We start from the raw sequence: 115,343 nt of genomic DNA, 5'->3' as shown, positions 1-115,343 counted from the left end.
TTCGGGTAAGTCGGATATCATTCCAGCTGGATTTAAAAAGGACGGATCGCTCCTGGCGGCTTCCAAAGTTGCCAGCAGGGAGGAGTTTTCGCTTCTGAATCATCATGTGCGCCGTATTTATCAGGAGGCTGGAGATCGAATGGTCGATGGTGATGTGGATATTACTCCATACAAATTAAAGGAAAAAACGCCGTGTACCTTCTGTTCCTTTAAATCTGTATGCCAATTCGACCAGTCACTGGAGGAGAACCAATTCAGGAATTTGGCACAGAAGAAACAAAATGACGTTCTTGAGCTATTAAGGGGAGAGGGGGAGAGCGATGAGTAAAACGAAAATTCCTGCTCTGCCGGGAGACGTGACTTGGACGGAAGATCAATGGAAGGCAATATGGGCTAAAGATCAGGACATCCTGGTTGCGGCCGCTGCGGGTTCAGGGAAAACAGCGGTACTGGTCAATCGGATCATTCAAAAAGTCATTTCAGAAGAAGATCCAATCGATGTTGATGAACTGCTCGTGGTTACATTCACCAATGCCTCGGCTGCCGAAATGCGCCATCGGGTAAGTGAGGCATTAGAAAAAGCGATCGATGATAATCCGCATTCACAGCATTTACGTAAGCAGTTGAGCTTGATTAATCGTGCTTCGATTTCCACACTCCATTCGTTTTGTCTAGAGGTGATCAGGAAGTATTATTATCTTACGGATATCGACCCAGGCTTCCGGATTGCAGATTCAACGGAGATCCAGCTGCTCCGTGATGAAGTGATGGAAGAGCTTTTCGAGGAGCAGTATGGCCAAAGTGATAACGAACAGTTCTTTAATTTGGTCGATGCTTTCACAAGCGATCGAAATGATGATGCACTTCAGAATATCGTTCGGTCGCTGCATGATTTTTCGCAATCGAATCCAAACCCGGACCGATGGCTCGATGGTGCCGCCAGCATGTATGAGCTGGCAGATGATGATGGGATTGATGATCTTTCGTTTATCGATTCATTGAAGTTCGATATTGGTTTACAATTGGACACGGCCAGGGATTTATTGGAACGCTCGCTTGCGTTGACAAAAATCCCTGGGGGGCCGGCTCCAAGGGCTGAGAACTATCTAGCCGATCTTGCAATGGTTACTAAACTTTCGGAAGTGAAGGACCAATCCTGGAATGCACTTTATGAGGAAATCCAAAACGTGAAATTCGGGACGGCAAAACGCCTTACCGGTGCAGATTTTATCAAGGAAGTGGCTGATGAGGCTACCAAGTACCGGGATAAGGCCAAGAAGATCATCAAATCGTTACAGGAAGAGTTATTTTCCCGGAAACCGGAAAGCTACCTACGGGATATAAGGGAGCTTAAGGGTTATGTCGATACACTTGTAATGCTTGTTAAACGGTTTGACGAAAGATTCTTTGCTGCAAAAGCAGAAAAGAATTTGGTGGATTTCGCCGATTTGGAACATTATTGTCTTCAAATTTTGACAGGGGAAACGGTGGATGGTGAACGAAAACCTTCAGCGGCAGCCATCGAATACAGGAACCAGTTCAAAGAGGTACTAGTGGATGAATACCAGGACACGAACCTGGTTCAGGAATCGATCTTAAAATTGGTGACGGCTGACGGAGAATATGATGGGAATCTTTTCATGGTAGGCGATGTCAAGCAGTCCATTTACCGGTTCAGGCTTGCAGAACCGAATCTCTTCCTTGGAAAATACACACGATTTACCCATGACGGTGTTGATTCCGGACTGAAAATTGATTTAAACCGCAATTTCCGGAGCCGAAAGGAAGTTCTTGATGGGACCAATTTCTTGTTTCAACAGTTGATGGGCATTACAGTCGGTGAGATTGATTATGATGAAGATGCCCAATTGAAAAAAGGTGCCCCATATCCCGAAGACGATCCATACCCGATCGAACTCCATTTAATTGATGGAGCAGCCGATCCTGAAGCTCATTCGGAGATGGAAGGATATGATGGCGGATTTGAGGCCGAGGAGCTTGAAAAAGCGCAGCTCGAAGCAAGGCAGATGGCCAAGCTCATTAAAAAGGCTATAAGCGAAAAGCATCGGATATATGATACGAAAACCAAAAGGTACCGATCTGCCACCTATCGGGACATGGTCATTCTTCTTCGTTCAATGCCATGGGCACCGCAAATCATGGAGGAATTTAAAAAGCAGGGAATTCCAGTATATGCCAATTTATCCACGGGGTATTTTGAAGCGACCGAAGTGGCCATCATGATTTCCTTATTGAAGGTGATTGATAATCCGCAACAGGATATCCCATTGGCTTCCGTTCTCCGTTCACCTATCGTCGGGTTGGATGAAGAAGAGATGTCAAAGGTGCGTTTATTCCATACAGGAAGCTATTACGAAGCACTAGCTGATTTTTACAGAAAGAGTGACCCTGAAGAACATCCGGGGCTTTATGAAAAAGCCTCTGCTTTTTATAAAAAACTAGTGAAGTGGCGGAAGCTTGCCAGGCAGGAGGCATTATCAGATCTAATCTGGCTCCTATACCGCGAAACGCAGTTTTATGATTTTGCAGGTGGGATGCCGGGCGGCAAACAGCGTCAGGCCAATTTACGAGCGCTGTATGACAGGGCAAGGCAATATGAAGCAAGTTCTTTCCGCGGTCTGTTCCGTTTCTTGCGGTTCATAGAAAGGATGCAAGAACGTGGAGATGATTTAGGGGCAGCTCGGGCTTTAGGGGAACAGGAAGATGTAGTCCGGCTGATGACAATTCACTCGTCAAAGGGGCTTGAGTTCCCGATCGTGTTCATTGCCGGTCTTTCCAAGCAATTCAATATGATGGATTTACGAAAGTCCTATTTACTGGATAAAGATTATGGCTTTGCGGCAAAGTACGTGAATTCCGAATTACGGATAACTTATCCATCCCTCCCTCAATTGGCTTTTAAGAAAAAAAAGCAGCTTGAATTAATTGCCGAGGAGATGCGTGTCCTCTACGTGGCGCTAACAAGGGCTAAGGAAAAGCTTTATTTGATTGCCAGTATCAATGATGCAGAAAAAACGCAGCAGAACTGGGAAAGTAATGCGGCACATGGAGATTGGCTATTGAAGGACTATGTACGGGCAGGTGCAAAAAGTTATCTTGATTGGATTGGTCCATCCCTTGTCCGACATCGGGATTCTCTTGGTGCTGCAGGTCTTGGCCTGGAAATGGAGTCGCATCCATCGAATTGGTCCATTTCCGTCATTCCAAGTGAAGAGCTTGCTGTTCTGGATGAGGAAGAGGCACTGGTTCAAGAGCAAATGCTTGAACATGTCCAGAAATCGGAGAAGGTCGGCATCGTTTCCGATTTTTATGATGATATCAAGGAACAGCTGGAATGGGAGTACCCCGAGCATGAGGCGACGGTGTATCGTTCCAAGCAATCCGTTTCTGAATTAAAACGTCAATATGAACTTAAGGACGAGCAAAGCTCCACAGAGCTGTTGCGTAAATTTAAGCGGCCTATCACGAAGCGGCCGACTTTCATGCAAGAAAAGTCACTGACTCCTGCTGAAAGGGGTACGATTACACATTTAGTCATGCAGCATATTGATCTATCTAAAGAGATTACCATTCAATCGATTCAGCAACTGATCATTGATCTGATTCAACGTGAGCTGTTGACGGAGGAACAGAAAGAAGCTGTGGATCCGGAGACGATCGTCGATTTCTTCGAGAGTGAAATCGGCCAAAGAATGCAGAGGGCCGAAAGCATTCGCCGTGAAGTGCCATTTACCATGTCGCTGCCTGCAAAGGAAGCTTACAGCGATTGGACAGCTGGAGATGAAGAAGTCCTTATCCAAGGGGTGATTGATTGTATCTTTGAGGATGAACAAGGTCTTGTGCTTCTCGACTATAAAACGGATACGATCACCGGCCGTTTTGCAAGCGGGTTCGAAGGGGCTAAAGGGATTCTTGCCGATCGATACCAGATGCAGCTTCAGCTTTATACGAGGGCTGTTGAGGGAATAATGAATAAGAAGGTAACCGGCCGTTACTTGTTTTTCTTTGACGGCTCGCATTTATTGGAAGTATAAGAGAGAAGAAGTGTCCCATTGATGTGGGACGCTTCTTTTCGGTTGAATAAACAGAATAGTTTGAAAAGATGTAAATGCTTACTATATACTAGTGGAGAAAAATACCTTTTTAAAGGAGTAGAGAAGAGTATGACGAGTGAGATCAAGAGCAAGGGATACTTTGGTGAGTTCGGTGGAAGCTTTATACCGGGTGAACTTCAGGAAGTTATGGATATTTTAGAAACGGAATTCCTGAAATATAAGGATGACCCGGCATTCATTGAGGAGTTCCAATATTATCTGAAAGAATATGTCGGACGCGAAAACCCGTTAACACTTGCAAAGAATTTAACGGAAAAGGTTGGCGGGGCAAAAATATACTTGAAGCGTGAAGATCTGAACCATACAGGTGCTCATAAAATTAATAATGCGATCGGACAAATCCTGCTCGCTAAACGAAGGGGTGCTAAACGCATCATCGCAGAAACAGGAGCAGGGCAGCATGGTGTGGCGACTGCGACAGCATGTGCGATGTTTGGCATGGAGTGTGTGATCTATATGGGTAAGCTGGATACGGAGAGGCAGGCATTGAATGTCTTTCGGATGGAATTGCTGGGGGCAAAAGTCGTAGCTGTCGAAAAGGGACAGGGTCGATTGAAGGATGCTGTTGATGAGGCATTGAATGACTTGGTGCAAAACTATGAAAATACTTTTTACTTGCTTGGTTCAGCAGTGGGGCCACACCCATATCCAACGATCGTTAAACATTTCCAATCAATCATAAGTGAAGAATCAAAACGCCAAATCCTTGAAAAGGAAGGAAAACTGCCAACTGCCATCATTGCTTGTGCAGGAGGGGGAAGTAATGCGATCGGTGCTTTTGCTCATTATCTCGATGAAGAAAATGTCCGTTTAATTGGTGTAGAACCGATTGAAGCCCCAAGTATTTCGCAAGGTGTCCCGGCAGTATTGCATGGATTCAAAAGTTTGACGTTAGTGGATGAACAAGGAGAACCAAAACCAACATTCTCTATAGCTGCAGGTTTGGATTACCCGAGCGTGGGGCCCGAGCATAGTTTTTTGAAAGAAAGCGGACGAGCGGAGTATGTGACGGTAAAAGGGGAAGAAGCTCTTGAGGCTTTTCAGGTATTATCCAAAACAGAGGGAATCATTCCGGCTCTCGAAAGCTCACATGCCCTAGCTCACGCCATGAAGCTCGCTAAAGAGTTAACAAGGGATGATATACTGATCGTTAATTTATCAGGCAGGGGAGACAAAGATGTCGAGCAAGTATTCAACATGTTAGAAAAATAGGCCGAAATTAAAAGCCTCCCTGGAGATGGGAGGCTTTTTCCTTTGACTAATTATTCCCTGTAATGGGCTGGTCGACCCCATTGACATCAAGGACATTGCTACCGTTCAGACCATTGGCCGTAAAAACGATTGCAGCCGTGTTCCCTGAGCCGGATCCGTTAACCGATTTGGAGGAAGACTTAGGGGAAATGACGGCGCAATCACCGAATAACAGGTTTCCTTGAGCGACATTAAATACTTGAACCGGGCCGATAATGGCGGGCATACGAACCCCTCCTTTAAAAGTTTAAGTGTTGTTGGTTGAATCCTCGATTGGCGTCTCTTCGTTTTCTTTAGGCACCACCCGAATATGCTTCACTCTTGATTCCATACGTGCATGGCCTACGTTCCCCACACCAACCACAGATGAGGCTGATACCCCGATTATATTGATATTGCCGACCCGTATGAAGGGATTCGGATTTGAAAAACTTGATATGACTGGTTCATTCAACCTTGGGATATAAAATGGTCTCTTAAAAATGTCATAGTCCTCGAAATGAATATCGACTGAGTCGAAAGTTTCACTTTTCATTTGAACGGCTAAAGCCAGGGAATTCCCGTCAATATATGAGGTATCCCCGATTTGCATGGAGGAGCTGAAAGATACCGTGTCGGAAAATATAGATTTTACTTTTGATATTCTTGAAAACATGTTTTTTTACCCTTCTGGAGTAAGCGGTACGAATGGCCCGATGATCAGAGATTCCGGCGGGGTATCGAATGCTGAGGATAGTTGGACCGTTTGTACATCCCCAATGAGAAATAAAGCAGAGCTTGCTACACCGGTAATTTTGATATCTCCTACACAAAGCTGATGATTGGTTACATTAAACTCCATTTGGATTTCCTCCTGTCTCGGCTTGTGAATGGGTAATGAATTGTAATAATGCAGTTTGAATATCGGATTTCACCTTTTCCCTGATCTTTTCCTTGATATTCTCCCTTTGCTGCGGAGCGCGTTCCGCGTAAGAAAGGTTATCGAAATACATATTGATGCGTTGATGGAGCTGGCGTTCGACATCTTGCTTAATGAAGTCATGATATGAGGGTTCCAATGATGTTTTCAGTTGGTTTTCAGCATCGGTGATCATATTTTCCAAGTCTGAAAGGATATCGTTGTGAATTTCCTGGACGACGATTTCCCTGCCTGGAAATAGGTTAGGGGCAGGCTGAACAGGTTGGTTGTTGACGGCAAATTCATCTATGTTGTTAAGGTCAGTTGGATTTAAACCGATATTCAATGTTCCATCCAAAGATTCGACTTTTAACTGATCGAATTTATATTCAATTTTATCAACATGGATTGGCGGTTTATTTTTCAGCTCGGCAAGTTCATCTGTCAGGCGTTTGAGTTCGTGTTCAAGTTTCATGATCCGTTTATCCTGGGCTTCAAGATAACGCTGCATTTGTATGGAATATGAATATAGATCCTGATTCACGATTCAACACCTCACCTTCACAATATGTTAATTTCATATATGACAGTATATGAAAAAGTTGGATGTAGGTGAATGCCTATGAACTAGGAGGATGTAAATGGGACGAAACTGGGTAATGGGGTTACATCAGCTTCAAGTTGGGGAGCAGGCTCTGTGAATCCACCGGTATTGGCTAATGTGGAATATGGTTTAATCACTCCGGCACTTCCTATTTGAAAAACGGATGAATTGGCGATGCTTTCAATTTTTATCATATTGATTTGTATGGTCTGGTGAATATTGAAGATCATGCTGACTCCTTTCTTAAAAACATTAGAGATTTAGGACAAGTGGCTGATCGACACCATCAGTATCATTTGTATTCGTGGTGCTATAGGCATTATAGAGGGATATGGATTCACCTGTATTGAAAGAGCCAGCACCTGCAAACGTTTTTGATGTGGAATATGGACTAATTTTAAAGACGTCACCAATATGGACAATTCCACTGCTACCGACGTTGATGACTTGAACGACTCCTACGATGGCCGGCAAGAAAATCACCCTTTTTTTATTCTGGTTTCCCCATGTATCTCAGGCCATGAGCCTATCACTGAAGGGAGTTTCACTGTATTGTATGTTGGCTCATGATTGATGTGATTCATCTGCCTATTAATATATTGTTATATAACAACAGCTGATATTATTGAAATGTTGGTAACAGATATGGTAATATAATGCTAATTCAGAATTTTCAAATAAAATTTGAGGTGAGGAAATGAATGTACCATTAGTATTATCGCATTTCTTAGATCGAGCAGCCTTACTATATGGAGATAAGAAAGCCATCATTGGAGATGACAAGGTTTTAACATACTTAGAGCTGAATGGCCGTGTAAACCAGCTTTCAAATGGTTTAAGGGATATCGGTGTCAAAAAGGGTGATAAGGTGGCATATTTGGCACCTAACTCAATTGAAATGCTTGAAGGCTTTTATGGAGTATTTCAACTTGGTGCTGTAATCGTTCCCTTGAATATCCGTTTAAAGCCTGCAGATTATGTTTTCATTTTGAACCATAGCGAGTCCAAGGTCCTTTTCGTAGATCAGGAATTGTATCATCTAATTTCCCCTGTCAAGGACGAACTTGAATCGGTGGAGCACATAATCGTTCATTATAAGGATGAGGAGATAAATGAAACCGATTACAGCCATTGGCTGGAACGTTATGATAACAAGTGCTTCAACCGGGAGTCAGTGGATGAAAATGATGTTTCGAGTCTCCTTTATACGAGCGGGACCACAGGAAATCCCAAAGGGGTAATGCTGACTCACCGCAACAACTATTTACATGCCCTGGGTGCGATGCATCATTTCAGGGTCAATGACCGCGATACATATTTGCACGTACTGCCGATGTTCCACGTGAATGGGTGGGGGGCGCCATTTTATTATACGGCAAATGGTGCCACTCAAGTTTGTTTGAGGAAAACCAGCCCAGAAATGATATTTAATGCACTGCAAAAGCATAAGGTTTCCATCATGCATATGGCACCGACGGTTCTGAATTCACTGTTCCAATATTATGAGCGGAATGTCTCGAATATCGAGCAGGATATCCGAATCGTCGTTGCAGGCTCCGCTCCGCCTCCTGCATTCGTTACAAGGGTGGAAAAAGAGTTAGGCTGGGAGTTCATTCAAATTTACGGAATGACAGAATCAACACCTGTCAGTCTGATATCGCTGATTCGTTCTGAATTCGATGATCTTCCGGAAAAAGAAAAATACAGAATGAAGGCGAAAGCCGGATATCCCATCATAGGCAGTGAGGTAAAGGTTATCCATGACGATGGTGAGGAAGTTGCCCATGATGGCGTGGATATCGGCGAGCTTATCGTCCGCAGCCATGGAGTGATGTTAGGTTATTGGAAAAATGAAGAAGCGACCAGCCAGACACTGATAAATGGATGGCTGCATACAGGGGATATGGCCACAATCGATGAAAACGGGAATGTGGATATAGTAGACCGCAAAAAGGATATAATCATTAGTGGCGGAGAAAATATCTCTTCAATAGAAGTGGAAGGAATACTCTACGAACATCCGGACATTCTTGAAGCGGCGGTCATTGCCGTTCCGCATGAAAAGTGGGGAGAGACACCGCATGCCTTCATCGTGCCAAAAATGGGCGTGGAATTAACGGTGGATGATATAAAGGCCTTCACACGGGAAAAATTAGCTCATTTTAAATCAGTTACCAGTGTGTCGTTCGTCGATGAGCTTCCAAAAACGGCATCGGGGAAAATACAAAAAATCCATCTCCGTAATGATTATTGGGAATCTAAGGGGAAAACAGGCAGATTCGTTAATTGAAGCTCGCTAACGCTGTTCAGAAATGAACAGCATTTTTTTGTTGCCGTTTAAATTCGGTTTCATATTAAGCTATGCAGATATCGATCCTGATGAAAGGAGGATCGAGGTGGACACTGATATGTAAGCCGCTAACTCAAGCCATTGTAGGATAAGGGAAGGTCAATCAGGAACACTGGAATTTGTTTTGAAAAAAAGCTTCTTGTTTAACGATAAAGTGTTACTATTATAAAATATTTCAAATTATTATAATTTTTCTTTTTTCATTATGTTGATTTTAAAAGTTTTGGATTGTGGGGGAGATCATTGAAACGTATTCATTATAGCTGGGTCATTTTAATCATAACATTCTTCTCGATTATTGTAGCCGGAATCGTTAGGTCATCATCGGGAGTATTCATCGTACCATTTGAAAATGAGTTCGGGTGGGACCGGTCCGTCATTTCTTTAGCCTTTGCCATAAGTCTTTTTCTTTATGGATTATCGGGTCCATTCATGGCCGCACTAATTGAAGTGCTTGGATTGAAGAAAATGATGGTATCGGCCATGTCCACTTTATTGGCCGGGATTCTCCTCACTTTTTTCATGCAGCATGAGTGGCAGCTCATTTTAATTTGGGGAATTATCATTGGATTGGGTTCTGGAGTGTTTTTAACGGTATTGAGCCCATATGTGGCAAATCGTTGGTTCGAGAAGAGACGGGGGCTGGCGGTCGGAATACTGACGGCAAGTACGGCCACGGGCCAGCTCATTTTACTTCCGGTTTTAGCCATCATCATTGAGAGTTATTCGTGGAGATGGGCGATTGGATTAATTTTGGTCCTTAGCTTGATCATGCTGGCAATCATCCTTTTATTCATGAAAAACAATCCGAAGGAAGTCGGGACTCTTCCATATGGATTGGAAGAGGAAAAGCAGGAGACTGTTACAGTCCAAAATAAGAATCCCATCGCCATGGCTTTTCAGTCGTTGATTGAAGCAGTGAGAGTGAAGGAATTCTGGTTATTGGCAGGTAGCTTTTTTATATGCGGACTTTCAACGAGCGGGTTGATCGGGACACATTTCATTTCTTACTGCATTAGTTTTGGTTTACCGGTTGTGACGGCAGCATCTCTGCTATCTTTCATGGGAATCTTTGATTTGATTGGTACGACTGTATCCGGATGGCTATCAGATCGTTTTGATAACCGTTGGCTGTTGTTTTGGTATTACGCTCTAAGGGGTGCTTCCCTCGTATTACTTCCTTTTGCATTAAATGAAGGTTCTATCGGTCTATTGATTATCTTTTCCGTTTTCTATGGCTTGGATTGGATAGCGACCGTTCCTCCGACCATAAGCATTTCAAGGCAAGTATTTGGCATGGAGAAAAGCGGGATCGTATACGGGTGGATATTCGCGGCCCATCAGGTGGGTGCAGCAGTGGCGGCGTACGGTGGAGGGCTTATCTTCAAAATATTCAACTCCTATACATGGGCATTCTTCCTTGCAGGAATCTTTTGCTTATTGGGCAGCTTGTTTGTCATACTGATAAAAAAGCACAAAGCGGTCACGAAAGTTAAAGGTGATGCAATGGAGATATAGAAAAGATGTTAAATCTGTATGAATGAAAGAGGGTGTACCTATGAAGGGCGCAATGGTACCATTGCAGGAAAGTAAACGGATCGTAAGCATCGATATTTTACGTGGATTAGCCATTTTAGGGATATTTTTAGTGAATATGCCTTCTTTCCACTCCCCGCTCTTGTACATAGATGGTGCCGAGCGGTGGGCAGGAGGATGGGATGGGATTTTGTACAGATTCAGTGATATAGTCGCACAGGCCAGCTTTTATCCGTTATTTGCCTTTCTGTTCGGTTTCGGGGCAATCATTTTGGCAGTAAGGAGTGAAGAAAAGGGTATTTCATTTCCGTTACTATATATCAAAAGGCTAAGTTTCCTGCTAGTACTGGGCTGTATTCATGCTTTCTTCATCTGGCATGGGGACATCCTCATTAATTATGCTGTATTTGGGTTTGCACTTTTGTTTTTTTATAAGATGAAGGGCCGGAATTTAATTCTGCTTGGCTCGGTTTGTTATGTCCTGCCTTTTGCAATATTGGGTTCTCTATTTCTTATAATGGGCACTTTTGATAGTGAAGGGATGGCGATCACGACTGATTCGGCGATGATGAAACAGTCTTTGGAAGTTTATCAATCTGGTACATTTACGGAACTGATGAGTCAGAGGGCGTTGGATTGGTATATGGTGAACAACCCTTTAAATGCCATTATCCTTTTTTTATCGATTTTTCCGTTTTTTTTAATGGGAGCAGGCGTGGCAAAACAAGGCTTTCTCCAAAATCCAACCCAATATAAACGACAATTGAAAGCGATATCGATCGTAAGCTTGCTATTGGGCATGTCAATTAAGATGCTGCCATATGTGACGGTATACCATTTTGGAACGATATTCGTCCAGGATTATTTGGGAGGACCGTTACTTACGATTTTTTATATCACGGCAATCACGCTTTTGGCGGAACGGGCAGGGGCTTCCCGCCTGTTACATCCGCTTTCGTATATCGGAAGGATGTCGATGAGCAATTACTTGTTCCAATCGATGGTATGTACGGGCATTTTTTATTCATATGGCCTTGGTTTATATGGATCAGTCTCATATACGACAGGATTTGTTTTTCTAATAGCCCTGTTTTGCCTGCAAATCCTGCTTTCCTTATTGTGGATGGGCCTTTATGAATACGGACCGGTTGAATATATATGGCGTTTTTTTACGTATGGTAAAAAGCCGGTCATGCGCAGGTAGGGACCAGTTAAGAAGAAATGTAAATGATGTTCATTAAATTGTTGGTTTTACCCATTCAGGTGGATACTTAGTTTTGTTTTTTTGTAAAAGCCTATGATATGATGAAATGGAAACTGAACGAGGGGGGCAAAAAAATGACTACAGATATGCATATTACAGCTTGGGTTATCGGAATCATTCTTTTCTTTGTCACATATTCGATGCTTAAAGGTGCAAACCCGAAAGCGAAAATGCTACATATGATAACACGGTTGTTCTATCTATTGATTTTCCTTACTGGCGGCATGCTGATCACTGATTTTGGTGCTTACGCAGTAAAAATGATTGTTGGAATCATCGTGATTGCGGCGATGGAAATGGTGCTGGTCCGTACGAAAAAAAGAAAAAGCACAGGTGCCATGTGGATATTGTTCATCGTAGCGCTTGTATTCGTCCTTTATTTAGGACTTTCACTGCCACAAGGAATGGACTTTTTTTAATACAGAATTAAAGACGGGTAAATGAGGAAATCTCATTTACCCGTTTTCTTTTACCCGTTATTGTGAATTCACTTTCTCAATGACGATCCTTTTTCCGGTGTTCAGGGTGAATTCAAAACGATCATGATCCTTTTTCCCGTAAGAAAAATGGTGCTGAACGAGACAAATTTGGCTCTCGTTATCAAAGGTGAAGAAATTCACGCCGGACTGGTTTGGGACGGCCCTTAAAAAAGTGAGCTGGTTATAGCTATATATACAATCATAAATAGAAAAATCAAGTGAATTCAATGTCGTTACAAATTGGAAAAAGGAATCATCGTTCAATTCTTCCAATAAACGTTCAAAAGAGTAAAGCAGTTTTTTGCGTATCCGAATGGGCTCATTTTCCCTTAAGAAGGTGATTTCCCGATGAAGCAGGATCTTTCCCTCTTCCTCAATTACTCCTTGTTGCCAGCGCCCGCCCCTGTATACTTCGATGATGCTGTCAACGTGGTCTTCAATGGAGCAGGCCTCATCTGTTTCATCATCGAAAAAAATCCATTGTTGATTGATATTTTCCACTGTTCCTTCGGTAAAAGCTCTTGTTTGCCTATTCATTAACTTAGTTCGTTGTTGCTGACTCATACATATACCTCCAATAGTGGAATCCTCACCTACTTTTTAGTCAAAATCCAATGAAAATATAACTGTATATTTTAAAATATTATGGACAAATAACCATCTTTCCGTCTTTGCATAGGCTATGTTTAACACGGGATGCTTTGCTCAACAATTCATTAACGACGCCGGGCGTTGTTGGCAGGTGGCCCTACGGAATGATGCTGAGCGATACTTAGGGACTGTAAATCTTTTTAAGACAGGGAGCCAATATATTTTTGATAGTCCGGATAGAAAGGATGAAGTGTAAAATGTGTGGGATAACAGGCTGGGTGCATTTTCAAAAAGATTTACGGACAAAAACGAAAACGCTGGAAAACATGACAAAAACGTTGGCAAAGCGGGGGCCTGACGAAGATAATGTTTGGAGCGAAGCCCATGTTGCCTTTGGTCATAAACGGTTAACGGTTGTCGATGCGGAAGGCGGAAAACAGCCGATGACGAAAAATCATGAAAACGGCAGATATACGCTTTGTTATAATGGTGAGCTATATAACACCGAGGATATTCGTAAACAGCTATTATTAAAAGGATATTCCTTTAACGGTCATTCTGATACAGAAGTTTTGCTAACTTCTTATATAGAATGGAAAGAAAAATGCATTGACTTGTTCAATGGGATTTTTGCGTTTGCGATTTGGGATGAAAAGGAACAGAAATTATTCGTCGGAAGAGATCGCATGGGGGTAAAACCATTCTTTTATGCGGAAAGGGACGGCGGGTTCATTTTCGGATCGGAGCTGAAGGCGATTCTGGCCCATCCGGATGTTAAAACGGAGATTGACCGCGAAGGGTTGTCTGAAGTTTTTGGTGTTGGTCCATCCCGGAAGCCAGGTTCAGGTGTATTTCATGATATCCAGGAATTAAGGCCTGCCCATGCGCTTACTTTATCAAGGAAAGGCCTCCGGATTTGGAGATATTGGAATGTGAAAAGCGAAGAACATCGGGATACGCTTGACGAGACGGCCGAGAGGGTTCGCTTCCTTGTCGAAGATGCAGTGACGCGGCAACTTGTATCTGATGTTCCGCTTTGTACCTTCTTATCAGGAGGGCTTGACTCAAGCGCAATTACGGCCATTGCTGCAAATGCCTATCAAAAAGAAGGGAAAGGCCAGCTTCATACGTATTCCATTGATTATGAGGATAATGAGCGTTATTTCAAGGCAAATGATTTTCAGCCAAACTCCGATGGGTATTGGATTAAAAAGATGTCGGATAGTTTTAACACGGTTCACCATTCATCGGTCATCTCTCAAGAGCAGCTGACAAATTATTTAACGGAAGCTGTCCTTGTAAGGGACCTCCCAGGCATGGCGGATGTCGATTCTTCTTTACTTTGGTTTTGTAAGGAAATCAAGCGGGATTTTGTCGTAGGCCTGTCCGGCGAATGTGCGGACGAAATTTTTGGAGGTTATCCTTGGTTTCACCGTGAGGATGATTTGAATCGTGCTGGTTTTCCATGGATGAGATCTACGGATGAGCGGGTATCTTTATTGAAAACGGGATGGCGCGAGAAATTGAAGCTGGAGGAATATGCCCAGGAAGCTTATTTGGCCACCCTTGCAGAAACGCCTAAATTGGAAGGGGAAAGCGGTATAGCGGCAAAGCGGAGAGAGCTTTTCTATGTGAATTTATTATGGTTCATGACGACGCTCCTTGACCGGAAGGATCGGATGAGTATGGGGGCAAGTCTAGAGGTGCGCGTGCCATTTGCCGATCATCGCCTTGTTGAATATGCATGGAACATTCCTTGGGAAATGAAAATGGAAGGCAACCGTGAAAAGGGTATCCTTAGGAAGGCTTTGGAGGGGCTATTACCGGATGAAGTATTGTATCGTAAAAAAAGTCCATATCCCAAAACCCATAACCCTATATATACAGACAGTGTGCAGGCGTGGTTGAAAGACTTACTGACGGATAATAATTCGATCCTGCATGAATTTTTCGATAAACAGAAGCTAACCGATATAGTAGATTCCAAGGGTGCGGCTTTTAAAGTGCCATGGTTCGGCCAATTGATGTCAGGGCCACAATTGCTCGCGCATTTGGCACAGACCCATGTATGGTTCAAAGAATATGATATCCAAATAATCGAGTGAAAAAAACGGGGCGGATGATTATCAACGCCCCGTTTCCATTTGCCTCAATGATTGATTGCGAGAATTTTATATTGATAACCACCCAATTCAAATTTGCCAACTTGTGTGGTTTCCTTTGTTCTTAAATCCGTTAGTGTACGTCCTTTCAAATCAACAGGAAGGGTAAAGGATTGCTTGACATCGGTCGGATTGATGAGGATCACGACAGAACGTTTTTCATTATACTTTTGGTAAGCCACGATATTTTCATTTCCGGCTGTATCAAGGAATTTAAACTCCCCGTCATTGGCAAGTAACCTTTCTTCTTTTCGCAAGTGGATCAATGCCTTAATTTCATTGAGTAGCTCGGTGTTTTGTTTTTCTTCTTCCCAGACCATGCATTTTCGGCATCCTGGATCCATGCCGCCGGTTAAGCCGATTTCATCTCCATAATAAATACAAGGGCTGCCATTGAATGTCAGCAGGATTGCGTGAATGAGCTTGGCTCTAGCTAAATCTTCCCCGCAATCCGTGAAAATCCGCGGTGTATCATGGCTTCCAAGAAGGTTGAATGTCACGTCAAAAACATTGGTTGGATAACTGTGATAGATGGCTGTCATTTCTTCAGTGAACTCGCGTGCATTGATGGTTTGTGAGGCGACCAGGCGAAAGACTTGGTTGGTGAAAGGGTAATTCATGACGGCATCGAACTGATCGCCGCGAAGCCATGGCATGGAGTCATGCCAAATTTCCCCAAGAATATAAAGGTCAGGCTTTATATTTTTCACCGTTGTTCGAAATTCACGCCAGAATGGCTGATCGACTTCATTTGCGACATCGAGCCGCCAGGCGTCTATATCGAACTCCTTGATCCAATAAGCCGAGACTTCGAGCAGATATTCTTTCACCTCCGGATTTGCCGTATTCAATTTTGGCATCGATTCAAAAAAACCGAATGTTTCATAATTGGGCCTTTCCCCTCCCTTAAGAGGGAAGCTGTGAGGGTGGAACCAATCCTTATATTTCGATTTCTCCCCTTTTTCGAGTAAATCCTGGAAAGGGGGGAAATAGTAGCCGCTATGGTTAAAAACGGCATCCAGCATGACCCGTATATTCCGTTTATGGCATTCGGCTATTAGTGTTTTCAATGTTTCCTTCGTTCCGAATTGCGGATCGATACTCCGATAATCAATCGTATCGTATTTATGATTGGAGTAGGCATGGAAGATTGGCGTGAAATAAATTCCGTTGATGCCAAGATTCTCAAGGTAATCCAAATGTTCAATGATTCCTTCGAAGTCCCCGCCAAAAAAATTATCCACCGCCGGTTCTTCACTTCCCCAGGGTTTCACACCTTCGGGGTCGTTGGCGGGGTTTCCGTTCGCGAATCGTTCAGGGAAAATTTGGTACCAAATTGTATCTTTGACCCATTCCGGTGCCCCGAAAACTTCATTTTGATGGAGATAGGGAATCGCGAAATAGCATCCGGGATCTCGGGGAGGCTCTTTGAAGAAGCCCTTTTCCGTGTAAATGGAGCATTCTTCTTCTGCGGATACCTTGAACCCATATCGAATTCTTCGGTAGGGAGGCTTCACATAGATATGCCAATAATCATAACGGGTATCGCTGCCCGACAGACTCATGGGAAGTTCCTCGTACTGCCATTGACCATTATTTGAAATGTAAGGATCCCCAAAAATCAATCCAACTGAGGAGATATCTTGTTTTTTCGTACGTAAGCGGATATGTAGGGTTTCAGTGTTGATAGGATAGCCGTAATTGTCATTAGGTCTATGGTGTATGGATGAAAATTCCATGAAAACCACTCCGATTCTATAAGTTTTGGGACTGTGAAAAAGGAAACTTCCGGCTGTTACGAGGAGGGTCTCTATGAAGTGGTACTAAGCCAGGTAAAGTGCTTTTTCATTTTGGTTATATACCCAATTTCAATTGAAAGAAGCACTTATTAACTAAAAAATAACAAAAATTGTTCATCACTACAAGGAAATAAATACGCCAAGGAAAATGTTGTAAAAATCAAAGCCGTTCATATAATGATAACAATAGCTTTGGTATCGCTTTCATCAATTGGCTTTATTTGAAGTACTGAACTGAAAAACAGTATTATTTGGTGCTTTTGGACATGATAGAATAAACATTGCAAAAAGGAGAATGAAAGTGAAGAAGCTGATTTTTCATTTGTTCATGTCCATATTATTGATTGTTAGTGTAAGTGCTTGCGGATCCAGTTCAGATTTAGAAAATAAAAATAAAGCAGTGAAAGAAGATAAGAAAAAAGAAGACGAAGCCAGCAATGAAGCGAAGCCGGAAAAATTGATCATTTGGGAGGAAGAGGGTAAAGCGGAGGCCCTAAAGCCGGTGATTGAAGCCTTTGAAAAAAAATATGGAATCAAAGTTGAGCATGAAGAGGTTGAAATGGCTACCGGGATGTATGAACGACTTCGTCGAGATGGGCCAATCGGAAATGGAAAGGCACCGGATGTCGTAACTTTTTCCCATGAAAAGGTCGGGCAAATCGTGAAGGAAGGCTTAATTCAGGAAGTGAAGGTGAAAGATGAGGTATTGAATGCATTCATTGAACCTTCAATTAGGGGGGAGATGTATCAAGATAAGGTTTTTGGATTGCCAAAGTCCGTAACCACCTCCGTCTTCATTTATAATAAAAAATTGATGGCTAAGGCTCCTGAGACGATGAATGACCTTTATAAAATGACGAAGGAATTAAGAAAGCGTAACTTGTATGGTTACTATGCCAAGTGGAATGATTTCCATGATTCGTATGGAGTAATGGCTGGAATGGGAGGTTATATATTTAAAGATAAGAATGGAAAGTTAGACCCTTCCGACATTGGTTTGAATAATAAGGGTTCCATAAAAGGGGCTGGGTACATCCAAAAATGGTATAGGGCGGGTTTGATTCCTAAAGGCGGCAAGGCAGGAATCGAGAAGTTGTTTTTACAAGGTAAATTGGCTTCTATCATGAGTGACGGGAACTCATTTACCGAGCGAAAGGATACAGGAATTGCCCCCATGCCAGAATTGCCCAATGGTCAGCCAATGAAAACGTTCATGGAAATCAAAGGCTGGCATGTAACAGCATTCACAAAACACCCTTATTGGTCTACGAAGTTAGTTGAATATTTGACTAATGATGATAATGCAATGAAGCGTTTTGATTTAACAGGGGAAATCCCACCTAATAAATCAATTAAACACAATGCCGCAATCAAAGAAAATGAAAGGGCACAAGCCTTAAGCATACAATTACAATACGCTGAACCCGTGCCGAATATTCCGGAAATGAATAAAGTATGGGGACCGATGAATTCAGCCATGGATGAAATGACCACTCAAAAAGCAAAACCAAAAAGGGCTTTGGATAAAGCGGTCAAGAAGATAAAAAAAGAACGTTAACCGTGTTCGGCTCTTTTCCAATTCAGTAACCATAACCAGTATCCCCAGTTTGTCCCTTAAGTGTAAAGTTTTTTATAAATTGGATTTGACGTTAAGGGGTCAAAAGGCTAATCTTAAAGGCGTAAAGAGATAGCTAGGAGGAGAACGGATATGAGAAAAAGAGCGTTATCACTCGCTTTAATTCCGCTGCTTCTTTTTTACGCCATTCCAGTAGGAGCAGCTGAAAAAGAACAACGAACTTGGAAGGATGAAATCGTTTATTCATTATTGGTCGACAGATTTTTCGATGGGGATACCCAAAATAATGGAGATGCGAACGTGAATGATCCTTCCACGTTTAATGGCGGGGATTTCGAAGGTGTCACGAAGAAACTGAATTATTTAAAAGATATGGGTTATACCGCTATCATCCTTTCACCGATTTTCGCTAATGATGCAAATGGTTATCATGGCGATTGGGTGGCCGATTTTTATAAAACGGATAAACACTATGGGACAATGGAAGAGTTTAAAAAACTCGTGAATGAGGCACATAAACGCGATATGAAGGTGATCATTGATGTTCAAGCAAATAATGTAGGGCCTGAATCCGCGTGGCTGACCGATCCAAAAAAACAAGATTGGTTCCATGAAGAAAAAAAGATTTCCAAGGACGGTAGCCAAACGGATTTGGAAACAGGGTGGGTTGATGGTCTTCCCGATTTGAATCAAGATAATGAGGAAACAAGGAAATATTTACTTGATGCTGCCAAATGGTGGATAACGGAAACCGATATTGATGGATACCGTATAAATAAAGTCCAATACGTAGCAAAAGATTTTTGGAAGGAATTTGTGGATGCAGTCAAATCTGAAAAATCAAATTTCTATACAATCGGCGATGTTCAAGGTGATGCGAAATTGATCTCAAGCTACAAGGAGACGGGTATCGATGCTTTTATGGCTTATCCGCAGAATGCTGAGCTACGTGAAGCATTTGCTGCGCCCGATAAGGAATTGAAACCTGTTTTTAATGCGTTTGCAAAAAGCGAAGATGAATTAGGGGGCAATGCCCATCAGGCATTGTTCATGGACACACAGGAAATGCCCCGTTTTACAAAGGATGCAGCCGATCATAACGAAAATCCAGGCTCCAGATGGAGAATGGCTCTGTCGTATCTTTATACGATGCCAGGGGTGCCTATCGTATTTTATGGATCGGAAATTGCCTTAAATGGCGATATTGCCCCGGATAATCATAAGTTGATGAATTTTAAGACAGAACAGGAATTGGTGGAATATATAACAAAGCTTTCTGATCTCAGAGACATGTACCCAGCATTGGTAAAAGGGGATATGGAGCTTTTATATGAAGAAGGCGGAGCTTCGGTATTCAAGCGTGTGTATGGTGATGAAACGATCGTCGTCGCCATGAACAATACGACTGAAACTCAAACGATAAACCTTGCTGATAAGGAACTTGAAAGTAATAAAGAGTTGAGAGGTATGCTGAATGGGGATCTGGTCCGCAGTAAGGACAACAGCTACTCTATCGTAATCGACAGGGAGACGACAGAAGTCTATACGCTGTCGCCTAAGTCGATTATTAATATTCCTTACCTGTTAGTCATAGGATTGGTTCTTCTCATTTTTGGTATATTCATTGCTTTGGTTATTAAACGTTCAAAACGGAATCAACCAAAATAATCATATACCTCTCGATTGTCGGTAGCCGCCAAACATTGTCCCTAAGGCTTTGTGGAAAACAGGATCGGGAGGTTACAGCATGAATAAGACCTGGTGGAAAGAAGCGGTTTGCTATCAAATTTACCCGCGCAGTTTCATGGATAGTAATGGTGATGGGGTCGGAGACATAAAAGGTTTGATTTCAAAGCTCGACTATCTGCAGGAATTAGGGATAGATGTCATTTGGATTTGTCCTTTTTATAAATCGCCCAATGCGGATAATGGCTATGATATTAGTGATTATCAAGCAATTTCCGATGAATTCGGTTCAATCGAAGATATTGATCTGTTATTGAAAGATGTTCATGGGCGTGGGATGAAGGTGATACTCGACCTTGTTTTGAATCATACAAGTGATGAGCACCCCTGGTTCGTCGAGTCACGTTCTTCCCGCGATAATCCGAAACGTGATTGGTATATTTGGAGGGATGGTCAGGATGGCCGTGAGCCTAATAATTGGGAAAGCATCTTTTCCGGAAGTGCCTGGAAATTCGATGAAAGGACCAATCAATACTATTTACATCTATTTGCCGAAAAGCAGCCGGACTTAAACTGGAAAAACACTGATGTGCGAAAGGCATTATATGAAATGGTCAATTGGTGGCTCGATAAGGGAATCGATGGCTTCCGGATTGATGCGATCACGCATATTCATAAGCGTGAAGGCCTTCCGGATATGCCCAATCCTTATTGGCATCAGTATGTACCTGCTTTTGAAATGCATACGAATCAGGACGGGATTCTGGATTACCTTCAGGAGTTGAAAGAAGAGACTTTCTCTAAGTATGATATCATGACGGTCGGTGAGGCCAATGGCGTCAGGATAGAGCAGGCGGAAGAATGGGTCGGGGAATCGAATGGGAAGTTCAATATGATCTTTCAATTTGAACATCTTGGTCTATGGAATAGGGGACAGAATCACGCTGTTGATGTTCAAGGGTTAAAGCGAACGATGACGAAATGGCAAAAGGGGCTGAAAAACAAAGGATGGAATGCTTTGTTTTTTGAAAATCATGACCAGCCGAGAAGTGTATCCACCTGGGGAAATGATCATCAATATTGGTTGGAAAGCGCAAAAATGATTGGGGCCCTTTACTTTTTCATGCAAGGGACACCTTTTATTTATCAAGGTCAGGAAATTGGCATGACAAATGTCCAATTTGATTCGATTGATGATTATGATGATGTCGGAATGAAAAACTTTTATAGGATAGAGACCTCGAAAGGGCGGCCTCATGATGAGATCATGAACATTATATGGCATAGCGGCCGTGATAACTCACGAACACCGATGCAATGGAATGATCTTGAAAATGGCGGATTCACTCATGGAACCCCTTGGATGAGGGTTAATCCAAATTATCGCGCCATTAATGTAGAACAGCAGAAAAATGACCCGTCATCCATTTATCATTTTTATAAAAAGATGATTGAACTTCGAAAAAAACATCAGGTCCTTGTTTATGGGGAATATGAGTTATTATGGGAAGATCACCCTGAACTTTATATTTATACAAGAAGTATGAATGAAAATTCAGTTATGGTAGTATGTAACTATAGTATGAATCACCATCAAATCGACCTTTCTTATTGGGGGGAAATGGAACTCTTGCTGGCTAATTATGAGGATTGTCCTGAGGTGCCCCTTATTGATTTACGTCCATATGAAACGAGGATTTATCGTTATTGATTCTATGGACTTGATTGGGAATTAGCCTAAAACCTATGTAGTTAGTCGTCTGACTTCTTAATTTCCAATAGACCTGTCGTTTTTCAAGAAGCTGATCATCCATCAGCTTCTTTTTGAATTTTAAACTTAGGTTAAAAAACGGAAAAGTGAGTATTTTCTGAAAAATTAAATAAACATTAAAAAAAGTATGGATATAACTATTGAACTGAGTGTATTATGAATACATACAAAATGTATAAATATAAAACGAATATTAGAGAAGTGTTTATTGGTATTCACCTTTTTTTAAATGAAGTCAATAAAGGCTAAGAAAGGAGAGGGGAAATGCATGGCCATCACAATAAAAGATGTGGCACAGCTAGCGAATGTTGCTCCTTCAACAGTTTCTCGAGTGATTGCAAATAATCCTAGGATAAGTGAAAAAACAAAGGTAAGGGTACGTAAGGCGATGACGAAATTAGGATACCATCCAAACTTCATTGCACGTAGTCTTGCCAATCAATCGACCAGGATCATTGGCTTGGTAATGCCAAGTTCGTCAAATGATTATTATCAAAATCCCTTTTTTCCTACGATCCTCCAGGGTCTAAGTGAGGGAGCTCAGGAAAATCATTATTCCCTGTTGTTAAGCACGGGAAAAACAGAAGATGAAATCTACGAAGGAGTAGTGAATATGGTGCAGGGGGGGATGGTGGATGGAATAATCCTGATGTATTCAAGGATGAACGATCACATTCTGACCTATTTGAGGGAAAGGGATTTTCCATTTGTGATCATTGGGAAACCCTATGATTACATCGGGGAGATAACATATGTTGATAACGATAATGTCTTGGCTGCCGAACAGGCAACGGATTACCTCATAAAGCTAGGACATGAAAGGGTTGGATTCATCGGAGGTGATGAATCCCTCATGATGACCATTGATCGCTTATCAGGATATGAACGGGCATTGGAGAGGGCTGGAATCGATCGAAGGATGGAATATACCCTGCATGAAGATTTTTTGCATGAAGGGGGACAAACCGCTGCAAAAAGGTTACTATCCATCGATGAACCACCTACCGCTTTGGTGGTCAGTGATGATCTCATGGCACTTGGCATCGTGCATTCACTTCGCGAAATGGGCGTGCGCACTCCTGAAGAAATGTCTATCGTCAGCTTCAATAACGTCCTTTTCTCTGAACTGTCATTACCAGCCCTGACCTCCGTAGATATTAATATTTTTGATTTGGGATATCAGGCCGCTAAGGGCATCATTCATATGCTGCAGACTGGAGATGCTCCTGCCGGGACCATCATTCCACATCATTTCGTGGAAAGGCATTCCTGCAGATCGATCAAGCAAGGTGCAATGGCCATGACTTTTTGAACGAGAGGGCATTGCGTAAAAGCAATGCCTTTTTTATCTAGAAATGTACACTGAAACTTTTGAATGCATGTACACCCGTTCCGTGTCTGACCAAATGATTCTCTTTAAGATATTGAATGGCTGCAAGGACTTCTTCAAGGATCTTTGGTTCGAGGCCTAGTTGGTTGTGACCGCCATAGATTTTGGAGACTGCCTTGATCTTTGCGATTTTTTCTAACGAATTAACAAGGTCTTCAGGGCTTGTCGAGGGATAAAAGGCATAAACGGGAGTATCTGAATAAAGCAGGTCGCCAGTAAATAAATAACCTGTTTCATCATCCAAAATTGAAATGTGGCCAGGCGAATGACCAGGTGTATGATAAATGCTTAAACTTCGGTTTCCAAGATCAATCGTGTCCCCGTCCGATAAAAGTCTATCGGGGTACCCCTGGTATGGCTTGTATGTATCAGGCTTGAATGAATCGGGTATGGGTAATGTGATATCCCGGGCCATGTTCTTTCTTATTTGTTCCAAGGGCAAACCTTCAATGCCGTTAATCAGCCAATTGGCATCATCACCATGAACATAAATCGTTTCATAATCACCGTGACCGCCAATATGATCCGCATGAACGTGTGTGGTCAGAACGATGATCGGAAGATCGGTAAGCTGGTCTGTAATCCGCTTAATCGAATCGATGCCTAATCCTGTGTCGATTAACGCAGCCCGGGTCTCACCAAGTAATAAAAAGGAATGAACTTTCTCCCAATGACCATATTCACTGATTGCAAACGTTTTTGAGTCCAATCCCTGAACGGTGAACCATGGATCTACAATATTTTTCAAAAATGACTTCACTCCTTCCCAGTCATATATATTCCGCGTTATCCGGAAATATCCTGCCTGAAAGAGTAAAAGCAGTGGATTTCAATTTATGAAATCCACTGCTTTTGGAAAAAAGGTAAGGCCTTATCCGTTAACAACGGTCCCGCCGTTTACATGGATGACTTGTCCGCTGACATAGGATGAATCATCACTTGCCAAATATACATAGGCTGGTGCCAATTCCTCAGGCTGACCTGCACGGCCCATTGGAGTATCCTGTCCGAATTTGGCAACATCCTCTTCGCCGAATGAGGCAGGAATCAGCGGTGTCCAGATCGGTCCAGGCGCAACACCATTCACTCTGATGCCATCTTTTGAAATGGAGTTCGACAGGGCTCTTGTAAATGCAAGTATTGCACCTTTAGTTGAAGAGTAATCGATTAGTTTTGGGTTGCCCTGATAGGCTGTGATAGAGGTTGTATTAATGATGCTGCTTCCTTTTTTCAGGTGCTTCAATGCAGCCTTAGTTAAGTGGAACATCGAGAAAATATTCGTGCGGAACGTTTTTTCCAATTGTTCAGCTGAAATGTCCAGGATACTTGTCTGCACATGCTGTTCTCCGGCGTTGTTGACTAGAATGTCCAAACCGCCAAATTCATCAACCGTTTTTTTGACGACTTCCTGGCAGAAGGCTTCATCACCGATATCACCGGAAATGAGTAAACATTTCTGGCCTTCTTTTTCGATCAATTCTTTTGTCGCTTTGGCATCCTCGTGTTCATCCAAGTATGCAACTGTCACATTCGCTCCTTCTTTAGCGTAGTAAATGGCAACTGATTTTCCGATTCCGCTGTCCCCTCCCGTTATGATTGCCGTTTTACCTTTTAATTTGCCGCTTCCTTTGTAGGCAGCATTAATTGAATCAGGGTTCGGTTCCATTTTTGTTTCCAATCCAGGTTGATGCTGCTGATGTTGAGGTGGAAATCCTTGTTTGTTTTGATTTTGGTTTTGAGTAGTCAAGATATAAACGCCTCCCATTTAATGATCTACGCTTTTTCTATTCCTTCTTTTAGGAAAAAGAAAACATGGAAAAAATACCCATAAAAATTTTAGTTTATGTGTTTTAACTGAAGGGAACATGACTAGTCTTTCCATGTTCCATGAAGGCGATTCATAAGAATGAGCGCTGATGGAGGCGGTTGAAACAAATGAAAAAAGGCCCACCCAAAGCAGGTGAGGCCTTCATAATTAGCGGTAATTTAAGAATTGTACATCAATGGACAGATCAGCGCCCCGAATCGCGGAAATGATTCCTTGTAAATCATCCCGGTTCTTACCGGTAACCCGGATTTGATCATCCTGGATCTGGCTTTTCACTTTAAGGCCGCTATTTTTAATGATGGTATTGATCTTTTTTGCTTGCTCCTTATCGATGCCTTGAATTAACTTGGCCCGTTGGCGAACGGTCCCGCCAGAAGCTCCTTCCAATTTTCCATAATCCAGGTTCTTGACGGGTACGTCACGTTTAATGAGTTTACTGATGAGAACATCCTTCAGCTGTTCGAGCTTATATTCATCGTCGGATACCAAAACCAAGTCTTCTTTATCAATGGTGATGCTGCTTATGCTCCCTTTAAAATCATATCGTGTCTGTATTTCCTTCATAGCCATGGTAACTGCATTCGTTACCTCTGAAAAGTCTACTTTCGAAACAATATCAAATGAATTTTCCTTTGCCATCACTTACCTCCAGCAGGGTTTATTTCCTTTATTATAGAGAAAGTATGATAGGAAGACAACTATCTAAACGATAATTAAAAAAGCGAGGGGACAAGCCCCGCGCTTCATTTATGGTCCGTTTTCTTTGAATAGGAGTGCTTACCTGCAGTAAGGTTTTCCTGATAAGCGATATTTTTTTCAGCATTTCTCGCTTGGTTATCTTTTGGCCTTTTATTGTCATCGGTTGTTTTGGACATAGTGAAAACTCCCTTCCATTATCTGATCAATATATATTGTTCACAATTATGGAAGGGAGTATGTATGTTTATGATTTCTCAGGGGTATCGTTTAAGAAGAAGAGGGCAATTGTGCCAGGGCCGGCATGCGCGCCGATGACGGAGCCAATTGTATGGATCATGAAGTCGGTTGTCGCGAATTCATTTTGGATGGCTTCCTTCCATTCCAGGGCCGTTGCTTCATCATCACCATGACTGATGGCAATCGTTTGGGTAGTTAAGTTTTTGCCTCTTTCGTGCATTAATTCGATTACACGTTTGATCAATTTCTTTTTGCCGCGTATCTTTTCAAGCGGAACAAGCTTCCCATCTTCAACATGCAATAACGGTTTAATGTTTAATAAACCGCCAACAAGGGCAGATGTCTTGGAGATGCGGCCGCCACGGGCCAGATATTCAAGGTTGTCTACAGTGAATAGATGCTCCATATGCCGGGTTTGGAATTCTATGGCAGCCAGAATTTCTTCTTTAGTGGCACCGTTTGCTGCCAGATCGGCTGCTTTCTTTACAATTAAACCGACGCCCATCGAAGCGCATTTTGTATTGACGATTTCAATGTCAACGTCAGGGTACTCTTCCTTCACCTGATTAAGAATCATGACTGCCGTTTGATATGTTCCTGATAACTCGGAGGAAAAGGCGATATATATCCCTTGTTTTTTCTCTTTGGCAAACTGTGTGAAAAGTTCTATAAAGTATTCTGGAGAAGCTTGCGATGTTTTCGGGGCTTTTCCTTCAAGCATCGCCTGATAGACTTCGTGAGAATTAATGGTAAGTAAATCTTCATAAGTTTCCCCGTCAAGATGGACTTGTAAAGGGATTAATGAAACATTGTTTTCCTTATAGAAAGACAACGGCAAATCACATGCACTATCTGCAAGAATTGTGATAGCCATAATACACCTGCTTTCTTTTTACAATTTTTAGAAAATGAGTGGTCACTCTACTTTTTAGTGTAGCACGTAACGGTAAAAATTCAATCTCTACGTAAATAGAATAAATAATTAAGGGTAAAAAGATAATAGAATAAGGGTGAAATGGAGGTTTTTAGGATGTACAGTGGTGAAATGAAGAAAATTATCATAGTTGTGGTCGGGGCATTGCTTAATGCCATCGCAATGAACTTTTTTCTAATACCGGCAAACGTATATGCAAGCGGATTTACCGGAGTGGCCCAGCTTCTATCAAGGATGATTGGATCTTTTGCTCCTATTAATGTATCGACAGGTATTCTCTTGCTTTTATTGAACATTCCAGTAACGATCATTGCTTGGCGAAAGGTAGGAAAGTCTTTCACTTTTTATAGTTTCCTCAGCGTTGCCTTGATGTCCTTCTTTATGGAAATCATCCCGATTACACGCTGGTCACCTGACATATTATTGAATGCGGTATTTGGCGGAGTCATAGCTGCAGTTGGTGTGGGGATCACCTTGAAATACGGTGCATCGACTGGCGGAATGGATATTATCGCCATGCTTCTTTCACGGAAGAAGGATAAACCTGTAGGGACTTATTTATTTCTGCTGAATGGCGTGATCATTGTAACGGCAGGTGCTGTTTATGGACCGGAAAAAGCTTTGTATACACTTGTTACCCTTTATACATCGACCCGTGTCGTGGACGCGATACATACCCGTCATGAAAAGCTTACGGCAATGATCATTACAAAGAAAAGCGAAGAGCTTAAACAGGCAATCCATGCTAAATTGGTCCGCGGAATTACAAGGGTTCCCGCAAAAGGTGCATTCACTAACGAAACTAAGGAAATGTTATTGATTGTCATTACAAGGTATGAACTGTATGACCTTGAAAAGATCATCAAGGAAGTGGATCCACACGCATTCACAAACATCATAGAAACGTCAGGAATTGTTGGGACTTTCCGCAGGGAATGATATTAATCAAGGCCATTACACTTCTATTACAAAAGGAGGTATTTCGGCGTAATAAGTTTATTGCCTGTACAAAACGGCTAATTCTTATATTGTAGCGCCAATTTAAAATCTTATGAAGGAGTGATTAAAATGGCTAACGACGAAAAAATGAGCAGGCAGGAAGCAGGCCGTAAAGGCGGGGAAGCCACTTCTAAAAATCACGACAAGGATTTTTACCGGGAAATTGGGCAAAAGGGCGGAGAAGCCATAAGGAATTCTATCAGGAAATTGGACAAAAGGGCGGGGAAGCCACTGCTGACTCCCATGGTAAAGATTTTTATAAGGAGATCGGTGAAAAAGACGGTAAGGCACGAAATAACAATTGATGAAAAACAAAGCGAAAGCCTCCAGGAATCCCTGGAGGCTTTCACATTATTTAGAGTGATTTTCCAGCTCTTGCTGGAGTTCTCGCAATTGTTCTTTTTCAGCCTCGTTCGTATTGGCAAAGGCTGATGAAAGAGCGTTTTTAGCGATTTCCTCTGTCTTATGCTGGTCACCGTCATGCTCAGAGTGGAGAGCTTCTTCAACAAATTCCTCTGTTTTATGCTGATCACCGTCATGCTCAGAGTGGAGAGCTTCTTCAACAAATTCCCTAGCCTTTTGGAATAATTTGTTTCCCATTAGAAGCCACCATAGCTTTGTTCAGACATAATTCTTAACCTGTCTTTTTCTGCCTCTTCAAACGTAGTGTGATAAGGGATTTTTTCGGCATGCCTGGCAACACTTTCTTTGCCCTGCTGTACAAATCGTTTAGATTTACTGCTTTTACCCATTCTTATCTCCTCCGATTCTGAGCGTTGTCGACAACGGAATAGATCTGTTGTCCATATTAGTTTGGCTTGAAAGTTGAATATTATGAAGGTAAAAAATGACGAATTAGGCTTTCATATTGAATTTTTCTTCGAGGAAGACGGCTATACCATCTTCTTCATTCGTCAATGTCGTCGTATTTGCTACCGTTTTTACTGGTGAGATCGCATTTCCCATGGCCACCCCGGTTCCCGCATATTCGAGCATTTCCAAATCATTATCTTCATCACCGAAAGCGATTATCCTGTTTTGAGGAATTTCCAGATAGTTGGATACGCGTTTTAGCCCCACGGCTTTACTTAACCCGCTTTTTATTATTTCGATGATATGAAAGGGCTCTGCCCAGCGGCGGTGATCGACCAATTCTGCATGGACATCGGATAGATGCTGGCGAATCTGCCCTACGAATTCACTATCTGTGTGAATCAGCATCGAAGTTGGGGAATCCTGAAGGTAATTGCGTAAATCACCTGTCTTCATGATCGGATTTCCTAGATTGAACATGTTCATCAACTTTTCATCATGATAATGGACATAAACATCATCCCGGACTTCAGCGATGATGTTATGATATGTAAACTGATCACACGCTTCGACAATTTCTTTCGCAACATTTATATCCAGTGGAGAGTGGTATACCCCCCAGCTTGTATGTAATGGGTGATGGACGAAAGCGCCATTGAAATTAACGATTGGTGTAGTCAGCCCCAGTTCCCGGTAATAAAGTTCACTTGAGCGAAAGGGGCGCCCGGTGGCGATCATAACCTCGTGTCCATCTTCTTTAAGTTTTAGGAGTGTTTTTTTAGTCCTTGAAGAAATTGTTTTGTTATCTGTAAGTAAAGTGCCATCAAGATCCAATACGATTAAATGTTTCTCAGTCATGTACACACCTTCTGTTCTTTTTGATTTCATTATATGCAAATATTGTTAAGCCTATTTTAAAGTAAATGTAAATCTTTTTCATTCTTTATGCATTCCTGTATGATATTACTATATTCAGGATTATGATAATTAAAGCGAAGCTCAAATTTAAAGGTAATGAATTCCATTTTGATAATGGATTGAAAAGACCGGAACAAATTATTCGGAGGGGTTAACTTGATAATAATTGAAAAAGAACGAATTGGACAAATTCCCGTCTTGCACTTAGGGAAACAAACCACTTTCAATCAGGAATTGCCGCTTATTATTTTTATACATGGTTTTCAAAGTGCAAAAGAACATAATCTCCACTATGCTTATTTATTGGCTGAAAAGGGGTTTCGTGTGCTTCTACCCGATGTGATTCATCATGGGGAAAGGGAAGCCGGTTTAAGTGATTCTCAAATGATGCCCCGTTTTTGGGAAATGGTTTTACAAACAATCCAGGATTTATCTTTGCTGAAGGATGATTTATTATCCCGAAAATTGATTGATCCCGACAGAATTGGCGTGGCAGGTACTTCAATGGGGGGAATAGTTACTAATGGGGCCCTTGCTGCATATGAATGGATTTCCGCCGGAGTCAGTTTAATGGGGAACCCATCATATGTCGCGTATGCAGAGCTCCAAATGGAGGAGATTAAGAAAAGGAAAGTTGATTTCCCAGTTACTGATGAGGAAGTTGCGAAGGTGATTGAACAGCTCAAGCCATTTGATTTGAGTCTAAATCAGGATAAGCTTTGCGACCGACCGCTTCTTTTTTGGCATGGTGCCAAAGATCCGGTTGTACCTTATCAGCATGCATACCGTTTTTATGAGGGGGTCAAAGCAGGGTATGGCAAGGCAGATGAAAAAATTGATTTTATCCTTGACCCTAAGGCTGGGCATAAGGTCAGCAGAGAAGGAGTGCTTAAGACAGCGGACTGGTTCGCGAAACATTTACTGTCTGCTGTGCAAAATGCTTAAGTACTCACTCGAAATCTGTTATGATGCTTATACGGACATAATGATGAAAGCGACAAACTAGAAATTTTCCATAAAAGGAGTGATTGAAGTGGATCAAGATACAAAAGACATTATTCTTGGAGCTTTGGAGCAGGTCATTGACCCTGAGCTTGGTATAGATATCGTTAATTTAGGCTTGGTATATGATGTGGATATGGATGAGGAAGGTCTGACCACCGTTACGATGACATTGACAGCAATGGGCTGTCCGATGGCTGGGACGATCGTCGATCAAGTTAAATTGGTTCTGGAAGATATCCCCGAGGTCAAGGAAACGGACGTGAAGATAGTCTGGAGTCCGCCATGGACGAAAGACAAAATGTCCAGATATGCTAAAATTGCATTAGGTATAAAATAATAACTCTGTAATAGAAATGAAAAGCCAGTCAAAAAAAGTGAACCCATTCAAGGAGCCACTTTTTATGGTCTGGTTTTTTTCTAATACTTTCGGCTAGGAGTGGTTAATTGAACAGTCAAATTAAAGATTCATTGGACAGGCCACTAAGGGATTTAAGAATTTCAGTCATAGATCGCTGTAACTTTCGCTGCCAGTATTGCATGCCTGCTGAAATTTTTCACGAGAATTTTCAGTTCCTGCCTAAAAGTGAGCTATTATCTTATGAGGAAATTGTAAGGCTTTCTAAAATCTTCGCAGGCTTAGGGGTAAAAAAACTAAGGTTGACTGGCGGGGAACCATTACTCCGAAGAGATCTTACCACTCTGATTTCAAATCTCGTTAAAATTGAAGGTATTGAAGATATTGGACTGACCACGAATGGGGTCTTCTTGAAAAAACATGCCGTAAATTTGAAGGAAGCTGGTTTGCAGAGGGTGAATATCAGCTTGGACAGCCTCGATGACGATCTTTTCAAGAAGATGAACGGCAGGGATATCGGCATAAAGCCCGTAATTGAAGGCATCGCTGCTGCTAAAGAAGCAGGGCTTGGCGTTAAAGTGAATATGGTAGTCAAAAAAGAAACCAATGAATCTCAAATCCTGCCGATGGCCCGATTTTGTAAAGATGAGGGCCTTCAATTACGCTATATAGAATTCATGGATGTCGGACATACAAATGGCTGGCAGTTAAAGAATGTCATTACGAAAAAAGAACTGCTTGCAATGCTCCAAACCGAATTCGATCTCGAACCAGTTGAAGAAGATTATTTTGGAGAGGTCGCAAAACGCTTCCGCTATAAGGGCACTACTGCAGAAGTAGGCTTCATTACCTCGGTTTCCGAGTCTTTTTGTTCAAGTTGTACACGTGCACGTCTTTCTGCTAATGGAAGTTTATATACATGCCTGTTTAATGGAAAGGGACATGACTTGAAGTCATTGCTCCGTTCAAACATGACCGATGAAGAATTGACAGGGTTCATCATTTCACTTTGGAACCGTAGGGACGACCGCTATTCGGATGAGCGTGCAGCGGGAACGGTGAAGAAACAGGAAAAAATCGAAATGTCATTCATTGGCGGATAATCCGTCCGAATGAAAAATTAAGGGATGGCAGCTATGCCATCCCTTTTTTGTATAGTTGTCAGGACCTGATGCCGGTCAATGGCGAAATCCAAAGTTTATACTTTTTTTATGCATTTTTATTTAGGATACAGGTAATGAAAATGCTTCAATGGTCCTAGGGTTGGATTAGTCTAAACTCCATTCATTATTAAGATCATTAAGGCTTTATGTATTACTGCTTTTTATGGAAAAGGATTCAATCGATTGTACAGATTTCTATTGGACAGTTTTCACAGTCGATTTCCTGTTTCAAATAGTCAAAGTCAAGAATCGTAATGCGGCCCTTTTTAATGGAGATGACATTGTTTTTCCTTAATTGAGCGAGCATTCGATTGACTACTTCGCGGGATGTGCCGCAAAAATTGGCGAGTTCTTGGTTTGTAAAGGGAAGATTGATAACTTTACCGTCTTCCGCTTCAGTGCCATAGCTATTTGATAAACGGATGAGGGTGGAGTAAAATGCACCTTTCTTACCGTGCAGGAGCATATCGCGGAATTTAGCCTGATTTTTACGGTTTTGAGCGGATAACCATGTCATCATCTCGACTGCGAGATGGCTATCGGCGGCGATTTTTTCTTCTAATGCTTCTTTGGAAATAACCGCGACAGTACCATCTTCCATCATTTTTGCATTCATCATATATTTAGGATTTTGAGAAAATAAGACTGTCTCCCCAACCAAATCATTCTCCGAACTAATGCGTATAGTTAATTCCCGACCGTCTGGGACAACCTTACTCACTTCTACTTTCCCATTTATAATGTAATACAAATCACTTGCTGGGGTGCTCTCATGAAAAAGGTAGCGCCCTTTTTCCATATGTTTAATTTGTTGTTTATTATCTAAAATTGCTTGCATCCGATTGGATAACGATAATTCATTCATGCATATGACCACCTTTCAGAAACCGTCATTACTCAATTACTACCTTTGATTTAAACGGAAAAAACCCTAGTAGTCAACAAGTTTGGATAATTCTAGTAATTTTGTTGGATAATATTTCATTTAAAATTTATGTTTATAATTTTATAAAAATACATTTGATTTTATTTTTATTCAGTCTTATAATAATAGAATCAAAGATTGACAGAGGGACCTGAAATTATAGGAGATGGTTTTATGAACGTATCAATAGTAGGTGCAACGGGTTATGGAGGAATGGAACTAATAAGGTTTTTGAATAATCATCCGCAATTTAAAATAAAATCATTGCATACTTCATCCCAATTTGGTCGAAATTTATATGAAGAAAATGCACATTTAATGCATATGAAAGATACATTAGAAGAAATCGACCCGGAAGCGATTGCAAAAAAATCAGATATTGTATTTCTTGCAACTCCTTCGGGCGTTTCATCGCAATTGATTTCGGAATTTTCTGACCTCGACATTAAAGTGATCGACCTATCAGGAGACCTTAGGCTTCAAACTCCAGGTGAATACGAAAACTGGTATAAAAAGCCGGCAGCCCCTCAGCATATTATTGAAGAAGCCGTATACGGCTTGGCTGAATGGAATGCCGGAGCTATAAAAAAAGCGAAGATCATTGCAAATCCTGGGTGCTACCCAACCGCATCACTATTAGGTCTTGCCCCTTTATTCACTGAAGGATTGGCCGGAGCGGATGCCGATGTGATCATCGATGCAAAATCCGGGGTTTCAGGGGCGGGTAAATCACCTTCCGCAGTCACCCATTTTAGTGAAATGAATGAGAACTTTAAGATATATAAGGTGAATCAACATCAACACATACCTGAAATCGAGCAACAGCTTGGGCGATGGTCATCAGGTTTACAGCCCATTTCCTTCAATACCCATCTTGTCCCAATGACAAGAGGGATTATGGCAACGATGTATATAAAGGTAAATCGGGAAACCTCAAATGTTGAATTAAAGGATTTGTACGAAACGGTTTACGAGAGACACCCATTTGTGCGGGTACAGCCCCTTGATCGCTTTCCATCCACGAAACAAGTATACGGATCGAACTTTTGCGACATTGGCGTCGATTATGATGAAAGAACAGGTAAGGTAACGGTGGTTTCGGTTATTGATAATTTAGTGAAGGGTGCCGCAGGGCAGGCCATTCAAAATGCAAATATATTAATGGGACTAGAAGAAACGGCAGGACTATGGAACAGTCCGTTATATCCGTAAACTATGGAGGGAACCAATGAATACACTACAGCCAGTTGAAGAAATCAAACAAATTCAAGAAGGAAACATTTTAATGCCCCAAGGGTTCAAAGCATCAGGTGTCCATGCAGGATTACGCTATTCTAAAAAGGACGTTGGCATCATTTTTACCGATGTCCCAGCATCAGCCGCGGCCGTATATACACAAAATGTCGTTCAAGCCGCTCCAATCAATGTAACGAAAGACAGTATTGCCGTTACTGGAAAACTTCACGGCATTGTAGTGAATAGTGCTTGTGCGAATGCTTGTACAGGTGAACAAGGTTTAAAAGATGCAAATGAAATGAGGAAGCTTGCGGCTCAAAAGTTCGGTTTGGAGGACCATTCATTTGCAGTGGCTTCAACGGGAGTCATAGGGGAATTCATGGAAATGGAGAAAGTAAGAAACGGTATAGAGGCATTGCAGCCAGAAAATACACCTGAAGCTGCTGAAGCTTTCGGTACCGCCATTTTAACAACGGATATTGTAACGAAGAGTTGTGGTTATGAAACAATCATCGACGGTAAAACCGTGAAAATGGGCGGTGCTGCCAAGGGTTCGGGAATGATTCATCCGAACATGGCCACAATGCTAGGTTTCATTACGACGGATGCCGTCATTGAACCGCATGATTTACAGCAAGCATTATCCTCGATTACCAATGATACATTCAATCAAATCACGGTTGATGGCGACTGTTCAACGAACGACATGGTGTTAGTGCTCGCGAATGGAGAAGCGAACAATGAACCTTTGACACCTGACCATCCAGAATGGTCCATCTTCCTGGAATTATTAAAACAAACTTCCGAAAACCTCGCCAAACAAATTGCGAAAGACGGAGAAGGTGCGACTAAACTGATAGAAGTGAACGTTCATGGCATGCATACGAAACAAGATTCACAGATGATGGCAAAGACGATCGTCGGTTCAAATCTTGTGAAAACGGCAGCTTTTGGAGCGGATGCAAACTGGGGACGAATCATAGCTGCAATGGGAAGAAGCGGAGTGGGATTCAATCCGGATCAAACAACAATCGTTTTTGGTGATATCGTCGTACTTAAAGACGGTGAGCCGATTATGTTTTCTGAGGAAGAAGCCAAAGCATACTTGGAAAATGAAAGTATCATCATTCATGTTTATTTGAAAGATGGTAATGAATCAGGCACGGCATGGGGCTGCGATTTAACCTATGATTATGTGAAAATAAACGGAAGCTATCGTTCGTAAGAGGTGAAAAGTATGAACATATTAGTCATAAAGTGCGGCGGCAGCATCATCAATGAGTTATCGGAGTCGTTTTTCAATAGTATTAAAGAGTTACAAAACCGCGGATACCATATTGTCTTTGTGCATGGGGGCGGCCCTGATATAAATTCAATGCTTGAAAAATTTGAAATTGAACCAGTATTTGAAGATGGGTTAAGAAAAACGACCACAGAAGTGCTGGAAATTGTGGAACTTATGCTGGCAGGAAAATCGAACCGCAGCCTCGTTCATAAATTGGAAGCCCATGGCATCAAGGCAGTCGGTTTAAATGGCTCGGACGGCGGGATTCTCACAGGTGATTATATCGATGAACAGAAACTTGGGGCTGTTGGTGAAATACAACAAGTCAATACGGAATTATTCGGACTTTTATTCGAAAAAGGCTATTGTCCGGTATTGACGCCCATCTCATCTACCGAAGAGGGCAATAAACTAAATGTAAATGCCGATATGGCTGCCGGGTCTGTAGCTAAGGCACTATCGGCTGACATGTGTTTATTTGTGACCGATGTTCAAGGGGTCTTGAAGAATGGGCAGATCATTGAGAAATTGAATGAAACGGAAACGAAGAATTTGATCATGGATGGAAGTATCCATGGCGGAATGATCCCGAAAGTCAATACAGCCTTGTCGGTGCTGAATAAAGGGATTGAAGAAGTGATGATCGTTAGTGGGAAAGATCATTTTTATCAAGGCGGACAATTCATCGGTACAAAATTTCTTCAGGAAGAAGGGGTATTTCAATGAGTTCTTTATTTCCTACATACGCTAGGTGGGACATTGAGCCAAGAAAAGCGTCAGGATTGAAGATTACGAGTGAAACAGGTAAAGAATATCTGGATTTCACATCCGGAATCGGGGTTTTGAATCTTGGACATTGTCATGAGTTGGTAAAAATGGCCGTGACGGAACAACTTAATAAATATTGGCATGTATCGAACATGTTTCAAAGTTCCATACAGGAACGGACAGCAAAAATGCTGGCTGATGCCTCTGGTTTAAGTCAGGTGTTCTTTGCCAACAGCGGTGCCGAGGCGAATGAGGCGGCCATCAAACTAGCACGTAAAGCTACCGGTAAAAGCAAGATTGTCACGTGTCAGCAGTCTTTCCATGGCCGTACGTTTGCAACGATGGCTGCAACGGGACAGGAAAAAATCAAGACTGGTTTCGGACCGATGCTAGCTTCGTTCGAATATGTCCCATTTAATGATCAAGATGCCATGAAAGCGGCCATCGATGAAAATACGGCAGCTGTAATGATTGAAATCGTTCAAGGAGAAGGCGGCATCCATGTTGTACAGCAATCATATCTGGACGCGATTCAAACTAAATGCCAAGAACACGGAGCTCTCCTTATCATAGATGAAATTCAGACTGGGATAGGACGTACAGGAAAGCCATTTGCATTCCAGCATTTCAATATCCTGCCGGACATCATCACTTCGGCAAAGGGGTTGGGAAATGGCCTGCCAATCGGGGCGATGATTGGGAAGGAAGAGTTGTCTGTATTCTTTGACCCTGGAAGTCATGGATCCACTTTTGGAGGGAATCCAGTTAGTGTCTCAGCAGCCGAAGCTGTATTAAAGGAAATTTTCCAATCAGGGTTTTTAAAAGAAACCGTTAAAAAGGCGGAATACCTTGAGAGCGAATTGGCAAAAGCATTGAAAGGCATCGAAGAAGTGAAAGAGATTCGCGGTCTGGGAATGATGGTCGGAATTGAATGTAAACAAGATGTTCAAGTGTTTTTAATGGAATTGCAAGAAGAGGGCTTACTTGTATTGAGTGCAGGTCCTAAAGTAATTCGTTTACTTCCATCCCTGACTGTTTCCGAATCGGAGATCGATACGGCGATAAATAAAATTAAAAAAGTATTGGCAATAAAACAAACTGTCTAAATTAATTGAATTTTTATAGAATAAAATGAATAATTATGCTATTGTATATATAAATATACATCATCTAAAGAGGTGAAAATCATGAAAAGCTATCTACATTTAGAGAATGGTTCCGTCTTTGAAGGGGAACTGCTGACTACATCGACAAAAAAAACAATCGCTGGAGAGATTGTCTTTTTTACAGGAATGACCGGATATCAAGAAGTGTTGACAGATCCTTCATATAAGGACCAGATTGTCATCTTCACATACCCACTAATCGGAAATTACGGAATCAATGAACATGATTTTGAAAGTAAAAAGCCGCATGTTGCCGGTGTGATTGTATATGAAGGAAATATGAGCCATTCCCATTATCAGGCTAAATATTCAATTGGTGAATATTTAGACAAGTGGAACATTCCTCTTTTAAGCCATGTGGACACAAGAGCGGTCGTTAAGAATATAAGACAGGAAGGTTCCATGCAGGCAGTCATCACAGCTGATGAAAGATACACTGTCGTACCCAGCCTGAATGGTTTATCAGCACATGTAGCTGAGGTATCCACAAAGGTTGTCGAGAAATTTGGTGAAGGCGGCAAGCACGTTGTGATGATCGATTTCGGTTATAAAAAATCAATCTTGGATTCATTGGTCGCTCAAGGCTGCCGAGTCTCTGTCGTACCATTCGATACGGAATTCGAGCAAATCAAGGACTTGAAGCCAGATGGTATTTTGCTTTCAAATGGGCCTGGGGATCCAAAACAGCTTGAATACCTTTTAGGAAACATAAAAAAGATCATTACGAGTTTTCCAACGATGGGCATCTGCCTCGGTCATCAATTAACGGCCCTCGCCTTAGGTGGAAATACAAAAAAAATGCTGTTTGGACATCGTGGTGCGAATCAGCCCGTGGTCGATTTGAAAACGAAACAGGTGTATATGAGTTCGCAGAATCATAGTTATGAGGTTGATGAACCGAGCTTGCAAGGAACATCGCTTCAAGTGAGATTCAGAAACGTGAATGATAACACGGTTGAGGGACTCATGCATGAAGACTTGCCAATCTTCACAACCCAGTACCACCCAGAGGCAAATCCAGGACCTATCGAGAGTTCATTACTATTCAAAGACTTTTTACAAATGATAAATGATTATAGCGGGAGAGAAAAAGCTTATGCCTAAGGACGACACGATACAGACCATTTTAGTGATTGGTTCGGGGCCGATTGTCATCGGGCAGGCCGCCGAATTCGATTATGCAGGTACACAGGCCTGCCTCGCTTTAAAGGAAGAAGGGTATAAAGTCATACTGGTCAATAACAATCCGGCAACGATCATGACTGATGATATGAATGCGGATGCTGTTTATTTCGAACCTTTAACGGTTGATGTACTGGAAAAGATCATTTCCAAAGAAAAGCCGGATGGCCTGCTAGCTACATTAGGCGGTCAAACAGGATTGAACCTAGCTTATCAGTTGGATGATGCTGGAATACTTGAAAAATATAAGGTCAAATTATTGGGAACTCCGATCGACTCCATCAAAAAAGGGGAGGATCGTGAGCTGTTCCGTGAGTTGATGTTTGAAATAGGTGAACCCGTTCCCGACAGTACGATTGTCCATACTCTTGATGAAGCGCTGGCTTTTGCCGACAAAATCGGTTTCCCCATCATCGTTCGTCCCGCTTATACACTCGGCGGAACTGGCGGCGGTATTGCTGATTCACCGGAAACCTTTAAGGAACTTGTACGGGGCGGACTGCAAGAAAGCCCAATTACACAATGCTTGATTGAAAGAAGCATAGCTGGTTTTAAGGAAGTCGAATATGAGGTTATGCGAGATGGCAACAATACGTGCATCACTATCTGTAATATGGAAAATATCGATCCGGTAGGGATCCATACAGGTGATTCGATCGTCGTGGCACCATCACAGACTTTATCGGACGATGAGTTTCAGATGCTGCGTGCCGCATCCATTAAAATCATCTCTGCTTTAGGGATCATAGGCGGATGTAACATTCAATTTGCACTTGATCCGAATAGCAAGCAATATTATTTAATAGAAGTGAACCCGCGCGTCAGCCGTTCATCGGCACTAGCCTCAAAAGCAACAGGTTATCCCATAGCCCGCATAGCGGCAAAGCTTGCTGTCGGCTACGATTTATCGGAGCTCATCAATCCTGTAACGAAAAGCACATATTCAAGCTTCGAACCTGCGCTTGACTATGTAGCGGTGAAGTTCCCGAGGTGGCCATTCGATAAATTCACGACCGCCGACCGCAAATTGGGAACACAGATGAAGGCAACTGGTGAAGTCATGGCTTTACACCGCAGCTTTGAGGGGGGAGTCCAAAAGGCCGTCGATTCTTTGGAATTGAAAACGATTGGGCTGCAGCTATCATCACTGAAAAGTAAAACCGTTCCAGAACTTTGGGGAAAGCTTGCCGAAAAATCGGATGAACGAATCTTTGTCATTTTTGAAATGCTCAGAAAAGGCGTGACGATTGAAGAAATTCATGAAGCGACAGCCATAGATTATTTCTTCCTTAAATCCTTTGCTTCATTGATCCAAAGCGAAATGGAGATTGAAGCTAAGGCAATCGATCATGTAACAAGGGAAGAACTTCAGTCATACAAGGAAAAGGGCTTTTCAGACCGCTATCTTGCTTCCGTATGGAAAGTAAATGAGATGGAAGTGAGAGCGCACAGGAAATCACTAAGTGTTACGGCGGTCTACAAAACGGTTGATACATGTGCAGCCGAGTTCGAATCACATACAAACTATCACTATTCAACATATTTTGGTGAGAACGAACAGCAAAAAACGGATAAAAAGAAAGTCTTGATGATTGGCAGCGGCCCGATCCGCATCGGACAGGGAATAGAGTTTGATTACTGTTCAGTTCACGGTGTTTATGCACTCCAGGATGAAAATGTTGAAACGATCATGATCAATAATAATCCGGAAACGGTAAGCACGGATTTTGCGACAGCAGATCGCCTTTATTTCGAACCGTTGACCCTTGAATATGTTCTTAATGTGATAGAAGCGGAAGACATAAAAGATGTTATCGTCCAATTTGGCGGGCAGACTGCGATAAACCTTGCTAAAGGCCTTGAAGAATACGGTGTCAATTTGTTGGGGACGTCCTTCGATACACTTGATCAATTAGAAGATCGTGATCGTTTTTATCAGCTTCTTCAAAAACTTGATATCCCCCATGTACCAGGTTCAATGGCTAATGGAGAAGAACAATTAATTTCCCGGGCAGAGGCCATCGGCTTTCCGGTACTCTTACGCCCATCCTATGTAATTGGCGGCCAGGGAATGGAAATCATCGGCTCTAAAGAAAGCTTGTTGAATAGAATGGCTAATGGAACGGCACTAGTCTATCCCGTGTTGATCGATTCCTATATTCCAGGGAAGGAAGCCGAAATCGATTTGATTGCTGATGGAAATGATGTTTATATTCCCATCATTGCCGAACATATAGAAAAAGCAGGCGTCCATTCAGGAGATAGCATGGCCATATTGCCAGCTCAATCCTTAACGGATGATATTAAAGATAAAATGACCCTTTATGCTAAAAAACTAGTTAGTGAACTTGGTTATAAAGGTCTTATGAACATCCAATTCGTGATCGAAGGAAATAGTGTATACGTATTGGAAGTGAATCCTCGTGCAAGTCGAACAATTCCAATCATCAGTAAAGTGACCGATGTAGCTTTGGTGCAAATAGCGACAAAAATATTGCTTGGGAAATATTCATTGTCGAATGCTTTCGAAAAAACGGGCTTAATGGATGAAATTCCATATGCAGTTGTCAAATATCCCGTATTCTCTACTTTTGCATTAAGCGGACTTGATTCGAAGGTAGGTCCGGAAATGAAATCAACAGGTGAAGGAATCGCCATCGGGGAAACGGTAAATGAAGCATTGACAAAAGTGTTCCATGCTCAAAAAGCTAATCATACCACAGGCGTTTATCAATCAGAATCAGTTCAATTAAGTGAAGACCTGTTAGTGCAAATCAAAGAAGCAGGTTTGACATTGGGGAATTCAGATTTTGATGAATGGTTAAATGAAGGAAATGCGGCGGTCGTTTTGGCATATGGAACAACGGAGGAAGATAAGCAGCTAAGGTTACTTGCAGCGAAATATCGACTGCTTGCTTTTACGGAAGAAGAGACGTTCAAGGCCTATCTGCAATCGGTGGAGAATGCCGATCCAGGGGTTACCTCGCTTCAGGAATGGCTTATACCATATTCGAAAGGAGTGTCACACGTATGAGTTCAATGACGGCACCGACACAAGCGAAGATTTTAAATGGAAAAGATTTTTTGACCATGAAAGAGTCCACACCAACGGCAATTGCAGATTTGTTAAAGCTAGCGCAGACCATTAAAGGCAAATTGCAAGCAGGTGAAGAATATACGCCTTTAAAAGGGAAAACGCTGGGGATGATCTTTGAAAAATCGTCTACCCGTACCCGTGTTTCTTTTGAAGTGGGCATGATGCAACTTGGCGGGCACGCTTTGTTCCTAAGTGGCAATGACTTGCAAATTGGACGTGGTGAAACGATTTCCGATACTGCAAAAGTTCTTTCTGAATACATTGATGGCATCATGATTCGTACCTTCGAGCATGAAAAGATCCTGGAATTGTCAGAAAATGCTTCTATCCCAGTCATCAATGGGTTAACAGATCTTGCACATCCTTGTCAGGTACTTGCAGACTTCTTGACGATCATCGAGATAAAAGGGCAGTTAAAAGGCTTGAAGATGAGTTATATCGGTGATGGCAATAATGTTGCGAATTCATTGATGGTAGGCTGTGCAAAAATGGGAATGGATTTTTCCATTGGGTGTCCTGACGCCTATAAACCTGATGAAAAGGTCGTCGCCTATGCTAAAAAAGTGGCAGAAGAGACTGGCAGTGAAATTTTGGTGACAACCTCAGCTTCGGAGGCCATAAAAGATGCGGATATCGTCTATTCGGATGTTTGGACTTCCATGGGGCAGGAAATCGAGAATGGTATTCGCTTAGAAGCTTTTAAAGATTATCAAATTAATGGTGATCTGGTAAAACTTGCTAAAGAAGATTATTTATTCATGCATTGCCTGCCTGCACATCGGGAGGAAGAGGTTACGGCTGAAGTCATCGATGGTCCTAATTCCGTCGTTTTCCACCAAGCCGGAAATCGCCTTCATGCCCAAAAGGCGGTCCTGGTGGACTTAATGTCTTAACCAAAAAAGCTTACTTCAGAGAGCAGTCACTCAGTTTGTAGAAAAAAGGTTTCGGAATGGTCTCATTCCGAAACCTTTTTGATTTTATTTGTAGCAGTTGGAGAATAATAACTGGATAAATACTTGGGCACCCTACCTCTAAAACATATCTCCCATCAAGTTTAAATGAAAAAGACACTAATTGTTGCCTTCATTTTACGAAACAAATGGTTCTATGGTACCAGTTGATCTAAAGTAATCATTTCAAATTGATCTCGCTAAAATAGAACCATGGTTAGAAAAGCATCCCTATACCTCGAGTTTTAATCCATCTATATTAAAACAAAAAAGACTGCAGGTAAAAGGCTCTATCCTTAATGGTAAAACAAAGTTGATTGGAGCTGGTGTTCGAGATTCCTGCGGGAAAAGCGCGTCCAAGGGAGACCCCGCAGTCGCAATGGCGCCGAGGGCGGACCGCCCCGGAAAGCGAGTGCCCTACGTTCCAATCGGCGGTCAATTTTTAAAAACTTAAAAAGACGTCTGCTCAGAGAACAGACGCTTTTTAATTCAGCCGAATTTCCTGTATGTTCCTAATTTTTCTGACATGAAAGGTAGGAACCTGGTAATAATAACAGGGAAAGCATGTAAAGGGGTGAAATCTATGGGGCAAAATCGTCAATTTAAGCCAGGTCAGAAGGCACCGAATAATGGGACCTACGTAGAAATCGGTGAAACGGGCAGCACGGTAGTGAATCCGAAAATGGTAAAGCTGGATGCAGGGGATTCTTTTCCTGAAACATCCAATCATAATCGGATATGGACCTATAAGCGGAAGCCATGAAACATCAAAAAGCAGGAAAAAGGAATGGTCGCCATCCTTCTTCCTGCTTTTTTTCTATTCAGCGGAATAACCGAATATATTCGAGATTTCCAAACAGCTTTTCCTTAAATAGACGCTTAAAGGATCTTCATAATGATCAGGAATGTTTTCGGTGAACCCAACGGCAGTGATTGCTCCCAACAATTCCGAATTATAATTAAAAACCGGAATGGACATGGAGGAAACGGATGGTACAAGTGGCTCTTTGGCAAAAGCTATTTTGTATGTCCGAATTTCATCATATTCATTCGTTTCATTAAGGAACGAGCCCGTAACATTACGATCTTTTTCAATCCATTCCGCTGTCAAGGAAGGATCCTGAAATACAGTGAATACCTTTCCGGAAGAGGATGATGGCGGAAGTCGTGTACCTAACTGTGCCCCTATGTTTAAGTTTTGATTGGAATTCCATATTTTTGCCGTGATTGGTCCATCATATGTCCAAACGGAAAAAAGGACCGTGCAGGAAGTATGGTGACTGATTTCCTGTAAATAAGGAGTTATTCTGCTCGTTATATCCTCATTTCCTATCGCTGCCATTCCGTATTGAATCAATTTGCTCCCAAGGTGATACATACCGGTTGTCTTATCGCGATATAGTAACTCAAGTTGAGTCAAAGTATTCAAATACTTATAAAGGTTACTTTTCGTTATCTCCGTTAATTCCTGAATATCAGAGAATCTTAAAGGAGTTCTGTGGGAAGCAAGTAAATCTATGATGCTCATCCCTATTTGTAATGATTGAATCGTCGAACCGGATTTTACGATTTCCATAAATCAATCTCCCTAATCTGTTTTAATTTAGGTCTAGTATATCAGAATATGTAAAATATACATGAAAATCAATAGAAAAACCGCCGAATGCTTGAAGCTATCAATATACGTTCCTATTAAATGAATAACGAACTTTTGGATTCCGCAGTACTGATAATGGTGTAGATGATAACATTTGCACAAAAATTTGCAATACTTTCTTGACAGTATTCCGAAAATTAAGTTATCATTTATATAAATAGTGAACAATGTTATCTATAAGTGAAATAGATAAGGTGTACGTCATTCAAATTCTGGTTTGCGAAGCAAATCCAGCAGAATTAGGATGTTGGCATCAAAAAGAGGTTTTAAAAAAATCCAGATTAATAAAGGAGAATGAATATGAAATTAGTAACGTTTAGCAGTCAAGGATTTAAACGCATCGGTGCAATTTACCCGGAAAATGTAGTCGTTGACTTGAACTATGCCTATCAAGCGCTTCTTGAAAGCGAAGGGAAACTTCGCAGTGAACAAATTGCTGACGCTTATGTCCCTGCAACAATGGAGGAGTTTTTACAGGGAGGGAATGAAAGCCTTTCCATCGCGCAAAAGGCTGCGGACTACGCTATTAACAATCGTGATTCCTTCAGACATCAATTGGTACATGAAATTGAAAATATAAAGCTTGAGGCCCCTGTCCAAAAGCCAAGCAAAATTATTTGTGTCGGCCATAATTACCGTGAACACATTGCTGAAATGGGCCGTGAACTGCCGCCATTCCCTGTAGTATTCGCAAAGTTCGCCAATACAGTTATCGGTCCCCAGGATGATATACCGTTTTTCCCAATCTCGGAACAACTGGATTATGAAGCGGAATTCGCTTTTGTTGTCGGACAAAGGGCACGTAATGTTTCAAAAGAAGATGCTCTTGATTATGTAGCTGGTTATACAATTGCGAATGATGTCACTTATCGTGATATCCAACGGCGTACACTTGAGTGGCTACAAGGGAAAACGGTTGAAGGAAGTGCTCCGATGGGGCCTTGGTTAGTCACTTCCGATGAACTGTCCGATCCATCGGGCTTGAATGTCCGATTAACGGTAAATGGTGAAGAACGCCAAAAAACCAATACATCCAACTTCGTATTCGATGTGAAGTATCTAGTTGAATTCTTATCGAACTTAATGACTCTTGAACCAGGTGACATCGTACTAACAGGAACACCGGGTGGGGTAGGAGTAGCCCGTGATCCACAAGTGTTCTTGAAAGATGGTGACGTTGTCAAAATCGAAATCGACAAAATAGGTTATCTTGAAAACCGTGTGAGACGTGTCGGGAGGGAGAATAAAATGGCTTATCAGGAAATCGGGACATCAATCCAATCAGTGCAACAATCCATCGACCATATACTTGAGACAACGGCAAACCTACCGGAAGAAACGATCCGATTTAAACCGGCAGAGGATGAATGGTCGATCATGCAGATACTTTCCCATTTAGCTGAAGCCATTCCTTATTGGTTAGGTGAAGTGGAAACTGTAATAGCGATGCCTGGGGCCGAATGGGGGCGTGGATTGCAAGATCCAGCCCGATTGGCGGCGGTTACCGATACAGACAAACTTGCTGTGGATGATGTCATGAAGCAAGTGGAGGAGCTTAAATATAAAGTGGAGAGCGGTCTCGGGAATTTAGATGAAGAAACACTATCTAATGAATCGCCACACCGGAATTTCGCTAAATTCGGAAACAAACCAGTTTCTTATATAGTCGATCACTTCATCGATGAGCATGTTTCAGGACATTATGATCAAATTAAGCGAAATCTTTCTAAAATCCAGTGAGGCAAGATAAAAAAGAAAGTAGGGATTAATATGGCTGAAAAATCGGAATACATGAATAGTACAATCGTAAAAGATTTTACAAAGGATATTCAGCAGTATAACCTTGGGCCGCTGTGGGAAGCCATTCCCGCTCTGATGGACCATGAACCTAAACCTCATGCGCATGCTTATTTATGGAAAGAAGAGCTTTTGACAAAAAAATTGATGGAAGCGGCTGAAATCTTCACACCTGACCGAGGCGGGGAGCGCAGGGCGATTTATTTTCAAAATCCTGGCCTTACTTATCGCCAGCCTTGGGGATGGGCTTCGACAACACAAACGCTTTATGCTGCGGTCCAGCTACTGTTGCCAGGTGAAGTGGCCCCTTCCCACCGTCATTCCCAAAGTGCACTTCGTTTCATTACGGATGGTGAAGGTGCCTACTCCATCGTGCAGGGAGAAAGAATCTTCATGGAAGAAGGCGATTTTTTGATCACGCCTAAAAACTTATGGCATGGTCATGGCCATGTTGGGGAAAAACCAATGATTTGGATGGATGCCCTTGATATCCCAACCATCTATTCCATAGGCGGCACTTTCTTTGAACCATATCCAGATCGGATTGAAACGCCTAAGCGGCCGGATAATTTTTCAGAGCTCCGTTATCAAGGCGGAATGGTTCGTCCAGTATCCGACCGTTATTCACAAGTGGCACCGCTTGCCAACTACAAGTGGAAAGGCACCAAAGCAGCGATAGAAGGATTGATGAATTTTGAACCGGATCCATATGAAGGTTTTGCCGTGGAATATATCAATCCATCAAATGGCCAGACGGCCAATCCGACGATGGGGGCATGGATGCAGAAACTTCCTAAAGGTTTCCATACGAAAGCCCATCGCCATACCCATTCCACGATTTATCAAGTGCACCAAGGATCAGGATATACGGTCATTAATGGAGTGCGTTTTGACTGGTCCAAGGGAGATTATTTCGTCGTTCCGAATTGGGCATGGCATGAGCACGTTGCAGAAGCTGATTCTTACTTATTCTCGGTAAACGACCTACCAATAATGGAAAGATTCGATTTGGAACAGCAACAAGCATTAGACACAAACAATGGGTACCAAAAGGTTGAAAGTGAATTCAAGCCTGTTTTGGTTTGAAAATAATCGGTTTGGAATCTTCAGCTAAGATACTAGTGAATAGATGAATGCCATTCGAATGAAAACGCTTACTGTGGTAGTGGTCCGCAACTTTGGCTAAAAGCAACTAATATAGGGGGAATTGATGATGAACACAGAAAAAAAACCATTCATCGTTATCGGTGGGGGAATTGGCGGATTGGCAACTGCTTTAGGAATCGCAGAAACAAAACAGTATGTAAAAGTCCTGGAACAAGCTCCCGAATTTGGGGAAATTGGTGCAGGGATTCAGCTTGCAGCAAATGCCACCAACGTATTGCAGCGTTTAGGTGTCATGGATAAAATCAATGATATTGCAGTATTTCCAAAAAGATTGGTGCTGATGGACGCCTTTTCCGGAAAAGAGCTTTCCGCTTTGGATTTAGGTGATGTTTATAAAGAAAGATATGGAGCTCCGTATGTTGTTTTGCATCGTTCCGATTTGCATAAAGTATTGGCTGAAGCCTGTGAAAAGAACCCGTATATCGAACTGGTCACGAATCAAACCATTATTGAGACAGTAGAGTATGAAGGTGAAGTGACGGTTACTTCTGCCAACGGGTCCCAACATTCAGGAGCTGCTGTCATTGGAGCCGATGGATTATGGTCCAAGGCACGGAAACTTTTTGTGGAAGATCAGCCGGTCTGCTCTCAATATGTTGCATACAGGGGAGCGATCCCGATGGAGGAGGTTACGAGCCATGGGGATTTAGATGATGTATACATGTGGATTGGGCCAGACCTTCATCTTGTTCAATATCCGGTTAGAAGGGGAGAACTTTATAACCAAGTAGTGGTTTTCAAAAGTTCTCAATATACGGAAGAAAACGAAAAAACAAATCAATGGGGAACACCGGAAGAAATGGACCGTGTATTTGCCGGAACTTGTGAGCTTGTTCAGAATGCGATTTCATTCATTCAAAGACAACGCCGTTGGCCGATGTATGACCGTTTCCCAATTGATAATTGGACAAAAGGAAGAATTACGCTTATGGGCGATGCGGCACATCCGATGCTTCAATACTTGGCACAAGGCGCTTGCCAGGCTTTAGAAGATGCAGCTTATTTGTCTGATATGCTCCATAAGCATGGGAATGACATTGAACAGGCATTTTTGGAATACCAGGAGGAACGCATTCCACGTACGGCTAATGTTCAAACGAGTGCAAGAATGTGGGGGGAAATCATCCACAATACGACCGATGCAGGCATTCTGCTCCGAGATACGATCCTTGCAGGTCGGACGGATAGGGATTTCCAATTCGTCGATGAATTTCATGGTTACAATAAAACGGCCGTGAAAGCATAAACCATTTTGTTTCATCCATAAAGGAATGTATCCATGTTACAAATGGTTCTGCCTTTCTTCTATATGAAGAAGGGCTTTTTCCGTTTATTTTCCAAACTACTGCATTTCTTATAACTTTCCTTTACATGGGGAGAATTAGAAGTATAATGAAAATATAAAGGTCAAAATTGGTCAAACCCGATGGGGATTCGTTCATGATATAGATGAATGGGAGGTTTCAAGATGGATATTAATAAAATGACGGAGAGAACCCAACAGGCATTCACTGGCGGTCAGGAGCTAGCCAATGAAAGAGGGAATCCCGAGCTGACGGAGCTTCATTTATTAAAGGCCTTAATGGAGCAGGATGAAAGTTTATTAATCAGGATTTTATCGGAATCTGGTAAATCGGTGAATCTATTTGATATAGAGCTGAATAAGGAATTGGATAGATTACCGGAAGTGAGCGGGGGTGTTTCCCAGGTTTACATGTCATCCTCCCTACAGCAAATTCTGACGGCTGCCGAAAAGGAAATGCAGAAGTGGGAGGATGAATACTTATCTGTCGAACATATACTGCTTGCGTCTTTGCAAGTCAATAGAACGAATGTAAACAGGCTATTTTCATCATATGGAATTGATTATGATAAAGCAAAACGGGTTATAAGCGATATAAGGGGGAATCAGCGAGTGACTAGTCAAAATCCTGAAAGCACTTATGAAGTACTGAAAAAATACGGCAGAGATCTCGTTGCTGAGGTTAAATCGGGTAAGGTCGATCCAGTAATCGGTCGAGATACGGAAATCCGTAACGTCATCCGGATCCTTTCACGGAAAACGAAAAATAATCCTGTATTAATAGGAGAACCTGGAGTAGGTAAAACAGCGATTGTCGAGGGGTTGGCTCAAAGGATCGTCAGGAAGGATGTGCCGGAAGGTTTAAAGGATAAGACCGTTTTTTCACTCGATATGAGTGCACTTGTCGCAGGGGCCAAATTCCGAGGTGAATTTGAGGAACGCCTAAAAGCGGTGTTGAATGAGATCAAGAAGAGTGATGGGAAAATTCTCTTATTCATTGATGAATTGCATACAATTGTCGGTGCAGGAAGAACGGATGGCGCCCTTGATGCCGGAAATATGTTAAAGCCGATGCTTGCGCGCGGTGAGCTGCATTGTATCGGTGCAACGACCCTTGATGAATATCGGCAATATATTGAAAAGGATCCGGCTTTGGAACGCCGTTTCCAACAGGTTCTGGTTCCTGAACCGGATGTTGAAGATACGATTTCAATTTTGCGGGGATTAAAGGAACGGTTTGAAATTCATCATGGCGTCAGGATACATGATCGGGCGATCGTTGCAGCCTCTGTCCTTTCGAACCGATATATAACGGAGCGATTTTTACCGGATAAAGCGATCGATCTAGTGGATGAAGCTTGTGCGATGATCCGCATGGAAATCGACTCCATGCCATCCGAGTTGGATGAAATCACGAGAAAAGTCATGCAACTTGAAATTGAAGAAGCGGCCCTGAAAAATGAAGACGACCCTCAAAGCAAAGCAAGGCTGGAAGGGCTTCAAAAAGAACTATCAGAACTTCAGGATCAAGCGAATAGCATGAAATCCAAGTGGCAAATGGAGAAATCAGCGCTTCAAAAGGTGCAGGACAAACGTGAAGAGCTTGAGAAACTGCGTCATGAACTGGAACAGGCAGAGAATGACTATGACCTTAACCGGGCAGCTGAACTTCGGCATGGAAGGATTCCGCAGCTTCAAAAAGAATTGGAAGCAATGGAAGACGAATTGGAAAAGGAAAAACAGGAATCACGATTGCTTCGCCAGGAAGTGACGGAGGAGGAAATTGCCTCGATTGTGGCAAGGTGGACAGGGATTCCGGTAAGCAAGCTGGTGGAAAGTGAAAGGGAGAAGCTGCTTCGCCTATCAGATATCCTGCATGAACGGGTAATCGGTCAAGGAGAAGCGGTGGAACTCGTATCCGATGCTGTTTTAAGAGCAAGGGCTGGAATAAAAGATCCAAACAGACCAATCGGTTCATTCATTTTTCTTGGGCCGACTGGTGTCGGTAAAACCGAATTGGTAAAAGCTTTGGCAGAAACATTATTCGATAGTGAGGAACATATGATTCGAATTGATATGTCGGAATATATGGAGAAACATTCCGTGTCCCGACTTGTTGGTGCACCTCCCGGTTATGTTGGATTTGAGGAAGGCGGCCAGCTTACGGAGGCTGTTAGGAGAAACCCCTACTCAGTCATATTATTGGACGAAATTGAAAAGGCGCATCCGGAAGTCTTCAATATTTTACTGCAAATGTTGGATGATGGAAGAATAACAGACTCCCAAGGCAGAACAATCAACTGTAAAAATACGGTGATCATCATGACTTCCAATATCGGTTCCCATTTCTTATTGCAATCCAACCGGGTGGATGGTGGCATTGAAGAAGAAATAAAAGATCAGGTCTTTAAAGAATTAAGAGGACATTTCCGTCCGGAATTTTTGAATCGAGTTGATGATATTGTTTTATTCAAACCTCTGACAAAACAAGAAATCGTTGAAATCGTAGATAAAATGGTTCATCAATTACAAGTGAGGTTAACTGAACAAAATATAGTCCTCAACGTCACAAAAGCGGCTAAAGAATTCATTGCGGACCAGGGATATGATCCGGTATATGGAGCAAGACCGCTGAAGCGATTCATCCAAAAGCATCTCGAAACGAAAATCGCCCGTAAAATCATAGCTGGGACTGTTGAGCTTAAAGAAGGAATCACGATTGATTATGATCATGATGAATTGGTCCTCATATAAAAACGTCGCCATGCAGTTTACCCGTAAGCAAAGTATGGTATAACAAAAAGGACATCCTAAAAAGGATGTCCTTTTTTGCTTCTTAGTGTTGATGGGAGTCTTTAGCTGGCCCAGCAGGCAAGATAGCAGGGATGATAAGAATCAGGATAGCAGCAGCCAATCCTAAAATCGTTCCCTGGGCAGCATCGTATGAAACTCCGATCATGGAAGAAACAACATATACAGTCATATGCACTAATAAGAATGTCCAAAAAATTGTCCAAGCATAACGCATCGAATTTCACCTCATTCCACTACATTCATTTTTATCTTACCATAATTAATATACAGTTAAAACGTGTTTTTAATAATAACCTTTAAATTATTCAATACATTAAATCATAAGAGAATTTTTTTTGGCATACAAGTTGGTTCAAAACTTCAAAAAGGAAATTATAGGGGGAAAATAAAAACAAAAATCGTCCCTGCTTGCTTAATTTAAGATAAGAAGTTAGGCGTTTCCACTGACCCTTTCTATTTTTCGTCATAAATTAATATAGTAGTAATATTCCATAAAGGAGTTAGAACGATGGAACAACGAACTTTTCAAATTGATGACCAGTGGAATATCATCTATTATCCAGAGCGGCCCAGTGGTTTTTCCGTAATGGTAATTGGAGACCGCAGTCATTTTGTCGAAAAAGACAGCAGCTTTTGGCTGCAGCATCCTGGGAGGCTGCAGATATTGGAATATTTAAAGGAATACGGATACACGCTGTTTTCATCCAATTTTCACGGAGCCAACTGGGGCAGTCCTAAAGCACTGGACCTTTCCCTTAACCTATATATTCTTTTCATGAAAAAAGAAATAGTCAATCAAAGGGTTCATATATTGGCAGAGGGGACAGGCGCACTACTTGCCCTAAAGCTAATGAATGAACTTGGAAATAAAATTCGGTCTGTCGTATTGATTGATCCGGTTTTTTCCTTGAAAGCACAATTGGAGAAAGAAAAGGAAAATAAGTTCTTCTATAAAAAGTGGCTGTCCGAGGTTGCTGCTGCATATGAGCTTGAGCCTGCGGAATGTGAGCAGCATATCCTGGACACTGAAGATTCAGTAATCGCAGAGAATATCCCCATGAAAGTGATTCAGGTTTTTGGAAGCTTACGGAAAGAGCAAGCCTCCCTTTATCGGCAAATCCAGCTGGCAAGAAAAGCAGACCTGCAGCTGACGTATATATTGCCCGAAAAACGTTATAAAATCCCCTATCAAATACAAAAGTTTTTCAATGAGAATGAAGAGATTTTATGAGAAGAGATATATTTTTACAATAGTTTGCATACGATACAGCATCTAAAAAAACTAGACGTGCCAGGTGAAGTGGGCTTGATGGCATACGAGGAGGCTGTATTTATGCAAACAAACATTGTCATTGGCACTTATCGATTTGTGGGATTCTATGTGACTCAATATTTTTTGAACCAAGGGAAAGAAGTAATTGGAATCGATTGGGATGATTCCGAAGCAAATCAATATATTATGGAAGAAAAAGAACTTGAAATAGGAAGGAATTCAAATTTTATATACTTTCCGATAAATAAACTTAAATTATTGGATATTTCACAGGAGGACACGGTGTTCATCTCTTGCTACGATATTCAAAGCGGCAAAATGGGGAAAATCGATTTTCTGATAGGCGAAATCGTTTCCTTCATTGAGAAATTCAAAAATGGCAAGAATGAAACGCCCAATTTCGTTCTTTTCATGCCCATTGAAAAAGATGTCAGTATTTTTCATTCCATATTAAGCTCGATTCGTGAAATCGATTCCGCAAAAATCATATTTTTACCGACGATTTATGGACCTTGGCAATCGGAAGGCATGAGCTTTGAAGCTGGAATCAATCAGCTTGGGCAGTCTGATATCAAAGCGGCAATTGCTGCCGAATATACCTTTGATGCTCTCTATATCACTGATTTTGTTAATGCTTTGGAAGCGGTGCTAACCTCAGGTTCCGATAGGGACATCCAATTGTGCAGCTCTATCGATGATCATTGGAATGAATGTGCCAAGCTAATATTTGATGAAAGCATGGATTCATTCACTCCCCAACAATCAACAACTAAAATCAATAAAGGAACAATATTTGAAGTGCAATGCAAAATGGAACCGGAAGAAGGCATTGCATTACAAAAAAAACATAATAAACGATTAAACTTACTTAAAAAGTGGAGAAAGCGTGATTAAAAAAATATTTTCGTTATTTGAGAAGAACAAAACGGTATATTTGCCTCTAATCTATATGTCTTGTACTATAATGTACAAGGATAGGAAGAACATCAAAAGATATCCATGATTTTATATGTGCGCCCTTTACGAAAGGGTTCTGTGGAATTATGATATTATTGAGCTTTATTTAGGCATCACAAATCAATTGATGAATATTCAAAAGATAGGGGGGAAACGCGAATGAGTTCAGATAAAACTCTTGAATTTATGGGAATCGCCATGAAATACTTCCCAGAGGCTAAAGCGAAGCTTGAGGCAAGCGGGATTCCATTTTCAATGGAGATGGCAGAGCCATTCATGGAGCTCTTTAAAAGCGTAATGCAAGAAGCTTATGAGCTTGGCAAACAAGATGCTCAGCGTTAATTAAAGGCAGGCTGTCCCGATAAAGGGCAGCCTTAATTTTTTTATTCTTTTTTCAAGAACTTGGCAATCAATGGATCCAGATTGATTTTATCAATGGTCGGTTTGTATTGACTGTACAAGCCCATCAATGTTTCAACGCTCGCCATCAATTGCAAGTAATCAACCTTCGATTCCTCTTGCTCCGGTTCGGGTTTCCTGCCAAACATCAAATTCGAAAAATGATCATCCGGGTTTCTTTCGCGGTTGCGATTGAAAATGTCCACAATGAGTCCTCCTTTACTCCTTTTATTTATAATGTATGTCCCTGAATTTCCCCTGGCATAGGCGCTTGACCGACTTCCGAAAGAGATTTCTTTAGCCTTTCAAATTGTTAACTCTTGCAAGGAAGTCTTTTTTTATATAAAATTAGTACCAGGTAATAATAGATGATTATAATAACTCATTAAAATATAAGGGGATGGCAAGATGAATGCTGGAATACTAGGGCTTGGCCGCTACTTACCCGACAAAATCGTTACAAATGCGGATTTAGAAAAAATTATGGACACTTCTGACGAGTGGATCCGGACCAGGACGGGTATCGAGGAAAGAAGAATTGCAAATGATGATATTGATACATCAGATATGGCTTATGAAGCCGCAAAGGCTGCATTGAAAAATGCGGAAATTTCGGCTGAAGAGATAGATATGATTCTTGTGGCTACCGTTACACCTGATCAGTCGTTTCCTTCTGTCGCTTGCATGATTCAAGAGAAATTGGGAGCGATGAAGGCAGCTGCAATGGATGTAAGTGCGGCATGTGCCGGATTTATGTATGCAATGATCACGGCACAGCAATTTATTAAGACAGGTGCATATAAGCATGTGTTGATTGTCGGTGTTGAAAAACTTTCGAAAGTAACCAATTGGGAAGACCGTAATACTGCTGTCCTTTTTGGTGACGGAGCGGGTGCAGCTGTACTTGGACCTGTCTCTGATGGCAAAGGGGTCCTTTCCTTTGAATTAGGCGCAGATGGAACTGGCGGGAAGCACTTATTGCAGGAAGGAGATTTCATTCATATGAATGGACGTGAAGTATTTAAATTTGCTGTCCGTCAGATGGGGGAATCCAGCCTGGGTGTATTGGACAAAGCTGGTTTGACAAAGGAAGATGTGGATCTGCTTGTTCCGCATCAAGCAAACATACGCATAATGGAAGCCTCAAGGGAACGCCTGGGTCTCCCGCTTGAAAAAATGACAAAAACGGTTCATAAATATGGAAATACTTCATCAGCGTCCATTCCAATGGCCCTTGTGGAAGAAATGGAAGCGGGAAGAATCAAGGACAATGACTTAATCGTCATGGTCGGTTTTGGTGGTGGCCTTACATGGGGAGCGATCGCTCTTAGGTGGGGTAAATAAAAAGAAGAAACAAATCGTAAGAGCTTTAAAAATAGGAAGGAGCCATTTTCAATGACTAATCGTCGTGTAGTTGTAACAGGTATTGGAGCAATCTCTCCAGTTGGTAATGATGCAGAAACTGGATGGAAGAATATAATCGAGGGGAAATCGGGAATAGGGCCTTTAACTCGTTTGAATGCTGAAGAATATCCCGTTAAAGTGGCTGCTGAAATCAAGGACTTTGATATAGAAACATATATAAATCGTAAAGAAGCTCGCAAAATGGACCGTTTTACGCATTATGCAATTGCGGCTTCCGTTATGGCATATAATGATAGCAAGCTGGAAATAACCGATGAAAATGCTGCACGTGTCGGGGTCTGGATCGGTTCGGGTATCGGCGGGCTGGAGACACTTGAAACACAGCATGAAAACTTTTTAAACAGGGGATATAAACGGGTTAGCCCATTTTTCGTTCCAATGATGATACCGGACATGGCAGCCGGCCAGGTTTCTATCTTACTGGGTGCAAAAGGAATCAATTCATGTACGGTAACAGCCTGTGCAACAGGAACAAACTCAATTGGTGATGCGTTTAAAGCCATTCAACGGGGCGATGCCGATGTCATGATTACAGGCGGGGCAGAAGCGCCAATCACAAAAATGTCGGTTGCAGGCTTCTGTGCAAATACGGCTTTATCGACAAATCCTGATCCACAAACCGCTAGCCGTCCTTTTGATCTTAACCGTGATGGTTTCGTAATAGGTGAAGGAGCTGGAATCATCGTTCTGGAAGACCTTGAACATGCATTGAATAGAGGAGCCAATATTTATGCTGAAATAGCTGGTTATGGCTCAACTGGAGATGCCTTCCATATTACCGCTCCGGCACCAGGTGGAGAAGGCGGTGCAAGAGCCATGAAAATTGCAATTGAGGATGCAGGTTTGAATCCGGAAGACATCCAATATGTGAATGCCCATGGAACGAGTACGCCATACAATGACAAATACGAAACGATGGCAGTCAAAGAAGTCTTTGGCGACCATGCTAATAAACTTGCGATAAGTTCCACTAAATCAATGACAGGCCATATGTTAGGTGCAGCAGGCGGTGTGGAAGCAATATTCACGATTCAGGCAATCAGGGACAGCATTTTGCCTCCAACCATCAATATTGAAACACCAGACCCTGAGTGTGATTTGGACTATGTCCCGAATCAAGCAAGGAAGGGCGAAATCAATGCAGCCATCAGCAATTCACTTGGATTCGGTGGACATAACGCAACGATTCTTTTCAAGAAATATCAATAAGTTTTGAAGGAAGAGCAGATCTTTTTGGGATCTGCTCTTTTTTAGGTTGAAGGGAAAAGGGATATATTGTGTCATCCGCCTTCATTAAATCATACGATAGTCAATAGAAGCGGAGGTGTATGGGGAAATGGGAGTCATTTCAACCAATGAATGGATGAGGAAGGATTTCAACCGGCCGATCCAGATGATGGAAAGACTTATAAGCAATTTCAACGATACCCTTGATGCTGAAATGATGTATCATCATTTATTGAAGCATGGCATGTATTCGCCGAATCAAAAAACAAAACTCACATGGGAAGACTTACAGGAAAACGATGTATGGGAAAAAACACAAAGCTTGTTTACAGCTTATAAGAAGCTATGGGGAGGGCCTGATGTTCCCATATATATTTTCCCGCTCATGTCTACAGGGATATGGAATAAAAAAGTTGAAACGAAGTCAGGGTTGGCCTTTAAAGATAAACTATTCCTTTTTTACGGAAAGGGGATAGCCGAAAAGGAAATGGAGGCCCTGTTGATTCATGAATACCATCATGTTTGCCGTCTGCATCATTTGAAAAAGGAACAAAAAGAATTCACTCTCCTGGATACGATGATCATGGAAGGACTGGCGGAAAGAACGGTGGGAAAATATTTAGGAACAAAATATTTAGCGAATTGGACTAAGTTATATCAGGAAGATAAACTACGAGAATATTGGAGAAAGCATTTAGAGGAAAAGCACACAATAAAACGTACAGATCCTCTGCATGATGTACTTCTGCTTGGGACAAAAGGATATCCATATATGCTTGGATACTGTAGTGGCTATTACCTGGTGAAAAATTTTGAAAAACTCTCCGTGAAAAGATCATTCATTATTCAATCTGAAGAATTCTTATCAAAATAGAGCTAATATATACGTTCTTTTTTTCTCAATCTGTTTTCTAGAATAGGAATAAATTGTATGGTTCCTGCCTATACTGATTGACAAACAGAAATTTGTTTAAGTGAGGGATGAATGATGCTATATCTTCATGATGTATGGGTTAACTGGTTTGAAGGAGAAGAAAACGGCTATAATATTTGTCATTTTCATGAATGGAGGAAAGATGACGGGATCGAACTACTAGATCAAGTTCCTTTGTTGAAAGTGTCATCAACATTGTTCCACTACATAGAAAACGACTTGTCAGAATTACCTAAGCCATTGCTGAATGATGTTTATCAAAAAGCATATGCAAGGAAAAATCATGAGCGAATTCAGCTTGACTATTGTTTTATCGTGACTGACGGAAATGGAATTTTAGCTGTTGATACGATAGGTTATCATATTCCGATTAGGAAAAGCAGAATAATTCCCCGGCAGGAACAAATTGTTTATGACATGATAGAAAACCATGATGAGATGGATTACACCTTTACTGAAAAACCTACATCTGAGAAAGAATATCATATTTTGTCGCCGTCTCCCTTATTCATGAACGGTTTGACAAGAAAAGAAAGACAGCTTAAGCAATTGCTATTCATGGCCATGGACCAATTATTCACGGCGAAAAACACTGCTGAAATCCGCTATTGGTACACAGAATGGGCCCCTGAGAAATATGAAAGCATTCAAGAAATGGATTTTCAGATAGCTTGGCTTGAGTTATATGAGGAAATGAAGGAAGGCTGGTCAGAGAAGCACCTTCAACTTTGTGAAAACCTTGTGAAGGGGCAGCCTTTTTTTGAAAAGCTTTGGCAAGTGGAGGCTGGCGATAGCCCATCGATATTATGAACAAAAAAGACGGAATCCGTTGAGGATAAGTCTCAGACTGTAGACAGACTTGATGAAAATCGAATCTGTCTACAGTTTTTTATGTGCAATTTGAAAATTTGCCTGTGCCCGCGGAGGAGTGACATATTTGGCAAGAATGTGAAAAGAATCACGAGAGGTCAACTTCTCCAAACAAACAAAAGGTTTCGGAATGATACCATTCCGAAACCTTTTGATTACACACTGAGACGATTCGTTGAGAATCGTCTTCTTTTATCTCTTTCTGCCAAGTCCCATGCCATTATACATTTTTCTGATCATTTTATTGGCTTCAATATTCGCCTTTTCTGCACCGCGGTCCAGAATTTCATCCAATTCAGGTGAATCGATCAATGCATTATAGCGTTCTTGGATTGGTAGGATTTCTCCAAGAACCACCTCAGCCAAATCACTTTTAAAGTCACCATAGCCTTTGCCCTCATACATCTCTTCAATTTCTGAATAGGATTTTCCACTGAAAATGGAGTATATGGACATCAGGTTGGAAACACCTGCTTTGTTTTCCTTATCGTAACGGACAATTCCTTCCGAATCGGTAACTGCGCTCTTGATGTTTTTTTCGATTTGCTTCGGATCATCCAATAAGGCAATCGTCGCCTTTTTATTAGGATCGGATTTGCTCATTTTCTTGTTTGGTTCCTGAAGGGACATGATACGGGCCCCTTCTGTAGGGAGGCTGATTTCCGGGATTTTGAATATGTCATTATGCTTTTTATTGAATCGTTCAGCCAAATCGCGTGTCAATTCTAGATGCTGTCTTTGATCTTCCCCGACAGGGACCACATCTGTACTATAAAGGAGAATATCGGCAGCCATCAACGGCGGGTAAGTGAGCAGTGCTGCGGATACCCCTTCTTTGCCAGCGGATTTGTCCTTGAATTGTGTCATTCTCTCAAGTTCCCCGATATAGGATATACTCTGTAAAATCCAGCCTGCCTGTGCATGCGCTGGTACTTCTGATTGAATGAAGATGGTATTCTTTTCAGGATCCAGGCCAATGGCCAGATATAAAGCAGCCAATGTTTTAATGTTTTTCCTTAACTTGATGCGGTCTTGTGGAACTGTAATTGCATGTTGGTCAACAATACAAAAGAAACATTCATATTCATTTTGTAAGTTAACGAATTGTTTCATGGCTCCGATGTAATTTCCTAAAGTAACGGAACCGGATGGCTGAATGCCGGAGAAAATCCTTTTCAACTGCTAGTCACTCCTCTAAATACGTTTATTGATAAATGGATATTCGCTCTTCATTATTGTAAGGATAAATAGAAAATGAATCCACATTCTTTGAAAGAAATGTGCATGTTCCTGTGTGGGGAAACGCTCATTTGAATCTTGTGGAGGGCCGTTTTGTCCTGTATCGATGCCATTCTGAGAATACGAAATGTCCACTATACTGTATTTTAGCATTTATTCATATTAAATGTATAATCGAAACGGAAATCAAGCCATTAGAAAGGATTTCCGTTTCTTTTTTTGACATGGAAGAAATGAAGGGTTCGAGGAAAATCAAACCGTTTAACATATACCACAATGAGCAGACCATTTTAGGGAAGGATACTCACAAGGGAATACAGGATTGTGAACGTATTCTTAAGCTGAAACTTTGTAAAGCAGTTTTTTTAATTATTTATCATATATAGGAGTAAAGTTAATTGTTTGTGGTATTAAAGAAAGGGGTTTATTATATTTGTTGAATATTGATGACTGATGGCGAATGAGGTGGAGAAAATGAAACCAATGTGTAAATGGTTGATGACAGGTATGTGCGTATTCCTGATTCAACAGCCAGTTCATGCGCAAGGCATGAACGAAACGAGGCAGGTAGCATTAGAAAATAAAGAATTGCCTGCGAGCGTACCGCGTTTTGTTTTTGATTCGGGGTTGAAATTCGACTATCCGGAAGCTGTACGCGGAATATATGTGACAGGGCCTGCAGCGGGTGGCAATAAACTGAATGAACTTATCAAATATGTAGATGAAACCGATTTGAATGCGATGGTCATTGACATTAAGGATGACAAGGGGAACGTAACGTATAAAACGGAAGATCCCGACTCTCCATATGCTGGGATTGGTAAAGACTACATAAAAAACCCAAGGGCAATGCTGAAAAAATTTGAGGATAAACAGATTTATCCGATTGCAAGGGTTGTCGTCTTTAAAGACTCCCTTTTGGCCAAAGAGAAACCTGAGTTGTCTTTTTTAGATGGTGAAAAGGTATGGAAGAATGGTCGAGGGGAAGCCTTCGTTAACCCATTCTTAAAAGAAGTGTGGGATTATAATGTCGGTATTGCCATTGAAGCGGCAAAGATGGGCTTTAAAGAAATTCAATTTGACTATGTCCGTTTTCCCGAAGGATTCGAAAATAAAGAAGATGATTTGAAATATGATGTCGGTGAATATGATGAAGCGAAAATGAGTCATACAGCCAAAAGGGTTCAGGCAGTTACGGATTTCGTAAGTTATGCGAGGAAACAACTGGAACCATACGATGTCAAAGTGTCGGTGGATATTTTTGGATATGCGGCTACATTGCCTGAAGCTCCCGGAATTGGGCAAAACTTCACAAAAATCTCTGAGAATGTTGATGTAATTTCCTCGATGATCTATCCGAGCCACTGGACATCTTATTTTGGTATCGAAAAGCCTGATTTGGAGCCTTATAATCTCGTTAAGGAATATGCGAAATTGGAGAACGGGAAGCTGAAGGAATTAAAAACACCACCTACTTCAAGACCTTGGCTCCAAGATTTTACTGCCTCATATTTAGGTGATGGTAATTACCAAAGGTATGGTAAGGAAGAAGTGGAAGCCCAAATAAAAGCATTGAATGATAATGGTATTGATGAATACCTATTGTGGAATGCAGCAAATCGATATACAAAGGGAGTAGACTATACCCCATGAAAAAAAGGATGACCTAGGAAGTTCCTTCCGGTCATCCAAAATTCTCTCTGAATTACCGCTTTTTATTCCCGCCAACTTGACTCCACCCTGACTGAATTCGTTTCGATTGATCGAAAATATGAGAGTGACGTTTCCCGCCAAACCATTTTTCGCCGATGCCATTCGTCACAACGCCATTCACAGCCGTAATGCCAATAACGCAAGCGGCGACTAAAAAAAAGTCCAAAAAGTAGCTGATCATCAAAACCCTCCTAATATTTTCAAGCTATTCAAGTTCCATTGTAGTGGATAAGAAAAAATCTGGAAAGTATAAACTAGCAAATGAGGAGATTAAATTATGAATTGGTATGAAAAGCTAAACCAGTATTTCCCTATTGAAGAAATGAAGTCAAAAGAACACATAGAAGTTCTTTTAGAAGATAAGCAGGAAATATATAAAAAGGATGAAGGTCCCGACCATGTTTTATTATATGTGGAAGGGGACGAGTTTATATTCGTTGATTACCTTTTTGTATCAAAGAAATCAAGGGGGCAGGGACTTGGAAGGAAATTAATTCAAAAGTTGCAAAAAAAGCAGAAAACGATCTTGCTGGAAGTAGAACCAGTACAAGAAAATGATGATGATACATTTAAAAGGCTGAAATTTTATAAAAGGGAAGGATTCAAGCACGCCTCTTCGATTTCCTACAGCAGAAAATCGCTTGCCACCAAGGAGAATACGCCTATGGAAATCTTGTATTGGCCGGCAAATCCATCTGTCGATGAAGAAGATGTATTTGATTTCATGAAAGAGATTTATTCTGAAATCCATACTTACAAAGATGATGATCTTTATGGGAAATCTTATCAAGATGTAGATGATGTACTTAGCTTGAATGCAGGTCAGGAAGCCGATATTTTTAAAGAGATGGAAGTTTGAGTAAAAAGGGCCGGTTGTTAACCTGCCCTTTTTAGTTTGTCGAGATCATGTTTTTTAAAAGGATAATTTGGTTAATATTCAATAAAGTCATTTTGGATGTAACCTCCAATATATTGAGAAATATGCGACACTCCTGCCGAGAAGCTGGCTAGCCGAGACCCCGCAGACGCTTGCGTCGAGAAGGCTTGGCAGACAGTCGGCGGAAAGGGAGCGGATTTCTGGAATCAACTGAATCGTTTTTTACTGAAGACTAACTGTCTTTTACTGGCATATTCTGCAGGGAAATGAATATCTATAACTTCTTGGATGGTAGATTACTCCCTTATTGCGGATTCTTTCGAATTACCTTTTTCACTTTTGGAAATATATGTGCTAAAAGAATGGTTTTTCTTGTAAAAGGAGGAATTTGCTTTTTATTAAAGAAAATATATTAACATGATCTTGTTTATTGACAAGGATTGGGGGTAAATAAAAGTAACGAGATAATTAAATAATCATGAGGGCCGAATTGAGAGTTAAATGAGAATGGCAGGTATGTTTTTTCAATTAGAAAATGTGGTCTTAATGTATTACATAAAAAAATGAAATAGCTATAGTACAGCCTGAACAGGAAGTTTTAAAGGATTTTTTCAAATATCAAAAAGGGTATTCATTTTAAAAAAATTAGTGTATAATAAGGAACATGAAATACTTATTTAAAATTATTTCAAATTAGAGTGGTACTTATGAATACTAATAGTAGATTTCCCCTCATAGATCACCGATTCTATATTTAGGGAGTGTGAGTAAGCATGGTAACATTATATACATCACCTAGTTGTACTTCATGCAGAAAAGCAAAAGCATGGTTAGAGGAACATGAGATTGGATATAAAGAAAGAAACATTTTTTCAGAACCGTTAACGATTGATGAGATTAAAGAAATTCTTCGAATGACAGAAGATGGTACCGATGAAATCATTTCAACACGGTCAAAAACTTTCCAAAAGTTAAACGTAAATTTAGAGAGCCTGCCTCTTCAAGAATTATATAAATTGATCAAGGAGAATCCTGGACTGTTGAGACGTCCAATTATCCTTGACGAGAAACGGCTTCAAGTTGGTTATAATGAAGATGAGATAAGACGATTTTTACCACGTAAAGTTCGTACCTTCCAATTACGGGAAGCACAACGTATGGTCAACTAATAAGGTCTTTCAAGCTCTGCCAGGAAATGTGCAGGGCTTTTTCTTTATACATATCCGATTTTCCGCTGATTTTTTTAACTTAATGACGGGGAACATAACAGGATTGATAGGCGACAGCGGTCGTTTCTTAGCTGCAACAGGTCCCTTGAACCGGTCATCATTTAAAGAAAAAATAAGAATGCAGCTCATCATGCCATGTATATAATATGACATTGACGGCAGTAAGAGTGAAATTTAATAAAGCATTATGATAGTTGCATGCGGATGTATTTTTTTATAGAATGAATGGAATATTAGGCAAACAATTGTTTTTTAGATAAGTAATGTTTTTTATTTCCCTTCTTCAAGGTTTTGTCATAAAATGATGTAAAATAGTCTGTTTTAATGACTATCATGATTTACAGTATTCACTTACGGGTAAAGAGCTTTTAAGAGCAATTTTCGCTTGGGGGTTATTATCCCTTCAAAATGAGAAAGGAAGGGAGAGGGGAATCATGGAAATCGAACGCATTAATGACGATACAGTAAAATTTTATATTTCCTATATAGATATTGAGGAAAGAGGCTTTGATCGCGAAGAAATTTGGTACAGCCGCGAGCGAAGTGAGGAACTTTTTTGGGAAATGATGGATGAAGTGCATCAGGAAGAAGAATTCATGATTGAAGGACCTTTATGGATTCAAGTTCAAGCCCTTGAAAAAGGCTTGGAAGTTTTGGTCACAAAAGCCCAGCTTGCCAAAGATGGTCAGAAACTCGAGCTGCCTCTTTCAGATGATAAGTTAAGGGATTTGAATGTATCAGACAAGATGGATACGCTTCTTGATCAACATTTTCATGGCAAAGATGAAGAAAGCGGTATGACATTCGAAGATGGTATGATTGAATTCATCACGACTTTCGAGGATTTCGAAGATGTCATTTCATTAAGCAAACGTCATGGCTTGGATGATTGGACGACTAAACTTTATGTTTATCAGAATAAATATTATCTTTATATCGAATTTTCCGAAGCGGAGATTGATGAGGAAGAAATCGATAATGTTCTAAGTCTTTTATTGGAATATAGCCAGGAGTCGCCTATAACGGTGCACATGCTTGAAGAGTACGGAAAGATAGTTATCGAAAATGATGTATTCACAACGGTCGATAAATATTTCGCATAGACTGTTGAGGCCGATTTCAGTAGAAATCGGCCTTTTCGTCTAAGGGGGTTTTTTTAGTGTTCCTGTGTTTGTTAATTGGAGGGAGTCTAGGTGAAGAATATAGTTGGCATCGGTCTGCTTATTCTCATGTTGGTCAGCACTTGGCATTTTCTATTAAATGACGTTGATGGCAGGCTGATTTTTTATTCTAGCCTTATTTTGACCATTTTCTTGGTGATAATTGGATTCAACATTTTCCTCGAAAATCGAGATCCCATCCAGACCATAACATGGCTTGTTATTTTTTGCGCTTTCCCATTCATCGGTTTCATTTTTTACTTTTTGTTTGGCCGTAATTTTCGGAAAGATAGGATATTTCGCAAGAAGTACTTTTTGGATAAACAGACTTTCGTGAAAATAAGCGGCGAAGCGGGATATAATGAACGAATTATGGAAATGGGCGAGCACCCTCAGCAGTTAATCACTCTTGCAAATAGGCTGGGGAATAGCCCTGTATCATTTACGACCGAAACCAGGGTTTTACGGAATGGTGAGGAGACATTTTCCAATATCATCGAAGAATTAAAAAAAGCAAGACATCATATTCATTTAGAATATTATATTGTTAGGGATGACCGCATTGGCGGACTGCTAAAAGACATCTTGATACAAAAAGTAAAAGAAGGGGTAAAGGTCCGTTTTCTCTATGATGCGGTTGGTTCCTGGAAGTTAGCCCGATCTTATATCGATGAACTGAAGAATGCGGGAGCCGAAATGGTGGCCTTTGGTCCGTTGCATCTCCCTTTATTAAATAATAAATTCAACTTTCGCAACCATCGTAAAATAATTGTGATAGATGGCTCTGTCGGTTTCATCGGCGGCCTCAATATAGGGGATGAATATTTGGGACAAGACCAGAAATTCGGTTCTTGGCGGGATACGCATCTCATCATAAAGGGGGAAGCTGTCAGGACGTTACAGCTCATATTTTTGCAGGATTGGTATTATAGCACCAACAATAGTTTTTTAAGCGATGAATACCTCATGACCGGAATGCCGAACCATCACGGATATGGCGGAGTTCAATTGATTGGCGGAGGGCCGGATAGTGAATGGACGATCATTAAAAGCATTTTTTTTAAGATGATCACTTCAGCAGAAAAGTCCGTCTGGATTGCCTCCCCGTATTTCGTTCCTGATGACAATATCTTACAAGCGTTAAAGGTGGCTGCTTTAAGTGGTTTGGATGTCAGGCTTCTCGTCCCTAAGAACCCCGATAAACGTATCGTATTTCATGCTTCGAGAACTTATTTTCCCGAATTGCTTGCTTCTGGAGTTCGTATATTTCAATATAATGAAGGCTTCATGCATAGTAAAATCATCATAGTGGATGACCAAATGGCATCAATTGGGACAACCAATATCGATATGAGAAGCTTTCACCTGAATTTCGAGGTCAATGCATTTCTTTACCGGACGGAAAGTGCTCAGCAGCTGGTGAATGATTACATGGAAGATATAAAGGTATCCAAGGAAGTGGAGATTGATGAGTTTTACAAACGGAATTTCGGTTTGAAATTATTGGAGTCCACTTGCCGATTGCTTTCACCCCTTCTTTAGATAGTAACTCTCTTTTATGCCGTTCAGGCATTTTTTTTTTCACATTAAAAGGAATCCTAAGCGAACCAGGCGAATGTAGTGGGTGAGGAGGAGATGTATGCTAACTGCGATAAATAAAGAAGGGACTTGGATTACCCTCCCTGAAAAGATACCGGCAAACATGATTGATGACTGGAGAAAGTCAGCAGATTATTACTGTCCATGCTGCAAGATGGAATTGACCATCAAAGCGGGCAGTGTAAGGGTTCCGCATTTCGCCCATAAAAATAGTTCTTCATGCCGTGCTTCTTCAGAACCGGAATCCGCTTATCATTTAATGGGAAAAAGAAAATTGTTTCAGTGGTTTTTATCACATGGTTATCAAGTGGATCTAGAAGCCTACCTTCCCGAAATTAAGAAAAGGACTGATATTTTAGTGAGGATAGGAGGTAATCGTTATGCGATAGAATTTCAATGCTCAGTTATCCCCGAGGCGGAATTCATGGAAAGGTCAAGAGCCTATCAAAGCATAGGCATTAAACCAATCTGGATCCTCGCTGCAAAAAGCTTAAAAAGGAAAAGCTTTTATGAATTCAGTATATCCCGCTTCCAATGGCTCTTCGTCACCGGCAGCTTCCATCATCCGTTTCTTTGGATGTATTGCCCGGAAACTGATCATTTATCAGTATTGAAGAACCTCACTCCTTTTACCCCTAGAACCGTCTTTGCCGAATTGACAACAGCTTCTCTAAAGCTCCTTCCCCCTAGTCGGGCAGTCCCCCAAAACTGCTTTCGTTTCCCTTTTCTGCCTGTATGGAGATATAAACGAAATGGCTGGTCGCTCCATCGAGTGAAAACAGCACGCAGATGCGATCCTTTTTTCGAAGCCCTATATTTACATCATATTTCACCTGCGACACTTCCAATTGAAGTGGGTGTTCCCGTCAGAGGGATGCTGTTGATCGAAACTGCCTCAATCGAATGGCAGGCATGGTTATACATGGATGCGTTTCAAGAGAAAAGAACAGGGGAAAAGATTTATATGGCTGATATTATCCGCATTTTTAGAAAGCGTTCAAAAAAAGGGGAAATAAAGTTCAGACCGTTGCCATTGCTTCATGAAAAAACCATCGAGTATCCTATTGATCAATATATCATGCTTTTGGAACAATTGGGTTATCTATCAAAGCTGGAAGAAGGGGTTTTCAAAATTGAAAAGGAATTTACCCTTCCCTTCACCAGTGATCAAGCTCAAATTTTGGAAAAAGATTTCTATGATAAGCATAAATTGATGATGGAAAAGGGGAATATCCAGTATAATCAGTGATGACATCTCAATTTATCTTGAATTCAGATGAAATGGCAGGATTATTTTTGTAAATGGAGAAATAGTAATAAGAACTGGGAATTAAACAGAATGAAGCATTGCAGTGTTCAATCCGGTTTAATGAGTTAGCCCAATGGCAAGTTTCTATAGAATGGGGAGGAATTTTTATGGCACAGGAAACAAAAACGAATACATTACCTTCAAGAAGTGAAATAGCTCCTGAAGATACGTGGAGACTGGAAGATATCTTCGCAACCGAGGAAGATTGGGAAGCTGCCTTCAAAGCGGTAAAGGAAGACCTCAAGAAAGCGGAGGCGCATAAAGGGACGTTGGGAGAAAGCGCAGAAAAGCTATTTGCTGCCCTCCAACTTCAAGATGAGGTTTTCGAGAAGCTAGGGAAAGTTTATTCTTATTCACATATGCGCAATGATCAAGATACAACCAATCCATTTTATCAAGGTATGGAGGATCGGGCAAAAGCTTTATACGCACAGGCAGCGGCTGCGTTTTCATATATGGTTCCTGAACTATTGAGTATTGACGAAAGTAAAGTGGAAGGGTTTTTGGAAGAAAAAGAAGAATTGAAATTATATAAACATTCTTTAGAGGAAATTAATCTTCAGAGACCCCATATCCTATCAGCAGAGCAGGAAGAACTATTGGCACAGGCATCAGAAGTACTCGATGCATCGGGTAATACTTTCGGTATGCTTAACAATGCCGATCTAAAATTCCCGACCATCAAGGATGAAGAGGGAAATGAAGTGGAAATTACTCACGGAAGGTATATCAGATTTCTTGAGAGTGAAGATCGCCGTGTACGTGAGGAGGCATTTAAAGGGGTATACAGCAAGTACGGGGAGTTCCGTAATACATTTGCTTCAACACTGTCAGGTGAGGTGAAAAACCACAACTTCAATGCCACGGTTCGAAAATATGATTCAGCACGCCAAGCGGCTTTAAGTAATAATAACATTCCGGAGACCGTATACGATAATCTCGTTAAAACGGTCAACGACAACTTGCCATTACTGCACCGTTATCTTGATTTACGTAAAAAGGTACTGGAATTAGATGAACTTCATATGTATGATTTATTCACTCCTCTTGTTAAAGAAGTGAAGATGGAAGTGACATATGACGAGGCCAAAGATTATGTCCTTAAAGGTCTTGCTCCGCTAGGGGAGGACTATTTGAACGTTTTGAAAGAGGGATTTGAAAACCGTTGGGTCGATGTGCATGAGAACAAAGGGAAACGAAGCGGTGCCTATTCTTCGGGGACATACGGGACGAACCCTTATATTCTAATGAACTGGCAAAATAACGTCAATAACTTATTCACGCTCGTTCATGAGTTTGGGCATTCGGTCCATAGCTACTATACACGTAAACATCAGCCATATCCATACGGGAATTATTCAATTTTTGTAGCGGAAGTTGCATCCACTTGTAATGAAAACCTGTTGAATGATTATTTACTGAATTCGATCGAAGATGAAAAGAAACGCATCTATTTACTGAACCATTACCTGGAAGGCTTCCGTGGCACATTGTTCCGACAAACGATGTTTGCTGAGTTTGAACATACCATTCATTTAAAAGCTCAAAATGGAGAAGCGTTGACGGCGGATATGCTTACTAAGGAATATTATGGGCTGAACAAGAAATACTTTGGCGAGAACGTGACCATTGATGAAGAAATCGGTTTGGAATGGGCTCGTATTCCACACTTCTACTATAATTACTATGTTTATCAATATGCAACTGGAATCAGTGCAGCAACAGCATTGAGCAAGCAAATCCTTGAAGAAGGAGAGCCTGCTGTCAAAAGGTATCTGGAGTTCCTGAAATCAGGAAGTTCCGATTATCCGATTGAAGTACTCAAAAAGGCCGGCGTCGATATGACAAAAGCCGAGCCTGTACAAGAAGCCATGAATGTATTCGAAGAAAAATTAAATGAGTTGGAAGAACTTTTGAATAAATAGGATGTGGATAGGACCCGAACACTTCGGGTCCTTTTCATCTTTATCTGGATGTCCGTCATAATCCTTTAAAACGATTTCTCTGATTTAAGCTATGAAGAATTATGAACAAAACAAAAAATAAAATAGGGGAGGTAAAATACAGAGGAATGAGGTCCATGATACCGAGTAGCTGGACAAATAGCGACCCCATCAAGAGTATGAGTAGAATAAAGCCTTTCAATTTGGTCACCTCCAACCTGGCAGCAGTAAAAACTCATCTGCTCATTATTAGATAGTATGTTTTAGAATAAGTAGTATTCTAAGAATATGACAATAATGTGAAGTCGCGCACAAAGTTCTTGCAAATAAGGTGTGTAATCTGCTATAGTACAGATATAGAAGTTATCACATCCCAAACATATACCCCTTTGTTTGTTCGTCGTGAAATTTCTCCTATCCCCTTAATCGTATAAATAGGTGAAAACCCCAGCAAATTTCGTGATTTGCCGGGGTTTTTCATGTCCATGAAATATAATGGTACCGGTAGTAATAAAAGTTGAACGTTAGCTGAATGAATAAAAAGAAGTGTTTAGCCATTATTGTGATTCATTTCACAAATAAACTCAATCCCATACTAAATCATCTATCAAAACACGTATGGCCTAAAAATTAAAACCGTCTCTTATTTAGCTATATATACTAGAAAGGATAATAAAAGACGAACAATATATATTGTGAACAATTTGTGAAAAGTTACACATATAGTTGAAACATAAATGGGTTATCTGTTATATTATATATTGTGAAGTGAATCACAAACAAACTTATACCCCTTTGTTTGATCGTGAAAAATTTCTCCCATCCCCTTATTTCTTATAATAAAAAACCATGCAATCTTTTGATTTGCATGGTTTTTCCTTTTTAATATATAACAAAGAAGCAGTCAAATTCATGACTGTTTCTTTGTGTATCTCCAAAACGTTCCGTATTTAGCAGGAATTTTCTCTGCCAACTGTTTTAAAACAAGCTTTTTCATTTCCAACTCGACGGTATTCTTACTCATATTATAAACCGTTTCAATCTCCTTTGTGGCCACTAGTTTGAAACAGCTTAGAAATTCTTCGAGAGAGGGAGGGGGTGCGGGGGCTGGAAGACCATTCAGCATATCTTCTAAAATTTGAACATATACCTCGTAAGAATAGACACCTGAAACCTTTATTCCCTCTTCTTCAATATTTTGATTGAAAAAGACAAGGGAAGGTATTTCAGTCACTTCCATTTCACTTGTGATTTTCATGTCACATTGAAAGCCTTTTGCTGCACTGGAAGAATTGATGTCATAAAGGAATTCCTCCACATCCAAACCGACCATTTTGGCACATTCGGTCAAGACCTCGATATTGGATATATCCTTTTTACCTATGAATACATATTCTTGAAGCTGCCTTAAAAAACGAATGGCCAATTTACGGCCCTGCAATTCCGCTGCCTTTATTGCGATGGAAGCTGTATATGGAGAAGAGATTGGGTTTTCAGACCAAAGGCTCCCGTCGCAGGACATTCCCGAGCGGCTGGCTGTCTTTTCCCAAACTTGAGCAAGGTTTTCATAATTTTTATTTTTCCCCATATTAAGAGAATCGATTTTACCGCTTAAAACATGGCGCAAACTGAACAGTTGGCCATATTCCATCTGTAATTTCCTAATAATTGGTTCTAAGCCCCAGCATTCGGGACAAAGCGGATCAACAAAAACATAAATTTCAATTGGCTTTTTTCCTATTTCATAGCAATGCTGCGTCTTGATCCAATCGGAAATATTGAAAACTGGTTTTTGTGCGCTCAACTGTCTTCTCCTTTCCCGTCAGTTCCGGATGTATTGATCATATGCTGTGCCGTCAAATAGAGGCGGTGATAGAAAAACTCCCTAATCTCACCTTCAAGGCCAACTTCGTCCATGGCTTGATACATGCATGAGAGCCACGCTTTCGCACGTTCTGGTGTAATTTCAAAAGGTATATGTCGAGCCCGCAACATAGGATGGCCATGCTCTTCGGTATATAAAGAGGGACCGCCTAAATATTGAGTCATAAATTGTTTTTGCTTACGGACCGTTTCAGTTAAATCGTCAGGGAATATTGGCTGCAGATCCGGGTGTTGACTAACGTTGGAGTAAAACACATCAATTAATTTGTGTAATTGCCCTTCTCCAATTAATTCATATGGTGTAGGGTTCCCTTGCATCATGTTGATTACTCCTTTTAAAGAAAGATGGTTGATATTTATTCATATTTTATCAATGACGTACTGATATAACAAATATATAGCTTAAAGAAAATTTTACATCTGTAGTATGACACAGGGAAATGATTGAAGATGACAGCATTTGAGGAGCTTTACCATTTGTTCAAGGTGCGTGGAAGAAGTAAATATAGACATGAAAAAACTGACCCATCATAAATAAACAGGGTCAGCTTGCTTTAGCTTGAAAATGTGCCATAAACTTTTTGAACATAGTTCTGAGTTTCTTTAAAAGGAGGGATGCCGTTATATTTATCGATATTTCCTGGCCCAGCATTATATGCAGCAAGGGCAACCTGAATGTCCCCGTCATAACGAGCCATCATTTGACTTAAATATTTACTCCCGCCCATGATGTTTTGTTCTGGATCGGTTGCATCATCCACCCCAAGGCTTTTTGCAGTTGCTGGCATTAACTGCATAAGGCCGGTTGCACCCGCATAACTGGTGGCTTCAGGGTTGAAGTTCGATTCTTGTTTAATGACAGACTTAATCAGTTTTTCCGGGAGATTATATAAACTTGCCGCCCGGCTGATGATATGATCATAGTTTGTTGCGTTTCCGCTGCTCTGATTGTTAGCATGGGCAGCGGAAATCGGGTTGATATTCATGGATGTCAGGCCGATGGGTTGAAGAAAGGACTTCTTCGCTTCCGTTTCCACATTGGATAATAAGGAACCCAATGTCTGCGAAGTGCCTTCTAGAGCATCACTCGAAACCAATGCCGAGAGCATGTCCTGGAAAATGGTTCGAGATGAATTTGTATTTTCGATGTTGCCGTTTGTGAATTGCTCGATTGCCTGCAATTCCATAAACGTTTTGAAATCTTGGATTTTCAAACTCTCCACCTCCGAATGGGTTCAAACAGGATTATTTTTGGAATTTGGCACGATAAAACCTCTTAACCTTATTTTCGGTTTCCCTTACCGGAATTTTAAGGGTTTCAAGGAGGGTCAGGAAGTTTTCTTTCCCGGCTTTTGCATCCGACACTTCATATTCAAGCTCAAAGTCTTCCTGATTCAAATACGAACTATGGTCTAAAACGAGCAGACCCTCTTTGTAAGGAAATTCAAAACGGTCTGTCTGTAGTGTCCCAAAGCAGGTAAAGTCTTTTGGATCAATTCCGCACTCGAGGATAAGATGTCGGATCTCGCCACTAGGGAATATGTTATGTTTCAGGAAGCCATATGCGGTTTCTTCAGGAATATCTTGATTCGTTTCCAATAATCCTTCTTTAGCGGGCTGTTTTAAAGTCAGCTCGTATCGCCCATTTTTCTCCCTGATCCTAAGTGCAGAGTCTTGCTGTTTCAAAGAGAATCCAAGTGTATCGAAGTAATGGTTTTTCTGTGTTTTAAAGTTTGATGCCCCGACATGAAAGTATTCGATCAGTTGACGAAATTCTTTTTCGCTTAAGAGGTTTTTAAATTCAATTTCAATATGCTGGTTCATGTGTCCCATCCTTTCTCGCTGATTCTTAGGTTAATCATATAAGAACCATTCCAGCTGTCAAATTGAATTCAATAATTTTTTGCTATTGTACTTGAATTTTTAGGAATCAATTGCAGGATATGATAAAATATAAACGTTGAGCACGAGAATTGGTCAATCGTATATATAGAAATTTAATACATATTCTTTGCTAGAGAAAGATTTAATAGGAACCAGTGGTGAATTGGCATAAAGTCATTTGGCTGCTGGGTTTAGGAGAGCGTTCTGCCCATACCAGAGTTGAACAGGCGCTTTTTAGATAGATATAGGTGGTGTGGCAATGGAGAGTTGGGACGATTTCTTGGCGCCTTATACTCAGGCTGTCGAAGAATTGAAGGTTAAGCTAAAGGGTTTAAGGAAACAGTTTGAGAGAGAGAATATTCACTCACCGATCGAATTTGTAACAGGCAGGGTAAAGCCGATTGTCAGCATATTGGATAAGGCGAGCCTAAAGGACATTCCCATTGATAAATTGGGAACTGAGATCCAGGATATTGCAGGGCTTCGCATGATGTGCCAGTTCGTGGATGATATCGAACAGGTGGTTGAACTTTTACGAGGTCGAAATGACTTTGAGATAGTCGAGGAGAGGAATTATATTTCCCATAAAAAAGCTAGCGGCTATCGTTCTTATCATGTTGTAATCCGCTATCCGGTCCAGACGATCCATGGCGAAAAGAATATCCTTGCCGAAATTCAAATCAGGACTCTTGCGATGAATTTTTGGGCGACGATTGAACATTCTTTAAATTATAAATATAAAGGCATTTTCCCGGAAGATATTCAACTGCGACTCAAACGTGCAGCTGAAGCTGCCTTCCTGCTTGATGCAGAGATGTCGCAAATCCGTACGGAAATCCAGGAAGCCCAGCGTCTTTTTTCCCGGAAGAAAGATTCTTGAACAAATAAATGGGTAAACGAGAAGAAATCTAAATTGAAGGTGGGATTACATGAAATTTGCGATTACGTCAAAAGGAGATGCGAAATCGAATACTTTAATGCAAAGGATGCGAACGTATCTTCAGGACTTTCATTTGGAATATGACGAAGATCAGCCGGATATTGTCATTTCTGTCGGTGGTGATGGCACTTTATTATATGCTTTTCACCGTTATAAGAATCGATTGGATAAAACTGCCTTTGTTGGAGTACATACAGGACATCTTGGGTTTTATGCAGATTGGACCCCTGATGAAATTGAAAAATTGGTGATAGCTTTAGCCAAAACCCCATTTCAAATAGTGGAATATCCACTGCTCGAAACGATTGTCCGTTATCAGCATGGAGGACGGGAAAACAGATTTTTGGCTTTGAATGAATCGACAGTCAAAAGTGTTGAAGGGACGCTCGTAATGGACGTTGAAATACGCGGCCAGCATTTCGAGACGTTCCGTGGAGATGGTTTATGCATTGCGACGCCATCTGGAAGCACGGCGTATAATAAGGCGCTTGGCGGGGCCATCGTCCATCCATCAATCGATGCCATCCAGATTACCGAATTGGCATCCATTAATAACCGGGTGTTTAGAACGGTAGGATCTCCACTTCTGCTGCCGGCACATCATACATGTATGTTCAGGCCGGTCAATGCGGTCAATTTTCAAATTACGGTCGACCATTTGTCCTTGCTTCAGGAAAATGTAAAGTCGATACAGTGCCGGGTGGCAGATGAAAAGATCCGATTTGCCAGATTCCGCCCTTTTCCTTTCTGGAAAAGAGTGCATGATTCATTTATTGCTAATTAAGGAGATAGACTCACCTCATGTCAAATCAAAACTTTTCTTTGACCTGGTCGGTTTCTGAAGAGGATTCTGGCTCTTTATTGCGAGAGTTTCTCAGCAAATGCGATATTTCAAAACGAGCATTAACGGATATTAAGTTTAAAGGTGGATATATCCGGTTGAACGGTGAAGAAGTAACCGTAAGGGAACGGATTGAAACAGGTGACACCGTCACCGTCATATTCCCGCCGGAGCAGGCAAGCGAAGGCCTTTTACCGGAACCGATCCCCCTGGATGTCAGGTATGAAGATGAGTTTGTATTGGTGGTGGCCAAGCCCCCTTTCATGAATACCATTCCTTCCCGCGAGCATCCCAACGGCAGTCTGGCGAATGGCTTGGCGGGTTATTATAGGAAGACGGGAGTACAGGCGACGATCCATATAGTTACACGTCTTGACCGGGACACATCAGGTCTGGTTTTAATTGCCAAGCACCGGCATATCCATCACCTATTAAGTGAACAGCAAAAATCAGGACAGGTTAAACGGAGATACCAAGCCATAGCTGAGGGGATCGTTGAAGGACCTGTAGGAGAGATAGTGGCGCCAATCGGACGAAAATCGACCAGCATCATCGAACGGGAAGTTAGGGAGGATGGCCGGCATGCCTGTACCCTATTTAAGGTATTGGCACACACAGAGTCCCATACATTCCTTGATTTGGAACTCCAAACAGGGCGTACGCATCAAATCAGGGTCCATATGGCTCATATTGGTCACCCGCTGGCTGGTGATGATTTATATGGAGGGAACAGGAGAGGTATACCTCGCCAAGCCCTGCATTGTTTTGAGCTGAAATTTTTACATCCTTTCACAAAGAAGATGATGTTGTTTCAAGAAGATTTGCCAGAAGATATGTCCCGTTTGCTCGATGGAAGTAAAGGATGGGATTCCTGATTTTATAACGGGGCACATTAAAACGAACGATTCAGGATTTTAAAAAAAATCATGGACGCAAAAAAACTCACCAAGATGGCGAGTTTTTTTGGTTAATCAAAAGATGTCCTGAATTTTTCCGCTATATATGGCATGGTTGAAGGCACTTCTTGAAGATCCATTTCGGGATAACGGACAGCCGTCAGTTTTCCACCGAAGACGCAGCCTGTATCAATATTGTATGTATGATTGACTTGTCTAGCTTCAGGGACAGGTGTGTGGCCATATACGATCCAAGATTCCCCTTTGTATGATTTGGCCCAGTCTTTCCTGACCGGAGACCCATCCGGATGTTTGGAGCCATTTATATCACCATAGAGGACAAAGGTTTTTACTTTACTGCTATATTGACCAATATAGTCACTGCGAATTCCTGCATGGGCAATGATCAATCGCCCTTCATCCATGATTTGATAAAGTGGGGAGCGTTCATATAGATCCATGAATTTTTTTCGGATTTTCTTCTGCTCCCGACTGTTCAGTGATTCATATTCAGCTACAGTAGTTTCTAAACCGTGTGATATTTGTACTTTATTGCCTGAAAAATAACGATACAATTTATTGCAGTGGTTACCTGGGGCATACCTTGCTATATTTTGGTTAATGACTAATTCATGGACAACCTCGATTACTTGAAGGGAATTGGGGCCGCGATCGGTTAAATCCCCTACAAAGCCGAGAATCCTTCCAGAGGGATGTACAGGAACCCCAGTCTCCCATGTATAGCCCATTTTTTCGGTCAGCTGCCTGAATTCAGCGAAACATCCATGAATGTCCCCTATGATATCGATGTTCATTTGACACATCCTTTGTTTGTTTTGTATATGTTTATGGTATTAGTATAGTATTATTTAAAAAATAAAATATAAACGAAGAAATGAAAAATTTGTTTTAGGAGGTGTATGGTTATGGAGGAGATGAAGGACCGGGAGCGGGAGCGGGAGAGTAGTCAAGTGAATAACGAGTTTTTGCTTGAAGCGCTTAAAACGGAAAATCTAGATCAGTTCCGTACGGAGTTCCTCGAAATGCATCCTTATGATCAGGCTCAATTTTATACAAGCTTGTCAGATGAATTCAGATCCGTCATTTACACATATTTGTCACCGGAAGAAATGGCGGACCTTTTTGAGAATATAGAAATAGATGAAGAGGATTATGAAAGCCTGTTGGCTGAAATGAATCCTTCTTACGCAGCCGATATGCTTTCCCATATGTATGCGGATGATGCTGCTGACGTCCTGAATGAAATCAATGATGAGCAGGCCGTTAGCTATTTGACCATCATGGATGATGAAGCGGCAAGCGAAATCCAGGAACTTCTGAATTACGAGGAATCTACGGCAGGAAGTATCATGACGACAGAGTTCATTGCCATTGAAGCAAATGAAACGGCTCGATCAGCCATGCAGATCTTAAAAAGGGAAGCTCCGGATGCGGAAACGATATATTATGTGTTCGTTACCGATCAGGAAAAGAAGCTGCTTGGTGTTTTATCACTCAGGACTTTGATCATTGCAGATGAAGATGCTTTAATTGGTGATTTAATGGATGACAGGGTAGTTTCCGTACCTGTATCTGAAGACCAGGAAGAGGTGGCACGAAAAATAAGGGACTATAACTTCCTTGCCGTGCCGGTCGTCGATTTCCAGAACCATTTGTTAGGGATTATTACGGTTGATGATATCATTGATGTCATGGATGAAGAGGCATCCGATGATTATTCTAAACTCGCCGGTATATCTGATCTGGATCATGTTGATAAGAGTCCATTTTCAGCTGCAAAAAAACGGCTGCCATGGTTGGTCATCCTCTTGTTCTTAGGCTTGCTGACTGCGAGTTTGATCGGGCGATTCGAAGAGACACTAAGCCAAAAAGCGATTCTGGCTGTATTTATTCCATTGATTGGCGGCATGGCTGGAAATACAGGAACACAAGCATTGGCAGTGGCGGTCAGAGGAATCGCAACAGGTGAATTAGAACAGGAAAGCAAGTGGAAACTAGTCCTTCGAGAGGCTGGAACTGGCCTTATTATTGGTCTGACATGCGGAATTGCCATCATTTTCATCGTCTATTTTTGGCAAAAAGATTTAATGCTGGGGTTATTGGTCGGTATTTCGATTTTCATAACTCTGATCGTTGCCACACTTGCCGGTTCAATCGTCCCGCTTCTCATGCATAAAATGAAAATCGATCCAGCAGTAGCTTCAGGTCCTTTCATTACAACTATAAATGACCTTATCAGTATTCTTATTTATTTTGGATTAGCAACATTATTAATGGGCTATTTACTATAAGTCAAAGATGGCCCTCCTGCAGGGTCATTCCCAGAGGACTTTAGAAAACGGTGTTTTTATCAAAGGAAATTTGATATACTGTCATTAGTAGCAGGTACTAATAACTTGTATTAAAAATAGGAGGTCACATACGATGACTTTTTCATTAGAGGGAAAAACGTTTGTCATAATGGGTGTTGCGAATAAAAGAAGTATTGCTTGGGGAGTTGCCCGTTCCTTACATAAAGCAGGTGCAAAGATGATTTTCACTTACGGAAAAGACCGTACGGAAAAAAGCGTTAGGGAACTATCTTCTACATTGGAAGGGGAGCCCTCCATCATTTTACAATGTGATGTAACGAAGGATGAAAGCATTGAAAAATGTTTTGCGACGATTAAGGAAGAAACAGGTATCATTCATGGCGTGGTACACAGTGTCGCATTCGCTAACAAGGAAGAACTGGACGGTGAGTTCGTCAATACGAGCCGTGAAGGGTTCTTGCTTGCCCATAATATCAGTTCATTTTCTTTAACGGCTGTAGCTAAAGCGGCGAAAGAAATCATGCCGGAAGGCGGCAGCATCGTCACAATGACGTATCTTGGCGGTGAACGGGTCATGCCTAATTATAATGTAATGGGAGTGGCTAAGGCTTCACTTGAAGCCAATGTCCGTTACCTGTCAAGTGATCTTGGCAAAGATAACATTCGAGTGAATGCTATTTCAGCGGGACCTATCCGTACCCTATCCGCAAAAGGTGTTCGCGACTTCAATACCATTTTAAAGAAGATTGAAGAAGAAGCACCGCTTCGTCGTACAACGACACCAGAAGAAGTAGGGGATACGGCAGTATTTTTATTAAGTGACATGTCCCGCGGGATTACCGGGGAAAATATCCATGTGGATTCCGGTTACCATATAATCGGATGACAGTAAAAGAAGGGGACCAATATCGGTCCCCTTTTTTATTGATTTTCCACTCCTCAGAAATCCTTAATTGCTGTATCCTCATTTGAAATCTATCCGTTTTTTCATCTTCAAATTTTTTAGTTTTCTCCATAAATGCCCAGCATATCCAAGCTTGGTTGATGTCCTTTTTTGAAGGAGTGTCACATCTCCAGCATAAAGAAGGGTGAGTTTCATATAAATGATACATAGAGCGGATATTCATTGTTTGCGAGAATCGGCATAAAGCTGCTTTCAACCCTATTCGAGAAAAAGAAGGAGGGGTATCATGGACGTGGAAAAAGTTGGTGTGCCTTGTGCTGATGGAAAACAAACCATACAAAATACGCTGAAGAAACATATCAATTTACATGGAAAAAATATCAGTACTTCATATACCGCCGAGGAATTGGTGGAGCTATTGTCCCGACTTCCAGCTTTTGCACCTAAGCCTGTTTGTAGGTTCATCATCAATGACCGTACACTATTCGGGAAATTGGAACAAAAAAAAGAATCCAGTTTGTTCATAAGGCATAAATTCGGGAAAAAAGTTGTCCAATACCAAATGGAACAGCTGCAGTCCGTGGATATTCTGAAATATTAAGGAGGGTTTTCATGTCAGGGAAAAATGGTGATAAGGAATCCAAACCACTTATATATGTCGATCAAGCAAAAATATCAGATCTGCGTGGAAATATGCAAAGTGATTTTCGAACGAAAAAGGCTAAACCTCAAGACAGCGCTGAGCCGGAACTTCAGGAAGAGGCCGAGCATAAAGAAGAAAAAATCGAACAGGTCAAACGCGAATTTGGTGTTTATGATGCCATGAAGGAAATTGAAAAAGAGATTACGGGATTAAGGAAAATCACGGAAGAATATGTCCCTGAGCAAGCTCCGGTTGAAAAAATGGAACATACTGAACAAATAGAACAGGAAAATGAAAAGCCAGTTAAGAGAAAAAGGAAAAAGGTGGAGAAGAAAGAATCTTCCCGTGACATCATTTCCCGCCTATCCAATCATCAAGGTTTTCCAAAACCATTATGTGAGGCTGTAATTAACGGAGAAAAGCTTCGGTTTCATGTGTTGGGCATGAGAGGGGAATCAGTGAAAATTAAAAGAGGGAACCATATCCGTTTCGTGGGTCTGCCGGATATCATCGATGCCAAAATAATTGAAGAATCCAAGTGAAGGAGCAATATTAAATGTTTCCCCCACAAAATGAATTTACCTTATTTATCATATTAGGTTTGGCTTCCTTCAGACTGACACGCTTGATCGTTTTCGATAAAATCATGGAGCCGCTGCGCAGCCCCTTTTTTAAAGAGATAGAGGAAAAAAATGAAGAAGGAATTGTGGAAATATTTTTAATGCCCAAAGAAAAGGGTCTGCTGGGGTGGATGGGTCAATTGCTAAGTTGTTTTTGGTGCGTGGGTGTCTGGGTCAGCCTTTTTCTGGTTTTCCTTTATATCCAACATTGGTTTATAGGCGACGTACTGATATTGATCCTTGCCGTTGCAGCAGTAGGAGCGATAATTGAGGTCATAATCAGCAAAATTATGGACATTTAATTGGAAACAACTTGTCTTATCATTCATATAGTATGATATAGATCTTAAAGGAGGAGTCATGAATTGAATCAGAAACAGAATAATCCATGGGCATATGCAAAACCGATAAAAAAAGATCAGCCAATCAAAATCAAGAAAGATTGTGGCTGTAATAATAACAATAAAAATAAAGGCTATTGAGTGAAAAAACCCTTCCATTTTGGAAGGGTTTTTTATTTCCTAATCCTACCATTCATAAAAAAACCGTTAAACAAGAAAATAACAATAGAACGATAAATTAGGATGTGATTCTATGTTCAGACAAGGAAGATATTTTAAGGGAAGCTGGCTGGTTTTTATAGTTGTTTTGTGTGTGCTTACGGCGTGCAGCAATCAGAATGATGGAAAAACGGAGAATTTCGCGATGATTAAACGTACGAATCCTGAACCGATGGATATCATTAATGGAATGGATGAGAAGGATGAAAAGGGACTGATCTCAAAGGTAAAGGAAACAGTTGCTAATGAAGACACAATCTATGATGTGATCGTCGTGAAAAACGGGAAAAAGATTATCGTCGCTTATAAAGTTAAGCACTTACAACGTTTTCATATGAAGAAAATCGAAAAGACTGTGACTGAAAATCTGGAAGAAAAGTTTCCAGAGAATGATTTTATTGTTTCAAGCGATTATAAAATCTTTTTGGAATCAGTAAGGTTGAACGAGTTACTCAAGGAAAAGGATGTTCCCGAGAAAAAGGCAAGGAAGAAGTTCAAGGAAATTGAAGAACTTCAAAAAGAATTAATTTAGAAGAGAGGTTCAACACATGAGCGGCAAGGATAAAACGACCCCAATACAGGATGCGTATCAAGAGCTTCAAGGGAAGCATGAAATTAAAAGACCAATAGTGAAGAATTGTTTGAAGGCCTTTTTAGTAGGTGGCATTTTCTGTATAGTGGGACAAGCCATTTCCTACTTCTATATTTATTTTTTCAACTTTACAGAGCAGACAGCTGGAGGTCCGACAACGGCTACCATGGTGTTTCTGGCCCTTTTGATGACCGGTTTCGGATTTTACGACCGCATTGGCCAGTTTGCTGGGGCAGGGAGTGCCGTCCCTGTCACTGGGTTCGGTAACGCAGTCATTTCTGCAGCAATCGAACATCGGACGGAAGGTTTTGTACTTGGAGTTGGATCCAATATGTTTAAATTGGCCGGATCGGTTATTTTATTCGGAGTATTTTCAGCCTTTGTCGTGGCGTTGATAAAAACGATTTACCTAATGAGTGGGGGCTAAGCGGTGTTAAAGGGAAAACAAACATGGATGTTCACCAATAAACCGGTCATCTTGGAAACAGGGGTAACAGGGGGGCCATTTGAAGCTAATGGAGAAATCGCGGGAGATTTCGATATTCTATACGACGATTTATGGATGGAGCAGGATTCATATGAGAAGGCTCATCGCCATTTGATGGAGAAAGCGGTAGAGCTTGCATTGGAGAAAGGGGAGATTGACAAGGAGCAGGTACAGTTTTTCTTGGCTGGTGATTTAATCAATCAGGTTACACCGACAAGCTTTGCGGCAAGAACCAATGGAATTCCATATTTCGGCTTGTTTGGAGCCTGTTCCACATCGATGGAAGGGCTTGCTCTAGCTGCCTTCATCACTAATTATGGCGGGGCTAACTATGTGTTGACAGGTGCATCGAGCCACAATGCAGCTGTTGAAAAACAATTTCGCTATCCAACTGAATATGGCGGCCAAAAGCCACCTACAGCCCAATGGACGATAACAGGAGCAGGGGTGGCGCTGGTTGCTCCTAATGGAAGCAAGCAAGGGGAATATCCACATATTGTCTCGGCCACTATTGGTAAGGTCATTGACATGGGATTGAAAGATCCTTTCAACATGGGGGGAGCAATGGCCCCGGCCGCAGTCGATACGATACTTGCCCATTTCAAAGATACTGGTTTGACCCCGGATGATTATGATTTCATCATTACTGGGGATTTAGGTCAAATAGGGAGTGAGGCAGCCCATGACTTATTGAAACAAAAGGGCTGTAATATCAATCAGGAAAAATTCAAAGATTGCGGATTGATGATTTTTAAAAAGGACCAGCCTGTTTTGGCTGGCGGGAGCGGTGCGGGATGTTCGGCAGTCGTTTTATACGGCCATATATTAAATGAAATGATTTCCGGTAAATATAAAAAAATCCTGCTTGTCGCAACAGGAGCGTTATTGTCGCCGCTTTCCGTCCAGCAAAAAGATACGATTCCGTGCATCGCCCATGCAGTGTCCATTGAGTATGGGATGAATTCATGAAAAAGGAGGGATTTCGATGTTAGCAATGTTTTTTTGGGCCTTTGTCATCGGTGGCTTGATTTGTGTAGTAGGCCAGCTGCTTTTCGATGTTGCTAAGCTGACCCCAGCACATACGTTAAGCTTATTCGTTGTAATAGGAGCTGTTCTTGGCGGATTTGATTTATATGAGCCGCTGGTTGACTTTGCCGGTGCAGGAGCAACCATACCGATCGTTTCGTTTGGGAACTCGCTGGTGAACGGGGCGATGATGGAATCGGAAAAACATGGGCTCGTTGGCGTACTGACAGGTATGTTTGAAATTACGAGTTCCGGTATCTCTGCAGCAATCATTTTTGGATTCATCGGAGCATTGGTTTTCAGGCCAAAAGGATAAAATTAGCGAAATAGGCAGCCTTGGAATGGGACATGGCCTATACATATTTGTCCAGACCTACATATGTTATCAGTAAGCTTTAGCGAGAGCGAGGTGATATGTATGTTTGGTTTTGGTGGCTACGGTTGTTGTGGCGGCGGCGGTTATGGATACGGCGGCGGATATGGCGGAGGATACGGCGGCGGTTCTACTTTCGCGATAATCGTTGTATTGTTCATCCTATTGATCATTGTAGGGGCTTCTTTCTGCTAAGGCGTAAAAGGAATAGGCAGAAGAAGCCTATTCCTTTTATTTTTTTGTATGGGCCTAGCACTTTTTTCTGATAATGCCATAGGATAGGTACAGAAAAGGGAGGGGCTTAAGTATGGATAATAACTTTTTTAAAAACATAGAAGGTAAAACCGGCGTAAATATGAAAGATGTATTAGAATTGGCAAACTCGCTGCAAGGAGCCAACTTCAAAGATGAAACAACGGTTAGAAACGTCATTAAGCGTGTTTCGAAAATAGCGAATAAACCGGTCAATAAGGAAACGGAAGATAAAATCGTTCATTCCATCGTAGCTGAAGGGAATAAACTTGATTTCGGGACGATATCCAATATGATAAATAAAAAATGAAAAAGGGCCTGCTATCATGCAGGCCTTCAGACTGCAGACAAACTTGAAAAAAAGCGAGTTTGCCTGCAGTTTTTTAAACTAAAAAAGTCCATTTGCAAGATTTATAGTATCGGCTTTTGGTCAAAGCTTCAGAAAACGTGATGGATGGGCAGTCCGTCCGCGTCTAGTTTGCAGGATGGAAAGGTAAAGGTCCTTTTTAGCCCTCGTTGCCGCTACATAGAGCAATCGTCTTTCCTCTTCAAGAGGGGATAGTTCCCCTTTTCGGTAAGATTCAAGTGCGAAATCATGAGGAATGCTGCCATCGACAGCAGCAAGGACATATACGGTTTGATATTCAAGCCCTTTGGAACGATGTATGGTGGTAAGCTGTATGGCGTCCTTAAAGTGTTTCGATAGCTGTTTAATCTCTTGGACCATCGCAGTCATATGATCGACATGTTCAATGAAAGCGGCGACGGTTGGAAAACGATTTGCCGCCACCTTTAAGTCACGGATGTCATCGGATCCTTTTTCCAGGTTCGCATCATTACCGCGTTTTTTTACATATTCCTGGTATCCTAAATCTTTCTCGATGATCTCTAACGCTACGAGTGGCGACATAATTTTTAAAGACCGAATCTGTTCAGGAATCGTTTTTAATTTTCGTTCTTGAAAAGCATGTCCAGTCTTAACAAAAGCAAATGCATCGATGAAGTCACAATCCTGCAATATTGTCATTGCTTTTAACTCTTGTAATATACTTTGCTTTAAGAATAGGGAGGAAAGGACTTCAGATGCTGCCTTGCTATCATGCGGGAACAAACTCAAGCGCATAAAGGCAAGCATGCCGCGAATGACCTTGCGCTGATAAAACGAATCCGCATCCTTTTCAATGACGAATGGCAGATTGGAAGCGGCAAGCCGTTCAAAAATGGCCCTGGACATCGTGTGTGTCCTGTACAATACTGCAAAGTCCCTAGGGTTTGCTCCCTTGGATATTTTCTCTTGGATATCGGATACGATCATCGTCGCTTCCAATTCTTCATCATAAGGATAAAATAAAACAGGTGGATTTCCTGAATCATGCTGTGCCCTCATCCTTTTCTCCATCCGGTTCTGGTTTCGCTTGATCAAGCGGTTCGCAGTAGCGACAATTTCATGGGAAGAGCGGTAATTCTCCGTCAGCTTCACCACTTGGGATCGAGGGAAGTCATGATTGAAATTCAAAATATACTTCGGATCGCTTCCGCGGAATGAATAGATGGATTGGTCATCATCTCCAACCGCACATACATTTTTTGATTCAGCAGAGAGGAGTTTTATCAATTCATATTGAACTTTATTGATATCCTGAAACTCATCTACCAAAAAATAGTTAAACCTTTGCTGATATTTCTTTAAAAAATCTGGGTGATTTTTTAAAAATACATAACAGCCTACAAGCATATCATCAAAATCATACTTCCCTGTTTGCTGTTTATATTCTTCATATTTCTTATATAAAAATAAACACGATTTCTCCCAATCGTCCTTAGGTTGAATATCTTCTGGAAAGGCCAAAGAGTTTTTCCAAAGCCCGATTTGTTGAAGGGCCTGATCATATGCAAATTCCTTATCATCAAGTTCCAATTCCCTGCCAGCCTGTTTCAATACCTTTTCTTTTTCCCACTCCCACTTCAATAGGAAATCGCGCTGCCATTTGGCTGGTTCGTGGAAAATCAGGATTTTATAAAAGATGCTATGAAAGGTCCCGCTAACGATTTGAGAAACAAGGGAGGGCGTCATATAGGGATAACCGAGCAGACGCTGCTGCATTTCCTTTGCGGATTTCGCTGTAAATGTTACAAGCATGATACTTTTGGGATCAATCTTTTTCACTGTGAGCATATAGGCAGTGCGTACCGTCAATACGCGTGTTTTCCCGCTGCCTGCTCCTGAAAGGACAAGGATGGGTCCATCGATCGTCATTACCGCTTTGAGTTGCTCTGCATCGAGAACAACCCCTGAAGAGGATAATTCTTGAAAGTATGGTTCCTCTGATTGTGCCATGTCATATGGTTTATCTGAATATTTCGGATTGCCGGTTATGGGGCGGCTTTTAAGGAAAGGTTCGGTAATGGTTTTCGTTTCAGTAATGGTTCGTGATGTTGGAATCCTAAATCCATTCTGTTCCATATATTCTAAGGGCTTATCTTCATTTATGGATTCTGAAATTGGCATTTCACAGGGTCCCTGCGATGGGTCGCTATGATAAAAATAAGGTGTCTCATGGATTCCAATAAATAATTTCACTGGTTTATGACAAATGATACAAGAAAGCTGATCACGTTTTCCTTTTTCAAAAAGTGTCTGCAGCTCACCAGCTGAAACGGTATGTAAATGTACGATTTCATTGCCAGATTTTGCTTGATTCATATAAATGGATACCTCTAATCTATTAAAAATATCGGCAATACTCATCATACCAGAAGATTAGGAAAAAAGAATGTGGAAATCATGTTTAAATATTGTTCTGGCAGGGGAATTAAATGACAACATAACTATTTCAATATAAGGAGGGGTTACTATGGGATATATAGCACCTGTCACACAATTTGATTATATTCAATATGCCAACCGAACGGTCGAAGCTGCAGGGAAAGTAAGAATTGTTAAAGGAGCGGCACCCATTCAACCCATCCGTTTTGATCAGGTGTCGGAAAGGGAAAGGGAAAGGGAAAGGGAAAGGGAAAGGGAAAGGGAAAGGGAAAGGGAAAGCGTTGAAGGATTAAATCAAATTCAAGATAATGTTCGGGTAAGTGCATATGGAGCAGGCACATATCAACATGAAATGGGGAGGAGCGTCAGGAAAGATTTAACGGCTGGAATGACAGGAAAAGGCAGGTTCATCAACGAAATTGTCTAGTTCCTCCAGAAAGACAAAAGAGGACACGTGAAGTGTCCTTTTTGTGCTGACTTCTTAAAGAATGTCTATTTCCACGATTAGGGCTAACAATAGTTGCAATAAAAGTTGGATGTTTAGAGCGATTTGTGCATCAGTTGTTGTAATGTCGATATCACGGCTGTTTTCAACAATTGTTTTTTGGCGCGTGATTTGTTTAACATTGGAAGATTGGATTAATTGTTGAGTGATCTTATCAGCATTATCAGCATCTGCAACGGAAATGCTTACGATGACCGCAATTGCAGCTTGTAGAGCAGCTTGTAGTGAGAGGGCCGCTTTAACATCCGTTGAAGTGATATTTACATTACAAGAATCTTTAATGTAAATAAGTTCTTCAGAAAGCTGAACTTGATTATTATCCTGTCTTGCGTCTTGGTCAATCTTTGTGTCATCGTCGTTACAGAATCCTGAAAGGGGATGCCTCGAAGCGGAATCTAGAGCCGACCATGACCTTTCAGAGTCATCATGTGTGTTACAATTGCTACGATATACATTTTGGTTCATGTTGTTTTTTCCTCCTTAGGTTTTATTCCCTATTAAAATATGCTTTGATGGTTAATCGGGTTGGACGAATAAATCAGTTCATTCGTCTATTTTTTAAATACTTAGAGAAAGTATTAGTGTGTGGGGGATGAATAATAAAGAAGCTGGAGCTTTAGGAATGAAATGTAAGTGCTGCTATGTCTCGGTTTACTTATTTCTCGCCAGCAAGTAAGGTGATTAGGTGATATGGTGCGTCATTTATTTTTGGAATCCGTGAATTTGTTGTGAATGGAATTGGTAACTGGATTAACATCATGTTCCGTGATGTTCTTTTCTTGGTTTATGATTTTCAGTGATTGCTCTTGTAAATAACGAACGGTTTCTTTAAGGTTGTTTCTCTCTTTTTCAGTTAGATCGACCTTTTCCTTTTTGAAACCATGTTTTCTCAAAGTCCTCGAAACCAGCAGCTCCATCAGTCTTTTTTGAGACTCATCCAGGTTAAAATCATTGTTACCCATAAAATTTTCCCTCCTTCTTGCTTTCTATATATAGACTATGTATTTTTGATGAGATTGCCATTGAACGGAAATGGTTTTTTTCATAAAACGATAATTTAAGTCCATGAACGAACAAAAAAAGCTGTCCAATCAGAAGACTGAAAGGACAGCTTTTTTATATCAAAAAATGGTTTTCTTCATCGTTTTATGAGGAATGCCAGCATCCATGAATTCGTCGGAAACGATCTCATAACCTAATTTTGAATAAAAAGGGATGGCATGCACTTGGGAATCAAGCTTTAATTGAGGCACTTCCTGCTGGATTGCGTATTCCTCAATAGCATTCATGATCATGGCGCCGGCACCATTCTTACGGCCCGATGACAGTACACAAATGCGCTGTACTTTACCGATGTTGTCAATGACCCTGAAGCGGCCAGCACCGATTGGCTGATGCTGCTCATCATATAAAACGAAATGTGTGGAATCTTTTTCATATTCATCGATCTCTTCTTCAAGAGGGACGTTTTGTTCTTGGACGAACACTTTTCTTCGAATCATATATGCGTTTTCAAGCTCTTGGCTGTTCTCTGCGATTTTTACAAACACGAAATCATTCAGCTCCTAATCTAAATGTTTCATAAACGGTCCATGCCCCATCTTCAAGTTGATACAGCAAGTGAACTCGTTTCACCTCTTCTTCATGGCTGATGTCAAGCATGCTTAATTGGCCTAAAACATCAGAATGCTCATTATCGGATAAATCTTGAGCGATTGTAATATGCGGGACAAATGCATGTTCACTTTCACTTTTTATGAAATCCTCATTGTTAAGCGCATCATGCAGCTCTTGAAGCCCTTCGGATAATTCTACTTTGAAATAAATCGTATTGCTTACGGGTTGGAAAGACTTCGTTTTGGTTACGCTCATCGTAAAAGGTCTGCACTTTTGAGCGATGCCTTTTAATTGTTCCGCGATTGTTGAAATTTCCATATCTGTCGCTTCGAACGTTGGTTTAAGCGTTAGATGCGGAGGTATGAAAGCATACTTCGTATCATACCGTTTGCGATAGGAGTTAGCTAAATCTTGAAGTTTTTTTGAAGGGAAAATTGCAACACCATATTTCATAAATAAAACCTCCTGATATTTTTTATTGTTGTATTATAGTTGGACATGTTTTTTTCTTGAAACCATCCCAAACAGATGATTTCGAGTAATTAGAACATTTCCAATAGTGCTCGTTTCAAATCTGCCTGCCAGTATTTCCAGGTATGATTACCTTCAAATTCTTCATAGAAGCAAGGAAATCCTTTTTGGTTTATTAATTTATGCAATTCCCTATTTGGTTCTATGAAGTTTGCCTTATTGCCATCCGTCGTCGGTACATCCGTTTCACCGGTCCCGATCACATGGTAAAGTTCGAGGAGATGCGGATCCTCAAAATTACGTACAGCATCCATTACTGCTTCATTGGCAAGCGGGGACTGCATGATGCATTTACCGAATGTATGCGGATACTGCAAAGCGGCCAATAGAGAAACTGTACCGCCAAGAGAGTCACCGATCAAAGTTCGACCATGTCCCATTTGATAGGTTGGGAATTCATCATCTAAAAACGGAACTAGTTCATGGGCAAGAAAACGTATGTATGCAATATGCTGTTCCCCGTCCGGATGATATTTGCGCCTGCGGTCAAAGCGGTCTTTATAAGGAATGCCGACAATGATGATATTCTCGATCTCATCGTTCCCTAACAGTTCATCTGCTACCCGACCGATTCGGCCCATTTGAAAATAATCACGGCCATCCTGAGCAATCACAAGCGAATATTTATACAATGGCGAATAATTAGCAGGCAAGTAGACAAGCAATTCCAATTCTTCTGCTAAAGCTTCGCTTTTAAACATGTACTCTTTAATTGTGCCTTTGCGTAAACTCATTCTCCCGCACCTCAATGATAATTAATAATGAAAAACAACTTACTTGATTATTTTAGCATAGCCTTGCAACTTTTTCCCGCGACAAGAATTTGGAATATAAAATTTTCGTTATATTTTCTAAAAATTTAAATTATAAGGTGCTATAATACAAGGATATAGAAAAATAATACAAAAAAAGGTGGCGAATAAAATGGCAGATGTACACGTGCACAGCAGGGAAGTGACAAAGGCGGCTAAACGAACATTATTGGAGCGTGGTGTCAGTGTGGAGGCAATTGCAAAAATCGTTTATGAATTGCAGTTCCCGTACAAGGCTGATCTTAAGCTGGAGGAATGCATCCACAGCGTTGAGCGTGTCCTGTTGAAAAGGGAAATTCAACATGCCATTTTAGTCGGTGTGGAGCTGGATAAACTGGCAGAGCAAAAAAAACTATCTGAACCCCTGCAATCGATTGTTGAATCGGATGAAGGGCTATTCGGAGTGGATGAAACGATTGCCTTTGGTGCAGTACTCGGTTATGGAAGCATTGCTGTAACAACCTTTGGCCATTTGGATAAAAATAAAATAGGCGTCATACACGAACTTGATAAGAAGCAAGAAGGAATCGTGCATACCTTCCTGGATGACATCGTTGCAAGCATTGCCGCGAGTGCCGCCTCAAGGTTAGCTCATCGTCTGAGAGATGAAGAGGAATCGTTAACTGAACAGGAAAAGGACATCCAGGAAGAAGAAGAGTTAATAGGTTGAACCTTGAAGAGCAATGTTCAGCCAGACCTGTAAAACCTGGCCTTAATGAGGCGGGCAGAAAGGATGTTGGCTACTTTAAATGTCCGTTTTGTCTGCCTTAGAAAACAGAATGCGTGAATATGGCCTGGATAAATTTCAAGCACCTGGATTTTCCGTTGTGTAATCTTACCTTGTTCGGAGAGATAAATTATTTCTAATGGAGCATTTTCTTCCATATGTTTACGAAGTATATATTTCATTCCCGGTCACTCCTTTGCTGACTTGCTTGCTATCATTATATGCGAACATACGTTTTGTATGCAAGTGAAAAGCGAATGTTCGTTCTGTCTTATTGTGGGGTGAATGGAAGAAGATGAAATTATAACTTTTTTAATATTATATGTAGAGTTTTTAACAAAAAAACAATTTATGTACTCAATTTCTGACCTTTCTTCTAACAGTCCTCTTAGAATCTCAGTAGCTAGGTTCTTCATCAACCAAAACTGAAGTGCGATTATACCTCACCTCATTTTCAGATTGAGAATAAAGAATATGTTTCCCCGATTATATCCACAAAAATACCTTCCTTATTGTTAACGACCACCTTCTTAATAAGATATATAATCCAGTAGATTTTTGCTGTTTAAGTTAGATTTATTTTCAAATTTGTAACATATGTACAAACATCTTTTCTTTTAATGAATAAAATAACCCGAAAATAAAAAAGAAAAAGGTGATTATAATTAAAAATCATAATTCTATTTCACATTGTAATTCCTTTATAGACACCACATATCTTAATAAGAAATGTGTGCAAAAGAAACCGGATGATTGTCATAGCTGCCATAAGAAACACAATGACTGTATATGTCACCAAAAGAAATCGGATGATTGTCATAGCTGCCATAAGAAACACAATGTCTGTATTTGCCACCAAAAGAAACCGGATGATTGTCATAGCTGCCATAAGAAACACAATGACTGTATTTGTCATCAAAAGAAACCGGATGATTGTCACTGTTGTCATAAGAAACACAATGACTGTATTTGCCATCAAAAGAAACCGGATGATTGTCACTGCTGTCATAAGAAACACAATGACTGTATTTGTGAGCAAAAGAAAGATGATGACTGTCATTTGTGCCATAAGAAACACTGTATTTGTCATCAAAAGAAACCGGATGATTGTCATTGTTGTCATAAAAAACACAGTGACTGTACCTGTGAGCAAAAGAAAACCGATGACTGTCATTTGTGCCATAAGAAACATAATGACTGTCACTGTGACAATAAGAAACATAATCTAGTAAGAGCATCTGCGTTCAGGGCTAATAAGAATACACCACAACTATACGAAGCAGCGTTAACTCCCTCTGTAAAAGTTTTATTCCAAACTGAACAGTTTGATTTAGCGGATGAATATAATCCGCACATATCAACATTTATTCCAACTAAGGATGGAATTTATGAGATAACAGCAAAAGTCTCGTTTTGTCCGTCAAAAAGTAAAAGCAATGATTCCTCAAAAAACAAAAAAGATAATTGCAAATGTGATTATTGCAGTAAAAATAGTTGCAACTGTGATTATTGCAGAAAACATCATCCTTCAAAAGACAAAAAAAGGAGTTCTTCAAAAGAAGGATATGTCGCATCCATTTCCATTAACGTAAACGGAGATAATTTAGATATTGTTAATGACTTCTTGGAGAAATCAAGACCTATTGGACTATCGGTTACTACAATCCTTCAGTTACAAGCAGGAGATCGGGTACAAGTATTATTTAGCGCAGATGCAAACGGAGAAATTTTAGCAGAAGCATCTTTAACAAACTTTCAGGCTGCTAGATTCCCTTCTCCAATGTAAAGATCTTTCTGCTTTAGTCTTAGATTGAGTAAATGGACATCATATTTGTTAATTAAAGTCGAGTAAACGTATGATTAGGAGCCCTGGATTCTCCTTGAAAAAGGTGAGGTAGATTCTATTCCGAGAAATTTTGGGGGTCAGATCGTACTTTCAGGGATTAACGCCTAAGACCACACTTTACTGAAAAAAACTTTTTTAGCAAAACTACTTGTTTTATTTTGAATACCACTATATAATAAATCTTGTTCAGAAAAGAAGTCAGCAACTAAGTAAGTTTTAAACCAAGCTCTATAGAGCTTGATTTACATACGACTTGTTAGCTCAGTGGGAGAGCACTTCCTTGACAGGGAAGGGGTCGTGGGTTCGAATCCCTCACAGGTCATCAACTGCCAAAGGCTCAAATCCTTGATATAACAAGGGTTTGGGTCTTTTTTTGTTTTTAAAGATATAGTTCATTATGTATTATTTACTGAATTGGTGGCGGATAGAGCAACATTTAAACCTAATACAGGTCAATTATTTGTAATGATTAATATTTCAATGAACTGTAGGTAAAGCCTTTCGCTTATTCAGCTAACGATGGTGGTTAAAAATAAGACCGTATTTTTGGCTTTTCTTTAAAAGGTACATAATCATATTCTTCGGTAAAATCCAATTTACTATAATGTGTTGGATTACTCACTACTGAATACCATGCACGGGAATACTTCCTGGAAGCCCTGAACATGACGCATGAAGACTATGCAAAATATCAGCAAACGATGTTTCTTGGCTTGAAAAGTATAATACAATGCCTTCACTTAAAATGATGGTAGAACAATATAGAGAAGAATTACAACCCTTACCCTCCACTTCAGTATTATATAGTAAATATTCCCTTTGTTTTTAACGGATGATTTTAATACCTCAACAGTTTATTATATTGATAAAGGATGAAGTATTTAATCTACTACTATAATTTGGTAAGTCTGTAAAAGGGAAGTGATTGTTAAATGCTTTATATAAGCGATATCGGAAAGATAATTAATAACACATTAAATGAGCACAATTTGGATATTATTTATGAATTTGACAATAACCTAAGTGCACCTATGAGTTATAACGTATCGACCAATACTATAAAATTCAATTACCTTCAAGTTAACGGTTATAAAGGGAAAATTAGAATAAAAGAGACAGAGGAAGACTTTGTTAAAATTATTCTTTATCGTATGATTGGTTATTATTTAGATTTTAAGAAAAACAAACATGATTTAAGGATTTTAATGTATGGTCACGAAGAAGAAAAAGAAAAGCTGAAATCTGAAATAGAAACTAATGCTTGGGATTATGGGAGAACATTAATACCTGAACAACTATTGGAGTCATATGATAAAGTTCGTGAATTGGATAAAATGTTAATAAATTAATGTACTCTAAGAAAATGGAGACTCGACTTTAAACTAAAACAAGAAAAAGAAGCCACCCTTGGAGAATCTCTCTGGCTTAATTTTTGAGTGAGAAATTAAACTGATATCCAATAAGACAAGACCCAGAGAAAGAAGAGTTGTCTTAGAAACCTTAGGTTTAAACCTGATTTCTAACTTTGATCACGCACCTTCTTTAGAGTAATAGTATCGTCATGTCCAAAAATTTGAAATTAATTGCAAGTCTCTAAAAATTTTTGTAACAGAACCAATTCATTTAATATCTTTATTTATATTTGCCAGCTAAAATTTAGTAATCTAATATATAAAGAGTTGAAATATAGGAGGATTTACTAATGAGCACTCATGAATTTGAAATGAACATAGATGGAGAAATAATCAGATGGGCAGAAAAATCACACGCACAAAACTTCCGCAACTTCTGGCAGTTCTTCATGGAAAAAGATTTACAAAAAACAATTGAAACAATAGAGTTCACAGGAATCCGCACTTCCGATTCAGAATACTTCGTAGCCAAAAATGGAAGTAAAAAGAAAAATATCTTTGTAAAAGACAATTACTACGTTTATACCCACTTAACACCATCCGCAATGCAAAAAGCATATGAGAGATTCAAAAAAGGCTGGGAGGATATATATAAACAAACGAAGGGCGAAATGCCTAACATGAAACAGGAGGAAATGCCTGAGGAACTGCAAACGGAAGAAAAGCAAAATTTGAAAAATATTTATGAAAAAAGCCATGCAATTGCTTCGGTTACGGCGAATCATGACTCACATAACAGTTCTCTAGTTATAGAAACTTCCGTTACAAAATTGCCTGACGAAACAGAACCATTAAGAATTCTTTTTGGTCATTCACCCAACAGCAATGAACCATTGTATTGGTATCCAACTACGACTAGTAAAATCATGCATACGAATACAGGTATTATTGGTACGATGGGGACGGGTAAAACTCAGTTTACTAAATCGCTCATTAAACAGATACATGATGGTTCTCTATCTAATGTAAATGGAACACCTATTGATGTTCTCATCTTTGACTATAAAGGTGACTATATCAAAGATGACTTTATAGGGGCGACAAACGCTACAGTTTATCATCCATATCACCTTCCGTATAATCCGTTATCTTTATATAGAGGAAAACAACTAAAGCCGTTATTGCCTTTGCATACAGCTAGTACCATTAAAGAAACAATTGCCAATGCTTTTAATTTAGGTATAAAGCAACAGCAGTTATTGAATGATTTAATCATTGAAGCTTATTCACAAGCTGGTATTTATAAGGCTGATATGGCTACATGGGGTCTGGTACCACCTACATTAAATAATGTATTTGAACGATTAATGGATAGGGAGGATGTAAAAGAAGATAGTCTTTATGCAGCACTAAAACAAATTTATGATTTTGAGATCTTTTCTCCAAATAGTGAGAATACAAAGTCCTTATATGACATGATACAAGGCGTAACGGTAGTAAATCTGGCTGGTTATGATCCAAGTGTTCAGAACTTGATAGTAGGAATCACTTTGGACACCTTCTATTCCCAGATGTCTACAAAAGGGCACAGTACGATACAAGGAGATTATCGTGAATTAACGAAAATGATACTTGTTGATGAGGCAGATAATTTCTTGAGTCAAGACTTCTCTTCTTTAAAGAAAATTATGAAAGAAGGAAGAGAATATGGCGTTGGTGTAATCCTATCAACCCAATTTTTAGACCACTTTGCAACTACAAATAATGACTATGCTCAGTATATATTGACTTGGATTATACATAGAGTACCTACCATTAAAAAGAAGGAAGTACAAGCTATCTTCAGTCCAGAAAATCAGGCTGAGGGTGAGCAGATAGTTAAAAAGATAGCTCAACTTCAAAAACACTATAGCTTAGTCACGTCTGTTACCAATAATAGATACGAAATTATGGAGGATATGGCGTTCTGGAAGCTTCTAAATTAAACATAGATTTCTGATAAAAAACCCTTTGAATTTAATCATAATTAAATTCAAAGGGTTTCTCAAGTCATCTAAAATTATTGCATCAGAACAACGTAGTGGGTTGCATAACCGAGATTAAATTCTGCAAAAACTAAAAATCTACCCTAACGTTAATAGAATGATACAATATTTTACAGGCATTATTAGTTAGTTGCAGGAGGTTTAAACATGAATGGTTATATTGCCGTTACTTCTAGGGAATGGTTTACGAATTTATCTTCGCATAATGTAGCAGATGAATTTAACTTTTGGCGTAAGGACACTAAAAACTTTAAATCGATAACCATGGGGGAACCGTTCTTTTTTCTTGTTAAAAATGATAAGAGAGTTAAAGGAGAAAGAGCCGTATTAGGTATGGCTACGTACATACGTTTCGAGGTATTAACGGCAGGTGAAGCATGGGACAGATACCGTAATGCTAACGGTGATGAAGATAAGGAAAGTTTTATAGGTAGAATGAAAACCATGTTTGGAACTGATGCATATACGGGTCAAATAGGATGTATAATTCTTACCGACTTCAAAGTGTTTGATAACCCCGTATATCTAAGCAATATTAATATTAAATTTGCAAATAACACTATGTCTGGACAAGGTATTACTGATACAGAAGGAAACGCAATTTTAGAGTACGGTTTTAGTTCCGTAGGTAATGTACTACGTAAACTTAATGAAATTGATCGTATAGGGTTTACGGAAGATGACGAAGGTTTTCCAGAAGGAAAGGTTAAATTAAAACAGCATCTAGTACGTGAAAGAAACCCCCTTGTTATTAAACTTGCAAAGGAACGATTCTTACAACAGCACGGTAAGTTATTTTGCGAAGTATGCGAGTTTGATTTCCAACAATATTACGGTGAACTTGGACATGGTTATATAGAAGGTCATCATACGAAACCTGTATCGGAAATGGACGATAACCAAGAAACAAAGGTAGAGGATATCGCCCTAGTATGCGCTAACTGCCACCGTATGCTACACCGAAAACGACCGTGGTTATCAACAAGTGAACTAAAGCAACTACTATATTTGCAGCGGTGAACAAAAGGCCATGGATTTCATAGGATCCATGGCTTTAAACACTTTAAAGTCAAAGGTTTGATAAATATAATAATGGTGGCAGCCTGGTGGCAATACCAACATGCCACCAATTACATTTGTTTAAATCCTACATAGAAAAAATATTAGGCTATTAAATCAACGTTTTCCAACTGAATCTGTTATAATTCGATTCACTCTTCTTCCTTGACAGGGAAGGGGGCGTGGGTTCGAATCCCTCACAGGTCATCAATTAACAAAGGCTTAGATCCTTGATATAACAAGGATTTGGGCCTTTTTTGTTTTTAAAGATATAGTTCATTATGTATTATTTACTCAATTGGTGGCGGATAGAGAAGGAGTAAAACGTATTACAGGACAATTATTTGTGATAATAAATATTTCAAGGAACTTTGAGTAAATGCCTTTTGTTATCTGCTAACGATAAAGGTTAAAAATAAGACCATCACCGATTCGGTGTTTCGGCTGTTTTACGAAGAGATAGTCCCTTCAACATGAATTAAATAAATGCAATCCATTTGTCTTCCTTTTCTGAACGATACATAGGTGAATTTGTGAACTTGTTAAATCAGTCTATGTCTATTCATGTTCGATATAATCAGCTGTACCAAGTGAAACTAGTTTTTGATGAAATCAGCCGAATTGGGGTCGCCAATACTTAAGATGGTTTAATATTGTAATAATTTAACACAAAAGTTAATCTTAAATTACCTAATAAGGCACAATATTAAAGGAGAAAATTGTGAGTTATCTCGGAAAGTATTTGAAAATGCCACCAACAATTGAAAAGCTCCATAAATTAGAGAAGGAAATTGAAAAAGAAGGCTACTCCTTAAGTGAATTATCCCTTTATTTAGAATTTGACTTCTCCCCTTATGAAAATACTCCTTATGATGTCATTACATTTGCTAGTACAGGCGTTGACGGCATACATTTCGGATTTCTAACTGACTTCGGAACAGTATCTGATTTAGAGAATGCTTTTGTTGTATGTATTAGTCCAATGGATTTTGATTCACAAATAAAGATTGTAGCAAGGAATATAAGGGAGTTTCTTAACTTGGTTTGTACAATGAAAGGTGCCTTAACTATTTCTAACTTTAATATCCTGGAAGAAGAGGGTCAGTATATTCTTTTGCTTAAAGAACTAAAACAAGTAGAACCTGAAGATGAGGTTTTTGAAGAGAACGTAAACTATGTAGTGGAAAAGATAATAGCCACATTCGATAGCGAACGAATAGAAGATATCTATCATTATGTGGAAATAAAAGTAAGGACAGAAAGAGAGCAACAAACCATTTTACCAACTCTTGATGGGTTAGGCATAATATCTGTAGAGAACAGTACAATCAATTTTCTCCCATACAAACTTGAAAAAGATATGACGATTAACTTGGAAGAAGTGAAAGCCTTTTTTAATTCTGCAACAACAGAAAGTAAAATGGCTTTCATCAGAGATGTCCAATTTACTTACTTAATTGCAAATGAGATAGCGTTAAAAGAATTGGTCATTCATGAAATGATAAAATTAGGTTTACAGGATGAAGTCGATAGATTATACGTGTTTTAGGTCCTCTTTTTCTTGTCTAATAACACCATAATCCTTAACGGAAAGAATTATTAGAAGGTTACTTGTAGGGGTATTTACTTAATTATTAATAATCCAAACGAGGGCTTTCTCAATATCCTCTTAGTCAATGGAAGCCTCCATTTTACGAACGAAATGGTTCGCAGGCACCAGTTGATATAAAGTAATCATTTCAAGTTGATCTCGCTGAATGGAATTATTATGTTTCGAAAGCATCCTCATCACCGCAAGTTTTTAAACATAGTTGATTGGAGCGGGTGTGCGAGACTCCTGCGGGAATAGCGAGTCCAAGGTAGGCCCAACAGGCGAAGGGGCGCCGAGGAGCTCCCGGACCGCCCGGACCGCCCGCGGAAAGTGAGTGCCCTACGTTCCAATCAACGTCCAAATTTGTACAGTCTTTATGGGACACTCATAAATTGAGGTCCCCCTTTCATAATGTATTACGGTAATGAAGTTTTATATTGTTCCATTAAATCACCTGCATATAAACTTGTTATCATTAAGAAAATGGCAAGCCCAATGTATATTGAGAACCAGATGACTTTTGTTTTGAGACTCGATGAGTAATAGGATTTCTCTTTATCCCTAATTTCAGTTTGTTCTTGCACTTCTTTAAAGAACTTTGCTGCTATTCGTTCATAGGTGCCTATATTTTCAAAATCGGTCGGTCCGTTCTGGTATTCATTCGTATTAGCAGCATCCATTAAGGATCTATACATATTTAATTTTACCTCGGTCAGCTGTTTTTCTTTTAGTTTATTATCATTAAATAGCGGGATATGCCAACTCTTCATGTTGTTAAACTTTTCATATTGTTGGCTCGATTCCATATTCCAAATATTAACCAGGCGAATTTTTTCTTCATCTGTTGCAGCTGCATATTGTTCTAGTTGCCTTAATCCAAATTGATTCAATTCAATGATGATGTCTCTTTGATTTCTGGTTGTCTCGCTACGAATTTCTTTCCACCACTTAGAAATGCCCAATAATAAGAAAAGAATTAAGAATGGATTTGGATGGAGAAATAAATATACAACCATCCCGATAATCCCTACTACCCAAAGCTTTGTGGAGATGACTCCCACTATACGTCCTCCATCAAGAGGGTGCACAGGCATTAGATTAAATAGGTTAATCATGGCTCCAAGTGTAATAACTAAAAGCCAAAATGGATTTTCCGTCATCATAAATAAGGGGATGGCTGGTAGAAATGCTAATGTACCTAATAAAGGACCTCCGAAGGCAAGATAAGCTTCTTGGTTAGCATTCTTGGGTTCTTCCTTAAGGGCAATTAATGCTCCGACAAAAGGGATGAAAATGGCATTGGATGTTTTGATGCCTTTTCTCTTTGCAGCAAGTAAATGCCCCATTTCATGGATATAAATTAGATAGACTAGGGCTACGGCAAATTTCCAACCGTAAACCAAGGCATACGCTCCTAATGAAACGAAAATAGAAATCAGGGAACCTACTTTTGCTAATTTCAATAGCGCAAACAACCATTTCATTTTTCCAAGGAAAAATAACCCGATTGCCCCCAAACCTACCCATCCTTTTTTCGATTTAGATTCTTTCAAAATGTACCTCCTAGAGTAAATGGGAAAACAGATGACCCCAGTAACACTATGTCTATCTGAGCTCCTTCTTGATTTATAATCTTACTAATATCCTTATTATATCGTATTGGATAATCCATTTATTATCATCTTAGTGATATTTTTCTAGAATATTAACTTTCATTAAGATAGAGTTCTGTCCTTAATATTTAGGGCCCTAACAGGTCATCAACTAACAAAGGCTCAAATCCTTGATGTCACAGCATATCCAAATATCATTCCTGTGTGTTTTTATGCATTGCACAAAGTTGCACAGAAAATGCATGTGAAGGTGAATCGTTCGTTGCATGACGCTAGCCACTTTGGTACACTATGCAGAAGTGCATTTCAGCTAGGATTGACTATCGAATGATAGATAAGATGCTGTCACCTTTACATAATTCATGGTTTTGTAAGCGGTGGCGAAATATGGTACAAAACCTTAACAATATAAAAGTTTTTCTAAGAAGACCATCTGTTCCCTCATACAGCAGGAGTTGTATGGGGGCTTGTATTTTAATGAGAATTTTCTGTTTAGATGAAATAAGGAGGAAGCAATGAACAATTATAAATTGACCATTCAATATGATGGCGGGCGCTATAAAGGCTGGCAGCGACTTGGTAATAGTGATGATACGATCCAAGGGAAAATAGAAAATGTATTAACGGAAATGGCAGGGGAAAAAATCGAGATCATCGGATGCAGCAGAACGGATGCCGGTGTACACGCCCTTGCTCAAATCGCCAATTTTAAGATCGGTGAAAATCTGACTGAAGTTGAAATCATGGATTATTTGAATAGATATTTACCAAGAGATATCAGCATTGTCGAGGTTACGTTAGTCCCTGAACGTTTTCATGCACGTTATAATGCTAAGGATAAAACCTATTTGTATAAGATCTGGAACGAGCCATATACAAATCCTTTCATGCGAAAGTACAGTATGCATGTAGAGGAAAAGCTGGATATCACTAGAATGAAAAAAGCATGTCAACATTTTATAGGTGAACATGATTTCACTGCTTTTTCAAATGCAAAATCCAAGAAAAAATCCATGGTGCGTGAAATATATACCATTGATATAGAAGAGAATGCCGGCTTCATCGAAATTACGGTGCGAGGCGATGGATTTCTTTATAATATGGTTAGGAAGATTGTCGGGACGTTGATAGAAGTAGGGTTAAATGAAATAGATGCTGAAAATATACCAAGTATTATAGAGTCAAAAGAAAGAATCCAAACGGGCCGTATGGCGGAGGCAGCTGGGTTATACTTGGTAAAGGTTGATTTTTAGACCGGATATTGATGCATGTGTTAATGAATGTAATGTGTACAGGCAGTAGAAAAAGGGAAGTAATAGGGAAGAATGGTAAAGCGGAAAGTACGAAAGAAGGAGAGATTTTCATGAGATTAGCAGGAAAGAAAATAATCAGTCTTGTGCACCATGATTTTGAAGATTTAGAGCTTTGGTATCCGATTTTACGTTTAAAAGAAGAAGGGGCGATCGTTCATCTCGCCGGAGAAAAGTCGAATGAAACATACATTGGAAAATATGGTGTACCAGCCATTTCTGATTATGAGTATGGCAGTATCAAGGCTGAAGAATATGATGCCATTCTTGTACCGGGCGGTTGGGCACCCGACAAAATTCGCCGGTTTCCTGAAGTGATATCCCTTATCCAAAGCATGGAAGAAAATAAAAAACCCATTGGGCAAATTTGTCACGCTGGTTGGGTGTTGATATCCGCGAAAATTTTACAGGGGAAGAATGTAACGAGTACACCTGGCATTAAAGATGATATGGAAAACGCAGGGGCAACTTGGATAGATGAGCCCGTCGTCGTAGATGGACACCTTGTGTCAAGCAGGCGTCCGCCTGATCTGCCGGATTATTTAAGGGAATTGATAAACGTGATTGAAAAGGGTTAAATCCATAGTACGGTGAAAAAGTGTTTTTTCCTTCTGGAAAAAACACTTTTTTTATCCATACCCAAATTTATTTTAATAGTGATAATGATAAAGATCATTCCCTTGATTGATCCTTAATCAAATCAATATATAAATTTCCTTTTGTCCCTACGACAGCATACGAGATATCAAAAACAACAAGGTTCCTTTTTTTGAGTTCAGCCATCAACCATCCTTCATTGTAGGTGTGTGTGGATAGGTTATCATATAAGATTTTTCCGTCATAGACCAGTTCAATCGGTACAGAACCTGCTGGGGGCAGTATTGGTAAATCCTGCTTGGTGGCATTTTGGTATTGTTCTTTTTTTAATACAGAGAGTGAACCATTTATCTCTAAAATGGCACATTCAACTTCATCTATGTTGAAGATATCTTTTCCCCGCAAAGCCTGTTTAAGAGAATCCAGTGAATACCCCATCCGTTCCATTGACTCTTCAAGAATTCTTCCTTTTTGAATTAAAGTGGCAGGTTCTCCGGCAATCCATTTCCCGAAACGCGGATTTCGAACCGCTAGAAGATTGAGCATGAAAACGACGGTACCCATAATAATTATGGAAATGATGAAATACAGGAATTTAATTTTAATATTGAATGCTAGATTTCCTGCAATTGTCCCCATCGTAATGGAAGCGATATAAAGGTGATAGGTCTTCTGGGCAATTGTCTGTTTACCGAGAAGTTGGACAAATACCCATAATAAAATAAAAGAGGTAAAGGTTCGAAAGATGATTTCAACAGATTCCGACATGACGATTTCTCCCTTACAAAACTCCCGACAGTTCGTTTGAGATAGTATGTTCTTACACCTTGCCATTTATTCTGTAAAGGAAACAGACAAGAAACCGTCTTTGATTTGGGAACCCCTCTTGAATTAATAGATATAAACGATTGGTGCGATACATAAAAAATGAATTATGAAACAACATTCAATAAACCAGGCATTCATATTAGTGAAATATCATGAAGCAAGCCGCTCAATACTTGCTTCTTTTTTATTTGATGAATCCATGGATATGTTTACTTAGTATCGATTAAGAAATTTCTACGAATAATAGTATCAAAATACATTTGCACGGGGGTATGTTTTGAGAAATATTCAGGAAATTTTCATTGACGATTTAAAAAGCATTTATAAAAATTTCTTTGTTTGTATCGTAGTCGTCTTTCTCATGTTCATCCCTTCCATTTATGCGTGGTTTAATATTGTTGCATCATGGGACCCGTATGCAAACACGGAAGGAATTCTTGTCGGTGTTGCCAATAATGATAAAGGTGCGGAGTTAAATGGCAAAGCCGTGAACATAGGCAAGGAAGTAATGGAAGGGTTAAAGGATAATAAGGATCTGGGCTGGAGGTTCACATCGGAAAAAGAAGCGATAGAAAAGGTGGAAAAGGGTGATTATTATGCATCCATCATCATTCCGGAGAACTTTTCCGAACATATTGCGACGATCATGACCGATGACCCTAAGAAGGCGGGGATTGATTACTATGTTAATGAAAAAATCAATTCCATTGCTCCTAAAATTACGGCAGCGGGTGCCAACAGCATTGTGGACAATGTGAGCAAAACCTTTATCAAATCAGCCAGTGGGAGTATCCTTGCAATCTTTAATGAACTGGGAATCACCTTGCAAAACGAGTTGCCGACGATTCAAAAAATGAAGAATATGGTTTATTTATTAGAGGCTGAACTGCCTGAGCTTGAACAAAATATCAAAACCGTTCAAACACATGTCAAAAAGGCTGAAGATATCATTAAGAGGGTCAATGATGGCCTGAATTCGATAGAAGGAATAACATCACAGAAGGACAAATTGGTATCGGACGTTTCTAGTTATGTAGATTCAACAAGGCAGGCATTCGAAGGAATCAATCCCCTCTTGAAAAATGATATTGCGAACATAAGGAGCGATAATGAATCCATTTTAGTGCTGGCAAACCGGTTAACGGGTCAGGATTTACCTGACAATGAGTCGGATCAGCTAGTGGAACAAGGTGTAACGAGGATAAATAAAGAGTTGTACCTTTTGGACAGTATGTATAATTTATTGGTGAGAGTCAATCAATTTAATGAGAAAAACGTGCTTCAGCCAGAAATACAGCTGGTAGATGAACTAAGGGATAATGCTTCGAACCAACTTCAAGCGCTGAATGACCGAGCATACGGCAATCTTATCGAACTTGGCAGGAACAATGATCAAGTCTTGGCAAGCTTCCAGGAGAGCTATTCAAAGGAAACGGGGCCAAAATTCAATGAAATCTGGAATGAAACAGAAGCAATATTGAATAATGTCCAGCTTACGATGGAGGAGGGAACCAAGGTTCTTCCTGAGGTGAGGACGCTGTTGAATGAGACCAATCGAACATTGGAAACACGTACAGCGGATATTGATAAGTTACAGAATAAGTTTCCGGAAATCGAAACGAAAATAAAGGCTCTGGCTTCTAAAATGAGGGAAATTGATAAGTCTTATAATATGGAAGAAGTGATCGATTTCCTAAGGAATGATATTGAACAAGAAAGTGAATTTTTTTCAGAACCAGTTCTGCTCAATAAACACAGTCTCTTTCCGATACCGAACTATGGATCCGCCATGTCTCCTTTCTTTACGGCACTTTCCCTTTGGGTCGGCGGTACAATATTGATTTCCATGCTTAACGTGGGTGTTTCTCAAAAGGTCTACAGCCCGTATCAAATTTATATCGGGCGGTATCTAATATTTTTCATCATTGGGGTGATGCAGGCCCTTAGTGTTTCTATTGGGAATATCGTCCTTATCGGTGTTTATGTAGCGGATAAATTTGAGTACATCCTGTTTTCCGTTCTGATAAGTACGGTATTTACACTCATTGTCTACACCTTCGTTTCCGTTCTTGGAAATATTGGAAAAGGGATAAGCGTCGTTTTGATGGTCCTTCAAATATCAAGTTCAGGAGGCACCTTCCCCATTCAAGTCACACCGCCCTTTTTTCAGCATATTAACCCTTTCTTGCCATTCACCTATGCTGTGGGTTTGCTTCGTGAATCTGTTGGGGGAATAACCTGGAGTGTAGCTGGCAAGGACATTTTTATCTTGATTCTCTTTTTAATAATCACGTTCATCTTAGGTGTCATTTTGAAAAAGCCTCTGCATGCAAGGACACAAAAGATGAAGGATAAATTGTATGGAAGCAGGATTTTTTAAGGTAATTGAAAGAGTGCTGTGACCGCGGTTAACTGAAGTTGAAAATTATGGATATATTCAGCCTGAACCCTTAAAAGGGGCTCGGGTTTTTTTATTTGCTGAATGGTATTTATAGATATGTATTTTTATGTAGGTTTGGAATATTCATCAATACATTGACAGTTGAATAGAAAAATACCGATAAATTAGAATTTTTGCATTTTTATAGTTGACAAAAACCATTGGATTAATCATTATTAAGAAATAATGTTTAGTAAATCGATGCGATATAAAAGTGGGGTGACTTTATGTATTTAACAATAGATGGTATTGAAAAAAGTTTTAAGAATGAAAAGAAAGAAAGCATAAAGGTGCTCGATAAGATAAACATAGAGGTCGAGAAAGGAAGCTTCGTTTCAATCGTCGGCCCTTCAGGATGTGGTAAATCCACGCTCCTTTATCTGATTGCCGGCCTTGATAAAGCAGATGTGGGTGAAATACGTGTAGCTGGGAAAAAAGTGGTGAAGCCAGGTCCGGAACGGGTTGTCGTGTTTCAGGAGGCGGGTTTATTTCCTTGGCTGACAGTACTTGAAAATGTTACATACGGATTGAAGATAAAGAAAATGCCCAAAGAAGAGGCAAAAGCCAAGGCATTGGACATTTTAAAGATGGTTCACCTCAGCCGATATGTTGACTCCTATCCTCATCAACTCTCAGGAGGAATGAAACAGAGGGTAGCCATCGCAAGAGCGTTGGTGATGGAACCGGATATCCTGTTGATGGATGAACCATTCTCCGCACTTGATGAGCAAACGAGGATGGTTTTGCATAAAGAGCTGCTCGAAATCTGGAGAAAAACTAAAGTGACGATCTTTTTCGTTACCCATAATATTCGCGAGGCTGTTCAGCTTTCCGAAAAAATTATCGTCTTTGCTACCCGTCCCGGGAAAATCAAAGAGACGATTTCCGTTCCTTCCATGAAAGATGGAGTTATGCCGGATAGTGTAACTTTGCATACAGAACAAAGGGTTCTATCGATTTTGCAGGAGGAAATTGAAAAAGTGCTGAAGGAGGAAATGGGGAATGATTACAGCTTTAAGACGAATCATATTCATCGCGATGATAGCGGGGATATGGGAAGTCACATCTAGACTTTCCAGTCTTCCGGATTTCATGTTCCCAAGCCTGACTCAGGTTTTGGAAACTCTGTTTAAGGGACTGATGAGCGGACAAATAACCGAAGCCATCGGAAAAAGCCTTGGCCGTATCCTGATCGGCTTTATGATTGCCATTATAGTAGGTCTGATATTAGGATATTTCATTTGGCGCTTTAAATTGGTCGAAGACACTTTAGGATTCGTCGTGACGGCTTTACAGTCCATTCCGAGTATCGTGTGGTTCCCTTTGGCGATCATTTGGTTTGGATTGAATGATTTTTCGATCCTCTTCATCGTGACCATCGGCGCAACTTGGACGATGACGGTTAATGCAACAAGTGGCTTCCGGAATGTACCCCAGTTGTATCAGCGGGTTGCCAAAACATATGGATCGACCGGATTTCATTTTCTTCGCACGGTGATTTTACCAGCATCCGTCCCGCAAATAATATCCGGTCTCCGAATTGCATGGGCCTTTTCCTGGCGTGCATTGATGGCAGGTGAATTACTTGGCGGGGGAGGCGGTCTGGGCCAATTGCTGGAAATGGGCAGATCACTTGGACAAATGGATTTGGTCATCTCCGTGATGATCATCATCGCAATCATCGGAACAATCGTGGATAATGTCGTCTTCTCCCGTCTTGAACGTAATGTTCAACTGAAATGGGGAGTGAAGTAACGGTAGTTTAATAAAATAATAGTTATAAAGGAGAGAAAAATATGCTGAAAAAATCATTCTTTGCCCTTATTCTGTCTGTTTTGTTAATCGGAATAGTAAGCGGATGCACTCAATCCAGCAGTAATGATGAAGAAGGGAAAGGGGCCGGGGGGAAATCCGTGAAAATTGGTTATTTTCCTTACCTAACCCACAGTGCAACGATCATTGCACTTGAAAAAGGCTTTTTCGAAGAAGAGTTCGGTAAAGATGTCAAGATTGAAACCAAAACAGTGGCCAATGGAGGATTATTCATGGAAGCAATGGCCACAAACGCCATTGATGTCGGAACGGTCGGGCCTGGTCCATTGCTTAACTTTTACGTGAAAAACCCTGAATACCACCTGATCTCCGGGGCTGTTAATGGAGGTGCCGTACTTGTGGCTAGCGAAGGCAGCAAGGTTACGGATTTAAAAGATTTGGCCGGTAAAAAGGTAGCGATTCCCGTTATTGGAAGCACACAGGATGTCATGCTTAGGAAGGCCCTTCAAGATGTAGATTTAAAACCGACTACAAATGGGGGCACAGTTGAACTGTATGCGGCAGCACCTGCTGACACAACCGCCCTTTTTGTTCAAAAGTCTGTCGATGCAGCAGCGACCCAGGAACCATGGGGGTATGTATTGGAAAACCAGGCAAAAGGAAAGCTGGTGCTTGACTGGGATCAATTTGCATGGGGAAAAGATTCACCTAACACGGTAGTGGCTGCAAGCCAGAAGTTCTTGGATAAAAAGGGGTTCGCTGCTTCCTATTTGAAAGCGCATGAAAAAGCGGTGAAGTTCATACAGGAAAATCCTGAAGAAAGCCAAGAACTGGTTATTAAGCATTTGAAGGAACTGACTGGAAAAGAATTAAGCAAAGAAGAAGTGGCTTCAGCATTTTCACGCCTTGAAGTGACAACTGAAGTTAATGAGCAAGTCATTCAAGAAATGGCCGACATAAGCAAGGAAGCCGGTTATATCCCTAGCAGTGATATAAAAGGCATGATCGATTTATCAATTCTTGAAGAAGTGTCCAAATAACAAGCAAGCGCCTCAGCCATCCTGGCTTTGGCGCTTTTTTTAAAAGGCCGGATTAATCCATTTTAATTAAGCGGGGAAATAATCCTCCATATAAACACCTCAGGTCATGAATTTCCTTTATGGACAGATTTGATCCAATGCTTGGATAACATGATCAACCTCCTCCCAGGAATGGATGGTAGCGCCTGAAGCCAGTGAATGTCCTCCACCATTGAATTGACGTGCGACTGATGCGATGGGAATATTCCGTGAACGTATCCTGACACGGATTTCAGAAGGGTATTCGATGAAGAAAGCCCAGATTTTATTGTCCCTGACACTTGATAGCGTATTGACTAAATTCGAAGCTTCGAGTCGATCCACCCCATACATATTTAAAAGCTCGTCCGTAATAATGAAGTAAGCTACCCCTTTATCAGTTACCTTGAAGCTCATGAGAATGTCTTTTTGAAGTCGGGAAGCGTTTTTCGGCTTAACATTAAGGCTGTTATGGATTCTTTCTGGCTGAATATTATAGGTTCTTAAGTGCGAAACCATTTTTAATGTCCTGGGAGTTGTATTCCCATTCGTGAAATTCCCTGTATCACTAAGTATTCCTGCATAAAAAGATTTAGCCGCTTCTTTATTCATGATGAAGCCTTCTGGAAATTCCAAGAATAAATCAACAAGCATTTCACTTGCAGAGCTATAAGAAGGGTCGACCCAAGAAATGTCCCCGAATTGTTCGTATTCGGGGTGGTGGTCAATTTTGATCAGCATGTCTCCATGATCATATCGGGAATCACTGATCCGTGAAATGTTGGCAGTATCACAAACAATCACTAAGGCACCTTTATATTTGTTATCGGAAATGACATCCATATCACCTATGAATAGAAGCTTGTCCACTTCCTCGCCTACCGCATAGACTTCTTTAGAAGGGCAGGAGTCCTTCAATAGCTTCTTTAAACCGAGTTGTGATCCCAATGCATCCGGGTCCGGATTTACATGACGATGAATGATGATTGTGTGGTATTTCTTGATCGATTCGATTATTTCCATTTTTTTATTGTCCATAGCGCCATCCCCTTTTTAAGCTTTCCTTGTCTGCCGTGCGACGATTGATAATATGTAAAATTCATATATTGACAGTTATACCTATTCAATCATCACATGCCAAACGAGTAAAGGCAATTCCGATTACTTTGGATGGGGGGGAGTCCTGAGGCATACGGAAAGTATACGGAACAGATGTAATAAAACACTCAAACAAAATTATTGCAAAATTCAAAAAATACAACTATACTTAATTTACCAAACCGATGACAACAAGTTACCTTGTTGCATGGCCGGCTTGACATAAAAAACTGGAATCCATAAAAATTGACTTGGTTCACTTGATCTTCCTTTGCAGGAAGACAGTTCGTGGATAAGGGTCAGTGAAACATTCAATGTAATGACATTGTTGGTTTTACTGGCTCTTTTTTGTGTATCCATGACAGTTTGAAAGGGGTGATGATATGAATGGAGCTTTGGAGGGAGTCAGGATTATCGATGTATCCCGTGTTTTGGCGGGGCCGTTTTGTTCAATGATTCTCGGCGATTTGGGTGCCGATGTCATTAAAATCGAGCATCATGAATCAGGGGATGAAACGAGAGGGTGGGGGCCGCCATTCGCCGAAGGGGAAAGCGCTTACTATTTATGTGCCAATCGAAATAAGCAAAGCATGACCTTGAATTTAAAATCTGAGGAAGGAAAAGAGATTTTCCGGAAGTTGGTGGCTTCAGGGGATATAGTGATTCAAAATTTCAAGACAGGCACATTGGGAAAACTGGGGTTGGGTTATGAGGATTTAAAGGAAATCAACCCCAAACTGATCATGGCTTCGATTACAGGATTTGGTTTAACCGGTCCTTATAAAGATTTGCCAGGCTATGATTATATCATTCAAGCGATGAGTGGTTTGATGAGCATCACCGGAGAGAAAAATGGGAGTCCCGTGAAGGTCGGAGTGGCCATAGCTGACATATTGACTGGCTTGTATACATGCATTGGCATTTTATCCGCTTTACATCATAGGGATAAATTGGGGGAAGGCCAGGAAATTGATATTTCATTGATGGATTGTCAGGTTTCTTCATTGGTGAATGTCGCCAGCAACTATTTATTCAGTGGCTTGACCCCTGAAAGAATGGGGAACCAACATCCAAATATCGTTCCATACCAGACGTTCGGGACAAGGGATGGAGAGCTTGTCGTGGCTGTGGGAAATGATGATCAGTTCAGGAGATTTTCAACCGTTATAGGCAGACCTGATTTAGCGGAACAGGAACAGTTTAAACATAATGAAAAGCGTTTGCAAAACAAGGAAGAATTAATACCGATAATAGAGGATTCGTTGAGAGGTAAGACAAAGAAGGAATGGAAAAGGCTGTTTGATGATGCAGGGATACCGAATGGTCCGATTAATGATATAGCAGAGATGTTCGAGGATCCGCAAATCATCGCAAGAGGCATGTTGGTGAGCATGGAACATCCCACAATCGAAGATCTTAAAGTGACGGGATCTCCCCTGAACCTTTCAAAAACACCGGTTACCATGAGAAAGCATCCGCCTCTCTATGGCGAGCATACCGATTCCATTTTGGCTGAAATAGGATATAGTCCAGATCAAATAAGCAAATTCAAGGAAAATAAAATTATTTAGGAGGAATTTTAATGATGAATTTCGAATTAACAGAAGAGCAGCAAAGTGTGAAGAAAGTGGTAAGGAAATTTGTGGATAAGGAAATTATTCCATATATTCAAGAGTGGGATAGGCAAGGTCAATTCCAGCCGCATATTTTAAAAAGGTTAGCTGAATTGCAGTTGATGGGCGTGTGTATACCCGAAGAGTATGGCGGGGTCGGAATGGATTATAATACCCTAGCCATCGTTTGTGAAGAGCTGGAGCGAGGAGATACGGCTTACCGAACTGCAGTTTCTGTACATACAGGGTTGAATAGCATGACCCTGCTTCAATGGGGGACGGAAGAACAAAAACAGAAATATTTAGTACCCCAGGCAAAAGGAATCAAGATTGGTGCTTTTGGGCTGACTGAACCGAATGCAGGGTCTGATGTAGCGGCAATGAAATCAACGGCAAAACGTGTTGGGGACCATTATATCTTAAACGGGTCAAAAACATGGATTTCGCTCTGTGATTATGCAGATCATTTCCTCATTTTCGCCAAGACGGATCATGATGCCGGTTCAAGGGGAATCACTGCCTTTATCGTGGAACGGACTTTCGAGGGAGTGGAGTCGAAAGCCATTAAAGGAAAATTAGGAATTCGTGCAGGGAATACAGGCGAGATCTTTTTAACGGATGTAAAAGTTCCGGTAGAGAATAGGCTTGGTGAAGAAGGTGAGGGCTTTAAAATTTCCATGTCGGCATTGGACAGCGGCCGGTTTACAGTGGCCGCAGGTGCTGTAGGGTTAATAGAAGCAAGCCTGGAAGCAAGCTTGAAGTATTGCCATGAACGAAGCACATTCGGAAAAGAGATTGGCAGGCATCAGCTCGTTCAACAAATGATTGCCAAGATGACAGCAAATTTAGAGATTTCCAGATTGCTGGTCTTTAAAGCGGGCACCTTGAAAAATCAAGGAAAAAGGAATACGAAGGAAACATCACTTGCCAAGTGGATATCATGTAATGCTGCTAATGAAGCGGCCAATGATGCTGTTCAAATTCATGGTGCCTATGGCTACTCGGATGAATATCCAGTCGAACGTTTTCTGCGGAATTCAAAAGCTCCGGTCATTTACGAAGGAACCCGTGAGATTCATACTGTAATGCAGGGTGAATACGCACTTGGCTATAGACAAGATAAAGAGCTTCGCAAGCAATTGCCTGCATGGCCCTTCGAGCAAGTTTCCGTACATTAACTATAGATAGAGGAGATCAGATCAGATGATGAACACATACTTTATTGCAGGGCATGCAAAACTTCCACAAGGGATGGCAGCGAGAAATATATATGATTCAATCACGATCACGGTGGAGCTTGACTTTAAATATGGAGTAATAGTCGAGGCTTCCTGTACGCTTGCTACAGAGCATGGCAGGGAATTCATCCGACAACTGCTGCGCGGTTATTGCCTGAAAGATGGTATCGAAGAATTGATTGATCGTGTGCAAAATCATTATCGTGGGAAGGCTGGTCAAGCCATTCAAGCAGGGCTGAAGGATGTGTATGCACAGTTCGAATTGGTCTCCGTTAAATAAGTGAAACCGAAAAGGGTCCTACCGTATGTAAGAGGGTAGGATCCTTTTTTATAGGTTCAGGTACATGGCAAATAAGTCCACTGTCATTATAAATGGCCGTGTTTTTATTGTTTAAGGAACGGGACATTTGAATGGATATAACGATCGTGATAATTTTAGGCTGTTTTCCCATACTTTGTTGCTATTTACCAGGTAGTGAGTTGTGGTTGATTTCCCCTCCAGATGCTCGCTTTCCGCGGGGCGGGCGGTGAGCCTCCTCGGCGTAAACGCCTGTGGGGTCTCACCTGTCCCGCTGCTCCCGCAGGAGTCTCGCACTTCCGCTCCAATCAACCTTAAATCGTTTCGTTTTAAAAACAACAATCTTTACGAAAAGAGCCTAATTTTAAAAACACAAAACTCGCCCCTATAGGACGAGTTTTGTGTTTTTTTATAGAATTTGGACTTTAAAGTAAAGCTTAATATCCAGTAAAAAAATATTAGTTGTACATTAAAACGGTACCATGAAACTAGAAGCACCTTTTCCGGTTATTGCGAAAGTTATTGCCGCAAAGCCAACTGCAGTGGTTGGACGAACACCGGTTTCTGTTGGAGCGCCGTTGTCTGCTGCATATGGAACACCGGTTTCTGCTGGTGCGCCTTTGTGTGCTGCAAGTGGACCTCCTCCTGCTGGTGCGCCTTTGTGTGCTGCAAGTGGACCTCCTTCTGCTAGTGCGCCTTTGTGTGCTGCATGTAGATCTCCGTTTCCAGCAAGAGCGCCTTTGCGTGCCGGAAGTGGACCGATTCCTGCTCGTGCAACGTTTAGTGCTTCTGCGGGAAGTTCGCCTGTTATTGTTGTTTTTACGTGAAGAACGGCCTTTTGAACATGGGTCATTATGCATGAAATCGCTTAAGCCGAAGGAATTAGCTCTATCCACCGCATTTTGTATATCACGATTAATGTCAGACATATTTATATATCCCCCTTTCTATACGTTAAACTATGCGCTTGTACGTAATATGCCAGAGATAATAGCACATTTTTATTAAATATTTGTTTTTGGTGACACCCCTCGCTTTTTTTCCATAATTTAATAGGAAAGTGAAAGGGAAGGGTTAGGTTATATGAATGCTGACAAGAAGCTGCCTGTGTATCAGCTTTTTATTCCACCAGTTAATTTAATGGAGCTTCGCAGAGATATATGGTGCAATGATCCTTTACCTGCAAAGTTAACGATCAACAAAAAAAAACTTGATATTGATATTGCTTACCGTGGCTCACATATCCGAAGTTTTCGGAAAAAATCCTATAATGTAGTCTTTTATAAACCTAATACTTTTAAGAATGCCAAGGAAGTTCATTTAAATGCCGAATATAAAGATAAATCTTTACTAAGGAATAAATTATCTTTAGATTTTTTTGCAGATATAGGGACTTTATCACCGAAAGCCCAGTTCGTTTTCCTAAATCTAAACGGAAAGGACGAGGGAATATATCTGGAATTGGAATCAGTGGATGAATATTATTTGAAGAAAAGGGGGCTCCCCAATGGGTCCATTTTCTATGCAGTGGATGGTGATGCCAATTTCTCATTGATGAGCGATTTGGATAAAGGAATCAAAAAATCATTGGAGATGGGCTATCAAAAAAAATGCGGGACAGAAAAGGAGGAATTATATTTACAAGAGCTGATCCTCCAAATCAATACAATTTCAAGAGTGGATTTTGAAAAGGAAATCGTAAAATATGTCGATGTGGAAAAGTATCTGCGCTGGCTGGCCGGTGTCATATTCACGCAAAACTATGATGGGTTCGTTCATAACTATGCTTTGTATCGAAATGGAGATACCGGTCTATTTGAAATGATTCCATGGGATTATGATGCGACATGGGGCAGGGATGTTAACGGGAAAGTGATGGAAGAGGATTATGTGGGAATCGGGGGGTTCAATACATTGACTGCTAGAATCCTTGATGTAAGGGGATTTCGTGTCAGGTACCAAGAACTTCTTAAGGAGATTTTGAACAATCATTATACCGTGGCCTATATGAAACCTATCATTCAGGAAATGCATGATCAATTAAGGCCATATGTATCAAAAGATCCATATATCAAGGGGAATAAGGAGAAATTTGATGATGAGCCCGAATTCATCCTGAAATTCATTGAGGCCCGTGCGAAGTATATAAATAGCCACCTGTATAAATTGGATTAATAATTCCTTTCGTTTAGAGATGGAACAATGAAAAATATAGTGGCAGGAATGCTGAATAAAAAGCATTCCTGTTTTTTTCTGCACGATTCCATTTGCTTTTCTATACTATTACAGCTATGTTTGATAGAAAGGTATAATCTAAAGTAATGAAGGATGGGAATGGATTGACTAATCATAGCCGCAGACCGGCATATATATATACATTTACATGCACCCCTGACGAACGCTCATTATCTAAAATGGAGATGCGCTCGTTCTTTGGCTTTGAGA

114 protein-coding genes, 1 tRNA gene and 4 pseudogenes (2 of these 119 cut by a window edge) are annotated in these 115,343 nt (G+C 40.7%); 78 read left to right on the top strand and 41 right to left on the bottom strand.

The genetic code is table 11. From position 1 onward, the window contains the following. From addB to trpB, 3 genes are all read left to right on the top strand, one after another. Nucleotides 1-328: the end of a helicase-exonuclease AddAB subunit AddB gene (gene addB, locus AC3WLU_RS13015; RefSeq protein WP_492597357.1), read on the top strand. 3,173 nt of this gene lie to the left of the window's left edge; only the last 328 of its 3,501 coding nucleotides appear in the window; its start codon lies beyond the left edge, outside the window; its stop codon occupies nt 326-328. Next, entirely contained in the window at nt 321-4,055 is a 3,735-nt protein-coding gene (gene addA, locus AC3WLU_RS13010) for a helicase-exonuclease AddAB subunit AddA (RefSeq protein WP_492597356.1), read from the top strand. Before addB ends, addA begins: the two co-directional genes overlap by 8 nt. Before the next feature lie 129 nt (nt 4,056-4,184). Next, nucleotides 4,185-5,348 carry a tryptophan synthase subunit beta gene (trpB, locus tag AC3WLU_RS13005; RefSeq protein ID WP_413003807.1) on the top strand — a complete coding sequence of 388 codons (1,164 nt, stop codon included), beginning with the start codon at nt 4,185-4,187 and terminating at the stop codon, nt 5,346-5,348. A 46-nt stretch (nt 5,349-5,394) separates the two neighbouring features. Here trpB and AC3WLU_RS13000 read toward each other — a convergent pair whose 3' ends face one another. The 6 genes from AC3WLU_RS13000 to AC3WLU_RS12975 form a co-directional block, all read right to left on the bottom strand. Continuing rightward, a complete protein-coding gene (locus tag AC3WLU_RS13000; protein ID WP_063577094.1) occupies nt 5,395-5,613 on the bottom strand; it encodes a spore germination protein in 219 nt (72 codons plus the stop codon). A gap of 21 nt (nt 5,614-5,634) precedes the next feature. Beyond that, nucleotides 5,635-6,042, bottom strand: a complete 408-nt coding sequence (locus AC3WLU_RS12995; protein ID WP_063577093.1) for a spore germination protein GerPE — start codon at nt 6,040-6,042, stop codon at nt 5,635-5,637. A gap of 6 nt (nt 6,043-6,048) precedes the next feature. Next, a complete protein-coding gene (locus AC3WLU_RS12990) occupies nt 6,049-6,228 on the bottom strand; it encodes a spore germination protein GerPD (RefSeq protein WP_063577092.1) in 180 nt (59 codons plus the stop codon). Continuing rightward, on the bottom strand, nt 6,218-6,829 hold the full coding sequence (gene gerPC, locus AC3WLU_RS12985) for a spore germination protein GerPC (protein WP_063577091.1): 612 nt from the start codon (nt 6,827-6,829) through the stop codon (nt 6,218-6,220). The genes AC3WLU_RS12990 and gerPC overlap by 11 nt, the downstream gene beginning before the upstream one ends. 83 nt (nt 6,830-6,912) lie before the next feature. Next, nucleotides 6,913-7,119 carry a spore germination protein GerPB gene (locus AC3WLU_RS12980; RefSeq protein WP_063577090.1) on the bottom strand — a complete coding sequence of 69 codons (207 nt, stop codon included), beginning with the start codon at nt 7,117-7,119 and terminating at the stop codon, nt 6,913-6,915. A gap of 22 nt (nt 7,120-7,141) precedes the next feature. Continuing rightward, nucleotides 7,142-7,363 (bottom strand): spore germination protein, encoded by a 222-nt coding sequence (locus AC3WLU_RS12975; RefSeq protein ID WP_063577089.1) that lies wholly within the window; start codon nt 7,361-7,363, stop codon nt 7,142-7,144. A 223-nt stretch (nt 7,364-7,586) separates the two neighbouring features. Here AC3WLU_RS12975 and AC3WLU_RS12970 point away from each other — a divergent pair, with 223 nt between their 5' ends. The 4 genes from AC3WLU_RS12970 (at nt 7,587) to AC3WLU_RS12955 (ending at nt 12,458) form a co-directional block, all read left to right on the top strand. Continuing rightward, nucleotides 7,587-9,179 carry a long-chain-fatty-acid--CoA ligase gene (locus tag AC3WLU_RS12970; protein WP_413003811.1) on the top strand — a complete coding sequence of 531 codons (1,593 nt, stop codon included), beginning with the start codon at nt 7,587-7,589 and terminating at the stop codon, nt 9,177-9,179. A 303-nt stretch (nt 9,180-9,482) separates the two neighbouring features. After that, the gene (locus AC3WLU_RS12965; RefSeq protein ID WP_411739655.1) at nt 9,483-10,757 is read left to right on the top strand and encodes an MFS transporter; all 1,275 of its coding nucleotides are present in this window, start codon (nt 9,483-9,485) and stop codon (nt 10,755-10,757) included. Between the two features lie 40 nt (nt 10,758-10,797). Then, nucleotides 10,798-11,979, top strand: a complete 1,182-nt coding sequence (locus tag AC3WLU_RS12960) for a DUF418 domain-containing protein (RefSeq protein WP_492597355.1) — start codon at nt 10,798-10,800, stop codon at nt 11,977-11,979. Between the two features lie 134 nt (nt 11,980-12,113). Beyond that, nucleotides 12,114-12,458: a YisL family protein gene (locus tag AC3WLU_RS12955; protein ID WP_400450640.1), complete on the top strand. Its 345-nt coding sequence runs from the start codon at nt 12,114-12,116 to the stop codon at nt 12,456-12,458. 57 nt (nt 12,459-12,515) lie between these two features. On the opposite strand, the gene AC3WLU_RS12950 is transcribed toward AC3WLU_RS12955, so the two are convergent. Continuing rightward, complete coding sequence (locus AC3WLU_RS12950; RefSeq protein ID WP_020018810.1) at nt 12,516-13,082, bottom strand: DUF2777 domain-containing protein; 567 nt, start codon at nt 13,080-13,082, stop codon at nt 12,516-12,518. A gap of 284 nt (nt 13,083-13,366) precedes the next feature. Here AC3WLU_RS12950 and asnB point away from each other — a divergent pair, with 284 nt between their 5' ends. Next, on the top strand, nt 13,367-15,214 hold the full coding sequence (asnB, locus tag AC3WLU_RS12945; protein ID WP_057275829.1) for an asparagine synthase (glutamine-hydrolyzing): 1,848 nt from the start codon (nt 13,367-13,369) through the stop codon (nt 15,212-15,214). A 44-nt stretch (nt 15,215-15,258) separates the two neighbouring features. Here the strand turns inward: asnB and AC3WLU_RS12940 are convergent, their stop codons facing one another. Next, on the bottom strand, nt 15,259-17,010 hold the full coding sequence (locus AC3WLU_RS12940) for a glycoside hydrolase family 13 protein (RefSeq protein WP_187050616.1): 1,752 nt from the start codon (nt 17,008-17,010) through the stop codon (nt 15,259-15,261). A 361-nt stretch (nt 17,011-17,371) separates the two neighbouring features. Between AC3WLU_RS12940 and AC3WLU_RS12935 the strand changes: the two genes are divergently transcribed. The 4 genes from AC3WLU_RS12935 to AC3WLU_RS12920 all read left to right on the top strand — a co-directional run bounded on the left by AC3WLU_RS12935 (nt 17,372) and on the right by AC3WLU_RS12920 (nt 23,415). Next, nucleotides 17,372-18,628 carry an extracellular solute-binding protein gene (locus AC3WLU_RS12935; protein ID WP_419775928.1) on the top strand — a complete coding sequence of 419 codons (1,257 nt, stop codon included), beginning with the start codon at nt 17,372-17,374 and terminating at the stop codon, nt 18,626-18,628. A gap of 150 nt (nt 18,629-18,778) precedes the next feature. After that, entirely contained in the window at nt 18,779-20,314 is a 1,536-nt protein-coding gene (locus tag AC3WLU_RS12930; RefSeq protein WP_492597354.1) for an alpha-amylase family glycosyl hydrolase, read from the top strand. 79 nt (nt 20,315-20,393) lie between these two features. Next, nucleotides 20,394-22,043, top strand: a complete 1,650-nt coding sequence (locus AC3WLU_RS12925; protein WP_098185159.1) for a glycoside hydrolase family 13 protein — start codon at nt 20,394-20,396, stop codon at nt 22,041-22,043. Nucleotides 22,044-22,371: 328 nt separating this feature from the next. Continuing rightward, nucleotides 22,372-23,415 carry a LacI family DNA-binding transcriptional regulator gene (locus AC3WLU_RS12920; protein ID WP_492597353.1) on the top strand — a complete coding sequence of 348 codons (1,044 nt, stop codon included), beginning with the start codon at nt 22,372-22,374 and terminating at the stop codon, nt 23,413-23,415. A 37-nt stretch (nt 23,416-23,452) separates the two neighbouring features. Here AC3WLU_RS12920 and AC3WLU_RS12915 read toward each other — a convergent pair whose 3' ends face one another. The 5 genes from AC3WLU_RS12915 to AC3WLU_RS12895 all read right to left on the bottom strand — a co-directional run bounded on the left by AC3WLU_RS12915 (nt 23,453) and on the right by AC3WLU_RS12895 (nt 27,131). After that, entirely contained in the window at nt 23,453-24,232 is a 780-nt protein-coding gene (locus tag AC3WLU_RS12915; RefSeq protein WP_492597365.1) for an MBL fold metallo-hydrolase, read from the bottom strand. A gap of 132 nt (nt 24,233-24,364) precedes the next feature. Next, complete coding sequence (locus AC3WLU_RS12910) at nt 24,365-25,240, bottom strand: SDR family oxidoreductase (protein WP_063577079.1); 876 nt, start codon at nt 25,238-25,240, stop codon at nt 24,365-24,367. 228 nt (nt 25,241-25,468) lie between these two features. Continuing rightward, nucleotides 25,469-25,960 (bottom strand): YajQ family cyclic di-GMP-binding protein, encoded by a 492-nt coding sequence (locus tag AC3WLU_RS12905; protein WP_034314577.1) that lies wholly within the window; start codon nt 25,958-25,960, stop codon nt 25,469-25,471. Nucleotides 25,961-26,064: 104 nt separating this feature from the next. Next, nucleotides 26,065-26,196, bottom strand: coding sequence for a DUF3941 domain-containing protein (locus tag AC3WLU_RS12900; protein WP_082196697.1), 132 nt, complete (start codon nt 26,194-26,196; stop codon nt 26,065-26,067). Nucleotides 26,197-26,264: 68 nt separating this feature from the next. Next, nucleotides 26,265-27,131 (bottom strand): DegV family protein, encoded by an 867-nt coding sequence (locus tag AC3WLU_RS12895; RefSeq protein WP_492597352.1) that lies wholly within the window; start codon nt 27,129-27,131, stop codon nt 26,265-26,267. A 156-nt stretch (nt 27,132-27,287) separates the two neighbouring features. Here AC3WLU_RS12895 and AC3WLU_RS12890 point away from each other — a divergent pair, with 156 nt between their 5' ends. After that, a complete protein-coding gene (locus tag AC3WLU_RS12890) occupies nt 27,288-28,130 on the top strand; it encodes a YitT family protein (RefSeq protein ID WP_034314573.1) in 843 nt (280 codons plus the stop codon). A gap of 129 nt (nt 28,131-28,259) precedes the next feature. Next, a pseudogene (locus AC3WLU_RS12885) lies at nt 28,260-28,492 on the top strand (KGG domain-containing protein); the annotation flags it as partial. A 49-nt stretch (nt 28,493-28,541) separates the two neighbouring features. On the opposite strand, the gene AC3WLU_RS12880 reads toward AC3WLU_RS12885, so the two are convergent. The 3 genes from AC3WLU_RS12880 to AC3WLU_RS12870 all read right to left on the bottom strand — a co-directional run bounded on the left by AC3WLU_RS12880 (nt 28,542) and on the right by AC3WLU_RS12870 (nt 29,861). After that, nucleotides 28,542-28,790 carry a DUF3813 domain-containing protein gene (locus AC3WLU_RS12880; RefSeq protein WP_057275840.1) on the bottom strand — a complete coding sequence of 83 codons (249 nt, stop codon included), beginning with the start codon at nt 28,788-28,790 and terminating at the stop codon, nt 28,542-28,544. Further along, a complete protein-coding gene (locus tag AC3WLU_RS12875) occupies nt 28,790-28,942 on the bottom strand; it encodes a hypothetical protein (protein ID WP_164468789.1) in 153 nt (50 codons plus the stop codon). Before AC3WLU_RS12875 ends, AC3WLU_RS12880 begins: the two co-directional genes overlap by 1 nt. Nucleotides 28,943-29,045: 103 nt before the next feature. After that, nucleotides 29,046-29,861, bottom strand: a complete 816-nt coding sequence (locus tag AC3WLU_RS12870; RefSeq protein ID WP_098864157.1) for a Cof-type HAD-IIB family hydrolase — start codon at nt 29,859-29,861, stop codon at nt 29,046-29,048. A gap of 216 nt (nt 29,862-30,077) precedes the next feature. Between AC3WLU_RS12870 and AC3WLU_RS12865 the strand changes: the two genes are divergently transcribed. The 3 genes from AC3WLU_RS12865 (at nt 30,078) to moaA (ending at nt 32,384) form a co-directional block, all read left to right on the top strand. Then, nucleotides 30,078-30,866 (top strand): alpha/beta fold hydrolase, encoded by a 789-nt coding sequence (locus tag AC3WLU_RS12865; RefSeq protein WP_063577076.1) that lies wholly within the window; start codon nt 30,078-30,080, stop codon nt 30,864-30,866. 88 nt (nt 30,867-30,954) lie between these two features. After that, complete coding sequence (locus AC3WLU_RS12860; RefSeq protein ID WP_034314562.1) at nt 30,955-31,263, top strand: metal-sulfur cluster assembly factor; 309 nt, start codon at nt 30,955-30,957, stop codon at nt 31,261-31,263. A gap of 107 nt (nt 31,264-31,370) precedes the next feature. Further along, the gene (gene moaA, locus AC3WLU_RS12855) at nt 31,371-32,384 is read left to right on the top strand and encodes a GTP 3',8-cyclase MoaA (protein WP_063577075.1); all 1,014 of its coding nucleotides are present in this window, start codon (nt 31,371-31,373) and stop codon (nt 32,382-32,384) included. A gap of 235 nt (nt 32,385-32,619) precedes the next feature. On the opposite strand, the gene AC3WLU_RS12850 is transcribed toward moaA, so the two are convergent. Continuing rightward, complete coding sequence (locus tag AC3WLU_RS12850) at nt 32,620-33,309, bottom strand: Crp/Fnr family transcriptional regulator (protein ID WP_063577074.1); 690 nt, start codon at nt 33,307-33,309, stop codon at nt 32,620-32,622. 234 nt (nt 33,310-33,543) lie between these two features. On the opposite strand from AC3WLU_RS12850, the gene argC reads away from it, so the two are divergent. From argC to AC3WLU_RS12810, 8 genes are all read left to right on the top strand, one after another. Further along, on the top strand, nt 33,544-34,581 hold the full coding sequence (argC, locus tag AC3WLU_RS12845) for an N-acetyl-gamma-glutamyl-phosphate reductase (RefSeq protein ID WP_364282056.1): 1,038 nt from the start codon (nt 33,544-33,546) through the stop codon (nt 34,579-34,581). Between the two features lie 16 nt (nt 34,582-34,597). Continuing rightward, nucleotides 34,598-35,830: a bifunctional ornithine acetyltransferase/N-acetylglutamate synthase gene (gene argJ / locus AC3WLU_RS12840; RefSeq protein ID WP_057275845.1), complete on the top strand. Its 1,233-nt coding sequence runs from the start codon at nt 34,598-34,600 to the stop codon at nt 35,828-35,830. A 12-nt stretch (nt 35,831-35,842) separates the two neighbouring features. Next, entirely contained in the window at nt 35,843-36,616 is a 774-nt protein-coding gene (gene argB / locus AC3WLU_RS12835; RefSeq protein WP_048686895.1) for an acetylglutamate kinase, read from the top strand. Continuing rightward, nucleotides 36,613-37,764, top strand: coding sequence for an acetylornithine transaminase (argD, locus tag AC3WLU_RS12830; protein ID WP_492597351.1), 1,152 nt, complete (start codon nt 36,613-36,615; stop codon nt 37,762-37,764). The genes argB and argD overlap by 4 nt, the downstream gene beginning before the upstream one ends. Nucleotides 37,765-37,845: 81 nt before the next feature. After that, a complete protein-coding gene (locus AC3WLU_RS12825) occupies nt 37,846-38,928 on the top strand; it encodes a carbamoyl phosphate synthase small subunit (protein WP_413003837.1) in 1,083 nt (360 codons plus the stop codon). After that, nucleotides 38,921-42,040 (top strand): carbamoyl-phosphate synthase (glutamine-hydrolyzing) large subunit, encoded by a 3,120-nt coding sequence (carB, locus tag AC3WLU_RS12820; RefSeq protein WP_098864153.1) that lies wholly within the window; start codon nt 38,921-38,923, stop codon nt 42,038-42,040. Before AC3WLU_RS12825 ends, carB begins: the two co-directional genes overlap by 8 nt. After that, nucleotides 42,037-42,996: an ornithine carbamoyltransferase gene (gene argF, locus AC3WLU_RS12815; protein WP_057275850.1), complete on the top strand. Its 960-nt coding sequence runs from the start codon at nt 42,037-42,039 to the stop codon at nt 42,994-42,996. The genes carB and argF overlap by 4 nt, the downstream gene beginning before the upstream one ends. A gap of 640 nt (nt 42,997-43,636) precedes the next feature. Continuing rightward, the gene (locus AC3WLU_RS12810; RefSeq protein ID WP_034314546.1) at nt 43,637-43,816 is read left to right on the top strand and encodes a YjzC family protein; all 180 of its coding nucleotides are present in this window, start codon (nt 43,637-43,639) and stop codon (nt 43,814-43,816) included. Nucleotides 43,817-43,870: 54 nt separating this feature from the next. On the opposite strand, the gene AC3WLU_RS12805 is transcribed toward AC3WLU_RS12810, so the two are convergent. Then, a complete protein-coding gene (locus tag AC3WLU_RS12805; protein ID WP_034314544.1) occupies nt 43,871-44,629 on the bottom strand; it encodes an IclR family transcriptional regulator in 759 nt (252 codons plus the stop codon). Between the two features lie 381 nt (nt 44,630-45,010). Between AC3WLU_RS12805 and AC3WLU_RS12800 the strand changes: the two are divergent. From AC3WLU_RS12800 to clpB, 5 genes and pseudogenes are all read left to right on the top strand, one after another. After that, nucleotides 45,011-45,943 (top strand): annotated as a pseudogene (locus AC3WLU_RS12800) (fumarylacetoacetate hydrolase family protein); the annotation flags it as partial. A 15-nt stretch (nt 45,944-45,958) separates the two neighbouring features. Continuing rightward, nucleotides 45,959-46,450 carry a DinB family protein gene (locus AC3WLU_RS12795; protein WP_413003841.1) on the top strand — a complete coding sequence of 164 codons (492 nt, stop codon included), beginning with the start codon at nt 45,959-45,961 and terminating at the stop codon, nt 46,448-46,450. Between the two features lie 30 nt (nt 46,451-46,480). After that, on the top strand, nt 46,481-47,593 hold the full coding sequence (locus AC3WLU_RS12790) for a cupin domain-containing protein (protein ID WP_057275854.1): 1,113 nt from the start codon (nt 46,481-46,483) through the stop codon (nt 47,591-47,593). A 127-nt stretch (nt 47,594-47,720) separates the two neighbouring features. After that, nucleotides 47,721-48,920: an FAD-dependent monooxygenase gene (locus AC3WLU_RS12785; protein ID WP_492597350.1), complete on the top strand. Its 1,200-nt coding sequence runs from the start codon at nt 47,721-47,723 to the stop codon at nt 48,918-48,920. A gap of 222 nt (nt 48,921-49,142) precedes the next feature. Beyond that, on the top strand, nt 49,143-51,731 hold the full coding sequence (clpB, locus tag AC3WLU_RS12780; protein WP_063577062.1) for an ATP-dependent chaperone ClpB: 2,589 nt from the start codon (nt 49,143-49,145) through the stop codon (nt 51,729-51,731). 82 nt (nt 51,732-51,813) lie between these two features. Here the strand turns inward: clpB and AC3WLU_RS12775 are convergent, their stop codons facing one another. Further along, nucleotides 51,814-52,005, bottom strand: coding sequence for a YjzD family protein (locus AC3WLU_RS12775; protein WP_034314532.1), 192 nt, complete (start codon nt 52,003-52,005; stop codon nt 51,814-51,816). Between the two features lie 294 nt (nt 52,006-52,299). Between AC3WLU_RS12775 and AC3WLU_RS12770 the strand changes: the two genes are divergently transcribed. From AC3WLU_RS12770 to AC3WLU_RS12760, 3 genes are all read left to right on the top strand, one after another. After that, nucleotides 52,300-53,022 carry an alpha/beta fold hydrolase gene (locus AC3WLU_RS12770; protein ID WP_057275858.1) on the top strand — a complete coding sequence of 241 codons (723 nt, stop codon included), beginning with the start codon at nt 52,300-52,302 and terminating at the stop codon, nt 53,020-53,022. 102 nt (nt 53,023-53,124) lie between these two features. Next, nucleotides 53,125-53,958 carry a hypothetical protein gene (locus AC3WLU_RS12765; RefSeq protein ID WP_057275859.1) on the top strand — a complete coding sequence of 278 codons (834 nt, stop codon included), beginning with the start codon at nt 53,125-53,127 and terminating at the stop codon, nt 53,956-53,958. Nucleotides 53,959-54,180: 222 nt separating this feature from the next. Next, nucleotides 54,181-54,363 carry a ComZ family protein gene (locus AC3WLU_RS12760; RefSeq protein ID WP_034314525.1) on the top strand — a complete coding sequence of 61 codons (183 nt, stop codon included), beginning with the start codon at nt 54,181-54,183 and terminating at the stop codon, nt 54,361-54,363. A 41-nt stretch (nt 54,364-54,404) separates the two neighbouring features. Here AC3WLU_RS12760 and AC3WLU_RS12755 read toward each other — a convergent pair whose 3' ends face one another. Continuing rightward, nucleotides 54,405-54,626, bottom strand: coding sequence for a hypothetical protein (locus AC3WLU_RS12755; RefSeq protein ID WP_063577060.1), 222 nt, complete (start codon nt 54,624-54,626; stop codon nt 54,405-54,407). Between the two features lie 202 nt (nt 54,627-54,828). On the opposite strand from AC3WLU_RS12755, the gene AC3WLU_RS12750 reads away from it, so the two are divergent. The 4 genes from AC3WLU_RS12750 to AC3WLU_RS12735 all read left to right on the top strand — a co-directional run bounded on the left by AC3WLU_RS12750 (nt 54,829) and on the right by AC3WLU_RS12735 (nt 58,816). Next, complete coding sequence (locus AC3WLU_RS12750; protein ID WP_034314519.1) at nt 54,829-55,764, top strand: beta-ketoacyl-ACP synthase III; 936 nt, start codon at nt 54,829-54,831, stop codon at nt 55,762-55,764. A 51-nt stretch (nt 55,765-55,815) separates the two neighbouring features. Continuing rightward, nucleotides 55,816-57,054: a beta-ketoacyl-ACP synthase II gene (gene fabF, locus AC3WLU_RS12745; RefSeq protein ID WP_057275861.1), complete on the top strand. Its 1,239-nt coding sequence runs from the start codon at nt 55,816-55,818 to the stop codon at nt 57,052-57,054. A gap of 127 nt (nt 57,055-57,181) precedes the next feature. Then, entirely contained in the window at nt 57,182-57,946 is a 765-nt protein-coding gene (locus AC3WLU_RS12740) for a DUF2268 domain-containing putative Zn-dependent protease (RefSeq protein ID WP_492597349.1), read from the top strand. A gap of 114 nt (nt 57,947-58,060) precedes the next feature. Beyond that, nucleotides 58,061-58,816 carry a YjbA family protein gene (locus tag AC3WLU_RS12735; protein WP_034314514.1) on the top strand — a complete coding sequence of 252 codons (756 nt, stop codon included), beginning with the start codon at nt 58,061-58,063 and terminating at the stop codon, nt 58,814-58,816. Between the two features lie 252 nt (nt 58,817-59,068). On the opposite strand, the gene trpS is transcribed toward AC3WLU_RS12735, so the two are convergent. Continuing rightward, nucleotides 59,069-60,055, bottom strand: a complete 987-nt coding sequence (trpS, locus tag AC3WLU_RS12730; RefSeq protein WP_063591819.1) for a tryptophan--tRNA ligase — start codon at nt 60,053-60,055, stop codon at nt 59,069-59,071. Nucleotides 60,056-60,622: 567 nt separating this feature from the next. Between trpS and AC3WLU_RS12725 the strand changes: the two genes are divergently transcribed. Next, on the top strand, nt 60,623-61,768 hold the full coding sequence (locus AC3WLU_RS12725) for a putative glycoside hydrolase (RefSeq protein ID WP_492597364.1): 1,146 nt from the start codon (nt 60,623-60,625) through the stop codon (nt 61,766-61,768). Nucleotides 61,769-61,820: 52 nt separating this feature from the next. Here AC3WLU_RS12725 and AC3WLU_RS12720 read toward each other — a convergent pair whose 3' ends face one another. Continuing rightward, on the bottom strand, nt 61,821-62,009 hold the full coding sequence (locus AC3WLU_RS12720) for a hypothetical protein (RefSeq protein WP_034314508.1): 189 nt from the start codon (nt 62,007-62,009) through the stop codon (nt 61,821-61,823). Between the two features lie 96 nt (nt 62,010-62,105). On the opposite strand from AC3WLU_RS12720, the gene AC3WLU_RS12715 reads away from it, so the two are divergent. The 6 genes from AC3WLU_RS12715 to pepF all read left to right on the top strand — a co-directional run bounded on the left by AC3WLU_RS12715 (nt 62,106) and on the right by pepF (nt 69,927). Next, the gene (locus AC3WLU_RS12715) at nt 62,106-62,687 is read left to right on the top strand and encodes a GNAT family N-acetyltransferase (protein ID WP_063577057.1); all 582 of its coding nucleotides are present in this window, start codon (nt 62,106-62,108) and stop codon (nt 62,685-62,687) included. Between the two features lie 791 nt (nt 62,688-63,478). After that, nucleotides 63,479-63,874, top strand: coding sequence for a transcriptional regulator SpxA (spxA, locus tag AC3WLU_RS12710; RefSeq protein WP_034314502.1), 396 nt, complete (start codon nt 63,479-63,481; stop codon nt 63,872-63,874). A 494-nt stretch (nt 63,875-64,368) separates the two neighbouring features. After that, the gene (gene mecA / locus AC3WLU_RS12705; protein ID WP_034314498.1) at nt 64,369-65,037 is read left to right on the top strand and encodes an adaptor protein MecA; all 669 of its coding nucleotides are present in this window, start codon (nt 64,369-64,371) and stop codon (nt 65,035-65,037) included. A 90-nt stretch (nt 65,038-65,127) separates the two neighbouring features. Then, complete coding sequence (cls, locus tag AC3WLU_RS12700) at nt 65,128-66,636, top strand: cardiolipin synthase (protein WP_492597348.1); 1,509 nt, start codon at nt 65,128-65,130, stop codon at nt 66,634-66,636. 97 nt (nt 66,637-66,733) lie between these two features. Then, nucleotides 66,734-67,942, top strand: a complete 1,209-nt coding sequence (locus AC3WLU_RS12695; protein WP_411739667.1) for a competence protein CoiA — start codon at nt 66,734-66,736, stop codon at nt 67,940-67,942. A 167-nt stretch (nt 67,943-68,109) separates the two neighbouring features. Further along, the gene (gene pepF / locus AC3WLU_RS12690; protein ID WP_063577054.1) at nt 68,110-69,927 is read left to right on the top strand and encodes an oligoendopeptidase F; all 1,818 of its coding nucleotides are present in this window, start codon (nt 68,110-68,112) and stop codon (nt 69,925-69,927) included. A gap of 55 nt (nt 69,928-69,982) precedes the next feature. On the opposite strand, the gene AC3WLU_RS12685 is transcribed toward pepF, so the two are convergent. The 5 genes from AC3WLU_RS12685 to AC3WLU_RS12665 form a co-directional block, all read right to left on the bottom strand. Then, nucleotides 69,983-70,117, bottom strand: a complete 135-nt coding sequence (locus AC3WLU_RS12685; protein ID WP_487373089.1) for a hypothetical protein — start codon at nt 70,115-70,117, stop codon at nt 69,983-69,985. Between the two features lie 738 nt (nt 70,118-70,855). Further along, complete coding sequence (locus tag AC3WLU_RS12680; RefSeq protein ID WP_492597347.1) at nt 70,856-71,749, bottom strand: ClpXP adapter SpxH family protein; 894 nt, start codon at nt 71,747-71,749, stop codon at nt 70,856-70,858. Then, a complete protein-coding gene (locus tag AC3WLU_RS12675) occupies nt 71,746-72,150 on the bottom strand; it encodes a globin domain-containing protein (RefSeq protein WP_053534150.1) in 405 nt (134 codons plus the stop codon). Before AC3WLU_RS12675 ends, AC3WLU_RS12680 begins: the two co-directional genes overlap by 4 nt. Nucleotides 72,151-72,383: 233 nt before the next feature. Next, complete coding sequence (locus AC3WLU_RS12670) at nt 72,384-73,052, bottom strand: lytic transglycosylase domain-containing protein (RefSeq protein ID WP_492597346.1); 669 nt, start codon at nt 73,050-73,052, stop codon at nt 72,384-72,386. A gap of 22 nt (nt 73,053-73,074) precedes the next feature. Continuing rightward, nucleotides 73,075-73,653, bottom strand: coding sequence for a CYTH domain-containing protein (locus AC3WLU_RS12665; protein WP_492597345.1), 579 nt, complete (start codon nt 73,651-73,653; stop codon nt 73,075-73,077). A 319-nt stretch (nt 73,654-73,972) separates the two neighbouring features. Here AC3WLU_RS12665 and yjbM point away from each other — a divergent pair, with 319 nt between their 5' ends. From yjbM to AC3WLU_RS12650, 3 genes are read left to right on the top strand one after another with little or no spacing between them, the layout of a single operon-like run. Continuing rightward, nucleotides 73,973-74,593 (top strand): GTP diphosphokinase, encoded by a 621-nt coding sequence (yjbM, locus tag AC3WLU_RS12660; protein ID WP_034314484.1) that lies wholly within the window; start codon nt 73,973-73,975, stop codon nt 74,591-74,593. Between the two features lie 49 nt (nt 74,594-74,642). After that, nucleotides 74,643-75,437, top strand: a complete 795-nt coding sequence (locus tag AC3WLU_RS12655) for an NAD kinase (protein ID WP_034314482.1) — start codon at nt 74,643-74,645, stop codon at nt 75,435-75,437. A 17-nt stretch (nt 75,438-75,454) separates the two neighbouring features. Further along, nucleotides 75,455-76,369: an RluA family pseudouridine synthase gene (locus AC3WLU_RS12650; RefSeq protein ID WP_098864114.1), complete on the top strand. Its 915-nt coding sequence runs from the start codon at nt 75,455-75,457 to the stop codon at nt 76,367-76,369. Between the two features lie 92 nt (nt 76,370-76,461). Here AC3WLU_RS12650 and prpE read toward each other — a convergent pair whose 3' ends face one another. Further along, nucleotides 76,462-77,205, bottom strand: coding sequence for a bis(5'-nucleosyl)-tetraphosphatase PrpE (prpE, locus tag AC3WLU_RS12645; RefSeq protein WP_057278897.1), 744 nt, complete (start codon nt 77,203-77,205; stop codon nt 76,462-76,464). Between the two features lie 120 nt (nt 77,206-77,325). On the opposite strand from prpE, the gene mgtE reads away from it, so the two are divergent. The 11 genes from mgtE to spoVIF all read left to right on the top strand — a co-directional run bounded on the left by mgtE (nt 77,326) and on the right by spoVIF (nt 84,490). Further along, on the top strand, nt 77,326-78,702 hold the full coding sequence (gene mgtE / locus AC3WLU_RS12640; RefSeq protein ID WP_034315491.1) for a magnesium transporter: 1,377 nt from the start codon (nt 77,326-77,328) through the stop codon (nt 78,700-78,702). Between the two features lie 133 nt (nt 78,703-78,835). Next, the gene (fabI, locus tag AC3WLU_RS12635; RefSeq protein ID WP_034314473.1) at nt 78,836-79,609 is read left to right on the top strand and encodes an enoyl-ACP reductase FabI; all 774 of its coding nucleotides are present in this window, start codon (nt 78,836-78,838) and stop codon (nt 79,607-79,609) included. 304 nt (nt 79,610-79,913) lie between these two features. After that, complete coding sequence (locus AC3WLU_RS12630) at nt 79,914-80,228, top strand: hypothetical protein (RefSeq protein WP_492597344.1); 315 nt, start codon at nt 79,914-79,916, stop codon at nt 80,226-80,228. Nucleotides 80,229-80,239: 11 nt separating this feature from the next. Then, nucleotides 80,240-80,812 (top strand): hypothetical protein, encoded by a 573-nt coding sequence (locus AC3WLU_RS12625; RefSeq protein WP_492597343.1) that lies wholly within the window; start codon nt 80,240-80,242, stop codon nt 80,810-80,812. A 14-nt stretch (nt 80,813-80,826) separates the two neighbouring features. Then, nucleotides 80,827-81,192 (top strand): DUF1360 domain-containing protein, encoded by a 366-nt coding sequence (locus AC3WLU_RS12620; protein WP_063577049.1) that lies wholly within the window; start codon nt 80,827-80,829, stop codon nt 81,190-81,192. Between the two features lie 292 nt (nt 81,193-81,484). Next, nucleotides 81,485-81,982, top strand: a complete 498-nt coding sequence (locus tag AC3WLU_RS12615) for a YhcN/YlaJ family sporulation lipoprotein (RefSeq protein ID WP_492597342.1) — start codon at nt 81,485-81,487, stop codon at nt 81,980-81,982. A gap of 16 nt (nt 81,983-81,998) precedes the next feature. After that, nucleotides 81,999-82,469, top strand: a complete 471-nt coding sequence (spoVAC, locus tag AC3WLU_RS12610; RefSeq protein ID WP_063577048.1) for a stage V sporulation protein AC — start codon at nt 81,999-82,001, stop codon at nt 82,467-82,469. Between the two features lie 3 nt (nt 82,470-82,472). Beyond that, on the top strand, nt 82,473-83,498 hold the full coding sequence (gene spoVAD / locus AC3WLU_RS12605; RefSeq protein ID WP_063577047.1) for a stage V sporulation protein AD: 1,026 nt from the start codon (nt 82,473-82,475) through the stop codon (nt 83,496-83,498). A gap of 16 nt (nt 83,499-83,514) precedes the next feature. Further along, on the top strand, nt 83,515-83,871 hold the full coding sequence (gene spoVAE, locus AC3WLU_RS12600; RefSeq protein WP_057278904.1) for a stage V sporulation protein AE: 357 nt from the start codon (nt 83,515-83,517) through the stop codon (nt 83,869-83,871). 102 nt (nt 83,872-83,973) lie between these two features. Next, entirely contained in the window at nt 83,974-84,123 is a 150-nt protein-coding gene (locus AC3WLU_RS12595; RefSeq protein ID WP_082609450.1) for a YjcZ family sporulation protein, read from the top strand. Between the two features lie 112 nt (nt 84,124-84,235). Then, nucleotides 84,236-84,490: a sporulation-specific transcription regulator SpoVIF gene (gene spoVIF / locus AC3WLU_RS12590; RefSeq protein ID WP_034314458.1), complete on the top strand. Its 255-nt coding sequence runs from the start codon at nt 84,236-84,238 to the stop codon at nt 84,488-84,490. Between the two features lie 120 nt (nt 84,491-84,610). Here the strand turns inward: spoVIF and AC3WLU_RS12585 are convergent, their stop codons facing one another. Next, entirely contained in the window at nt 84,611-86,884 is a 2,274-nt protein-coding gene (locus AC3WLU_RS12585; RefSeq protein WP_492597341.1) for an ATP-dependent helicase, read from the bottom strand. A 151-nt stretch (nt 86,885-87,035) separates the two neighbouring features. Between AC3WLU_RS12585 and AC3WLU_RS12580 the strand changes: the two genes are divergently transcribed. Next, entirely contained in the window at nt 87,036-87,374 is a 339-nt protein-coding gene (locus tag AC3WLU_RS12580; RefSeq protein WP_492597340.1) for a hypothetical protein, read from the top strand. Nucleotides 87,375-87,428: 54 nt separating this feature from the next. On the opposite strand, the gene AC3WLU_RS12575 is transcribed toward AC3WLU_RS12580, so the two are convergent. The 5 genes from AC3WLU_RS12575 to AC3WLU_RS12555 all read right to left on the bottom strand — a co-directional run bounded on the left by AC3WLU_RS12575 (nt 87,429) and on the right by AC3WLU_RS12555 (nt 90,334). Continuing rightward, the gene (locus tag AC3WLU_RS12575; protein ID WP_063577043.1) at nt 87,429-87,917 is read right to left on the bottom strand and encodes a spore coat protein; all 489 of its coding nucleotides are present in this window, start codon (nt 87,915-87,917) and stop codon (nt 87,429-87,431) included. Between the two features lie 233 nt (nt 87,918-88,150). Further along, nucleotides 88,151-88,414, bottom strand: coding sequence for a hypothetical protein (locus AC3WLU_RS12570; RefSeq protein ID WP_034314453.1), 264 nt, complete (start codon nt 88,412-88,414; stop codon nt 88,151-88,153). Between the two features lie 159 nt (nt 88,415-88,573). Next, nucleotides 88,574-89,002: a GNAT family N-acetyltransferase gene (locus AC3WLU_RS12565; protein WP_034314452.1), complete on the bottom strand. Its 429-nt coding sequence runs from the start codon at nt 89,000-89,002 to the stop codon at nt 88,574-88,576. Between the two features lie 4 nt (nt 89,003-89,006). Beyond that, the gene (locus AC3WLU_RS12560) at nt 89,007-89,522 is read right to left on the bottom strand and encodes a YjcG family protein (RefSeq protein WP_034314450.1); all 516 of its coding nucleotides are present in this window, start codon (nt 89,520-89,522) and stop codon (nt 89,007-89,009) included. Nucleotides 89,523-89,611: 89 nt separating this feature from the next. Then, a complete protein-coding gene (locus AC3WLU_RS12555) occupies nt 89,612-90,334 on the bottom strand; it encodes an alpha/beta hydrolase (protein WP_054397157.1) in 723 nt (240 codons plus the stop codon). Nucleotides 90,335-90,524: 190 nt separating this feature from the next. Between AC3WLU_RS12555 and AC3WLU_RS12550 the strand changes: the two genes are divergently transcribed. Further along, nucleotides 90,525-91,082 carry a phosphatidylglycerophosphatase A family protein gene (locus AC3WLU_RS12550; protein WP_034314446.1) on the top strand — a complete coding sequence of 186 codons (558 nt, stop codon included), beginning with the start codon at nt 90,525-90,527 and terminating at the stop codon, nt 91,080-91,082. A gap of 17 nt (nt 91,083-91,099) precedes the next feature. Here AC3WLU_RS12550 and AC3WLU_RS12545 read toward each other — a convergent pair whose 3' ends face one another. Further along, on the bottom strand, nt 91,100-91,321 hold the full coding sequence (locus AC3WLU_RS12545) for a hypothetical protein (RefSeq protein ID WP_034314444.1): 222 nt from the start codon (nt 91,319-91,321) through the stop codon (nt 91,100-91,102). Nucleotides 91,322-91,888: 567 nt separating this feature from the next. Between AC3WLU_RS12545 and AC3WLU_RS12540 the strand changes: the two genes are divergently transcribed. The 7 genes from AC3WLU_RS12540 (at nt 91,889) to AC3WLU_RS12510 (ending at nt 98,990) form a co-directional block, all read left to right on the top strand. Further along, nucleotides 91,889-92,368 carry a hypothetical protein gene (locus AC3WLU_RS12540; RefSeq protein WP_492597339.1) on the top strand — a complete coding sequence of 160 codons (480 nt, stop codon included), beginning with the start codon at nt 91,889-91,891 and terminating at the stop codon, nt 92,366-92,368. Beyond that, complete coding sequence (locus AC3WLU_RS12535) at nt 92,314-92,925, top strand: hypothetical protein (protein ID WP_141489691.1); 612 nt, start codon at nt 92,314-92,316, stop codon at nt 92,923-92,925. Before AC3WLU_RS12540 ends, AC3WLU_RS12535 begins: the two co-directional genes overlap by 55 nt. Before the next feature lie 310 nt (nt 92,926-93,235). Beyond that, a tRNA-Val gene (locus tag AC3WLU_RS12530) sits at nt 93,236-93,307 on the top strand. Between the two features lie 610 nt (nt 93,308-93,917). Further along, complete coding sequence (locus AC3WLU_RS12525) at nt 93,918-94,334, top strand: hypothetical protein (protein ID WP_063577040.1); 417 nt, start codon at nt 93,918-93,920, stop codon at nt 94,332-94,334. A 353-nt stretch (nt 94,335-94,687) separates the two neighbouring features. Next, on the top strand, nt 94,688-96,322 hold the full coding sequence (locus AC3WLU_RS12520) for an ATP-binding protein (protein WP_492597338.1): 1,635 nt from the start codon (nt 94,688-94,690) through the stop codon (nt 96,320-96,322). Nucleotides 96,323-96,529: 207 nt separating this feature from the next. Further along, nucleotides 96,530-97,402 (top strand): HNH endonuclease, encoded by an 873-nt coding sequence (locus tag AC3WLU_RS12515; protein ID WP_492597337.1) that lies wholly within the window; start codon nt 96,530-96,532, stop codon nt 97,400-97,402. Between the two features lie 760 nt (nt 97,403-98,162). Next, on the top strand, nt 98,163-98,990 hold the full coding sequence (locus tag AC3WLU_RS12510; protein WP_492597336.1) for a hypothetical protein: 828 nt from the start codon (nt 98,163-98,165) through the stop codon (nt 98,988-98,990). 458 nt (nt 98,991-99,448) lie between these two features. On the opposite strand, the gene AC3WLU_RS12505 is transcribed toward AC3WLU_RS12510, so the two are convergent. Further along, nucleotides 99,449-99,922, bottom strand: coding sequence for a hypothetical protein (locus AC3WLU_RS12505; RefSeq protein ID WP_492597335.1), 474 nt, complete (start codon nt 99,920-99,922; stop codon nt 99,449-99,451). 70 nt (nt 99,923-99,992) lie between these two features. After that, a pseudogene (locus AC3WLU_RS12500) lies at nt 99,993-100,585 on the bottom strand (site-2 protease family protein); the annotation flags it as partial. A 575-nt stretch (nt 100,586-101,160) separates the two neighbouring features. Between AC3WLU_RS12500 and truA the strand changes: the two are divergent. Both truA and AC3WLU_RS12490 read left to right on the top strand, forming a co-directional pair. Continuing rightward, nucleotides 101,161-101,898, top strand: coding sequence for a tRNA pseudouridine(38-40) synthase TruA (gene truA, locus AC3WLU_RS12495; RefSeq protein ID WP_369315625.1), 738 nt, complete (start codon nt 101,161-101,163; stop codon nt 101,896-101,898). 110 nt (nt 101,899-102,008) lie between these two features. Then, entirely contained in the window at nt 102,009-102,533 is a 525-nt protein-coding gene (locus AC3WLU_RS12490) for a type 1 glutamine amidotransferase domain-containing protein (protein ID WP_492597334.1), read from the top strand. A 94-nt stretch (nt 102,534-102,627) separates the two neighbouring features. Here AC3WLU_RS12490 and AC3WLU_RS12485 read toward each other — a convergent pair whose 3' ends face one another. Next, nucleotides 102,628-103,320: a DUF421 domain-containing protein gene (locus tag AC3WLU_RS12485; RefSeq protein ID WP_427525953.1), complete on the bottom strand. Its 693-nt coding sequence runs from the start codon at nt 103,318-103,320 to the stop codon at nt 102,628-102,630. A gap of 337 nt (nt 103,321-103,657) precedes the next feature. Between AC3WLU_RS12485 and AC3WLU_RS12480 the strand changes: the two genes are divergently transcribed. From AC3WLU_RS12480 to AC3WLU_RS12465, 4 genes are all read left to right on the top strand, one after another. After that, the gene (locus AC3WLU_RS12480; RefSeq protein ID WP_492597333.1) at nt 103,658-105,760 is read left to right on the top strand and encodes a YhgE/Pip family protein; all 2,103 of its coding nucleotides are present in this window, start codon (nt 103,658-103,660) and stop codon (nt 105,758-105,760) included. A gap of 287 nt (nt 105,761-106,047) precedes the next feature. Then, nucleotides 106,048-106,890, top strand: coding sequence for an ABC transporter ATP-binding protein (locus tag AC3WLU_RS12475; protein WP_057278916.1), 843 nt, complete (start codon nt 106,048-106,050; stop codon nt 106,888-106,890). Continuing rightward, the gene (locus AC3WLU_RS12470; RefSeq protein ID WP_034314377.1) at nt 106,823-107,575 is read left to right on the top strand and encodes an ABC transporter permease; all 753 of its coding nucleotides are present in this window, start codon (nt 106,823-106,825) and stop codon (nt 107,573-107,575) included. Before AC3WLU_RS12475 ends, AC3WLU_RS12470 begins: the two co-directional genes overlap by 68 nt. Before the next feature lie 41 nt (nt 107,576-107,616). Further along, nucleotides 107,617-108,633 (top strand): aliphatic sulfonate ABC transporter substrate-binding protein, encoded by a 1,017-nt coding sequence (locus tag AC3WLU_RS12465; RefSeq protein WP_492597332.1) that lies wholly within the window; start codon nt 107,617-107,619, stop codon nt 108,631-108,633. A 117-nt stretch (nt 108,634-108,750) separates the two neighbouring features. Here the strand turns inward: AC3WLU_RS12465 and AC3WLU_RS12460 are convergent, their stop codons facing one another. Then, nucleotides 108,751-109,689, bottom strand: coding sequence for a DHH family phosphoesterase (locus tag AC3WLU_RS12460; protein ID WP_492597331.1), 939 nt, complete (start codon nt 109,687-109,689; stop codon nt 108,751-108,753). Nucleotides 109,690-110,132: 443 nt separating this feature from the next. Between AC3WLU_RS12460 and AC3WLU_RS12455 the strand changes: the two genes are divergently transcribed. From AC3WLU_RS12455 to AC3WLU_RS12445, 3 genes are read left to right on the top strand one after another with little or no spacing between them, the layout of a single operon-like run. Continuing rightward, nucleotides 110,133-111,320 (top strand): CaiB/BaiF CoA transferase family protein, encoded by a 1,188-nt coding sequence (locus AC3WLU_RS12455; RefSeq protein ID WP_278088984.1) that lies wholly within the window; start codon nt 110,133-110,135, stop codon nt 111,318-111,320. Between the two features lie 14 nt (nt 111,321-111,334). Further along, a complete protein-coding gene (locus AC3WLU_RS12450) occupies nt 111,335-112,540 on the top strand; it encodes an acyl-CoA dehydrogenase family protein (protein WP_054400504.1) in 1,206 nt (401 codons plus the stop codon). A gap of 28 nt (nt 112,541-112,568) precedes the next feature. Beyond that, nucleotides 112,569-112,880, top strand: a complete 312-nt coding sequence (locus AC3WLU_RS12445) for a DUF3870 domain-containing protein (protein WP_095679647.1) — start codon at nt 112,569-112,571, stop codon at nt 112,878-112,880. A 487-nt stretch (nt 112,881-113,367) separates the two neighbouring features. Here AC3WLU_RS12445 and AC3WLU_RS12440 read toward each other — a convergent pair whose 3' ends face one another. Next, on the bottom strand, nt 113,368-113,751 hold the full coding sequence (locus AC3WLU_RS12440) for a hypothetical protein (protein ID WP_492597366.1): 384 nt from the start codon (nt 113,749-113,751) through the stop codon (nt 113,368-113,370). A gap of 22 nt (nt 113,752-113,773) precedes the next feature. Continuing rightward, nucleotides 113,774-113,827, bottom strand: a pseudogene (locus tag AC3WLU_RS12435) (hypothetical protein); the annotation flags it as partial. A 154-nt stretch (nt 113,828-113,981) separates the two neighbouring features. On the opposite strand from AC3WLU_RS12435, the gene AC3WLU_RS12430 reads away from it, so the two are divergent. Both AC3WLU_RS12430 and AC3WLU_RS12425 read left to right on the top strand, forming a co-directional pair. Then, nucleotides 113,982-115,073, top strand: coding sequence for a CotH kinase family protein (locus AC3WLU_RS12430; RefSeq protein ID WP_187050645.1), 1,092 nt, complete (start codon nt 113,982-113,984; stop codon nt 115,071-115,073). Nucleotides 115,074-115,219: 146 nt separating this feature from the next. Beyond that, nucleotides 115,220-115,343: the beginning of a TRM11 family SAM-dependent methyltransferase gene (locus tag AC3WLU_RS12425; protein WP_492597330.1), read on the top strand. It continues 848 nt past the right edge of the window; the window shows 124 of its 972 coding nt (coding positions 1-124); the start codon lies at nt 115,220-115,222; its stop codon lies off the right edge, out of view.

The sequence above is a fragment of the Peribacillus sp. FW305-BF15 genome (genome assembly GCF_058783805.1).
Note: the sequence above shows the minus strand (reverse complement) of the source record. Positions and strands in the feature narration are given on the sequence as shown.

Coding starts and splice junctions, on each gene's coding strand:
- AC3WLU_RS12990 (WP_063577092.1), bottom strand. CDS start 6,228: ATGGAGTTTAATGTAACCAATCATCAGCTTTGTGTAGGAGATATCAAA.
- AC3WLU_RS12825 (WP_413003837.1), top strand. CDS start 37,846: ATGAAAAGCTATCTACATTTAGAGAATGGTTCCGTCTTTGAAGGGGAA.
- AC3WLU_RS12650 (WP_098864114.1), top strand. CDS start 75,455: ATGTCAAATCAAAACTTTTCTTTGACCTGGTCGGTTTCTGAAGAGGAT.
- fabI (WP_034314473.1), top strand. CDS start 78,836: ATGACTTTTTCATTAGAGGGAAAAACGTTTGTCATAATGGGTGTTGCG.
- AC3WLU_RS12960 (WP_492597355.1), top strand. CDS start 10,798: ATGAAGGGCGCAATGGTACCATTGCAGGAAAGTAAACGGATCGTAAGC.
- mgtE (WP_034315491.1), top strand. CDS start 77,326: ATGAAGGACCGGGAGCGGGAGCGGGAGAGTAGTCAAGTGAATAACGAG.
- argC (WP_364282056.1), top strand. CDS start 33,544: ATGAACGTATCAATAGTAGGTGCAACGGGTTATGGAGGAATGGAACTA.
- AC3WLU_RS12750 (WP_034314519.1), top strand. CDS start 54,829: ATGAATGCTGGAATACTAGGGCTTGGCCGCTACTTACCCGACAAAATC.
- AC3WLU_RS12675 (WP_053534150.1), bottom strand. CDS start 72,150: ATGATGCAAGGGAACCCTACACCATATGAATTAATTGGAGAAGGGCAA.
- AC3WLU_RS12570 (WP_034314453.1), bottom strand. CDS start 88,414: ATGGGTAACAATGATTTTAACCTGGATGAGTCTCAAAAAAGACTGATG.
- AC3WLU_RS12900 (WP_082196697.1), bottom strand. CDS start 26,196: ATGTCCAAAACAACCGATGACAATAAAAGGCCAAAAGATAACCAAGCG.
- AC3WLU_RS12545 (WP_034314444.1), bottom strand. CDS start 91,321: ATGAAATATATACTTCGTAAACATATGGAAGAAAATGCTCCATTAGAA.
- AC3WLU_RS12950 (WP_020018810.1), bottom strand. CDS start 13,082: ATGAGTCAGCAACAACGAACTAAGTTAATGAATAGGCAAACAAGAGCT.
- argF (WP_057275850.1), top strand. CDS start 42,037: ATGAGTTCAATGACGGCACCGACACAAGCGAAGATTTTAAATGGAAAA.
- prpE (WP_057278897.1), bottom strand. CDS start 77,205: ATGAACATCGATATCATAGGGGACATTCATGGATGTTTCGCTGAATTC.
- AC3WLU_RS12940 (WP_187050616.1), bottom strand. CDS start 17,010: ATGGAATTTTCATCCATACACCATAGACCTAATGACAATTACGGCTAT.
- AC3WLU_RS12715 (WP_063577057.1), top strand. CDS start 62,106: ATGAATTGGTATGAAAAGCTAAACCAGTATTTCCCTATTGAAGAAATG.
- spoVIF (WP_034314458.1), top strand. CDS start 84,236: ATGGATAATAACTTTTTTAAAAACATAGAAGGTAAAACCGGCGTAAAT.
- AC3WLU_RS12685 (WP_487373089.1), bottom strand. CDS start 70,117: ATGGGGTCGCTATTTGTCCAGCTACTCGGTATCATGGACCTCATTCCT.
- AC3WLU_RS12760 (WP_034314525.1), top strand. CDS start 54,181: ATGAGTTCAGATAAAACTCTTGAATTTATGGGAATCGCCATGAAATAC.
- AC3WLU_RS12485 (WP_427525953.1), bottom strand. CDS start 103,320: ATGTCGGAATCTGTTGAAATCATCTTTCGAACCTTTACCTCTTTTATT.
- fabF (WP_057275861.1), top strand. CDS start 55,816: ATGACTAATCGTCGTGTAGTTGTAACAGGTATTGGAGCAATCTCTCCA.
- AC3WLU_RS12620 (WP_063577049.1), top strand. CDS start 80,827: ATGTTTCCCCCACAAAATGAATTTACCTTATTTATCATATTAGGTTTG.
- AC3WLU_RS12875 (WP_164468789.1), bottom strand. CDS start 28,942: ATGGGTAAAAGCAGTAAATCTAAACGATTTGTACAGCAGGGCAAAGAA.
- argD (WP_492597351.1), top strand. CDS start 36,613: ATGAGTTCTTTATTTCCTACATACGCTAGGTGGGACATTGAGCCAAGA.
- AC3WLU_RS12795 (WP_413003841.1), top strand. CDS start 45,959: ATGGCTTATCAGGAAATCGGGACATCAATCCAATCAGTGCAACAATCC.
- AC3WLU_RS12520 (WP_492597338.1), top strand. CDS start 94,688: ATGAGCACTCATGAATTTGAAATGAACATAGATGGAGAAATAATCAGA.
- AC3WLU_RS12540 (WP_492597339.1), top strand. CDS start 91,889: ATGATTGTCATAGCTGCCATAAGAAACACAATGACTGTATATGTCACC.
- spoVAC (WP_063577048.1), top strand. CDS start 81,999: ATGAGCGGCAAGGATAAAACGACCCCAATACAGGATGCGTATCAAGAG.
- AC3WLU_RS12580 (WP_492597340.1), top strand. CDS start 87,036: ATGGGATATATAGCACCTGTCACACAATTTGATTATATTCAATATGCC.
- AC3WLU_RS12475 (WP_057278916.1), top strand. CDS start 106,048: ATGTATTTAACAATAGATGGTATTGAAAAAAGTTTTAAGAATGAAAAG.
- AC3WLU_RS12850 (WP_063577074.1), bottom strand. CDS start 33,309: ATGAATGAATTATCGTTATCCAATCGGATGCAAGCAATTTTAGATAAT.
- argJ (WP_057275845.1), top strand. CDS start 34,598: ATGAATACACTACAGCCAGTTGAAGAAATCAAACAAATTCAAGAAGGA.
- addA (WP_492597356.1), top strand. CDS start 321: ATGAGTAAAACGAAAATTCCTGCTCTGCCGGGAGACGTGACTTGGACG.
- AC3WLU_RS12665 (WP_492597345.1), bottom strand. CDS start 73,653: ATGAACCAGCATATTGAAATTGAATTTAAAAACCTCTTAAGCGAAAAA.
- AC3WLU_RS12930 (WP_492597354.1), top strand. CDS start 18,779: ATGAGAAAAAGAGCGTTATCACTCGCTTTAATTCCGCTGCTTCTTTTT.
- AC3WLU_RS12450 (WP_054400504.1), top strand. CDS start 111,335: ATGAATTTCGAATTAACAGAAGAGCAGCAAAGTGTGAAGAAAGTGGTA.
- AC3WLU_RS12430 (WP_187050645.1), top strand. CDS start 113,982: ATGAATGCTGACAAGAAGCTGCCTGTGTATCAGCTTTTTATTCCACCA.
- AC3WLU_RS12775 (WP_034314532.1), bottom strand. CDS start 52,005: ATGCGTTATGCTTGGACAATTTTTTGGACATTCTTATTAGTGCATATG.
- AC3WLU_RS12805 (WP_034314544.1), bottom strand. CDS start 44,629: ATGGAAATCGTAAAATCCGGTTCGACGATTCAATCATTACAAATAGGG.
- argB (WP_048686895.1), top strand. CDS start 35,843: ATGAACATATTAGTCATAAAGTGCGGCGGCAGCATCATCAATGAGTTA.
- AC3WLU_RS12790 (WP_057275854.1), top strand. CDS start 46,481: ATGGCTGAAAAATCGGAATACATGAATAGTACAATCGTAAAAGATTTT.
- pepF (WP_063577054.1), top strand. CDS start 68,110: ATGGCACAGGAAACAAAAACGAATACATTACCTTCAAGAAGTGAAATA.
- AC3WLU_RS12470 (WP_034314377.1), top strand. CDS start 106,823: ATGATTACAGCTTTAAGACGAATCATATTCATCGCGATGATAGCGGGG.
- AC3WLU_RS12585 (WP_492597341.1), bottom strand. CDS start 86,884: ATGAATCAAGCAAAATCTGGCAATGAAATCGTACATTTACATACCGTT.
- AC3WLU_RS12555 (WP_054397157.1), bottom strand. CDS start 90,334: ATGAGTTTACGCAAAGGCACAATTAAAGAGTACATGTTTAAAAGCGAA.
- AC3WLU_RS12880 (WP_057275840.1), bottom strand. CDS start 28,790: ATGGGAAACAAATTATTCCAAAAGGCTAGGGAATTTGTTGAAGAAGCT.
- asnB (WP_057275829.1), top strand. CDS start 13,367: ATGTGTGGGATAACAGGCTGGGTGCATTTTCAAAAAGATTTACGGACA.
- AC3WLU_RS12720 (WP_034314508.1), bottom strand. CDS start 62,009: ATGATCAGCTACTTTTTGGACTTTTTTTTAGTCGCCGCTTGCGTTATT.
- AC3WLU_RS13000 (WP_063577094.1), bottom strand. CDS start 5,613: ATGCCCGCCATTATCGGCCCGGTTCAAGTATTTAATGTCGCTCAAGGA.
- mecA (WP_034314498.1), top strand. CDS start 64,369: ATGGAAATCGAACGCATTAATGACGATACAGTAAAATTTTATATTTCC.
- AC3WLU_RS12735 (WP_034314514.1), top strand. CDS start 58,061: ATGCTATATCTTCATGATGTATGGGTTAACTGGTTTGAAGGAGAAGAA.
- AC3WLU_RS12595 (WP_082609450.1), top strand. CDS start 83,974: ATGTTTGGTTTTGGTGGCTACGGTTGTTGTGGCGGCGGCGGTTATGGA.
- AC3WLU_RS12445 (WP_095679647.1), top strand. CDS start 112,569: ATGAACACATACTTTATTGCAGGGCATGCAAAACTTCCACAAGGGATG.
- AC3WLU_RS12525 (WP_063577040.1), top strand. CDS start 93,918: ATGCTTTATATAAGCGATATCGGAAAGATAATTAATAACACATTAAAT.
- spxA (WP_034314502.1), top strand. CDS start 63,479: ATGGTAACATTATATACATCACCTAGTTGTACTTCATGCAGAAAAGCA.
- AC3WLU_RS12995 (WP_063577093.1), bottom strand. CDS start 6,042: ATGTTTTCAAGAATATCAAAAGTAAAATCTATATTTTCCGACACGGTA.
- AC3WLU_RS12490 (WP_492597334.1), top strand. CDS start 102,009: ATGAGATTAGCAGGAAAGAAAATAATCAGTCTTGTGCACCATGATTTT.
- carB (WP_098864153.1), top strand. CDS start 38,921: ATGCCTAAGGACGACACGATACAGACCATTTTAGTGATTGGTTCGGGG.
- AC3WLU_RS12895 (WP_492597352.1), bottom strand. CDS start 27,131: ATGGCTATCACAATTCTTGCAGATAGTGCATGTGATTTGCCGTTGTCT.
- AC3WLU_RS12765 (WP_057275859.1), top strand. CDS start 53,125: ATGCAAACAAACATTGTCATTGGCACTTATCGATTTGTGGGATTCTAT.
- AC3WLU_RS12625 (WP_492597343.1), top strand. CDS start 80,240: ATGTCAGGGAAAAATGGTGATAAGGAATCCAAACCACTTATATATGTC.
- AC3WLU_RS12970 (WP_413003811.1), top strand. CDS start 7,587: ATGAATGTACCATTAGTATTATCGCATTTCTTAGATCGAGCAGCCTTA.
- AC3WLU_RS12615 (WP_492597342.1), top strand. CDS start 81,485: ATGTTCAGACAAGGAAGATATTTTAAGGGAAGCTGGCTGGTTTTTATA.
- clpB (WP_063577062.1), top strand. CDS start 49,143: ATGGATATTAATAAAATGACGGAGAGAACCCAACAGGCATTCACTGGC.
- AC3WLU_RS12870 (WP_098864157.1), bottom strand. CDS start 29,861: ATGACTGAGAAACATTTAATCGTATTGGATCTTGATGGCACTTTACTT.
- AC3WLU_RS12770 (WP_057275858.1), top strand. CDS start 52,300: ATGGAACAACGAACTTTTCAAATTGATGACCAGTGGAATATCATCTAT.
- AC3WLU_RS12465 (WP_492597332.1), top strand. CDS start 107,617: ATGCTGAAAAAATCATTCTTTGCCCTTATTCTGTCTGTTTTGTTAATC.
- AC3WLU_RS12890 (WP_034314573.1), top strand. CDS start 27,288: ATGTACAGTGGTGAAATGAAGAAAATTATCATAGTTGTGGTCGGGGCA.
- AC3WLU_RS12655 (WP_034314482.1), top strand. CDS start 74,643: ATGAAATTTGCGATTACGTCAAAAGGAGATGCGAAATCGAATACTTTA.
- AC3WLU_RS12630 (WP_492597344.1), top strand. CDS start 79,914: ATGGACGTGGAAAAAGTTGGTGTGCCTTGTGCTGATGGAAAACAAACC.
- AC3WLU_RS12550 (WP_034314446.1), top strand. CDS start 90,525: ATGGCAGATGTACACGTGCACAGCAGGGAAGTGACAAAGGCGGCTAAA.
- AC3WLU_RS12925 (WP_098185159.1), top strand. CDS start 20,394: ATGAATAAGACCTGGTGGAAAGAAGCGGTTTGCTATCAAATTTACCCG.
- yjbM (WP_034314484.1), top strand. CDS start 73,973: ATGGAGAGTTGGGACGATTTCTTGGCGCCTTATACTCAGGCTGTCGAA.
- AC3WLU_RS12740 (WP_492597349.1), top strand. CDS start 57,182: ATGGGAGTCATTTCAACCAATGAATGGATGAGGAAGGATTTCAACCGG.
- AC3WLU_RS12980 (WP_063577090.1), bottom strand. CDS start 7,119: ATGATCTTCAATATTCACCAGACCATACAAATCAATATGATAAAAATT.
- AC3WLU_RS12440 (WP_492597366.1), bottom strand. CDS start 113,751: ATGACCCATGTTCAAAAGGCCGTTCTTCACGTAAAAACAACAATAACA.
- AC3WLU_RS12560 (WP_034314450.1), bottom strand. CDS start 89,522: ATGAAATATGGTGTTGCAATTTTCCCTTCAAAAAAACTTCAAGATTTA.
- AC3WLU_RS12920 (WP_492597353.1), top strand. CDS start 22,372: ATGGCCATCACAATAAAAGATGTGGCACAGCTAGCGAATGTTGCTCCT.
- AC3WLU_RS12955 (WP_400450640.1), top strand. CDS start 12,114: ATGACTACAGATATGCATATTACAGCTTGGGTTATCGGAATCATTCTT.
- AC3WLU_RS12810 (WP_034314546.1), top strand. CDS start 43,637: ATGGGGCAAAATCGTCAATTTAAGCCAGGTCAGAAGGCACCGAATAAT.
- AC3WLU_RS12455 (WP_278088984.1), top strand. CDS start 110,133: ATGAATGGAGCTTTGGAGGGAGTCAGGATTATCGATGTATCCCGTGTT.
- AC3WLU_RS12460 (WP_492597331.1), bottom strand. CDS start 109,689: ATGGACAATAAAAAAATGGAAATAATCGAATCGATCAAGAAATACCAC.
- AC3WLU_RS12785 (WP_492597350.1), top strand. CDS start 47,721: ATGAACACAGAAAAAAAACCATTCATCGTTATCGGTGGGGGAATTGGC.
- spoVAE (WP_057278904.1), top strand. CDS start 83,515: ATGTTAGCAATGTTTTTTTGGGCCTTTGTCATCGGTGGCTTGATTTGT.
- truA (WP_369315625.1), top strand. CDS start 101,161: ATGAACAATTATAAATTGACCATTCAATATGATGGCGGGCGCTATAAA.
- AC3WLU_RS12695 (WP_411739667.1), top strand. CDS start 66,734: ATGCTAACTGCGATAAATAAAGAAGGGACTTGGATTACCCTCCCTGAA.
- AC3WLU_RS12725 (WP_492597364.1), top strand. CDS start 60,623: ATGTGCGTATTCCTGATTCAACAGCCAGTTCATGCGCAAGGCATGAAC.
- AC3WLU_RS12515 (WP_492597337.1), top strand. CDS start 96,530: ATGAATGGTTATATTGCCGTTACTTCTAGGGAATGGTTTACGAATTTA.
- AC3WLU_RS12905 (WP_034314577.1), bottom strand. CDS start 25,960: ATGGCAAAGGAAAATTCATTTGATATTGTTTCGAAAGTAGACTTTTCA.
- trpB (WP_413003807.1), top strand. CDS start 4,185: ATGACGAGTGAGATCAAGAGCAAGGGATACTTTGGTGAGTTCGGTGGA.
- AC3WLU_RS12575 (WP_063577043.1), bottom strand. CDS start 87,917: ATGAACCAAAATGTATATCGTAGCAATTGTAACACACATGATGACTCT.